Below are 86832 nucleotides of genomic sequence, written 5' to 3'. Positions count from 1 at the left end.
TTGGGGACCTTAGCTGGCGGTCTGGGTTGTTTCCCTTTTGACAACGGACGTTAGCACCCGCTGTCTGTCTCCCGTGCTCGCACTTCCTAGTATTCGGAGTTTGCAATGGGTTGGTAAGCCGGTCAGGGCCCCCTAGCCATAACAGTGCTCTACCCCTAGGAGTGATACACGAGGCGCTACCTAAATAGCTTTCGAGGAGAACCAGCTATCTCCGAGCTTGATTAGCCTTTCACTCCTATCCACAGCTCATCCCCTACCTTTTCAACGGGAGTGGGTTCGGTCCTCCAGTACCTGTTACGGCACCTTCAACCTGGCCATGGATAGATCGCTCGGTTTCGGGTCTACTCCCAGCGACTGAACGCCCTGTTCAGACTCGCTTTCGCTACGCCTCCCCTATCGGTTAAGCTTGCCACTGAAAGTAAGTCGCTGACCCATTATACAAAAGGTACGCAGTCACCCCGGAGGGCTCCCACTGCTTGTACGTACACGGTTTCAGGTTCTATTTCACTCCCTTCACCAGGGTTCTTTTCGCCTTTCCCTCACGGTACTGGTTCACTATCGGTCAGTCAGGAGTATTTAGCCTTGGAGGATGGTCCCCCCATCTTCAGACAGGATTTCACGTGTCCCGCCCTACTTAATATGTCCTCTATAACGTTTCGTGTACGGGGCTATCACCCGGTATCGCTGGCCTTTCCATACCATTCCACTACATTAAAGAGATTCGGCTGTTCCCCGTTCGCTCGCCGCTACTGGGGGAATCTCGGTTGATTTCTTTTCCTACAGGTACTTAGATGTTTCAGTTCCCTGCGTTCGCTTTCCTTTCGGAATACCACAAAAGTGGTGGGTTTCCCCATTCGGAAATCTACGGGTCAATGCCAATTTGCAGGCTAACCGTAGCTTATCGCATGCTATAACGTCCTTCATCGCCTCTGACTGCCAAGGCATCCACCGTGTACGCTTAGTCACTTGATCCTATAACCCGAAACAGTCTACTACCTTTTGTGCGGTAAACTCGGGTTACAGAGTGTCTATAATCTCGTAACGATCAATCTTGAGATATATAATCTTCTCAGTTATACATTTCGCCTTGATATTTTTCCATTTTGTTAAAGAACGACCTATGACTTAGGTTGAACTGACAAAAGCCAGTGCAAAGCAGCCCAAAGGGCTGCTTTGCGGTGACTTCTGAAGTTACCGTGGTGTGTACATTTATTGCAATGCCTTTCGATTCAAGATGAATCAGAAAGTGGTGGAGCCAGACGGGATCGAACCGACGACCTCCTGCGTGCAAGGCAGGCGCTCTCCCAGCTGAGCTATGGCCCCGATAACCTTTGCGATGCAAGAGTGGTGGGTCTAGGTGGACTCGAACCACCGGCCTCACCCTTATCAGGGGTGCGCTCTAACCAACTGAGCTATAGACCCGATTCGGTACTAGAGCACTTGCAATAAATGCGGTCTGCCAGACTACTTGTGTGGGAACTTGTGATCGTGTGAGCGACGTTTCTCGTAAAGGAGGTGATCCAGCCGCAGGTTCCCCTACGGCTACCTTGTTACGACTTCACCCCAGTCATCGGCCACACCGTGGCAAGCGCCCTCCTTGCGGTTAGACTACCTGCTTCTGGTGCAACAAACTCCCATGGTGTGACGGGCGGTGTGTACAAGGCCCGGGAACGTATTCACCGCGACATGCTGATTCGCGATTACTAGCGATTCCGACTTCACGGAGTCGAGTTGCAGACTCCGATCCGGACTACGGATGGCTTTCTGGGATTTGCTCCACCTCGCGGTATCGCTTCCCTCTGTACCACCCATTGTAGCACGTGTGTAGCCCTGGTCATAAGGGCCATGATGACTTGACGTCATCCCCACCTTCCTCCGGTTTGTCACCGGCAGTCTCCTTAGAGTTCCCACCATTACGTGCTGGCAACTAGGGATAGGGGTTGCGCTCGTTGCGGGACTTAACCCAACATCTCACGACACGAGCTGACGACAGCCGTGCAGCACCTGTGTTAGTGTTCCCGAAGGCACCAAAACATTTCTGCTAAGTTCACTACATGTCAAGACCAGGTAAGGTTCTTCGCGTTGCATCGAATTAAACCACATGCTCCACCGCTTGTGCGGGCCCCCGTCAATTCCTTTGAGTTTTACTCTTGCGAGCGTACTCCCCAGGCGGTCAACTTAATACGTTAGCTCCACCACCAAACCCTAAAGCGGGCCTGACGGCTAGTTGACATCGTTTACGGCGTGGACTACCAGGGTATCTAATCCTGTTTGCTACCCACGCTTTCGTGCCTCAGCGTCAGTGTTGGTCCAGAGAGTCGCCTTCGCCACTGATGTTCCTTCCGATCTCTATGCATTTCACCGCTACACCGGAAATTCCACTCTCCTCTCCCACACTCTAGTCTACCAGTATCAGATGCAGTTCCCAGGTTGAGCCCGGGGATTTCACATCTGACTTAATAAACCGCCTACGCACGCTTTACGCCCAGTAATTCCGATTAACGCTTGCACCCTCCGTATTACCGCGGCTGCTGGCACGGAGTTAGCCGGTGCTTCTTCTGTTGGTAACGTCATTATCTTCCCAACTGAAAGTGCTTTACAACCCGCAGGCCTTCTTCACACACGCGGTATTGCTGGATCAGGCTTGCGCCCATTGTCCAATATTCCCGACTGCTGCCTCCCGTAGGAGTCCGGGCCGTGTCTCAGTCCCGATGTGGCTGGCCATCCTCTCAGACCAGCTAAAGATCGTCGCCTTGGTAAGCCTTTACCTTACCAACTAGCTAATCTTACGCGGGCTCATTAAATAGCGGCTTGCGCCTTTCCCCCGTAGGGCGTATGCGGTATTAATCCGGCTTTCGCCGGGCTGTCCCCCACTACTCAGTAGATTCCCACGTGTTACTCACCCGTCCGCCACTGAATCCGAAGATTCCGTTCGACTTGCATGTCTTAAGCATACCGCCAGCGTTCAATCTGAGCCAGGATCAAACTCTTCAGTTCAATCTTTATCGTTTGAAATTGAAGAGCAAATCCATCGAAATTACGTATAAAATATATTAACGTGAACTCAATGGTTGCTTGCTTCTGTGCCTCTCGACACAACCACAAGCCCCCACACAAGTTTTCTGGCTTCTTTTGTTAATCTGCGCACTGCTCTCTAAGCAGCGAGGGGCGAATCTTAAATGAATCAGGACAAGCTGTCAAGACATTTAAGTTTCAGTTTTTATTTGCTCGAAACACTAAGAAAACCTAATGCTGCGAGGAAATAAAAGCCCTGTGATTAGTTAACTAATACAGGGCTTTTCGGAATAGTGCTTGGCGTTGACCTACTCTCACATGGGGAGACCCCACACTACCATCGGCGATGCTGCGTTTCACTTCTGAGTTCGGGATGGGATCAGGTGGTTCCACAGCTCTATGGACACCAAGCAAACTGGCAAGGTTGAGAAGGGAGTGCCTAGGCAGCCTTCTCAACCTAATCTGGAAAAATATCAGGGATACTTAATAACTGAGGTCTGGTAGCGTGTTACCGAGGTAACATCTACACGATTCTATATCTCTAGTAGACCGTTTTGGGTTATAGGATCAAGCCTCACGGGCAATTAGTACTGGTTAGCTACATACATTACTGCACTTCCACACCCAGCCTATCAACGTCGTAGTCTCCAACGGCCCTTTAGGACCCTCAAGGAGTCAGGGAGATCTCATCTTGGGAGGGGCTTCCCGCTTAGATGCTTTCAGCGGTTATCCCGTCCGAACATAGCTACCCTGCAATGCCACTGGCGTGACAACAGGAACACCAGAGGTTCGTCCAACCCGGTCCTCTCGTACTAAGGTCAGCTTCCCTCAAATCTCCAACGCCCACGGCAGATAGGGACCGAACTGTCTCACGACGTTCTGAACCCAGCTCGCGTACCACTTTAAATGGCGAACAGCCATACCCTTGGGACCTGCTTCAGCCCCAGGATGTGATGAGCCGACATCGAGGTGCCAAACTCCCCCGTCGATATGGACTCTTGGGAGGAATCAGCCTGTTATCCCCGGAGTACCTTTTATCCGTTGAGCGATGGCCCTTCCATGCAGAGCCACCGGATCACTAAGACCTACTTTCGTACCTGCTCGACTTGTCTGTCTCGCAGTCAAGCGTGCTTATGCCTTTACACAAACCTCACGATTTCCGACCGTGATTAGCACACCTTCGCGCTCCTCCGTTACTCTTTAGGAGGAGACCGCCCCAGTCAAACTACCCACCATGTATTGTCCCCGGCATTGTGATGCCTGGGTTAGAACTCCGAACATACCAGGGTGGTATTTCAAGGACGACTCCACCAGAACTGGCGTTCCGGTTTCATAGTCTCCCACCTATCCTACACAAGTAGGTTCAAAGTTCAATACAAAGCTATAGTAAAGGTTCACGGGGTCTTTCCGTCTAGCCGCGGGTACACTGCATCTTCACAGCGATTTCAATTTCACTGAGTCTCGGATGGAGACAGTGCCGCCATCGTTACGCCATTCGTGCAGGTCGGAACTTACCCGACAAGGAATTTCGCTACCTTAGGACCGTTATAGTTACGGCCGCCGTTTACCGGGGCTTCGATCAAGAGCTTCGCTTGCGCTAACCCCATCAATTAACCTTCCGGCACCGGGCAGGCGTCACACCCTATACGTCCTCTTTCGAGTTTGCAGAGTGCTGTGTTTTTGATAAACAGTCGCAGCGGCCTGGTCTCTGCGGCCCGCTTGCGCGGGCGTACCTTCTCCCGAAGTTACGGTACCATTTTGCCTAGTTCCTTCATCCGAGTTCTCTCAAGCGCCTTGGAATTCTCATCCAGCCCACCTGTGTCGGTTTGGGGTACGGTCAGCACTAACCTGAAGCTTAGGGACTTTTCTTGGAAGCATGGCATCAAACACTTCAGTACCGTAGTACCTCGTCATCACGCCTCAGTGTTAACAGATTCCCGGATTTGCCTAAGAATCCCACCTAAACGCTTAAACAACCATCCAATAGGTTGCTGTCCTAGCCTTCTCCGTCCTCCCATCGCAGTTAGTGCCGGTACAGGAATATTGACCTGTTTCCCATCGACTACGCATTTCTGCCTCGCCTTAGGGGCCGACTAACCCTGCGCCGATTAACGTTGCGCAGGAAACCTTGGGCTTTCGGCGGACGGGTTTTTCACCCGTCTTGTCGTTACTTATGTCAGCATTCGCACTTCTGATACCTCCAGCAAACTTTCCAGTTCACCTTCACAGGCGTACAGAACGCTCCTCTACCACTTGAATTGCTTCAAGTCCGCAGCTTCGGTGTGTGGCTTAAGCCCCGTTGAATCTTCCGCGCAGGCCGACTCGACCAGTGAGCTATTACGCTTTCTTTAAAGGATGGCTGCTTCTAAGCCAACCTCCTGGCTGTCTGTGCCTTCCCACATCGTTTCCCACTGAGCCACAACTTGGGGACCTTAGCTGGCGGTCTGGGTTGTTTCCCTTTTGACAACGGACGTTAGCACCCGCTGTCTGTCTCCCGTGCTCGCACTTCCTAGTATTCGGAGTTTGCAATGGGTTGGTAAGCCGGTCAGGGCCCCCTAGCCATAACAGTGCTCTACCCCTAGGAGTGATACACGAGGCGCTACCTAAATAGCTTTCGAGGAGAACCAGCTATCTCCGAGCTTGATTAGCCTTTCACTCCTATCCACAGCTCATCCCCTACCTTTTCAACGGGAGTGGGTTCGGTCCTCCAGTACCTGTTACGGCACCTTCAACCTGGCCATGGATAGATCGCTCGGTTTCGGGTCTACTCCCAGCGACTGAACGCCCTGTTCAGACTCGCTTTCGCTACGCCTCCCCTATCGGTTAAGCTTGCCACTGAAAGTAAGTCGCTGACCCATTATACAAAAGGTACGCAGTCACCCCGGAGGGCTCCCACTGCTTGTACGTACACGGTTTCAGGTTCTATTTCACTCCCTTCACCAGGGTTCTTTTCGCCTTTCCCTCACGGTACTGGTTCACTATCGGTCAGTCAGGAGTATTTAGCCTTGGAGGATGGTCCCCCCATCTTCAGACAGGATTTCACGTGTCCCGCCCTACTTAATATGTCCTCTATAACGTTTCGTGTACGGGGCTATCACCCGGTATCGCTGGCCTTTCCATACCATTCCACTACATTAAAGAGATTCGGCTGTTCCCCGTTCGCTCGCCGCTACTGGGGGAATCTCGGTTGATTTCTTTTCCTACAGGTACTTAGATGTTTCAGTTCCCTGCGTTCGCTTTCCTTTCGGAATACCACAAAAGTGGTGGGTTTCCCCATTCGGAAATCTACGGGTCAATGCCAATTTGCAGGCTAACCGTAGCTTATCGCATGCTATAACGTCCTTCATCGCCTCTGACTGCCAAGGCATCCACCGTGTACGCTTAGTCACTTGATCCTATAACCCGAAACAGTCTACTACCTTTTGTGCGGTAAACTCGGGTTACAGAGTGTCTATAATCTCGTAACGATCAATCTTGAGATATATAATCTTCTCAGTTATACATTTCGCCTTGATATTTTTCCATTTTGTTAAAGAACGACCTATGACTTAGGTTGAACTGACAAAAGCCAGTGCAAAGCAGCCCAAAGGGCTGCTTTGCGGTGACTTCTGAAGTTACCGTGGTGTGTACATTTATTGCAATGCCTTTCGATTCAAGATGAATCAGAAAGTGGTGGAGCCAGACGGGATCGAACCGACGACCTCCTGCGTGCAAGGCAGGCGCTCTCCCAGCTGAGCTATGGCCCCGATAACCTTTGCGATGCAAGAGTGGTGGGTCTAGGTGGACTCGAACCACCGGCCTCACCCTTATCAGGGGTGCGCTCTAACCAACTGAGCTATAGACCCGATTCGGTACTAGAGCACTTGCAATAAATGCGGTCTGCCAGACTACTTGTGTGGGAACTTGTGATCGTGTGAGCGACGTTTCTCGTAAAGGAGGTGATCCAGCCGCAGGTTCCCCTACGGCTACCTTGTTACGACTTCACCCCAGTCATCGGCCACACCGTGGCAAGCGCCCTCCTTGCGGTTAGACTACCTGCTTCTGGTGCAACAAACTCCCATGGTGTGACGGGCGGTGTGTACAAGGCCCGGGAACGTATTCACCGCGACATGCTGATTCGCGATTACTAGCGATTCCGACTTCACGGAGTCGAGTTGCAGACTCCGATCCGGACTACGGATGGCTTTCTGGGATTTGCTCCACCTCGCGGTATCGCTTCCCTCTGTACCACCCATTGTAGCACGTGTGTAGCCCTGGTCATAAGGGCCATGATGACTTGACGTCATCCCCACCTTCCTCCGGTTTGTCACCGGCAGTCTCCTTAGAGTTCCCACCATTACGTGCTGGCAACTAGGGATAGGGGTTGCGCTCGTTGCGGGACTTAACCCAACATCTCACGACACGAGCTGACGACAGCCGTGCAGCACCTGTGTTAGTGTTCCCGAAGGCACCAAAACATTTCTGCTAAGTTCACTACATGTCAAGACCAGGTAAGGTTCTTCGCGTTGCATCGAATTAAACCACATGCTCCACCGCTTGTGCGGGCCCCCGTCAATTCCTTTGAGTTTTACTCTTGCGAGCGTACTCCCCAGGCGGTCAACTTAATACGTTAGCTCCACCACCAAACCCTAAAGCGGGCCTGACGGCTAGTTGACATCGTTTACGGCGTGGACTACCAGGGTATCTAATCCTGTTTGCTACCCACGCTTTCGTGCCTCAGCGTCAGTGTTGGTCCAGAGAGTCGCCTTCGCCACTGATGTTCCTTCCGATCTCTATGCATTTCACCGCTACACCGGAAATTCCACTCTCCTCTCCCACACTCTAGTCTACCAGTATCAGATGCAGTTCCCAGGTTGAGCCCGGGGATTTCACATCTGACTTAATAAACCGCCTACGCACGCTTTACGCCCAGTAATTCCGATTAACGCTTGCACCCTCCGTATTACCGCGGCTGCTGGCACGGAGTTAGCCGGTGCTTCTTCTGTTGGTAACGTCATTATCTTCCCAACTGAAAGTGCTTTACAACCCGCAGGCCTTCTTCACACACGCGGTATTGCTGGATCAGGCTTGCGCCCATTGTCCAATATTCCCGACTGCTGCCTCCCGTAGGAGTCCGGGCCGTGTCTCAGTCCCGATGTGGCTGGCCATCCTCTCAGACCAGCTAAAGATCGTCGCCTTGGTAAGCCTTTACCTTACCAACTAGCTAATCTTACGCGGGCTCATTAAATAGCGGCTTGCGCCTTTCCCCCGTAGGGCGTATGCGGTATTAATCCGGCTTTCGCCGGGCTGTCCCCCACTACTCAGTAGATTCCCACGTGTTACTCACCCGTCCGCCACTGAATCCGAAGATTCCGTTCGACTTGCATGTCTTAAGCATACCGCCAGCGTTCAATCTGAGCCAGGATCAAACTCTTCAGTTCAATCTTTATCGTTTGAAATTGAAGAGCAAATCCATCGAAATTACGTATAAATTACATTAACGTGAACTCAATGGTTGCTTGCTTCTTATGCCTCTCGACACAATCACAAGCCCCCACACAAGTTTTCTGGCTTCTTTTGTTAATCTGCGCACTGCTCTCTAAGCAGCGAGGGGCGAATCTTAAAGGCTTTTGAGGTTCGTGTCAAACACTTTTTCAAAATTCTTTCGGACTCTAAAAGCAAAACACACAACCTAAGTCACTGATTCTGCTTTTGTTTCAGAGCGTTTTTGCCCTGAGTGAGCGGCGCATTATACAGGCCAGTCAGAGGCCGTCAACTACTTTTATGAAACTTTTCTGAAAGTTTTTAGCGAATATCCAACCAATCTATCCCATCCGCTTGATTTGCAAGCTGAATCCAGCCTTGCTCACATCCCGCTCCAGCACACAATGCTTGGTAGGCGTAATTCGGCAAATTGTTATTCTCGCTGAGATGCATTCCAACAAGGTGCTGCAACTGACTGAGATCCAATTGCTCCAGCAGATAAGTAGACTGTTTATTATCCAAATGACCGTAACGCCCGGCAACCCGTGCTTTAAGTGATGGTGGGTAAACACCATTCGCCAACATAACGGCGTCGTAATTGCACTCCAGCATAAGTGCATCCAAGCGCTGCAACATTTGTAAAATTAACGGGGTATGGCTACCGACATCGGTCAAAATGCCTAATTTATGATTGCCATTGCTAAACACAAATTGACATGGTTCGCGGGCATCGTGAGGAACGGGGAAAGGCGTGATCTGCAAATCTTGAATTTCCAACGCCTGATGGACATTGATGTAATGCGTTTGAGCAAACTTAACATCACGCATCGCATGATAAGTGCCAACCGTCAACCATACAGGAATGTTGTAGCGGCGCGAGAGCCTTCCCACACCAGCGGCATGGTCGCCGTGTTCGTGAGTAATGAGAATTGCCGTGAGAGATTGAGGCGGGCAACCAAGACGGTGTAAACGCCGCTCGGTTTCACCTAAGGTAAAACCACAGTCCAGCAAAATGCGAGTTTTGCCGGACTCGATGAGTGTACCGTTGCCTTTGCTACCGCTACCGAGGGAAGCAAACCGCAGCATTAGCGCTCAAATTCAGACTTGAGGCGCTCCAGCAGTTCGGTGGCTACTGCTGGTTTCAATGGGCTGCCATCAGCATCGCCAACCGTAATCAAGCTACGATTGCCCGCATCAGAGATTTGTACCTGGTATTTGCCACCAACTTTCAACATGTCTTTATCGGACTTGAGCAAACGGCTAAAGAAACCTTGCTTGTTATCTTTGTTATCACCGTCGTAACTGGCAAGGTAAACACCATTTGCACGCTGCTGCCCTTCGATGCTCATGCCAATCCGCCCCAGCATCACGCCGGTACGAATCCAGACATCATTAGCCGCACCACCCACTACCAAACCGGGTTGCCCGCCTTCCAATTGCGTCATGGCGACTTGCACAGCGGTCAACTTCGATTCTGCTACAGGCTGAGCGTTAGCAGTGGCATCACCACCTTGCAGGAAAACCATCAAGCGGTTCAGCATTTCTGCTTCCAACTCAGGTCTTGCTGGCGCGTATTGCCATTTTACCCCAGTGCCACTGACGGATTCTTCCGCACGTTCATGACTAAGGTAGATATTGGTCGCTTGAGCAGCAGGACGTTCCAACCGAATTTTAAAGCGATCACGACTTCCAGCGTCATACATGCCTTCAAGTGCCTTGCCGATGGTTTTACGGATGAAATCCAATGGAATTTCAGCTTTGTTTTCCGCCCAATCGGTTTCCATGATGCCAACACGCGGCTCATCACGCTTAACAGCCACACCCATTGCCCGCCAAAATTCGTGCAATTTCGGCCAGACCGCTTCAGCGGGAGCATTGACCTGTAGCCAACGCACATTGCCTTCACGCATAAGCTGAATTGCAGCATTGGTCGGCAACACCACCGCATTACCTTGTTGCGCCTCACCGCGAGCCAACGCCGCCGCACTCACCGAACCACCGGGAATGGTGGCATAAGTCGGGTCATAGTCCGGCGCATTCAAATCCGGGGGAACTTCTAGCGAATTAACGCTTTTATTGTTTTTGTAATCCACCCGATCACCGACTGAATCAATGTTCAAGCCGGAGCAAGCAGACAGTATCAGTGCTGAACCGATAACCACCACTGGACGTGACAGAAGAAGCATATTCATGGAACTCATTGTCTATTCCGTTTAGAAAACTAACACTCAATACCGGCTTGACGCATGGCTGCCAGCACTTGGGGCTTAATAGCCTCAGAACAAGGGACAAGCGGTAAACGTATGCCGCGTTCATCCCCAAAACCCATTTTCGCCAATGCCCATTTTACCGGCATTGGGTTGGGTTCAAGGAACAAATCGGTGTGCAATGCTGCTAGTGTAGCATTGATACGGCTTGCTGTTGCCCGATCGCCCGCTAAAGCAGCAGCACACATTTCATGCATTGCCTTGGGGGCAACGTTGGCAGTGACAGAAATATCACCTTTGCCGCCCATCAGAATCAATTCCATGGCCGTCGCGTCATCGCCGCTGTACAAGTCAATGCGGTCGCCACAACGTTGTAAAATATCGGCGGCACGTTCCAGATTACCTGTCGCTTCTTTAATACCGACGATATTGGGGATCGCCGCCAATCGCTCAACCGTCGCTGGCAACATATCGCAAGCGGTTCGTCCCGGTACATTGTAAAGAATTTGGGGAATCGCTACCCGTTCCGCAATCAGCTTATGATGCTGATACAAACCTTCTTGGGTCGGCTTGTTGTAGTAAGGCGTCACCAGCAAGCAAGCATCTGCGCCATCTTGCATGGCGATTTCAGTCATTTCAATCGCTTCGGCGGTGCTATTCGAGCCTGTGCCTGCGATGACCGGAATTTTACCCGCCACCAAATCAATCACACGTTTCATGACATGTCGGTGTTCCTTGTAATTCAAGGTTGCCGACTCGCCGGTTGTACCGACTGCCACAATAGCGTCGGTGCCGTTTTCCAGATGGAAGGCTACCAGAGCTTCCAACGCTGCCTCATCCACGTCGCCATTGGCTTTCATCGGGGTTATGAGTGCCACCATACTGCCGCGAAACATGCAAGTCTCCAAAAAATAATTTGACAGCATACTACTGAGGCAGGTAATGAAACACAAGTGTTACACGAAAGGAGAACTGTATGACTACCCCAAGCCTCGGCACACCCGTACCTGACTTCACCCTCGCCGCTACTTCCGGCCTAACCTTCCGCCTATCCGATTTTCAGGAAAAAGCCAACGTTGTCCTCTATTTTTACCCTAAGGACAGCACGCCCGGTTGTACCACCGAAGGGCAAGATTTCCGCAATGCGTATGCAGAATTCCAAGCCGCCGACACCGTGGTCTTTGGCATTTCGCGGGATAGTGTGAAATCGCATGAGAATTTCAAAGCGAAACAAGCTTTTCCCTTTGAGCTGCTGGCGGATGTGGATGAAATCGCCTGCAAACTGTTCGATGTCATCAAATTGAAAAATATGTATGGCAAACAGGTACTCGGTATTGAACGCAGCACGTTTCTGATAGACAAACAGGGTGTGTTGCGGCACGAATGGCGCAAAGTGTCGGTGAAAACACACGTTGCGGCAGTATTGGCAGCGGTGCAAGCGCTGGTTTAAACACCTAAAATAATGCTTACAATATGACCTTAAGGAGTATCATGAGTCCAGCACACGCCCCCCATACCCACGTAAACCGCTTATTTGTCCTCGATACTAACGTGCTGATGCACGACCCCACCGCCCTTTTCCGCTTCCAAGAACACGATATTTTCCTGCCCATGGTGGTGTTGGAAGAGCTGGATCACAGCAAAAAAGGCGTGTCGGAAGTGGCGCGTAATGTGCGTCAAGTCAGCCGCTTTATGGATGATTTGATTTCCGCCGCCGGTGCCGATGCTATTCACTCCGGTGTACCGCTCTCTAGCAACCCGATGTTTGGTAATGGCAAAGCGCCCAGCGGCAAACTGCTGTTTCAAACCGAGGCGCTGGATTATCCCGCACCGACAGGGTTGCCGGGGGACTCACCCGACAATACCATCCTCACCGTCGCGCTGAGCTTGCGGGATAAATACCCCGAACGTGACGTGATTTTGGTCTCCAAAGACATCAACCTGCGCATTAAAGCCACGATTGTGGGCTTGAAAGCGGAAGATTATTTCAACGACCAAGTGTTGGATGATGCCGACTTGTTGCCCACGGGTTTCCACGAATTGCCCTCTGACTTCTGGGAAGCGCACAACAAGGAAATGGAATCCTGGAAAGAGCACGGGCATACCTTCTACAAACTGTTCGGTCCATTGACGCACGAATGGCTACCGGGGCATTTCCTAGCCTTACCGGGCGATCAACCGTTTCAAGCGATTGTGCGTAAAAAAACGTTCGATCACGTCATTATTGAAACCATCCGCGATTTTACCGAACCACGCCACGCCGTCTGGGGGATTACCGCCCGTAACCGCGAGCAAAATTTCGCCCTAAATTTGCTGATGGATCCTGACATTGATTTCGTCACGATGTTAGGCGCAGCAGGCACAGGCAAAACCTTGCTGACACTCGCCGCCGGTTTGGCACAATTGCTGGATGAGCAACTGTACAAAGAAATCATTATGACCCGTGTCACCGTGCCAGTCGGCGAAGACATCGGCTTTTTACCCGGTACGGAAGAGGAAAAAATGGCACCGTGGATGGGTGCGCTCATGGATAACCTCGAAGTCCTCACCCAGCCCAGTGGCGGCAGCAAATGGGGTCGCAGTGCCACCGATGAATTTCTCATGAGCAAAATCAAGATTAAATCACTGAATTTTATGCGTGGTCGAACCTTCCTGAATCGGTATATCATTATCGACGAAGCGCAAAATCTCACCCCCAAACAGATGAAAACCTTGATTACCCGCGCAGGGCCGGGGACAAAAGTGGTGTGCCTGGGGAATATTGCGCAGATTGATACGCCATATTTAACCGAAACTTCCTCCGGTTTGACTTATGTGGTGGATCGTTTCAAGGGCTGGGAACACGGCGGACACGTCACGCTGCAACGCGGCGAACGTTCACGCTTGGCGGATTACGCTTCTGACCATTTATAACGCAAGGGTTTTACATGTTGCATGAAATTATTGACTGGATCGTCAATGCGGTACACGGCTGGGGCTACACCGGCATTTTTGTAATGATGTTTCTTGAATCCAGTTTCTTTCCCTTTCCTAGTGAAGTGGCAATGATTCCGGCAGGCTATTTAGCACACCAAGGGAAAATGAATATTTGGTTAGCCATTGCTGCGGGGATTGGCGGCAGCCTTACCGGAGCATTATTCAATTATTGGCTGGCAGTTAAATTTGGCAGACCCTTCTTGGTGCGTTACGGCAAATACGTGATGTTTAAGGAGGAAACTCTGCAACGCATGGAAACCTTCTTTGCCAAACACGGGCATATTTCCACGTTTACCGGGCGTTTAATTCCCGCCGTGCGCCAGTACATTTCTCTACCTGCGGGTTTGGCACGGATGAATATCCCCATGTTCGCGTTTTACACCGGTTTAGGTGCAGGCTTGTGGGTCATGATTCTGGCATTCCTTGGTTACTTTATTGGCGACAACCAAGCCTTGCTGAAAGAGAACCTGACGACCATTACCTTAGCAACATTAGCGTTCGTTGCCGTACTGATTATCGCCTATTACTTTTGGCAGAAACGCCGCGTAGCGTAATTCAACTTACCTGCAAAGCATGGATCAAAAACTCCACCAACGCCCGTGTCTTTTCCGGCAGGAATTGGCGCGTGGGATAAACCGCGTAGACCGATACGGTTTGCGCGGAATAGTCTGGTAAAATCCGCACTAACTTGCCTTTTTCCAACGCCGCGATCAATTCAAAATCAGGCAGGAGCACAACGCCCATGCCTGCGATGGCGGCTTGTTTCAGCACTTCACCGTTATTGGCGCATAATTGCCCGCGTATTTGCACATTGCTGGCGTTTCCGGCTTGATCATAAAACGTCCAGCCTTCGCGGTGACTGACGTTGGTGTAATGCAGGCATGGGTGTTGCGCTAACTCGGCAGGCGTTTGCGGTGTGCCGTGGGTTTGCAAATAGGCGGGCGCGGCGACGGGCAGCAAGTAAGCATTTTCCAGCTTACGAGCCACCAGACGCGAATCGTCTAGCACGCCGATACGGATGACCACATCGTAATCACCACTCGCCGCGTCGGTATAAGCATCGTCCAAATGCGCGGTCAGGTGAATATCGGGGTGTTGCTGCAAAAAGCGAATCAGCAATTTCGTGAGGCGTACTTTGCCGTAAGTCATCGGCATATTGATGCGTAACTCGCCACTGAGTTTGCCCTGCATCGCCAGCAAATGTTGATCGACGCGGTTCACTTCTTCCTGAATTTCGCGGCAGTGTTGGTAGTAATAATGCCCTGCTTCGGTCAAAGACAGTTGGCGGGTATTGCGGGTCAGCAGGCGTACTCCCAGCTCAGTTTCCAACATTTTCAAGCGTTTGCTGACGGCAGCCACCGTGAGTTCCAGTTGATCGGCGGCGGCGGTAATGCTTCCCTTATCGACGACAGCAACAAAATTAGCCATGTAATCCAAGCGACTCATTGTTAACCTCCCGTTGAGAGTTAATGTAGTTTTCGTGTCTTTATCAAAAATCCATTAAACCTTATTCTTTTACTCAGGTAAAGACGGTTTCAAGGAGCAGGTTATGGAACTTATTCGTGCAGATTCACGCGGGGCATTCACCAACGACTGGTTGGATAGCCGCCACAGCTTTTCGTTTAGCGATTATTACGATGCCGAACGGATGCATTTTTCATCGCTGCGGGTGATCAATGAGGATTGGGTAGCAGCGAAAGGCGGTTTCCCGATGCACGGGCATCGTGATATGGAAATCGTCACTTACGTGATGGCAGGCGCGTTGTCTCACAAGGATAGCCTCGGCAATGGCAGCACGATTCGCCCCGGCGATGTACAGCGCATGAGTGCGGGGCGTGGGATTTTGCATTCGGAATTCAATCATTCGGAAACCGAAGCGGTACATTTGCTGCAAATCTGGTTGTTACCCAAGTTTACGGGGATTCAACCGGGGTATGCGCAGGAACATTTTCCGCTGGAACAACGGCGCGGCAAGCTGCAATTGCTGGTATCAGCGGATGGGCATGACGGGTCGTTGCAGATGAATACCGATGCGAATTTATACGCCAGCATTTTGGCTGCGGGCGAACAGGTAACGTATCTGCGCCCGGAAAATCGCGCGGTTTATGTGCATGTTGCTCGCGGCAGTTTGCAAGTGAACGGCACAGCGTTGCAGGCAGGCGATGCGCTGCAAATTCGTGAGGAAACGGAATTGCTGTTTGGTATGGCGGATTCAGCGGAATTCTTGGTGTTCGATTTGCCGTAGAAGGTGATTTATGCAGATTGGAAATTCGGAAAAGACTTATGGTGTGGTGTCGATTACGCTGCACTGGGTAATGGCTGTGGCTTTGATCGGGATGTATTTCGTCGGCGATTACATGGTGGAACTGGAGTATTACGACCGTTTTTACCACACGCTACCGGGGTTGCATAAGGAAATCGGCGTGCTATTGGGCGCATTGTTGCTGGTACGTGTGGCTTGGGTGACGGCGCAACCACGCCCGCAGATAGTGGGCAATGCACCCACGTTTACCCACACGCTTGGCAAATTGGGACACCTTGCGTTGTATGGTTTGCTGATCGTGATGCTAATCAGCGGCTATTTGATTTCGACGGCAAAAGGGCATGGCATTAACCTGTTTGATTGGTTTGAAGTGCCAGCCCTGTTGCCGCAAAGCAAGGAACGCGGCGAATTCGCGGGTGAGATTCACGAAATTGCCGGAACCTTGTTTATTTTACTGGTCGGCGTACACGCGCTGGCTGCTTTCATCCACCATTTTTATTGGAAAGACAACACCTTGACCCGTATGTTGGGCAAGGGTTAATGATCCACCAAGGAGATTCACATGAAAAAAGTACTCGCAACTTCACTGTTAGCACTGGGTTTGTTTACAGGCTCGGCAGCACACGCGGATGATTACACCATCGACACCGAAGGGATGCACGCTTTCATCCAGTTTCGTATCCAACACTTAGGCTATAGCTGGCTGTACGGGCGTTTTGACAAATTCAGTGGCAATTTCAGCTACGACGAGAAAACACCCGACGCGGCTAAAGTGGAAGTGACCATAGACACCACCAGTGTCAATAGCAATCACGCGGAACGCGATAAACACTTGAGCGGTGAAGATTTTCTGGACGTTGCCAAATTCCCGGAAGCCAAATTCGTCAGCACTAAGTACAGCGGCGGCAAGCTGGAAGGCAACTTAACCCTGCACGGCGTTACCAAACCGATCACGATCGACGTGAAAGAAATCGGTGCGGGTGCTGACCCTTGGGGCGGTTTCCGCCGTGGGTTTGAGGGCAGCACTAAATTTGCCCTAGCCGATTTCGGCATTGAAAAAGATTTGGGGCCAGCGTCTAAAGAAGTCGAGATGATTTTGTCAATTGAAGGCGTGAAGAAATAACGCCGATTGAAACATGTAGGGGCGACCAGAAACATGAAGAGGGCGACCAGCCGGTCGCCCCTACACAGAGGGTGCATGTAGGGGCGACCGGCTGGTCGCCCTCTTTAACTAACGACGGGTTCTTTAAAAATCCCGCCCAAAATTAAAATACGCTTCCTGATCCAAGCCCTGAGTTTTGCGCACCCCAATAAATGCAGGCCCGACAGGTGTTTCCCCGCCCAAAAAGACCGAACCCGTACCGCGCAAATCGCCCAAGGCCACATCCTCCGCCTCCTGCCAGGCTTGCCGCGCCCCTACTGATGCACCCACGTGCACTTTGGCAATCTGCGGCACTTCCGCCAGCTCGCGCATGTACGTCAAGGAACCATCCAGCGTGTAATTACCAATCAACTGATCATTATCGGTAAACGCCAAGCGCCCGGTCTGCAATGCCTCGCCCGTGCTATACAACAAGCCTTCCTCATTATTGGCATTCGCCTCCAGTCGCCCACTGGCAATCACGCGATGCTTGTCTTTGCTCCACACCTGTTCACGTTCCAACTCAATGCGCGAAACATCCGTGTCACTGCCCAAGGCTTTGATGCCGTGTGTATACGTTGCACTCATGCGCCCGCCTTTGGTCGGAAAATTCACCGAATCCAGCGTATCCGCCCGATATTGCAATTTCAGCCCCGCCTCGGTCAAAGAATCACCCGGCAAAGTTAACGTGCCAGTTTTCACTTCCGGTTCAATACGCTGCAAGAATATTCCGGCACGCGCTTCCGCACTATTGTTCAACGCCCGCCCGACATCCACTTGAACGCCTGCTTCAGCCGCGCGTAATTCCGCCACTTGCTGCGCCCCATCCAAAATACTGGCATCCCGCTCCTGATACCAAGCACGCGGCGCAACAAACGTGGCATTGTGATCTTGCAGCGGATGGTGCAATTCGGCAGAAGCCAGCATCCGTTCACCAATCACGCCTTGCAGCCGCAACTCGGTGCCTTGCGCTGTCAGCCCTTGACGCACGTATTTCACCCCAGCCTGATACCCGGTATCACCGTTGAAATTATCACTCAACGCAAATCCGGTGCTGACCCGTTGCTCACCTTGATCCGCCTTACGCGCCATGACCTTCAGGTCGTAATCACCATCCGGGCGTTGCGTCAGGTGATAATCCACCAAACTGAAATACCCCAAGCCGTATACGCGCTCCAACCCTGCTTGCAAGCGCTGATCATCCAACACCTCACCGGGCTGGATACCGAGTTTTTGCCGCACCAACTTATCACTCAGGGATGACTCATTTTCAAGCTGAACGGCTGCCACCCGAATCGGCGTGTCTTGGTTGTTTTGCTGTGCCACTGCCCGCCGAGGCGTTGCCCCCGTGAGTGCTGCCAATTGATGCAATGCTGGTAATTGCGCTTGCGCCCCCTGCACTCCCAACGGAATGGTTTCTTTCACCCGATCAAAGGCCAGATTGCCAATCTCCCCAACGGGCGGTTCAATTAGAATATCAACACCCTTGCGAATCAGTTTGAGTTGGCTGGCACTGCTTTTGCGCATCAACAAGTCCATCGACTGCAAGCTAATATCCAGCGCAGAATCCAGCTTGCGGTTGGTTTCTGAGGGAATGCTGGACACAATCACAATATCTGCGCCCATTTGCTTGGCAATATCCACGGGCAAATTATTCGACACCAAACCGTCCACCAGCAAACGCTTGTCGATCGTCACCGGCGCAAACAGCCCTGGAATCGACATGCTCGCCCGCACCGCCGTCGCCAGATTACCTTGTTTCAACACCACGGTTTCACCGGTGCGAATATCGGTTGCCACCGCCCGGAACGGAATCGGCAAGCGGTCAAAATCACTCACTCGCTCCACCGGCTTCAGCAAGCGCCGCAATTCAAACATCAGGCGTTGCCCATCAATCAAACCGCTGGGCAATTTCACCCCGTCTTTGGACACGCCCACGCTGAAGGCACTGAAAAAGTCCGCGCTTTGCTGCTTTTGTTGGTAAGACTTGTTTTGGTGGGAAGCATCATCGCGGAACAAGCTAAGCCAATCCAACTCATTCACCACGGTTTCGATTTGGGCGGCACTCATGCCGGAGGCGTACAAACTGCCGACAATCGCGCCCATGCTGTTGCCTGCAATCACGTCGATGGGAATATTGTTGGCTTCGAGCACTTTGAGAACGCCGACGTGGGAAACGCCTGCCGCGCCGCCGCCGCCGAGGACTAGGCCGATTTTGGGGCGCTGCGACGTTTCGGCTGCATTAGCCTGTGTAAGACTCAGCACCAAGAACAGTGCGACAAGGAATTTCATAAGCATAATCCAAACTCAGGGGAGCATGATCGGAGAAGCGTTCGTCCTTGTAAATCGCCGCTGCGCTCACTTTACCCTTCAGTGATGGCGTAAGAATCTGGTAATCAATCCGCCAGCCAACGTTTTTTGCCCACGCCTGCCCACGATTCGACCACCAGGTATACTGTTCGGCTTCCTGATTCACTTCACGGAAACCATCCACAAAACCCAATTCATTGAACAGCTTGTCCAACCAAGCCCGTTCGTCTGGTAAGAAACCGGAATTTTTCAGGTTGCCTTTCCAGTTCTTAATGTCGATGTTCTGATGCGCAATGTTCCAATCACCGCAAATCACCAAGTCGCGCCCGTCAGCCTTCATTTGTACCAGCAACGGCAAAAAATAATCCATGCACCGATACTTCGCCTGCTGACGCTCTTCCCCTGATGAACCTGACGGCAAATACAAGGAAATCACGCTCAGATTGCCGAAACGCGCTTCAATATAACGCCCTTCCGCATCAAATTCAGCACATCCCATTCCGCTAATCACCGCATCCGGCTCAGTACGGGCATAAATTGCCACACCACTATAGCCCTTTTTTTCGGCGTCATGGTAGTAGCAGTGATAGCCTTCAGGAAAAAACAAAGCGCGATCCTCTTCCAACTGGTGAATTTGCGCCTTGGTTTCTTGGATGCACACGACATCCGCCTGCTGCTGCTTCATCCACTCGAAGAAGCCTTTTTTCGCAGCAGAACGGATGCCGTTGGTGTTAGCGGAGATTATGCGCATAAGAACCCCTCACCCCAACCCCTCTCCCTCAAGGGGCGAGGGGCTAAGAAAAGAAACTCTTGCTCCCCCTCGCCCCTTGAGGGAGAGGGGGCTGGGGGGTTGAGGGGTCACTCCGGCATACCGGAAGGGAAGCCGCATACCAATACTTCCAGCAAGGCTTTTTGCGCGTGCAAGCGGTTTTCCGCCTCATCCCAAACCACGCTTTGTGCGCCATCCATGACATCAGCCGCCACTTCCAGTCCACGATACGCAGGCAGGCAGTGCATGAAAATCGCATCCGGTGTTGCTAATTGCATCATCTCGGTAGTGACTTGGTAGCCAGCAAAGGCTTTTTCGCGAATTTTCTTTTCCGCTTCCTGCCCCATGCTGGCCCACGTATCGGTAACAACCACTTCCGCGCCTTTCGCCGCTTCATTGGGTTCACGAAAAAACGTGACCGAACCTGCCGTTGCCGCGATCACATCCCCATCAGGATCATAGCCTTCGGGGCACGCCACGTTCAGGTGGAAACCAAACAGTTTGGCGGCTTCCATCCACGAATGGCACATATTATTGCCATCGCCAATCCACGCCACGGTTTTGCCGTTGGGTAAGCCGCGCTGTTCGATCCACGTCATCATATCCGCCAGCAATTGGCAGGGATGATGCTTATCGGTCAACGCATTGATGACCGGCACGCGGGAATGCGCCGCGAACAGCTCCACTTTTTCCTGCTCAAACGTGCGGATCATCACCACATCCACCATGCGCGAAATGACACGGGCGGAATCTTCAATCGGCTCACCGCGCCCCAATTGGGTGTCGTTCGGCGACAAAAACATGGAATGCCCGCCCAATTGCGTCATGCCCGCTTCAAACGACACGCGGGTACGGGTGGACGATTTCTCAAAAATCATTGCCAGCGTGCGCAAATGCAGCGGCTCATGTGCCTCGCCACGTTTCCACATGGCTTTGAGTTCAATGGCACGCCCAATCAAGCCGATCAGCTCAACCGGTGTAAAATCACTAAGGGTCAGAAAATGTCTGACAGGTTTATGTTTCATGAGGCTCTCTCTCCAGCAGCGGGGTGCAAAAATGCCTGCACCAATTCACTGACCATAGTTATTATTTGATCCGCTTGCGCATCGGTGATGATTAATGGCGGTAACAAGCGGATAACATTGCCAGCGGTAACATTGATCAGCAGACCTCTCTCCAGAGCCTGTTTCACCAATTCACCGCAATCACGCTCCAGTTCCACCCCAATCATCAAGCCTTTGCCGCGAATATCGCGCACCCCTACCACACCCGCTAATTTTTCACGGAATTGTGACAGGAAATATTCACCCAACTCAGCGGCACGCGCCGTCAGGTTATCGTGTTCCATTACTTCAATCACGGCACGTGCCGCACGGCAAGCCAGCGGATTACCGCCAAACGTCGAGCCATGATTGCCGGGACCAAACACATTGACTGCTTTACCGGCAGCTAAACACGCGCCAATCGGCACACCGTTGCCGAGCGCTTTTGCCAGCGTCATGACATCGGGTTGAATGTGACTGTGTTGGAAAGCAAACCACGTGCCAGTACGCGCCATACCTGCTTGGATTTCATCCACCATCAGCAACCAATCGTGCTGATCACAGATAGCGCGTAAGCGTGGCAGGTAATCAGCGGCAGGAATACGAATCCCGCCCTCGCCTTGCACCGGTTCAACCAGCACCGCGACAATATTCGGGTTGCTTGCCATTGCAGCGACTGCATCAGCATCGCCGTATTCGACGCGCACGAAACCTTCCACCAACGGGGCAAAACCCAGTTGCGCTTTGGGGTTGCCGGTCGCAGTAACGGTTGCCATCGTGCGCCCGTGAAATGCATTGCTCATGACAATAATGGTCGGGATTGCTACACCTTTATTGTGACCGTACAAACGCGCGATCTTAATCGCCGCCTCATTCGCTTCCGCACCGGAATTGCTAAAAAATACATTCTCGAAACCGGACAGCGCACACAGCTTTTCCGCCAAGGCTTCTTGGTGTTCAATTTGGTAGAGGTTAGAGGTATGCAGCAATTCATGGGCTTGCGCACAAATGGCATCCGCGACTTCGCGTCGGGCATGACCTACGTTACACACCGCGATACCACTTAAGGCATCCAAGTATTGTTTACCGGTGGTGTCCCACAGAAGCGCACCTTCGCCTTTTGCGAAAGTAACGGGCATACGTGCATACGTCGGCATCACTGCATTGGTCACGGCAAAACCTCCAAAAAATCCGCCACAACAGCCATAAATGCGAAAGGCAGCCCAGACAGGCTGCCTTTGCGAGAAAGCGAAAGACTATAGGGAAAGCGTTTACACTTGTCAATCACTAAATTAGTGCGTTGTCAAGCGCTTTCTTAATGCGCCGGATACAGGCAATGATTCAGCGCCAATACCGCCAGCAGCAGCAGCGCCGCTCCCAAGGTATGCAAGGTCGCCACCACCAACGGCAACGCAAACACCACATTGCTAATTCCCAAGCTCACTTGCACCAGCAACAACACCAGCAAGGCATACGGCACAATCCCACACGCCACCGAACGCCGCCGTATTAACCACCATGCCAAGCCTCCCAGATACAGAAACACCAGCAATGCGCCCAAACGGTGCGTCAAATGGATCGCGGTACGAGCCGGGTTTTTCAGCGTTCCAAACTCATAATTTACGCCCGCCTGCCATTCAAAACTGAATGCCGTGCGGAAATCACTCGCAGGCCACCACTGCCCCTGACACAGCGGGAAATCCACCCCACACGCCACCGCCGCATAATGCGTACTCGTCCAGCCACCTAAGATAATTTGCGCCACCAACAGCAGCAGCGCCACCAACGCCCAACCACGCACCGCACCAATACTGCCATACAGTGTTGAAAAACGCGGCACATGCCGTTGCAGCCACAGCCACCACAACAATGCCAAAGTGGTAAACCCACCCAGCAAATGCGCCATCACCACGGGCGGACTCAGCAAATGTGTCACCGTCCACATTCCCAACGCCGCCTGAAATATAACCGTCGCCAGCAACAACGTCGGAATCCAGATACTCGCCTCAAAATAACGCCGAAACCTTAGCCGCAATACAAACAGCGCCAAAATCAACACGCCCAACATCCCCGCCGCATAGCGATGAATCATCTCTTTCCATGCTTTCGCGTGTTCCAGCGGACGCTCAAACTGATCCGCATCCACCTGCTCCGGCACACCCAAATGCCCGTAACAGCCCGGCCAATCAGGACAACCCAAGCCCGCATCCGACAAGCGCGTATACGCCCCCAGCACAATCACCACCAACGCCAGCCCTAACGTCAACGACAGCAAGATCGAATAGGTTTTTTGCATAAATGACTACCGCTGACTCAATGGGGGGAAAATGTGTTTCTCAAGCATAGTACGCATTTCAGCCAGCGTTAGCTTTCCCTTCGTTTGGTACAAAATATTGCCGTGGGCATCCAACAAATGATGGCTGGGTACGACCAAATCGGGCGCAAATTGCCGCGCCGCTTGCCCATCCAAATCCAAGGCCACCGGCAACGTCAATTGCAGTGTGGTTTGCACATCCAACACGGTATTCGGCGGGTCTGTTGGCAGTGCCACTGCCACCACTTGCACCCGTTCGGCGTATTCACGCTGCAATGCTTCCAACGCAGGCAGCTCTTTCACACAAATAGTGCAACGGGTCGACCACACGTTCACCCAAGTCAACTTACCGTGCAAGTCAGGGATATGGGCTTTTTCCCCACTCAACAGCGGCAATGTTAAGGGCGTAACGGTTGGCTCACTGCAACTTATTAGCAGCGCCCCCCATAAAACCACGGTGTATTTAAGCTTATTACCAATTACTAACATATTGAATGTTTTACAATTTTCAATGATAAATATCAAAAACTAGGATATATTATTTTCATTCTGTGTGAAATCACACATTTCCATTGCTTAGCCAAGACGGGTGGAACGGTTTTGGTAACGACAACCAGCAACCTCAGCACGGAATGCCGCACCTTTGAAGTGCGCCCGAACCGCTCATTGTCCCGCGAGGGCATGATTGTGTTCTTCCTCGCAGTGGCGGCGCTTACCTTACTCGTCACAGTGCGATTCTTATTATTGGGTGCGTGGGTAATCTTGCCATTCGCCCTGCTCGAAATAGCGGTGCTAGGTGTCAGCCTGTATCTGTTTGAACGTGCCTCGCGTTACTCCGAGACCATCCAGATAGCCCCTGACAGCATCTTAATTACGACCCGCAGCGGCGTAGACATATTGCGCGAATACCGCTTGCAGCCGTACTGGGTGAATATTGCACTCCAGCGCGACCCGCATCACTGGTATCCCAGCAAATTGCTGTTACGTTCGCACGGGGAATGCATTGAAATCGGCGCGTGCCTAACCAATGCCGACCGCAAAACGCTCGCAAACACCATAACAAACGCTTTGGAGAGTTGCCGCAAGACAACACACTGACCACCCCGCTTCATGTTAGGAGGAAACATGCTGCACAAAAGAGATAAATGCTTATCCGCCCTGTTCATCACTGGGGTAACTTGCTTATTCAGCAGCATGGCGCACGCCGCCTACGAATACAACCTCACCCCGCCCGCCTCGACACTCACCCAAGAAATCTTCGACTTGCACATGCTCACCACCATTGTTGGCACCATCATTATGGCGCTGGTGACGGGCATGATTATTTACGCACTGATTAACTTTCGCCACGCCAAGGGCGCGGTTCCCGATCAGGAATTCCATAACGGTTGGTTTGGGCGCTGGGCATGGGTACTCGTACCAGTGATTGTATTGAGTATCGACTTGACCATTGCCAGTTCCGCCTCGTCGACCCTCAGTTCGGTTGAATCCCACGATAAAGCCGATGTCACCGTCAAAGTCATTGGCTCGCAGTGGAAGTGGACGTATGAATACATGGACGATGACATTAAAATCGTCAGCAACCTCAAAAAGCTCGAACCCACCGACCCACTCTACCTGCGGGATGTCGATGACCCGCTGGTATTGCCCACCGGCAAACGGGTACGTTTCCTGTTGACCTCCAGCGATGTTTTGCACAACTGGGGTATTGCAGAAATTGTCCCCAAGAAAATCAATATTCCCGGTTACATCAATGAAACTTGGACACATATCACCAAAGAAGGCACGTATCGCGGGCAATGTTACGAAAACTGCGGCACGGGTCACGCCTTCATGCCTGCGGTAGTACGCGCGGTTTCCCCGACTGAATACGAGCAATGGAAAGTCACCCGCAAAGCCCAGCAAGCACAATCCGCAGCGGAAGCTTCTGCTGACAAGGTGTGGGCAAAAGCCGAATTGATGGCAAAAGGTGAAGCGGTGTACACCAAAAACTGCTTAGCCTGCCACCAAGCCAATGGACAAGGTTTACCCGGCGTATTCCCCGCACTAGCAGGCAGCAAAATTGCTAACAACTCTGCCGCTCTCGCTGATCACATTGCGATTGTGGTGAAAGGCAAAGCTGGCACGGCAATGGCGGCGTGGGGGCCACAATTAAACGATCTGGACATTGCCGCTGTGGTGACTTACGAGCGTAATGCTTGGGGCAATACGGCGGGTGAATTGGTACAACCCAAAGATATAAAAGCAGCACGCTAATTGCTGAGGAGGAATTTTCATGAGTGTAGCCACCACACACGACCATCATCATGATCACCACGGCCCGCCGCGCGGCTGGCAACGTTGGGTATACAGCACCAACCACAAAGACATTGGCACGATGTATTTGTTTTTTGCCTTGTTTATGCTGTTTTTTGGCGGCGCAATGGCGATGTACATCCGCGCTGAATTGTTCATGCCGGGGGTGCAGCTTGCCAGCCCTGACTTTTACAACAATATGGTGACAGACCACGCACTGGTGATGGTATTCGGGATGGTCATGCCAGCCGCCGCAGGCATGGCCAACTGGATGATTCCGATGATGATCGGCGCACCGGATATGGCGTTACCGCGCTTGAATAACCTGAGTTTTTGGCTGTTACCGGCGGCGGCTATTTTGCTGATGCTCTCCATCGTCGCCCCTTACATTTTTCCTGACGGCGGCACGCCCGTGAATACCGGCTGGACCTTGCTTCCCCCGCTGTCGGTACAAAACGGGATTGGCATGGATTTCACGATTTTTGCCATCCACACCTTGGGGGTGTCATCCATTCTGGCTTCCATCAATATCGTGACCACCATTTTGAATATGCGAGCACCCGGCATGACCATGATGAAAATGCCGCTGTTTGTGTGGGCATGGTTTTTCACCGCGCTATTGCTGATTGCGGTTATGCCGGTGTTGGCGGGTGCTGTCACCATGTTGCTGTTTGATCGGCACTTTGGCACTTCATTCTTTGATGCGGCGGGCGGTGGCGACCCGATTTTGTTCCAGCATTTGTTCTGGTTCTTTGGGCATCCTGAAGTGTATGTATTGTTGCTGCCGTCTATCGGGGTGTTGGGTTTGGTCATTCCGACTTTTGCTCGTAAACCGTTGTTTGGCTACAAAGCGCTGGTGTATGGCATGGGCGTGTTAGCGGCGCTGGGCATGGTGGTGTGGGCGCATCACCAGTACACCATCGGCATGTCCTTGGTGGCGACGAATTACTTCATGATTGGCACAATCCTGATTTCGATTCCGGTCGGGCTGATGTTGATGAATTTCATCTTCACCATGTGGCGCGGCTCGATGACGTTTGAAACGCCGATGTTGTTTGGCATTGCCATCATCCTCATGTTCTCGTTTGCGGGGGTAACGGGGGTGATGTTGGCGGTCGTGCCTGCCGATATGCAATACCATGACACCATGTTCGTGGTGGCGCATTTCCACTATGCCTTGATTCCGGGCGCGGTGTTTGGCTTGTATGCAGGCGTGTTTTACTGGCTGCCGAAATGGACGGGGAATATGTATAACGAGCGTCTTGGGCAGATTTTCTTTTGGTGGACGACGATTTCGTTCAACCTGACCTTCTTCCCGCAACATTTCTCTGGGTTGGCGGGAATGCCTCGGCGCATTGTGGATTACAGCATCCAATACACCGAATTCAATATGATTTCGAGCATTGGTGGGTTCCTGTTTGGGCTGTCACACCTGCTATTTTTGTTCATCATTATTCAGACGATTCGCGGCGGGGCAAAAGCACCAGCGAAACCGTGGGAAGGTTCACAAATCGGTACACCGGGATTGGAATGGACACTGCCTTCACCGCCACCGTTCCACAGTTTTACCGAAGCGCCGGTGATTAAATAATGAAAGCACCAGACGACGACAAATTGCGTAAAGCGAATCTGCGGGTAGCGATTATTCTCGGCATTATCGCGGGATTAGCACTGCTGTACTCCTTCATCTACCTGCCCAAAGTATTGAGCGGTGGGGTTGTGCCATGAATGACGCACCCCTGAACCGCGCAGAACTGACTGCTGCCAAAAACAAGACGGTGACACGCCGCTTGTTTTTGGTGGTGTTGGGAATGTTCGGGTTCGGGTTTGCGATGGTTCCCCTTTACCGCTTGGCGTGCGAAGTTGGGGGGATCAATGGGGTAGCTGGCACACCCGCAGGGCGCGTGGCTGATACCGCCAACATCCCTAAGCCGGTGGATACCAGCCGCGTGATCACGGTGCAATTGGATGCCACGGTGAACACTGGGTTGCCGTGGGAATTTCGCCCGTTGGTGAAACAAATCCAAGTGCATCCGGGGGAAAAGGTAGCGGTGAGCTATTACGCCAAAAACCTGTCGGATCAGCCGATTACGGGGCAAGCCGTGCCGGGCATTACCCCTTGGCAGGTCACGCAACATTTCAGCAAGATCGAGTGTTTTTGTTTCACCAAACAGGTATTGCAACCCGGTGAGGCCAAGGAAATGCCGGTGTATTTCACCATTGACCCAGCCGTGGATAAGCAATACGCCACCGTCACGTTGTCTTATACCTTTATGAATACTGAGCGTGATTACACCCTAACACCCGCGCAACACGCGGCAATGAATACCAGCCATTGAAGGAGCCAGCATGAGCACACAGGCGGATACCCACACGGATAACGCAGCGTATTACATCCCCGAACCCAGCCGCTGGCCGATTATTGCGGTGTTTGGCATGTTCATGCTGTTTTTGGGGCTGGTGTTAAGCATCAATAAGATGGGCTTGGCCGGAAGCCTGATCATGGTGACGGGCTTTGCGGTGTTGGCGCATTTGATGCACGGCTGGTTTGGCGCGGTGATTGATGAAAACTTGAGTGGCAAATACAACGGGCAGGTTGACCGTTCTTTCCGGCAAGGCATGTTCTGGTTCATTACCTCCGAAGCGGCGTTCTTTGTGACGTTTTTTGGCTGCTTGTTTTACTTGCGCAATATTACCTTGCCTTGGCTGGGCGGTGATGGGCAATTAGCCACCTCCAACATTCTGTGGGAAGGCTTTCAATACAACTGGCCGTTGCTCAACTTGCCGGATGCGGATACCACCAAATACGTACCTGCTAAAGAAGCGATGGGGCCGTGGGGTTTGCCGCTGCTGAATACCATTATTTTGTTGTCCAGCGGTGTCACATTGACCTGGGCGCATTGGGGCTTGAAAAAGAATAACAATCAGCAACTGGTACGCGGTTTAATCATGACCATTACGCTGGGGACGATCTTCTTTTTCGTGCAAGGCTATGAATACTGGCACGCACATCATGCGATGGATTTAACCCTGAATGCGGGGGTGTATGGCTCAACGTTTTACATGCTGACCGGCTTTCACGGCCTGCATGTCACCATCGGGACGATTATGCTGATCGTGATTGCGGTACGCAGCGCCCGCCACCATTTCACCGAACACAACCACTTCGCGTTTGAAGCGGTCGCGTGGTATTGGCACTTCGTCGACGTGGTGTGGATTGCGCTGTTTATTTTCGTGTATTGGTTGTAATAGCGGGGTTCTTCACGGCACGACACCGTGAGGCACGATTTGCCCGGTGAAATAACCGACCATCAACAAACAGATGAGGAATACCGAGAGCGCGACCCGCGTGGTCAAGGAGTTCAGAACCCGATTGGATTTGCCGTTATCTTTCGCCAGAAAGAATACGCCGGACACGAGGCTGATCAGGATCAGAGCCAGATTGATGATAATCAGTACTTTAAACCACATGAGGAACCTCGGATTGTTACAGCAGGGTGAAAATGCCAGTATAACAGCACGTTACCGCTTTCAACCTAGCGTTTTTACCACGCTATTGACGTTGCTATTGGTGGGCATTTTTACAGCTTTATCCGCGTGGCAATACCAACGCGCCGCCTACAAAACCCAAATGGCGCAAGCGGTCATGCAACAAACCACCCAAGCGCCGCTCAATCTGAATGAGACGAGCGTGGACTGGCCTGCACAACGCTTTCGCTCCGCCACTGTCAACGGAACTTGGGAAGCCGCTAATACGGTCTTGCTGGACAATAGCGTGCATCAGGGCAAAGCGGGCTACCATGTGATTACCCCATTGCGCTTGGCGGACGGGCAGCATCTGTTGGTAAATCGGGGCTGGATTGCCGTAGGCGCTGATCGTCAAGTATTGCCCAGCATTCCAACCCCAACAGATGGCGTAACCCTGACGGGGACACTGGAATCACCTCGCTCCAAACCCGTGTTTCTGTTTGGCGAGATGGCAGCCGACACCGAAGGCAATCAACGCTGGTTGTATCTGGATATGGCGCATTTCGCACACAAACTGGGGCATTCGCTTGCACCGTATGTGTTACTGCAAACCTCGGAAACCGCCGATGGTTTGCGCCGGGATTGGCCTGCTTACAGCAATACAGCGGGGATGCACATCGGCTATAGCATTCAGTGGGGCGCATTTGGGCTGATTGTATTGAGTGCTTATGTGTCGCTGAACCTCCGTAAATACCCTAGCGTTACTTCCAAGGAAACCCTATGACGTCAGCCACGGATACCGCCGTCGCATCCCCCAAACGCAGCAATCGTACCCTGTGGATATTGGTGGCGGTGTGTGCATTCCCTTACCTAGGTGGTTGGTTATACTACCAAAACAGGGATATGTTGCCCCTTCCCCCCACCACCAATTACGGCACGTTAGTATCCCCCGTGCGGGCAGTGGGTGAATTACCGCTGGAAAGCTTGAACGGTGCTACGTTCAATACAATGGATTTGCGCGGCAGTTGGGTATTGGTGACAGTGGCAGATTCAGCGTGCAGCGAACATTGCCAGAAAAACCTGTATTTCCTGCGCCAAGTGCGGCAAGCAATGGGTAATGAACGCCGCCGTGTCGAGCGTTTACTGGTATTGACTGAAACCAGCCAGTTAGCCGCCTTGCAACCGCGCTTAGCCGAACACGCGGGAATGCGTATCGCGGTAGGCGCAGCCGATGCCATCCAACACTTGCAGACAGTGTTGCAAAACCCTAATCCAGCGGCGCAAGACGGTCTTTACATTATCGACCCGCTGGGAAATGTGATGATGTCGTATCCACCCGATTTCAACGGCGAGTTGATTATCAAAGATTTACGCCGCCTGCTTAAAGTGTCGCAGGTGGGGTGAGCGAGAGCCACAAGGCTGAATTTTAATAACGTAAAGAGGAGAGGTGTGATGGCCACAATTAGCAGTACCAACCAAGCGATAATGAACGAAACCCCGCGCTTAATGGTGCGGAAAGTCGATTCTGAAGCCTCCATGCGCTGGCTTAACGCCGGTATTAAGGATTTCAAAGCGTCTCCCGCTGCGAGCATTACTTACGGCATGGTTTATGTCGTGTTAGGGCTGATCCTCGCTTGGTTATCATGGGCAAACCCCATTTTCGTTACCTCACTTGCCACCGGTTTTCTGATTTTAGGGCCGATTGTCGCCGTCGGCTTTTATTGCATGAGCCGCACGCTGGAACAAGGTAATAAACCGCATTTCAGCCAAGGTATCGACGGTTTACGCTTTAACGGGGTGAGCTTAGCCAGCTTTGCAATGGTGCTGGGCGTATTAATGGGGATCTGGGCGGTGATTTCATCCGTGACCGTTGCCATGTTCTTTAACAGCGTGACCATTACCGACAACTGGTTGGATACTTTAATTGGACACGAGCAGTTTGTGCCATTCTTATTTGTATGGGCGTTAAGCGGGGCGGCTGTTGCAGCGGTAGCGTTTTCAATCAGCGTAATTTCAGTGCCATTGATTACCGACAAGCGCGTTGATGTGATTACCGCGATGATTATCAGTGTGAAAGCAGTGATGGCAAACCCCGGCGTGATGCTGAGCTGGGCATTCATTTTGGCAACGCTGATGTTCTTGGGCTTTATTTTCTTCTTCGTCGGCTTGGCGATTACGTTGCCGATTGCCGGTCATGCGAGCTGGCATGCTTACCGTGATTTGATTGCTGAAGAATAAGCCTAACCCTACGGAGTATCGCCCATGATCAATGTCGCCGCCCTGGATACCGCAATCAACTGGAGAGCATACCTGTGCTTATGCAAGCTCAAAGTGGTGAGTCTGATTGTGTTCACCGCTTTGGTTGGCATGTTGCTGGCTACCCCTGATGCCGTACCGTTAAGCACGCTATTTTGGGGGTTGCTTGGCATTGGTTTAGGGGCATCCTGCGGGGCAGCGATTAATCATATTGTCGATCAGAAAATTGATGCGGTGATGAAGCGCACCGAACACCGCCCGCTGCCGCAAAATCAACTCAGCACCGCACAAGCCTTGGTGTTTGCGCTGGGATTAGGCGTGCTGTCGATGTTTATCTTAGGCGTGATGGTCAATTGGCTGACTGCCGTGTTGACGCTGGCGTCGATGGTGGGCTATGCAGTGATTTATACCATGTATTTGAAACGCTCTACCCCGCACAATATTGTGCTGGGGGGCGCGGCTGGAGCTGCACCGCCGGTGTTGGGCTGGACTGCCGTGACGGGGGAATTGCATACCGATGCGCTGTTGCTGTTTCTGATTATTTTCATTTGGACGCCACCGCATTTCTGGCCGCTGGCGATTAAGCGTCTGGAGGATTATCGCAAAGCAGGTGTGCCAATGTTACCTGTTACCCACGGGGTTGCCTTCACTAAACTCAATATTGTGCTGTATACGCTGATGTTGATTGCAGTGACGCTGATGCCGTTTCTGACGCACATGAGTGGCGTGATTTACTTGATTGCTGCCAGCGTATTGGGGGCGGGATTTTTGTATCACGCTATTGTGTTGTACCGTAGCGAAGGTGATCAGCACGCGATGAAAACCTTCGGCTATTCGATTTTCTACTTGAGTGCGCTGTTTATTGCGCTGTTGGTGGATCATTATGTGGCGGGTTGGTTGTAAGGCTTAGCAAGCATTGCTCTTAACACCACCACCACAAAAATCCCCCGCCAATAATCGCAATCAAACCACCCAGCCCCATCATCCCCATACCGAGGATTTGGGGCAGGTTTTCCAAACCTTGCGCCGCCCCTGCCGTCTTGCGCTGCACCCCGTAACCGCCTGACCACGCCAAACCAAGGATGTGCATCAACTGCCCACCGCCATAAATGTAAGGTTGCCATACCGCCCATTTCGAGGTAACAGACTGAAACCCCAAACGCGGCAGCAAATAATACGTCAGCCCCATGAACGCCAACGTCACCCCCACAATCGAACCGTGGTAATGCGCCGGAATCACCACATTCACCCCGTGGATCAGAAAACCAATCACCCCTCCCGCCGCAAACAACGCAATCGAGGCATACAACGCATTCCGCAGCGGACGCAATACCGGAATAGCCACGCAACTTCCCCGCGCCACTGCCCACACCACCACCACGCCCAACGGCAACGAAGTCAACCCACCGTACTTCATCAAATCCGTAAACGCCGCCCGATGTTCCGCCGATGCCACCTCATATTGCAGGTAAATAACCGGCACCAACAAGACCGGCAACACCATCAACGCCAATAAACCCTTAGCCAAACGCGGCGCGACCGCAAGCGTCAAGCCCGTCGCTTGCGCCAACCACAACCACGCCACCATCAGCAAAAACGTATGGGTAAATTGCAAGGTATGCCCCGCCCCCCAAAACAGCAGCTCATAAAACGCCTCACCGCTGTACTGATCGGGCAAATTCACCCCCGTCATCAATAACGCCAGCACTGCCACTGCCGCACTCACCACACTGAAATAAATGCCCGCTTGTGGCGGCGTTTCCCACCCTGCCACCATCAACGTGCGGATAATCAACCCAACAAACCCCGCACCAAACAGCCCCAGCCCCCACAAAAACACCGGCTGCTGCAAAATCGGCACGTAATTATTCAACAGCGGATGCCCATCCCCCGTAAACGGCGACACCACCATCAACCCCGCCCCCACTGCCGTCACCGCCAGAATCGTGTTATCCCACCAAGGCGACACAATCGTGCTATTCGCCGTCCACAACACCCCCGCAAATGCCAAAAACCACACCAACACCGACAGCACCACATGCACCACCAGCGCGGTATGGAAAAAATCCAACCATGGAATCACCTCCTGCACCGCCGGAGTCCGTGACATCACCAACAGCAGGGAAAAAATCCCTGCTGCCAGCAACGCAAAAATCCCCAATTTCAGCCAATTAGCCGCCAAATCACGGGCGTGACCCTGCGGGTCAGGTAATATAAACGGCATAACTGTCATGCGATTCCTTTGCTTACGATTATTGACCTACCGTCTCGCGGTAAGCGTGCCAACTGGCGTGACCGATCAACGGCAATGTTACCGCCAAGCCAATGAAAAACGTAGCCATGCCCACCAGAATTACCACCGCAATGGTTGCCGCCCAGCGCATCATCACCACCGGATTTTTGTAAACCGCCCGGATGCTGGTAACAATCGCCGTCATCACTCCCACTTGCTGATGCGCAATCAAGGGCACTGTCACCACACTAATCCCAAACGCCACCACCGCCAACGCTGCGCCACACACCACAAAGGTCGCAATGAATGGCAAGAAATTCGCATCACCCACCAAGGTTTCCCAACCACCGCTCACCAAACCCGAATGATCAAACACCAAGCCAAACAGCATCGCAATCAACCGCGCCCACACCACCAGCACCACCAACAAAATCACCCCAGCCGTCAGCGTATCCGCCACCCGATGGCTTGCCAACGGAATCGACACAATCGCCACCGCCGATGCCAACAACCCCATGATCAAACCGCCCAACATAAAGACCGCAAAAAACGGCAAGGACTCACGCCCATTCAACAACACCGACAAACTCCCCGTCACCAAGGGGCTTTCCCCGAAAAACAGGTTAATAACCCCTATGGTCACTACTAGCCAAGCGAGCATCACCGCCCCCAGAATCAGGCCAAACGCAATCAGCTTGCCGGTACTCACCCGCGCATTCGACAAGGCATGTAACAACGAAGGCGTCTGCCCTTCCTCAATCCGCTGACTCATGTCATACAAACCCACCGCCGCCAGCGGGCCGATCAACATAAAGCTGGAAATCAACAGCAACGCAAATAACGGATTAGCAGGGCCAAACCCGATCATTAAAATCCCTGCGATAACAAACACTAAGCCGTAAGTAATGCTGGCAACGGGTCTAACTTTCAGATCGTCCCAGCCCTTGCTGAGCCAACGCAGCGGCGCACTGCTGTCTAAACGCCGCACGGTCGGAATGGGTTCATCGGTCACTACTTGGTCACTTATTAGGGATGTCATAACACTTCCTCCTCTGGATATGGGTAACACATGCCTCCTTCGCACCTATAGATCAATTTACCCTGAATCACTTAAATACCTGACAAAGCGTAAGTCATTAAAAATACAAGCTTAATCACCCCACACAATGCTATGCTCAAACGAACAAAAGTTCGGAGATAACCGCTTGAAAAAGACATCCCTGCTCGTTGCCGCCCTCGCCTTCGTCATCGGTATTGTTGCTGCGCAATACTTACTGTCCACCAACGCCTCCCCCACCGCAACGTCAAGCGACAGCACCCGTGTTCCGGTAATAGCGGGCAAATTTGGCGGTGATTTCACCCTGACGCAAGCAGGAAAACCCGTACACTTAAGCGATTTTCAAGACAAAGTGGTGGTGATGTATTTCGGTTACAGCTCATGCCCCGACATTTGCCCCACCAGTTTAGCGACCATCAGCGCTGGGCTGAAAACCTTAACGGCAGAAGAATTAGCGCAAGTGCAGCCGATTTTTATTAGTGTTGACCCTGAACGCGATGGGGGCGATACCCTAATGAACTACGCGAAACACTTTCACCCCAACCTCATCGGCATCACTGGCACGGCAGCGGAAGTGCAGCAAGCAGCGCAGCAATACGGCGCATTTTACGCCAAAGTACCCAGCAACTCGGCGATGGGGTATTTGGTGGATCACACCTCGAACACCTATTTGATCAGCAAAGCCGGTAAGTTTGTAACCGTCCTCCCGCATGACATGACCCCCGCGACAGTGGCAGCAGGCATTCGTCAGGAATTGCAATAACGCCCCCAAACGCAAAAAAGCCGCAACAAGTGCGGCTTTTTTACTGGTATTGAGTAGACGAGATTAACGCTTACGCGAAATTCTTCGCCGCAAAATCCCAGTTCGCCAAATTGTTGAGGAAGGTCTCAACGAATTTAGGACGCAGGTTGCGGTAGTCGATGTAGTACGCATGTTCCCACACGTCTACGCACAGCAGGGCGGTGTCGCCAGTAGTCAACGGCGTGCCAGCCGCGCCCATGTTGACGATTTCAACTGAACCGTCAGCTTTTTTGACCAACCAAGTCCACGCAGAACCGAAGTTACCTACAGCAGAAGCGGTGAATGCGGTTTTGAATGCGTCGAAAGAACCCCATTTCGCATCAATGGCAGCAGCCAATGCGCCAGTCGGTGCGCCGCCGCCGTTAGGAGACAGGCAGTTCCAGAAGAAGGTGTGATTCCAGACTTGCGCTGCGTTGTTGTAAACGCCGCCAGCCGGTGCGGATTTCACGATCTCTTCCAAGCTCATGCTTTCAAACTGAGTACCCGGAATCAGGTTGTTCAGGTTGGTCACGTAAGCGTTGTGGTGCTTGTCGTGGTGGAATTCCAGCGTTTCAGCCGACATGTGTGGAACAAGTGCGTCTTTCGCGAAAGGCAGTTCTGGCAGGGTATGAGCCATGTGTCGTTACTCCTCTAATGGTTAGGATTTATGTGCAGGGCGTAAGATAGGGCATTTTGGGCGTGTGGCGCAATAAGCCTGTGTTCACTGAGTGGATTGTCATCGTTGTGTCATTGATACCCCGACATCTCCAAATACCCCCGCCCCAGCACTTCGCCACTCGCCACATCCACCACCCGCACCGCGCCTTCCCAGTACGTAATCCCGGTCTGCATCAACTGATCATCCACCACTGCTTCAATCCGCCAATGCCGCTGCTGCTTGGGCAAACGCATCTCCCACGCCACCGGATAACGCGCTCCACTTTCCGCCTGCCAATAACGCAACGGCTTCAATTCCACATCATCCCGTGCCAAGGTTTGCGCCGTACCCTCCGGCAACACCCACTTCCCCGCGCTATACGCATCCACCTCCCCCGACTTTTTGCGCAAACGGTAAAACATCACCTCATGCCCATCGCGCAATTGCAGCGAAAACCAATCCCACCCCGCCTGATCCGCCCCCAGCGCACTGGTACTCCATTCCCGATCCAACCACGATTCGCCCGTCACGGTAAAACGCTGCCCATCGCGGTAAATTTCCCCCAAAGTCTGCAAGCGCGTCAGCGAGTAATAATACGAGGCATTGCCCAGTTCACTGCTTTTCTGGCTCAACCCCTGATCACCTTGCAACACCGGCGGCTTTTGCGGGCGCAACTGCAAATTCAGCGTGAAATCCTGCGCCTTTACCGCAATCGCCCACGGGAATTCCCCCGCCCCATCGCCCACCATCTGCCAATCTTCCAACCACACCCGAAAGGGCTGTACCGCTTGCCCCGCCAACTCTGCCGCACCCCGCGCCAATCGCTGATCATGTAAATGCTCGCCCGCTTGCACATCGGTCAACGCCACATGCGCCATCCACACCTGATTGCTTGCCCACGGTGAAGCACTCACGGGCTTATCGGGCGTTAACGCAATCCGAAACCACGTCACCTGATAGCCAAACTGCCGCCCGTCATCGGTTTGCACATTGCCTGTCACATACCACCATTCGTTACGAAAATCGGGATGCGCCGCGTGATCTTGCGGAAATTGAAAGGCGCGAGGCGCAAGCGCACGGGTAAATCGCGCATCTGCCACCCCGCCAAGGGCGGCGTTTAAATCGAAGGTGTCAGGTTCGGGAGTTTTGCTACACCCCGCCAACAACAATAAACAGAAGAGAAAGATAAGAGGGCGTATGCAATACGCCCCTACCATCCCCCGTAGGGGCGTATTGCATACGCCCTCTTCCTCTTCACAACATTTCCATTTACCGCGCATCTAACCCCTCCCGCACCGAGGCTCGCCCCATGCGCCGCACCGGATAAATACTTGCCAGCAACGCCGCGACCAACGCCAGTGCAACCGCCTGCAAGGGCACAAACGCGAACACATGCGTTTGCATCGTCCACCCAAACGAACGCTGGTTAATGATCTCGATCAACACCACAGACAGCAACCACCCCAACGGCAACGATAACAGCCCCGCCAGCAACCCAATCAACGCCGCCTGCCCTAACACCAAGCGCTGTAATTGCTGCGGCGTAAATCCGGTTGCCCGCAAAATCGCAAACTCACGCCCCTTTTCCAAAAACAACGCCATCAACGCACTGAACACGCCCACGAACGCCACAATAATCACCAGCAGCCGCAACACATTGGTAATCGCAAACGTCCGATCAAACACCTGCAAGGAAAATTCCCGAATATCCTGATTAGAACGCACCACCAACGGCTGCCCCGCCTGCTGCAATTCGCCCGCCCAGGTTTGTAACTGCCGCTTCAGCCCCGCCAAATCCGCCCCCGCTGCCGCTTGTATCCCAATCGACGAAATCCCCCGATCCGCCCAATAACGCTCGTACAACCCACGCGGCAACACCACCATGCCCTGCGTTGCACTGTAATCGCGAAACACCCCCAACACCGGCAAAGTCACCTTGCCCGCCAATTCCGTCGTCACCTGCACCGTATCGCCGCGCCGCTTGCCCCGGTGATACGCAAACGGCTCAGACACCAGCAGACCTTCGCCCGCCAGAAACCGCTGCCAAATCGCCGCCGCATCACCCTCCAAAAACGCAAACCCGCGCCCACTATGACTACTCGGCTGCAACACCAACGCAGGCAGTGGAAAATCCTCTACCGTCAACCGTGCCGTGCGTCCCGTACTCACCGCCGCCACACCCTCCAATCCCTGCACCCGCCGCAACCAATCAGGATGCAATGAACCATTCACCCGCGACGCTTCCTGCGAAGTCGCCGACACATACAAATCACTGGCAAGCGTCATTTCCAGCCATTCCGCCACACTCGCCCGAAACGAACCAATCATAATGCTCACGCCCACCGTTGCCGACACTGCCACGGTCAGCGCAATAATCGCCAAGCTGGTACGGCTCAAACTCGCCTGCACCCCGCGTATCGCCATACGCGGCAACAAACTCAACCGCAACTGTTGCAAACCGTGCAACGCCACGCGCAATACCAGCGGCACGCACAAGCTATACCCCACAATCAGCAAAAACAGCCCGAAAAACCCCGTCACCAACTGCTTACCGGAATAGCCAATCAACCCAGCACTCGCCAACATCAACACCACACCAGCCACCGCCAAGCCCGCACCCCTGCGCTGATTGCCCTGTTCCAACGTCGATTGCCGTTGCACTTGCACCGGCGACACCTGCGCCGCTTCCCACGCAGGCGCTAACGTCGCCACCAACACCGCCAGCAAGGTAATGCCCACGCCTTTCAGCAATACCGCCGGAGTCAGCAGCACATCCGTCGCCCGCACACTCACGTACAAATCGCTGATGGTTTGCGTCACCAACACCAGCAAACCCTGCCCCAACAACACACCCAGCAACACCCCTAGAACACTACCGATCACCCCCAACACCAAGGCTTCCAACAACAAATGGCGGAACAACTGCCCACCCGTTACCCCTACCATGCGCCCAATCGCAAACGCCTGCCGCCGCTGCAACACCGAAAACGTCATGGTGTTGTAAACCAAAAACGCCCCTACCAACATTGCCAGCAAACTCATTGCCAGCAAGTTGGTGCTAAACGCTTGCGTCATTTGGGTAAACACCTGTTGGCGGGAATCAAAGGATTCGAGTTTGAGGGTCGGCGGCAGGCGGGCTTGAAGTTCAGCGGCTTGCGCTTCCGTTAACTTGAGTTGGATGCGCGTTAAACCGGGTGAATCACCTTGCACCGTGGCAATATCCGCCACCCATAACTCATCACTGATTTTCACCTGCGCCCTTGGCTCAGTCAGCAAGCGATTGACCTCAGCAGCGGCAATGTTCACTCCTGCGGCTTGCTGCAACGGCGCGGCAAACGGATCAATCCCCAGCAACGTATATTGCACCCCGTCGCGCACCAACGTCTTTTCCACCACCGGCGCGGATTCCCGATAACCCCATTCCACCCGCAACTGCCGGTAAAAGTCGTCGGGAACAGTGCCACGCACGGCGGTGATTTCATGCGTCATCGTGCCGGAGAGCACATTCACCGAGGCACGAAACGATTGCCCTGCGCTTTGATTCGCCAAATCCACCGCAATAATCACCGCCGTCCCCAGCGCAATGCTCAACAGCGTCAGCCACAACTGCCAAGGATGTCGCGTGAAAAAGCGCCAACTGGCACGAACCAGCAAAGTATTGCTCACCTTACAACCCGCATACACCGCCCTCGTACACATCCATCACCGCCTTCAATTCGCGGTAAAGGTAATCGCGCTCATCAGCACTGAAGGCCGCAACCCGCTCCGGCACATCCCCTTTTTCTAAGGCATACAACAACTTATTTACCTGAATACAGCCCATGCTTGCCAGCGCATCCACCGCCGCATCCAGCCGTGGCTTATCCAAGGTTGCGACCGCGCACGCCACTTCAGAGGCAATGCTGCTGTCATCACCAAACCAAAAATCCAAGCCTTTGGAGAGGAATTCGTCGTAACTCAGGTAATGCGACCCATCACACGAGAAATTCAGCCCCACCGTGCCATTCACAATATTCAGCGACGCCGAACGCAAATAAATGGTTTCATCCGCAAAGCGCAACGCCTTCAATTGCGCCAACACTTTGCCCACCATTTCCGGCGGCACAATTGCCCGCTCGAAATACGGTCGACGCGGGTACGCCAAGCAAATATTCGGGTCAATCAGCTCTTCATTGGTGAGAATGCGGTACACATACGGGTCATCCCGATGCCAAATCGTGGTACGGCTGCTGGAAAAATGAATCTGAAAATGGTGTACTCCCTGATCCAGAATCAGTGCCTCATGCACCGACAGCACCACATCAATGTGCCGATCCATCACGCTTTCCGCCCGCTGTTGCGCAAACAAACCGCTACGAATCGCCGGGTCGCCCTTGATTTGCCGCCACTGGCTCGGCTCTTCGTAAATCACATCCGAATGCGGCAATTCGCGCAAATCGTAATCAACGCCCAAAAACCCGACCGGCTGCCCGTTGGCATCCCGAATGGTTTGAATCGCCGTAATCGACGGGCGCTTTTTATTGCGGCTGATGTAAGCTTCCGACAGGTTAAAGTCGATGCTGGCATCGTGCATGTGCTTCATGTACGGGCGCTCGGAACGGTCACGCCCGCGTGCTTCCGGGTCAGCGCCGTAACGGTTCACCGTGGAACTGATTTGCACCCCGTTAGCATCCAGCACGTACACGTATTTGCAGTAGTCGAGTGCGCTGAATACCCGTCGCATACATTCATCCAGCCGCTCAACCTCATCCATTTGCGGCAAAATTCTGCCTGCGTATTCATTGAGCGCATTGCCTAACAAATCCGTGAGCAAGGCACGGTGTGAATTAATCGAATGTTGTAGTGATTTCGCCATAAATACCCTCGTTAATGCCACCATCCACCATCACCAAAATACGCCCCGCCCGTTCTGCCACCGTGCGGCTGTGTGTCACCACCAACAACGTTTGTTGCGCCGCACCCGCCAATGAAAACAGCAAATCCAACACCAAGCCGCCGGTTTTCGCATCCAGATTGCCGGTGGGTTCATCCGCCAACACCAACGCCGGTTGATGAATCAAGGCACGCGCAATCGCCACGCGCTGCTGTTCCCCGCCGGACAATTGATCAGGAAACGCCGTGCCGCGTGTCGGCAATTGCACCGCTTCTAACCAATGTTGCAAACGGCGCTGCTGTTCTGCCGCTTCAACTCCCAGTAACATCAGCGGCAACAGAATATTTTCCGCCACCGTCAACGTCGGAATCAGGTTAAATTGCTGGTAAATAAACCCGATGTGCTGACGGCGAAACAACGTCAATTCCGGCTCACGTAAGCGTGACAAGACTTTGCCCGCCAGTTGAATTTCCCCGCTGGCAGGCGTATCAATTCCCCCCAACAGGTTCAACAGCGTAGACTTGCCCGAACCGCTGCTACCCACCAGCGCGACGTGTTCGCCCGCTTGCAAGCTCAGGCTGACATCCCGCAATACGGTGTGTTCGCGACCGGCTTCGGGGTAAGCATAATGCAGATGGCTGGCTTGTAACAAAATAACAATCCGTCGGTCAAAAAGCAGGTGTAACACGGAAACCCAGCGGCGGTAAAATACCTTTCGCCCGATCAATGGAATGGGCAAGCAGAAACTTTCTGCTATTCTTCCCACATTATATGACTAACGAGAATTCGACATGAGCGGAATCGCAAAATGGATCATCGGCGCAGTGCTGGTCATCTTCGCCCTGATTGGCATCAAGAGCCTGTTTGCCCCCAATCCGGCAGAAGCCCCACCCAGCGCTTCCGGCTGGGAACAGCCGCTAGTCATGCCCAATGCCAACCTACCCTCACCCGACGCCATCGGTGACAGTGCCATTTTCACCCGCCCATTGAACGACAAACCTGCCCCGGCGGAAGAAGAAGACAATACCGTGGAATTGGTTGGCGAACCGGAGGATACCGACACGGTTGAAGCCCCCAAGCCGCCACCAACACGCACCCCACCCAAACCCGCCGAACCGCTGGCGGATGAACCAGACACCGATACAGCCCCGGTAATCGCTGAACCGACAGAAACACCAAAGCCTGCAACCCCACCGCCCGCTCCCGTTGTCGGCAAAACCGGCACGCTGGAAATTGTGGCGCAAACCGAAACCGGCAAACCCATCAAAGCCAATGTTTACGTGCAACAAGCCAACGGCGTAAATCTGGATAACGCCACTTACACCAACAAAGCCGCGTTCACGCTCAAACCCGGCAAATACAAAATCACGGTACGTGCCGAAGGTTACGCCAGCCTGTCACGCACGATCAGCGTCCCGGATGGCGCGGTGGTGAATGAAATCTTCCCACTGCCTGCGCTAGTCGCTGCCGCACCCGCCCCGGTTGCTGCCCCACCCCGTCAACCTGAACCCGTCAGACCAGCACCAGCGCCTGCACCCTCTGCCGCGCAAGGCAGACTCCGCGTCGTTGCGTTATCCGCTGATGACGGCACGCCGATACCCGTCAATTTCACCATCGCGCGTTTGGATGGCTCCGTGGTCGAACGGGTTAATAATGTGTCACTCACCGAACTCAGCCTGCCCGCACAAGAATTCGTGGTCAGCTTTGATTACCAAGGGTTTCATGGCTACAAATCCCTGACCGTACCGCCGGGGCAAGTGTTTACCCACACCTTCAATATTCGTGGCGTTAGCGGGCAAGCGCAAGTGCCGCAAGAATTGCCCCCGCAGCAACCCATGCAACAGCCGCCACCACAGACCGTGGAGGAAATGCTGATGCAGCGCTTGCAGGATGAATTACAAAAACGCTTAACCAATTGAACTAGGGAATACCACTATGTGCGGCATTTGCGGTGAACTACGCCTCGACGGGCAACTCCCCGAACTGAAATACCTCAACAGTATGATGGCGAAGCTGGAAAAGCGCGGCCCCGACCACGCGGGCAGCTTTTCCGACGGCGGATTGATGTTTGGGCATCGCCGCCTTGCCATCATTGACCTGTCGTACAAATCCAGCCAGCCGATGGTCGACATCGAATCGGGCTTGGCACTGGTGTTCAACGGCACGATCTACAATCACCCCGAATTGCGGGCGGAATTGAAGGCTCGTGGGCATCATTTCTTCTCCGAAGGCGATACCGAAGTCATCCTCAAAGCCTACGCGGAATGGGGTGAAGACGCGCCCAAGCATTTGCTCGGCATGTTTGCGTTTGCGATCTGGGACATGCGCAGGAAAGTGCTGTTCGTGGCGCGTGACCGCATGGGCATCAAGCCGTTGTACTACGCCGCTGACGGTAAAAGTTTTCGCTTTGCCTCCAACACGCAAGCCTTGCTGACCACACCGGGGATTGATACCAGCCTCGACCCGCTGGCAATCCACAACTTGTTTTCGCTGCACGCCGTTGTACCCGCACCGCGCACCGTACTCAACGGCATCCGCAAGCTGCAACCCGCGCACAGCCTCACCATCCACGCTGACGGGCGGCAAGAGCTGAAACGCTACTGGAATCTGGTGGCACGTCGCCCCGCCGAGCCGCGCACCGAACAAGAGTGGATCGACGCCGTACACGAATCGTTGAAAACCGCCGTGCGTCGCCGTAACAATATCGCCGACGTACCCGTGGGCGTGCTGCTTTCCGGCGGCTTGGATTCGAGCCTACTAGTCGGTTTGCTATCTGAAATCGGCATCAAGGACATCCGCACCTTCACCATCGGTTTCGACGACCAACCGGAGGAAAAAGGCAGCGAATACGAATACTCCGACGCGGTGGTGGAACGCTTCCAGCCCAAACACCACAAATTCCACATCCCCAACGAACAAACGCTGTCACGCCTGCCGGAAGCGGTGGCAAACATGGCAGAACCGATGTTCGGGCAGGATGCGATTGGCTTTTACCTGCTATCGGAACAGGTTTCCCAACACGTCAAAGTGGTGCAATCAGGGCAAGGCGCGGATGAAGTGTTCGGCGGCTATTTCTGGTATCCGCAAGCGCACGCCGACAAAAACCCCGACATGCTGCAACGCCTCGCGCCGTATTATTTCGACCGCGACCACAACGAGATGGCGGAGATGCTGCAAACCCCGTTCCAAACTCGCGATTACACCGGCGAATTGGTGCGCGAATTGTTGGAATCGGCGGATGCGGAGGAAACGCTGGATGCGGTATTGCGTGCCGACGTGACCACTTTCATCGTCGATGATCCGGTCAAGCGCGTGGACAACATGACGATGGCGTGGGGGTTGGAAGCGCGTGTGCCGTTCCTCGATCACGAGTTGGTGGAACTGGCAGCACAAATGCCGACCGAGTTGAAATTGCGTGATGGCGGCAAGTATGTGTTGAAACAGATTGCGCGGGGGCTAGTGCCAGATAGCGTGATTGATCGCCCCAAGGGGTATTTCCCTGTGCCTGCGCTTAAATTTGTGCGCGGCGAGTTTCTGGAAATGATGCGGGATTTGCTGGATTCGCAAGCGTGTCGGGAACGCGGTTTGTATCAGCGTAGCTATATTGACAAGGTGATTGCTCAACCTGAAGCGCATTTGACGCGGATTCAGGGGAGTAAGCTGTGGCACATGGCGGCGTTGGAGATGTGGTTGCAACTACAAACACTTTAAATTTTAATAAACCAAAGTACATAATCGAGTTCCGGTAGATCATATATGGAAACTTATATATGATCTTTTATAGAATTTCTAAACAAGCTATCTATTGCCAACCCATGTCTAGAACAAATATCCTCACCACGAATAAAATACAAATTAAATATATTTAATAGACCATCATGCACTCTATGATTGGCATTATCATTAATGAATAAACAATACTGAAACGGGTCAAGTGCTCGATATGGCGTTAGTTCATCAAAAAACAATACTGCACTTACATTGCTATAAGTTTTATTATTGCCATCGATATTCCATAAATTCTTGGGAGGCTCGAACTGCTTCTTTACAGGATTAAATATTCTCCCGCCCCCATATAAGCATTGAACAAGGATATTCTGCATTAACTGAAGTCCTGCTGAGAAAGATGAAGGTCTAAATGTTGTGGCGATAATATAAGGTTTATCAAGACTGCCATATCTACGTGCTTTCTTTTTTAGGCTATCTAGCAACTTAGTGTGAAAATGAACATTGACTATCCTTGCGGATATTGAGAAATCAGCTTTTGGCACTATCTCAAGAAAAACCCGAAATGTCTTGCTGCCATCATTCCATTCAACTTCTGACTTAGATATATTTTTATTTTTATGCCACCACGCTTTTACAAAACCTCGCAACTCAATAAAGTCATGGTGATTTAAGTCTCTTCCTTTGATTTCTTTAATATTTATACGATTTTCATCATGATCAAAAGAATCAACAAAACGTTCAAATTCTTCTACGCTCCAATCATCATATTCTCCAAATAAAAATACTCTCCATCACTCAACGTCACCAAGAAATCGGGTCTCTTATTAGTATCACTTATATTGGGATGTTCTTCAAGTTGACATCCTAATCTTCTAAATATATGAGCTACTAATAGCTCAAAACAGGTCGAATAAAATTTCTCCTCACTCTTATTTTTGATAATACGTGAGCGAATATCGTTCTGAGACTTTTCATCAAACTCATTAAAGCACATATTCAATAAACTTCTAATTTTACAATATTCAGGTAGTGCAGAATTGTTTATGAATTCAAAATGAGATTTTTTGCCTCTATCTTTATCTGTACAAACCCGATCAAATTTAATATCAAACAGCATATTTACAACCTTGTTTATTAATATCTAACAACACGAACTGTTGGAATACTTCTGTCTTTTTCTCATCGGTGTAGGGATCGTAGTTTATCACCAATGCCTCAACCATCGGATTGCGGTTATCCTCACTCGCGCCGACATGGTAGAAATGCTCCCGTGTCAGCACGTTAAACTTGCCCCACAATGACTTGATGTAGGTGTTCTCCCGAAAATCATTGTGATGCCAAGTGGAAAGAATGAATTTGCCCTCCAGCTTTTCCAGCGCAGCATGAAGGCGATGCTCCTGAAGCTCATCCCAACCGTTGTAATAATCCACATGGCGGTCAATATACGGCGGGTCACAATACACGATGTCATCCGCCGAAACCTCTTGGAGTGTTTTGGTGAAATCCTGACATTTAAACTCAAACTGTTTGGTATGCAAGATTTTAGCAACGGCATCGACTTGATTCACGATTTTGGTCACATAAGCCTGAGCAAATCGTTGCGGTTTACGACAAAATGGGATATTAAACCCACCCTTTCGATTGAAACGAATCATGCCGTTAAATCCGGCTCGGTTCAGAAACAAAAAATCCAAGGGTGCATGATATTTGTTAAACCGCTCACGAATTTCATAGTAATGCACTTCGCCTTTTTCCAGCAGCAAAACCCCTTCCCTATTCAAATAAGCGCGGACACTTTCAGGCGTAATCACACCTTTAGCAAGGCAGGAATAAAAGTGAACTAAATGCGGATTAGTATCACACAGCAAAGCCTGATGTGGGGCAAGGTTAAAAGCCACAACGCCAGTCCCCATGAATGGCTCAACCCATCTCCCATCAAAATCAGCGGGAATAATGTTTTTGATCCACGGCACAAGTTTAGTTTTGATGCCTTGGGATTTGATCGGGGGAACGCTGACTTTCATTAGTATCATTCCCCACTATTCTGTTTGTCGACTACCAGCGAAACATCACCACCGCGATAGGCAACAAAGGCTTTCAGCGTCGAAATTTTGTTGGTAATACCTTGTTCGTTTTGCACAATGATTTTGCAATAGTTCATCCAATAATCGTCGAACCAACTTTCTCCCAAACGGGAAAACATGCCGCGCCCGTTGATAATATCGTCGATATTATTGATGCTGCCGATATTGGCGGTATTGCCGCTGCCGCCTTTGTCACTGGCGATTTGCCATTTTTCCACCACGAAAAACTGGAAATTTTTGACCACCGAAGCAATGGACTGTAATTCATCCAGCCGATGGGAACGGGTTTCGTCTATCGTTGCCCCTTCTGCCCGGTCATAAATGATGCCAAGGCAAAAATGCCCCGTATATGAGCCATAGGGAAACTGGATATTTTTGGTACTTTGGCGGTTCTCGAAATATGTACCGTGCGAACCCAAAGTGAAACCGTTGCACAGGTGCGGCTTTTTGGGATTTCGATAGGTTGTCTTGAAATCAACGGCAAATTTGACGCTTTCATCATCCACTTTGACGAAAGAAATATCCGGGTAGTAATTCTGATGGTCAGCCAACACCACGCGATAGCCGTTGTCTTGCGCAAACTGGAGAATTTTCGGGAACAGGTGAATTTCCAATATCTTGGAAACAATCTTGGTGTCGGATGAAATTGTGTAAACGTTCTGAAATACGTCGATAAATCCCTTGATCGTCCACTGCCCATCTTCCGTACTGACGTATTGTTGGATACTGCCAACAAACGTGGCTAATTTTGTGTGGAACTCTTGCTTGTGATCCATGTAGTACTGCTTTGGGTTAGATTCTTTCGTTCAGCTTAACAACACGAGCGCGTAAACCCAAGATATCTATATCACGGCTATCGGCGCAGTAAACTGTGTATCACACCCCACCAAAAAACACCTCCACACTGTTCTTCCACACCTGCGGTAACAACGTTTCCAACGGCACACCCTTCACCGCCGCCACATGTTCCGCAATAAACGGCAAATACTTCGGCTCATTCTTATGCCCACGGTAAGGAATCGGCGTTAAATACGGCGCATCGGTTTCAAACAAAATCTGTTCGACAGGCGTAATGCTGATAATCTCACGCACATTCTCCGCCGCCTTAAACGTGCTAATCCCGTTAAAGCCCAGACAGAAACCTTCGCCAAGGCAATATTCTGCCAGCGCCTGCCCCGACGTAAAGCTGTGAATCACCCCGCGCTTCGGCATTTGCCCAACAAAGTTGCGCAAAATTGCTTCCATATCCGCATCCGCCTCGCGGGTATGCACCACAATCGGCAAACTCAGATCAATCGCCATCTGCAATTGCCGCTCAAACGCCTCACGCTGTTTAGCACGATCCGAATAATCGTAATGGTAATCCAGCCCAATTTCGCCAATCGCCAGTATTTTCGCGTGCAAGGCATTAGCGCGAATCTGCGCATCCACTGCATCGCTGTAATCGTTGGCATCGTGCGGGTGAATGCCCTGCGTCCCCCACACTTGCGGGTAGCGCTGCGCCAGTGCCATCACCTTTTCCAGATTATCGGGGGAAACCGCAATGGTGATAATTCGTTCAACATTCACCTCACGAGCAGCTTGCAAGGCAGCATCCAGCGCATAGCCTTCCAGATAATCCAGATGGCAATGGGTTTCGATGATGGGGTGCTCGAAGACAGGAATAGCGCGTTTTTTAGACATAAATTTTCCGTATTTTGATAAGGGTTTGTTGTCGTTGAGAATTTTTCACACTACATTAACAATAATCCCTAGTAAAACGTTAGGGTATTAACAACGACAGTGTTCTTATAAGGAGGTTTACCATGGCACAGATTGCAAGTAAATCGGCTGGGGTTTCCAGTGCTCCTCACGCCGAACAATTATTCAAAAGTTACCCCGTCCAACACGTTGAACCCGCCGCGATTATGCGTTGGCTGCGGCAAGGCTGGGCGGATATGAAAGCCAACCCCTCAGCCAGCTTAGCTTACGGGATTGTGTTCGCCTTGGTCGGTATTCTTATGAGCATCGTCTCAGCCACTAACCCGGCGTTTTTTGTGGCAGCCAGCACCGGCTTTTTACTGGTCGGCCCTTTCCTCGCATTAGGCTTGTATGGATTGAGCCATCAAATTGAACAAGGGCAAGCCCCGCGTTTCTGGTCATCTCTCCGTGGTATTCGGGAAAATGCTATTAGCCTTGGGCTGTATGCGGTAGTGTTGGGCATGATGATGGTATTTTGGGTACGCTTATCAGCCGTCATCACCGGGATTTTCTTTAATCAAATGTCGGTCGATATGGAAGGTTACGCCGGTTTGTGGAACGCTTTATTCACCATGGAACAGGGTTGGATGTTTATTCTGGCCTTCTTCGGCATGGGGCTATTGTTTGCATTATTGGCCTTCATGACAGGTGTGGTAACAGCCCCGATGTTGCTGGAACGTAAGGTGGATATTGTAACGGCGGCGACCACCAGTATGCGTGCCGTTTTCAAAAGCCCGTTAACCATGCTGCTTTGGGCACTGACCATCACCGTCGTGATTGGCCTAGGGATTGCGACTTTTGATCTTGGTTTGATCATTGCAATGCCCTTGATTGCTCATGCGAGTTGGCACGCTTACCGCGACACGGTGCAGGAAAAATAACATGCTAAACGTCTTGGATAGCCAGATTTTGGGCATTTTCCACGGTTTGCGCACCCCGTATCTGGATCATTTTTTTGCATCTGTTACTTGGTTAGGGTCGCTGTGGTTGTTAGTACCCCTGAGTGCGTTGGGCATCTTGGTGGTATGGCGCTTGGGATATGCCCCCATGCTATCATTACACAGCACGTATTTGCCTGCGGCGTTGCTGCTGGCAAGTGCGGCGGCTTTTACGCTCAAGGCGTGGTTTGAACGTCCACGCCCGGCGTTGTTTGAGACCTTGACCGCGATGCCGGTAGATTCGGCATTCCCCAGTGCGCATTCGGCACAAGCCGCTGCGTTTTTTGTGGCGCTGTGGTTTTTGTTACCACCTGCGCTGCGGGTCGGCGGGGGCATTGTCCTCGCGGGTGTGGTGATCGCGGTGATGATGTCTAGGCTATATTTGCAAGTGCATTGGCCGAGTGATGTGCTGGTCGGCGCACTGCTAGGGGGTGCCTGTGCCGTGTTATTACGTGTGGTGTTTTTGCCAAAGGTTTACGCATGAAAAATAAATTTCTCGGCACCGGGGATGCGGGTTATCACCCCTTGCGGAAATTCCGCACCGTGTTATCCGGGCTGAGTTACGCGGTTAAATACGATTTTAGTGTCACTTACAAACTCGTGCTATCAGTGATCGTATTGATCGTGGCCTTCGCTTTCCGAGGCTGGGTGGATTTTCTGATGGTATTGGTGGCAACCACCTTGGTACTCATGGCGGAACTGTTCAACAGTGCGATTGAAGCACTCTGTGACTTTGTGGAAGAGCGTCACAACGAAAAAATCAAAGTGATTAAAGACATCGCCGCCGCTGCGGTCGGCGTGTCCATTCTGTTGTGGGTCATCGTGATCGGGATGGAACTCTGGAGCATGTTGACATCCTCCCCTCCCTGAAGGAAGGGGATTCCTACTGCATTCAGCTAGATAGCTGACTTACTTCGGTGAGTTCCTGCTTCATCGAGCGACTTAATGCCGCATCTCCACAGGCTAACAAGCGGTGTCCCCGCTCTTCAACATTGATCGCGCCGACATGATCGGCATGATTTTCATAGTGACATTTCACGCACACAAACTTCGCTTGTGTTTGGCGGTTATCCGCTGATACGTGATGACATTCGGGGCATTCTTGACTGGTGTAATGCGCAGGCACGGCGAACAACATGCCGCCATTCCATGCCATTTTATAGTCGAGTTGCCGCCGGAACTCACCCCAGCCTTGGTCGAGGATGGCTTTGTTTAAGCCAGACTTTGCCGCCACGTTCTTGCCGGGATTTTCTGCTGTGCCTGCCGCTGATAGGCTCATATTGCTTACCTGCAAATCTTCGACGAACACCACCGCGTGGTTTTGGCTGATGGTTGTCGTCGCTTTGTGCAGGAAATCGCGGCGGGTATTGGCGATTTGTGTGTGGAGTTTTTGAACTTTGGCTTTCGCCTTTTTCCAGTTGTTACTGAATTTCTGCTTATGCGCCATGCGCCGTTGGTATTTGGCGAGCTTGGCTTGTTGGATTTTAAAGCTGTTGAGCGGGGCGATGTAGCTGCCATCCGAGAACGTGGCAAAACGCGCTATGCCTAAGTCGATACCGATACTCGTGGTGGTGGCAGATATGGGTTGCTCCACTTCCCGCTGGGTTTGGATACTGATGTACCACTTGCCGTTTTTGCCGGACACCGTAACATTGCGCAATTCCCCCAACACATCGCGGCTGTTGCGGTAACGTATCCAACCCAATTTTGGCAGGAAAACGCGGTTGTTGCGCTGATCGAGCTTAATTTGTTTGGAGTCGGGATAGCGGAAACTGTCGCAGCCGCCTTTGCGTTTGAAGCGGGGGAAACCTGCCCTGAGCGTAGCCGAAGGGTCGGCACGCTTAGCAAAGAAGTTTTGGTAGGCTTTTTCCAAGTCCTTTAGCGCGTGCTGCAAGGGATGGACAGGGGCATCTTTCAGCCACGGCGTTTCTTCTCCATTGCGCCATGCCGTTAGGTGTTTTGCCATTGCCACATAACCGATGAACTTTTCACCCGCTTCATGATTGGCTTGCTGCAACGCTAATGCTTTGTTGTAGACGAAGCGGCACGAACCCGCGTAACGGCACAGATTGCGCTGTTGTCCACCGTCTGACTTTAGTTCGTATTTGAAGGCTTGTAGTCGTTGCATTGTGCTAAGGGTAGACTAAAATCCCTACTTCGTGTGCCTGAATCTACCGTAAACGCGGGTTTCAGCCGACAAACGGAATGGGAGGGGCGGTACAGTTCAGTCATTCGCCAGTACATCGAGCAGCAGCAAATACCACATTAATTACTCCGAATCCTCCCCGCCCTGAAGGACGAGGCTTGCCGCGCGACCTGATCAAATAACGCCTTGCGCCAACATCGCATCGGCTACTTTCACAAAACCCGCAATATTTGCCCCTGCCACGTAATTTCCCGCCTGCCCGTAAGCGGCGGCGGTATCCACGCATTGCTGGTGGATATTCACCATAATCGAATGCAATTTGGCATCCACTTCACCGCGTGTCCAACTCATGCGCAGCGCATTTTGGCTCATCTCCAAGCCCGATGTTGCTACCCCGCCCGCATTCGCCGCCTTACTCGGTGCAAACAAAATCTGCGCCGCTTGGAAGCGCGCTATCGCCCCCAAGGTACTCGGCATATTCGCGCCTTCGCACACCAGCGTACAGCCATTTGCCAGCAAGGTATCCGCATCGTCAGCGGTCATTTCATTCTGGGTCGCGCACGGAAATGCGCAATCACACGGCAATCCCCACGGGCGCTTACCGGGCAAATACTCAGCGGAAAACTGCTCAGCGTATTCGCTAATACGCCCGCGCCGTACATTCTTGAGTTCCATTATCCACGCCAGTTTTTCCACATCAATGCCCGCCGGGTCGTAAATCGTGCCATCCGAATCCGACAAGCTGATCACTTTCGCGCCTTGTTCATGCAACTTTGCCACCGCGTGTTGCGCCACATTGCCAGAACCGGAAACGGTACACACCTTGCCTTCCAACGCCTCATGGCGGGTATGCAACATGGATTCGGCAAAATACACCACCCCGTAACCCGTGGCTTCCGGGCGAATCAGCGAGCCACCCCAGTTCACCCCTTTTCCCGTCAACACCCCGGTAAATTCATTGCGAATCCGGCGGTATTGCCCAAACATAAAACCGATTTCACGCGCCCCCACGCCAATATCACCGGCTGGCACATCGGTTTCCGCGCCAATGTGCCGCTGCAATTCGGTCATGAACGACTGGCAAAAACGCATCACTTCAGCATCCGACTTGCCTTTCGGGTCAAAATCCGCACCGCCTTTGCCCCCGCCCATTGGCAAAGTGGTCAACGCATTTTTAAACACTTGCTCAAAGCCCAAAAACTTGAGGATGCTGGCATTCACGCTAGGGTGAAAGCGCAAGCCGCCTTTGTACGGGCCAATCGCGCTATTGAATTGAATACGAAACCCACGGTTCACCTGCACCTGCCCCGCATCATCAACCCAAGGCACACGGAACAGAATTTGGCGTTCCGGCTCGACCATGCGCTGCAAAATGCCCGCATCGCGCAAATCCGGGCGCTTATCCAGCACTGGCGCTAACGATGCCAGCACTTCATGCACCGCTTGGTGAAATTCCGGCTCGTGGGGGTTACGGCGTTTTACGGTGTCGATCACCTCGTCAATCACTGTCATTGGCTACATCCCTTCAGTTAATCATTTTGCGCATCATCCGCACTGCAAAATCCACCGTCAAATCCAATGACGCCAAGTGGTGGCAATCGGCTTGTTTTTCGGCACTCGCTGACCAGTAATACGGGGTTAATGCCGACTATTGACTGTTCCGCCAGCGCATCCGCCAGATGCAACTGGGTGGTTTGCGTGGAACAAGTCACTCCTGTAACCGGAAAAACTGTTCTAACTGTTCCAGCGTAAATTTATTGCGTAATTTAGTAACGGTGTTTTGATTGGCATACATACCCTTTACCCACACCGCTTGTTCTTTGGGAACGGTTTTTTGCCATTCTACCCGCACGAAGCAGGCTCGCTGATCAAGGTTATCCGCCTGATCACGCATGTAATAACCTTTTAGCTTCAGTTCCAAAAAAGGCTTGGGATTGCCATCCACCTCAAGACAAAATTCGTTGATCGGTTGTACACTCGCCATTACCGTACCTACGCCGACATAACCGCACTTAGGAATACACGCGAAGACCCGCGCTCCCGGCTTGAGTTGTTCCAGTGTACGAGTGTACCAACGCCCGCCATCTGCCACCACAAACCCATATTGCCGTGCATCATCCCAAACCAGATTACCGTCGCCATCATCACCGAAAGCCACGTAATAATCCTCGCCGTTCCAGACTTTTCCTCCCAGTTTCGGCGGTAACTTCACCGTTTGTGCTTCTGCCGCTTGCGGGTCAATCAGCCAAGTGCGTGTCAGGTATTCATTGTCGCCATCTTGGAAGTAGCGAAAAAATAGCGCGTTAATCGGCACACCGAAATTATCGGACAAATAGTTAATAATCCGTTCACTGGCATTATCCAATTCTGCCGCAACCAGCACGAGCTGATGTTGCTCATTGACCTTTTCTGGCGGACTGGGGCTATTGAAAAACTCCACGAAACCTTGTTCAAACGGCTTGTTGGGGTGATTGTCGGCGTAAATGTCAGCAATATCAGCGTAAGCCAGCCCTTGCACCCACGAAGCATAATCCAACAATTGTGCCACGGCCTCACGCGGTGTCTTGTGGCGTTTCAACTCAATGACGCACAGATTGCCATCCCCATCCATCGCCAATATGTCGATATATTTACCGTGTGCGGTCAGCACCTGCTGCCCCAAATACATCCAATCGGGTGACAAAATTGCAAGGTCACTTTTTAGCACTTCCTCCAGCTTGGCTTCTGATGCCAATGCCGAAAAGCTTAGTTTTTGCGGCTGTGCTTGAATTTTCCAGATACCGACTTCAATGGGCATAATGTCATTCCTGTTTAAAAGATTACCGCCTGTTCCGCCAGCGCATCCGCCAGATGCAACTGGGTGGTTTGCGCGGTACGGATGCGGGCTTTGATTTGGTAGTAATCCGAGCGTAAAACCACGAATCAAAGATAAATTCAGATTTCCAACAGATACGCTTTTTACCGATGTATTTGCTGATAATGTCGGCTTCAGAGAGTTATTGCTTGCCCACCGTATGCCCCCTGAGTGTGGGTAGTTAATCGCCTTTGCGCATCACTGTAACACAAAAATCCACCGTCAAATCCAGCGACTGCAAGCGCTGGCAATGCGCCTGTTTTTCGGCACTTGCTGACCAGTAATACGGAGTCATGTGCAGCAATGCCGCAATGCTTGCCTGATCCGGCAACGTGACAGGGTAATTCACCGACAACGACGGACATTCCTGCATATTGTCCAGCGGCGGCAACTCTTCCACCGTATGCGGTTGCGGCGCGTCGTAAATCAACTGGCGCAACTCGAACAAATGCTGGGCGGCAGGGTATGCCCACAAATACAACCCGCCCGGTTTCAACACGCGCACAATCTCGGCTTCAGAGGCGGGCGCAAACACGCGCACCAACACATCCACCGACGCATCCGCCAACGGTAATTCAAAGCTGGAAGCCACCGCAAACGCCAACGCAGGGTATTGCTTCGCCGCCAGCCGCATCGCCGCCCGCGAAATATCCGTGCCATAACCTTGCACATTAGCACCGAGCATTTGCACCAGTTGGTTGAGGTAATAGCCTTCGCCACAACCGGCATCCAACACTGTCAGCGCTTGCTCCGTGTCAGGGAAATGCTCACGAATCGCCGCCACCAATGCCATTGCCAACGGCGCGTAAAATCCCTGTTGCAAGAAATAGCGACGGCTACCCAACATCGCTTTATTGTCACCGGGGTCAGCCGAATGCTTGCGGTTAACCAACAGCAGGTTCACGTAACCTTCTTTCGCACGGTCGAAACTGTGGCGGTTAGCACACACCCAAGTACGCTCGACCAAAGTCAGCGATTCATTACATAACGGACAACGCCAAAACACGAGATTCATGCGGTATATCACCTTCACAATGGAACTGTTGGACTAGAATATGATCATAAGCGAGATAAAATGCAAACAAGGGAGTCGCTATGAAAACGTCAACATTCGCCCGCTTTTTACCCGTACTGTGTGTACCGTGGTTGGTTTCCTGCGCCTCGTTAGACGCGCCGGTCGATAACGAAACCGGCGGATTGAAAAAAACCAGCGCGGCGGAATTACGCGATTACCTGCTGAAATCGTATCAACAACCGCAATATTCCCCAGCAATGGGCGCACCAGTTGCGATGGCAGCGCCTGCACCGGCTGCCGCATCCGGTGCTGCCAGAGCGCCTGCTTTTTCCACCACCAATCTGCAAGAGCGCGGGGTCGATGAAGCTGACCTCATTAAAACCGACGGTCGCCATGTCTACGCCATCGGCGCACCCAATAACCAGCATTACCAAGACAACACCCTGCGGATTATGCAGATCAACAACGGCGGCAAAAACTTACAAGAAGTCAAACGCCTCACCCTGCCCGAAGGCAGCAGCCTGCAAAATCTTTACCTCGCCGGTAAACAACGCCGTCTGGTGACACTAGGCAGTGCGTATCAAGCCATGCCCGTTCCCATACCAATGCCCGCCGGAACAGCGCGTATGATGCCACCACCTTACATGATGCCGCGCCCGCAACAAACCGAATTGAACTACATCGACGTGCGCCAGCCTGAAAAAGCCGCGTCCACCCTAAAAGTGCAATTGGATGGCAATCTCAACGCCAGTCGCCGCGTCGATGATACGCTGTATTTGGTGCTGCAAAGCTACCCGCAAATCAACTCGACCAGCGGGCTGGATAAGCTGACCGCGCAAGATTTTCTGCCCACTTATCGCACGGCGGATGGCAAAACCGCGCCACTGGTCACAGCAGATGATTGCTACGTCAACCGCCCACCCAAGACGGCTGATGCGGATTCCAGCTATTACAGCAACAATATTATCAGCGTGGTCGCAATCGACTTGAACGCCGCAGACTTCCGCTTCAAAAGCCGTTGCTACGTGGGCAATACCGAAACCTTGTACGCCTCACCGCAAGCGCTCTACCTTGCCACCACCGACTACCAATACAACCAAGCGCAAGGCGCTCGCAGCAATACCGGCATTCATAAGTTTGCGTTCACCGGCACTGACATTGCTTACCGTGGCAGCGGCTCCGTACCGGGGCATTTGAGCGGGCAGGAATCCTCATTCCGTTTCAGCGAACAGGATGGCTATTTGCGCGTCATTACCCAAAATGACCAATTCAGCGACCCATCAATGGCAATTACTGCCCCTTACGGCAAATCCCCCGGTATCCTCAGCATCCTCAAAGAAGGCGGCAAAGAGGGTTTGCAACTGGTGTCACAATTGCCTAACCGCAAGCGCCCGCAACATATCGGCAAACCCGAAGAACAGCTTTACGCTTCGCGCTTTGTCGGTGATCAGGCATATTTAATCACCTTCCGCAGCACTGACCCGCTGTATGTGCTGGATTTAACCAACCCACAAGATCCGTACATCGCGGGCGAGTTGGAAATTCCCGGCTTCTCTGACTACTTGCACCCCGTCGGCAAACACTTACTGCTGGGCATTGGCAAAGATGCCATTGCTGACACGAACGGCGATTTCCGGGGCGCTTGGTATCAGGGTATGAAACTCTCCCTGTTCGACACCAGCAAACCCGGTGAGATGAAGGAAGTGGATAAACTGATTCTCGGCAAACGCGGTACCGATTCCGCCGCACTGCACGATCACCATGCCGTTAGCGTATTGCCCGTGGGTACGGATTTGCGGGTGGCGTTGCCGATCAGTCTGCACGATACCTCGCAAGCAGGAATGCAGGGACAACCGTCCGATTATTACGACCACACTCAGACTGGGCTGTATCGGTTTGAGGTGGATAAGGCGACCAAGAAAATCCGCCAGTTACCCCCGCTGATTACTGAACGCGGGCGCGAGGAATATTGGATGTACCCGCAGAACGACCGCAGCGTGATGATTGGCGATTACGTGCATTATTTCCACAATGGGAATTTCTGGTCGCAACGCTGGTAAGCTTGCACGCTGAAGTAAAGGGGCTGATTCCGTTCAGCCCCTTTGTCTTTTTACAGCACGATGTCAGTAAGCTCAGCCACGCGCCGCCGTGGGAATGCACCCGCCCGTTCCAAGCCCGTGCCAGTATTCAAATCCACCTGAAAGCTGCTGAGGTAGGAAAAATCTAGCGCTGTGCGTTGGCTAATTTCTTCTACCGTGACTTGAAACACCCGCGCATTGAAACGCGCCAACGCTTGCAAATCACCGAGAACGCTTTGCTGCTCCAGCAAATACGCGGATACCGCAAGACTCCCATCCGCCTTGACGTGTACCGCGATTTTCCAGAAACGCAACGGCAAACGCACCCCACGGTACAACGGGTCTTCCTCATCAAACACCGGGCCGGTAAACACACTCAAGCGCTTGCGCTCGCTGACAGCGGTATTCAATAAGTAATCTTCGATGCCCAACCAAGTTTCGCTGTTTTGATTAAAGCGTTCATGTTGCGGCGAACAATTGGTGAAATGAAAGGTGTCTGCATTGGCATTACGCGCCTCGCTCTCTGCGCCCCACACCGGGTCACGCCGCCGCACCAAATGCCCGCGATCCAAGGCGTTACGCGCATACAAATCTTCGCCAATTTGCTCAGATTCGGCAATGCGTGGGTCATACGCCCATTTGTCACGCGAACGCGGCACGTTACGGATGCGTTCACCATCAATATTCACCACGGTGTAGTAAGCCAGTTGGCGACTACGGTTCATAACGATGGAAAAATGGTGATACGGCAACACCGTATCGTCGGCTTGCGGCGCAGTCTGATTGTTTTTAGCCGCATTGCTGCGTTGCGCATCGGTCAGAATCGGCAATGGCACAGGGACGTTTGCCTCCAAAAAATCGGGGGAATATCCCGTGCGATTGCGGTAATCACGGGCGGTGATGCGCTCCATTTCCACATCCGCTGCGGTCTCCAACGGAGCTGACGATGGCTGCAACGGCGGCTGCAATACCGTCACTTCAGCGGAGGCAGCGGGTGTGGTTGGCGTACCGAGAGAAACGGTGATGCGTAGTGGAATGTCGATGGTCATTGTGTTCATGAAACTCACTCCTATGCGTGGAATAATCGGGCTGACTGCTATCCATTAGCATAGACAAGAAATGTTTCATGAACATGATGAGTCTGTTGTCAGTCGTGCATAACCACGCATGATTTGACTCTGCCTAAATAATCCCGTAGTTTGCCTCTCCTGTTCAGGTGCGCTTCATCGTTTTCGGGAAGCGTTAAACGGGAAGTGGGTGCAAGCCCCACACTGCCCTCGCAACGGTAAGCAGGTTCACTCAACCTGATAAGTCCGATACCGGCCTGACAAGGCGCGACTCTAGCGAGTCGTCTTCACACACGTGCGCGATGGGCGCATCGTTACGGAAATCCATACCCCATGAAATTATCTCCCCTTGCCGCGCAGTTCGGCACTGTTACCCTTTGCCTGTTGGCATCCCCACTGGTATTGGCAAAAGATGCCACCACCCTCGATGACATCGTCGTAACGGCTGACCGCAAAGCCCGCAGCGTCGATGCTACCCTTGCCCCCGTCAGCATTATTACCCGCCAAGATATTGAGCAATATCAGGCAACCAGTGTGCCGGAAGTGTTGCGGCATTTGCCCGGTATTACCCTGAGTAACAGCGGCGGCGTGGGCAAAGCCACCTCTGTCTTCATCCGTGGCACGAATTCCAGCCACGTCTTGGTGCTGATTGATGGCATTAAAATGGGTTCTGCGACTACGGGCAGCGTCGCGTTTGAAGATTTGCCGCTGGATCAGGTGGAACGCATTGAAGTCGTGCGTGGCCCGCGTTCCAGCTTGTACGGTTCGGAAGCGATTGGCGGCGTGATTCAGATTTTCACCCGCAAAGGCGGCAAGGGTTTCCAGCCTGAAGTTAGCGTGAGTGCGGGTAGCCATAATACCCAGAAAGCCAATGTGAATCTGGCGGGCGGCGATACGACCACTTGGTACAACGTGAATGCTGGCACGGAAAAAACCGACGGTTTCAACGCCACCGCCAATAACCAAGAGCCGGATGCCGATGGTTACGCCCGCGACAGCGTTGCCCTGCGTGCCGGACATCGCTTTGCCAATGGCACGGATGTAGACGTTTCCTTGTTGCAAGCGCAAGGCAACAATGATTACGACGGCTCTTTCGGCAACCAAGGCGAGTTTGTGCAGCAAGCAGTCAGCGGCAAGTTGCGCCACAGCGTCGGCGATAAAGCCGTGCTGACCGCGCAGCTTGGGCAAGCCAAGGATGAGAGCGATAATTTCAAGGATGGCGCATTCAAAAGCCGCTTTAACACCACCCGCGACACCGTATCTTTGCAAGCTGATGTGGCGGTGCGTGCCAACGACTCGCTGACCGTAGGCATTGAGCAGCAACAGGATAAGGTCAATAGCAACACAACTTACACCGTCGCCAGCCGTGCTAATACTGGGCTATTTGGCAATTACCAAACCACGCTCGGCGCGACACAACTCGATATATCGGCGCGTCAGGACGATAACGAACAGTTCGGCAACCACACCACAGGCGGCGTGGCGGTCGGGCGTGATTTGCCCAACGGAATGCGCGTGACGGCGGCGTATGGCACAGCGTTTAAAGCCCCCACCTTCAATAATTTGTATTTCCCCAACAGTGGCGATGCCAGCTTGCAACCGGAAGAGTCGCAAAACACTGAACTCGGCGTTTCCGGCAAAGCTGCCCGTGACAAGGTGCGTTGGTCTGCTAATGCCTTCAGCAATAACATCGACAACTTGATCAGCTACCCGCCGCCAACTTACAAGGTCAGCCAAATCGACAAGGCACGGATTCAAGGCGTGGAACTGAGTGCGAGGACGCAATTGGCAGGCTGGGAGGTGAATACCAATCTTACCCTCCAGAAACCCGAAAACCGCAGTGGTGCAGATGCCGGTAAAAACCTGATACTCCGCCCCGAACGGCTTGCCAGCGTCGATATTGACCGTGATCTTGGCAAATTCCGTGTGGGTGCAACGTTGCGTGGCGAAAGCCAGCGTTACACCGATACCGCTAACACCGAGGGCAAAAAGCTTTCGGGTTATGGCACGCTCGACTTACGCGCCGATTACCAACTGGCGAAGAGCTGGACAGTCGGGGCAAAACTCAGCAACGTATTGGACAAAGATTACCAAACCAACAACGGCTATAATCAAGACGGTGTTAATGGTCTGGTGACGGTTAAATACGCACCGAAATAATGTTAAGGAGATAGAACGATGTTTACACTTTCAACTAAAAACCAATGGCTGGTCGGTGGCGTATTGCTGCTGGCAATGCTTGTTACCCGCGCTCATGTCTCGGATCACTTGCTGGATGCGTCGAAAGCAGTATTTTTCCTTGCGGGATTTTACTTGCGGAATCTGATGGCGTTCGGGGTATTCATGGCAGTGGCGGTGGTGATTGATTACGTTGCCATCACCCAGTTTGGTGTCAGCGATTTCTGTGTGTCGCAAGCGTATGTGGCACTTGTTCCCGCCTATGGTGCGCTGTTTGTGGCAGGGCGTTGGTTGGCATCTGCTTGGCAAGGCGAAACGCTGGCAACGTTGGGTAAACTGGTGTTGGCGGTTGTGGTCGGCTTTGCGGTGTCGGAAGTCATTTCCAGTGGTAGCTTCTATGCCTTCTCTGGCAAATTTGCGGAATTCAGTGTGGTGGAATTGGGTGGACGTTTAGTGAAATACGCGCCGCACGGTTTGTATGTTACCAGCTTGTATGTAGCGGTTGGCATGGCGTTACATCTCGCGGTTTCCCATTTTCACGCACTCACGGGTAAAACCACTTTATGATGCCAACTTCACGTACTTGTCCGGCGTTATTTGTGTCTGCCCCTGCCTCTGGGCAGGGTAAGACGACGGTGACGGCGGCGTTAGCGCGGTATTACCAACGGCAAGGGTTGCGGGTGCGGGTCTTCAAAACCGGCCCGGATTTCCTTGACCCGATGCTGTTGGAACGTGCCTCCGGCGCACCCGTGTACCAGCTTGATTTGTTCATGGGCGGGGAGGCACATTGCCGAGAATTGCTTTATGCTGCTGCCGCTGAAGCCGACCTGATCCTGATTGAAGGCGTGATGGGTTTGTTTGACGGTGAACCCTCCAGTGCGGATTTGGCAACCTGTTTCGGCATTCCGGTTATGGCGGTGATCGAAGGGGCGGCAATGGCGCAAACCTTCGGGGCGATTGCTTATGGCTTGGCGCATTACCGCGCGGGTTTGCCGTTAGCGGGGGTCTTTGCCAACCGTGTGGCGGGTGAACGCCATTGTGAAATGTTGGCGGAAAGCCTGCCAGCGGGTTTACCGCTGTTGGGCTGGTTGGCGCGGGATGCCGCGATTGCCTTGCCGGAACGCCATTTGGGGTTAGTGCAAGCCGCTGAAATTGTTGATGTGGAAGCACGCATTGAGCGGGCAGCCAATGCCCTGCAAGGTGTCGCGCCGACCTTGCTAGCACCCGTCACTTTTACCCCTACACCGCAAGTAAGCGTTGCCCCTGCACGGATGTTGAGCAATGTCCGTATTGCGGTGGCGCGGGATGCGGCATTTGCGTTTCTCTACCGTGCCAATCTTGATGTGTTGCGGGCAATGGGCGCGGAGCTGCACTTCTTTTCACCGCTGACCGATACCGACTTGCCGGAAGCGGATGCGTTGTATTTGCCGGGTGGCTACCCCGAATTGCACTTGGCAACACTGGCGGCGAATACCGCTATGCAAGCGGCGATTCGCACGCACCATGCCGCGAATAAGCCCATTGTTGCCGAATGTGGCGGGCTGTTATATTTGCTCGAATCGCTGACCGATACGCAAGGGCAAACTGCCCCGATGGTCGGCTTGCTGCAAGGTAACGCGACGATGCAAACCACACTGGCGAACCTTGGCTTGCACAGTGTCAGCTTGCCGCAAGGGGAGATGCGCGGGCATACCTTCCACTATTCGCGGCTGGAAACGGCACTACCGATTATCGCCACCAGCGTTAGCAAACGGGCGGGTGGGCGCGGTGAGGTGGTGTACCAGACAGGGCGATTACACGCCAGCTACTTGCACCTGTATTTTCCTTCAAACCCCGCAGCGGTAGCGGGCTTGTTTGGTAATGTCTGAACAGCACCAGCCGTTCTTTTCATCGGAAGAGCGTGAGAGCCTTTACCGTATTATCGCCGCGCGGCGTGATATGCGGCATTTCACCCCCAACACACGCATTGATGACGCGACCATCGAGCGGTTACTGCAAGCCGCCTATCAAGCCCCGTCGGTGGGGCTGATGCAGCCGTGGCGTTTCCAACGTATCCGCACTATCCAGCAACGTGAGGGTATTGCGGCGTTGGTGATGGCAGAACGGGCGGAGACGGCGAATGCGTTAGGAGAACGGGGTGAAGAATTCCTACGCCTCAAAGTGGAAGGTATCCGCGATTGTGCTGAACTGTGGGTGGTAAGCGTTGCGCCAGACGACGGTACGTTGTTTGGGCGGCGCACAATGCCGCAAGCAATGGCGTTATGTTCAGTCGCATGTGCCATTCAAAATTTGTGGTTAGCGACTCGTGCTGAAAATTTAGGAATGGGCTGGGTGTCGATGTTTGATCCGCTGGCATTGGCTGAATGGTTGAGCTTACCCGCCGGCAGTCAGCCGATTGCCATTTTGTGTATTGGGCAGGTGGAAGCGTTTTATTCTGCCCCTATGCTGGAATTGGAAGGCTGGCGGCAGGGGCGGACGTTGGATGATGGATTTTTTACATGATTTCAGCCCTAACCCTTGTCCCCGCCCTGCTGTTGGATCGGCTGTTAGGCGAACCCCCGCGTTTTCACCCGCTGGTCGGCTTCGGCAAGCTGGCGGATTGGCTGGAATCTCACCTTAATAACCGCACCGTTCACTACGGCATACTGGCGTGGTGTTTGGCAGTGTTGCCTTTAAGCATTGCCGTTTGGTGGCTGGATACGCTCATCGGTGGTATTTGGCTCAGTGTGCTGTGCGGTTGGTTGGCGATTGGCTGGCAAAGCCTGCGCCAACACGCCCAGTGGGTACAACAAGCACTGCTGGCGGATGATTTACCGCAAGCACGGCAAAAAGTCGGTTGGCTGGTTAGCCGCGACACCTCCCACCTCGATAGCCCCCAGATCAGCCGTGCCTGCATCGAATCGGTGCTGGAAAATGGCAGCGATGCTGTGTTTGCCCCCTTATTCTGGCTGATGATCGGCGGTGCGCCAGCAGTCGTGCTGTACCGCCTGAGTAATACGCTGGATGCGATGTGGGGTTATCGCAGTGAACGCTTTGAGCGCTTCGGCAAGTGGGCAGCGCGGGTGGATGATGTGTTGAACTGGATTCCGGCACGATTGACGGCGTTAACGTATGCGCTGTGTGGGAATTTTGTTGCTGCGATGCTGGCGTGGCGTACCCAAGGCAGTCGTTGGTATAGCCCCAATGCCGGAGTGGTGATGGCGGCGGGCGCGGGTGCGTTGCAAGTGCAACTCGGCGGCGATGCGGTATATGCGGGGCAAACCAAAGCCCGCCCGTCACTCGGTGCGGGGTCAATACCGGACGCAACCGCGATTACCAGTGCTATCCGCTTGCTGGATCGGGGTGTGTATCTGTGGGCGGGTATCACCTTGATCATTGGGGGCGTTAGTGTTTTCTTCGCATAATCACGGTGGGCAATTAAGGCGTTTCAGCCAAACATTCGGTATTCCTTTGGCGGATTGGCTGGATGTGTCCACTGGCATTAGCCCGTGGGCTTATCCTTTGCCGCCTGTTCCGACTGCGTGCTGGCAACGCTTGCCGGAAAGCGATGATGGGTTGGCAAGCGTTGCCGCTGAGTATTACGGTAGCCCTTATCTGTTACCCGTCAACGGTTCTCAAGAGGCGATCAAACTATTACCGCAATGCTTTCCCTCCAACCGCCGCGTCGGGATTATCAGCCCTGCCTACCACAGCCATCAACACGCATGGGCGGCACAAGGTCACACCGTGCAGGCGTTAAACCCAGCGCAAGTGGAACGGGCATTGCCCGCGCTGGATGTGCTGGTGGTGGTCAACCCGACCAATCCGACCGCGCAGCATTATTCATCGGAAACCTTACGCCACTGGCAGCAAACCTTGGCGCAACACGGCGGCTGTCTGGTGGTGGATGAGGCGTTTATGGATGTTACCCCCACGCAAAGCCTGATTATCCCTGAGCCGCAATCAGGGTTGGTGGTGTTGCGTTCGGTGGGTAAATTTTTCGGCTTGGCAGGCGTGCGTTTAGGTTTTGTCTGGGCAGAAATCCCGCTGTTGCAAGCCATCGCTGCTTTGCAGGGCGATTGGTCGGTGAGCCATCCGGCACGCTGGGCAGGGCAACAAGCATTGGCGGATCGGGCTTGGCAGCAGCAACAACGTTGCCGTTTGGTGCTGGCGGGCGAGCGTTTGCACACCTCATTGCAACGCTATTACGGTGACGCGGTGCAAAGCACGCCGTTGTTTGGCTATCTGCCTTCGCCCCACGCCGCAGAAATCCATCAAGCCTTGGCAGCGCAAGGAATTCTCACCCGTTTATTCACCGAGCCTGCGGCGTTACGCTTCGGCTTGCCTGCTACGGAACAAGACTGGTTACGTCTGGAACAAGGAATTCAATCATGCCAACCTTGATGGTGCAGGGATGCACCTCGGATGCGGGCAAAAGCACGCTGGTAGCGGGGCTGTGCCGCGTCTTCAAACGGCGCGGCTTATCCGTCGTGCCGTTCAAACCGCAGAACATGGCATTAAACAGCGCAGTCACCCCCGATGGCGGCGAAATCGGGCGGGCGCAAGCCTTGCAAGCGCAGGCGGCGGGCGTTGTTCCTAGCGTTCACATGAATCCCGTGCTGCTCAAGCCGAATACTGACACGGGGGCGCAAGTGATTTTGCAAGGGCATTCCATCGGCAATCTCGAAGCCCTCGATTACCACAGCTACAAACCCAAGGCAGCGGCGGCGGTATTCGATTCCTATGCGCGGCTGTGTGCGGAATACACCTACGTCATGGTGGAAGGTGCGGGTAGTCCGGCGGAAATCAATTTGCGTGAGGGCGATATTGCCAATATGGGGTTTGCGGAACGCGCGGATTGCCCGGTGATTTTGATTGCGGACATCGACAAAGGTGGCGTATTTGCGCATTTGGTGGGGACGTTGGCGTTGCTGTCTGAAAGCGAACAGGCGCGAGTCAAAGGCTTTGTGATCAATCGGTTTCGTGGCGATATTGCGCTGTTGCAGGGCGGGTTGGATTGGTTGGAGGCGTATACCGGCAAGCCAGTGTTGGGGGTGTTGCCGTATTTGCATGGGCTGCATTTGGATGCGGAGGATGCTGTGCCGGAGAATGCGGCGTTCCCTGAGCGGAGTCGAAGGGAACAATTCCGCGTCGTTGTACCGCGCCTTCCGCATATCAGTAACCATACGGATTTTGAGCCGTTGCGGCTGCATCCGCAGGTGGATTTTCAGTATGTGGGACATTTGGAAAGCATTCCGGCGGCGGATTTGCTGATTTTGCCCGGTAGCAAAAATGTTGGGTTTGATTTGGCGTGGTTGCGCTCGCAAGGCTGGGAGGCGGCGATCCAGCGGCATTTGCGTTACGGCGGGAAGGTGATCGGGATTTGTGGCGGTTTGCAGATGTTGGGGGCGGCGATTCACGATCCGCATGGGATGGAGGGGGAACCGCGTAGTTATGCGGGGCTGGGTTTACTTGAGTTGGAAACGACCCTGAACCCCGAAAAACAACTCAATAACCGCAGAGGCACGCTTGCCCCTCCTTTGCAAAAGGGCGCAAGCGCCGCGAGTAGCGGCTGGGCGAGGTTGGGGGAGGATTTTCTTCACGGCTATGAAATCCACTGCGGCATTAGCACAGGTAAAGCGTTGGAAGCGCCAGCGGTATATTGGGATGGACAACCGGATGGCGCAATTTCTGCCGATGGGCTGATATTAGCGACGTATTTGCACGGGCTATTTGACGCGCCGGAAGCATTGCAAGCATTGTTGGAATGGTCAGGTTTACGCGAGGCAGACACATTCGACATCAATGCGGTGCGCGAACAACAACTCGAACGGCTGGCGGATACACTGGAAACACACTTGAATATGCCGGTTGTGATGGCGCTGCTCCAAGCGCCATAGCCACCTTACGCTGGCAAGCCCAATGCCACCCCCAGCAGCCACAACATTTCACCACTTTCCAGTGTTGCACCGGCGGTATCACCGGTACAACCTCGCAAGCGCTGTACCATCATGCGACGCAACAACCAAAATCCCAGCAGTACTGCCCCCAAACCGTGCAAGGAAACCAGTGCCACCAGCAGCAACGTTGCCAGTGTGAGCCACCATGCTACGGTACGCGGCAAATGCGCGGTGACTGCACTGGCTAAGCCGCCCGCCCGCACGTAAGGTGTCGTCAGAAACAGTAACAATACCAGCGCCCGCCCCAATACCGGAGCCAGCAAGACCACCCACCACACACCGTTTTCAAGGATCACCACCAGCGCGGCGAATTTCAGCAATAACAATCCGACCAGCGCGATTGCACCCGCCGCACCGATCAACGGGTCTTTGAGAATGCGGTGCGTCTTTTCCACATCGCCGAAACCGCCAAGCCACGCATCGGCACTGTCTGCCAGCCCATCCAGATGCAGCCCACCAGTAATAGCCGCCCATAACACGGTCACTATTGCTGCCAGCAATACCGCCGGTGCGTGTGGAAACAATACCAGCGGGAGGCACAACAAAGCACCAATCAGCAAGCCCACCAATGGATAAAACAAAGCTGCCCGCCCAAAATCCACTGCTTCCAGCTTCCCCAAATCCGGCACTGGAATACGGGTCAGAAATGACAGCGCAAGGAAAAAATAGCGGGGTATATTATGCATCACAATCGCGCTGCCGCTTCACCCGCCACCGCTGCTTCAGCAAACGTTGCCATGCGGTTATGTAAAGCGCACGCCATGCGCAACAACGGCACAGCCAGCGCCGCGCCACTGCCCTCTCCCAACCGCATTTGCAAATCCAACAACGGCTGCAAACCTAGAAAATCGGTTGCCAACACATGCCCCGGTTCGGCAGACGCATGACTGAGCAATAACCATTGCCGCACATTCGGCTGCTGTTGCACTGCCACCAATGCGGCGGCGGTGCTGATAAAACCATCCACCACAATGGGAATGCCCCGTTGAGCCGCCCGCCAATACGCCCCGACCAATGCGGCAATTTCAAACCCACCGACGCAACGCAATGCCTCCAACGGCGCATTCAGGTGATGGCGATGCACATCAAGAATGCGTTGAATAACATTCACTTTATGCGCAATACCGGCAGCATCAAGCCCTGTGCCTGCGCCGGTGGCAACGCTTGGTGCAACATCCAGCAAGGCACAATACAACGCGGTCGCGGCGGTGGTATTGCCGATGCCCATTTCACCACCAATAAACAGGTGTGCTTTATTCGCATAGGCGCGTTCGGCAGCGGCGTAACCTGCTTGCAGTGCAAGATTGAGCTGGCTGTGGGTCATCGCGGGGGCTTGCGCACTGTTTGCCGTACCAGCACCGGCACGTTGACTGATCAGCCCTGCATGGTTTAGCGGGTCTTTGACACCGACGTCGATGATTTCCAGCGTTGCACCCAGCTCTCGTGCCAGTACGCTGATGGCGGCACCACCGTTGAGAAAATTGTGCACCATTTGCCCAGTCACCGCTTGCGGGAAGGCGGAGACACCCTCTTCCGCCACACCGTGGTCGGCGGCAAAAATACTGATGTGAACCCTATCGGCACGGGGGTCTTCACGGCCTTGCAGCGCTGCCAATGTCACTGCCAACGTTTCCAACCTGCCTAACGCGCCGCTAGGCTTGGTGAGTTGTTGCTGACGTTGTAAAGCAAATTCTCGGTAATGTTCTGTCGCACTCGCGCAGGGTTCATTCAGCCAATCCATTGAAATGTCCTTTTAATACCTGTGGCAAACCTGCCACCATGAACACCACCGTTTCCAGTTGTGCGGCTAATTGCTGATGCAAGCGCCCTGCGCTGTCAACGTAACGGCGCGTCAATTCGCCCAATGGCACGACGCCCAACCCCACCTCGTTACTGACCAACAGGGTATGCCCTGGCAAACGCGGAAGTGTCTGTAACAATGCGGTGGTTTCTGTTTGCAAACGTTGCTCGTCTTCCAAACACAGCAAATTGGTCAACCACAGTGTTAGGCAATCCACCAGCAACAGGCGGTGTGAAGCAGCATGATGTTGCAGGGTGGCGGCAAGTGTTAGTGGCTCTTCTACTGTCAGCCAATGTGCAGGGCGAGTAGCACGGTGATGGGTAATGCGTTCTTGCATTTCAGCGTCATGCGCTTGCGCAGTCGCGATATAAATAACCTCGTGACCGGACTGTTGCGCTAACGTTTCGGCATAATGGCTTTTACCGGAACGTGCACCGCCGAGAATCAAAGCTTGCATACTGTTTTCACTCCGAAGCAGCCGTTCTTAGCGCTAACTTTGCATAGTAATTGGCTGAATAGCTGAAATACGCCCGCTCTTTTTCGGTCAGCGCCCGCGACTGTTTGACCGGATTGCCGACGTACAAATAGCCGCTTTCCAAACGCTTGCCCGGCGGAACCAGACTGCCTGCGCCGATCATTACCTCGTCTTCGACCACTGCGCCATCCAGCACGATAGCGCTCATCCCCACCAAACAGCGGTTGCCGATGGTGCAGGCGTGTAACACGGCTTTGTGACCGATTGTGACTTCATCGCCAATCAGCAGCGGGCGACCGTCGGGCGAGGAATACGGGCCGCCATGCGTGACATGCAGCACCGCGCCGTCTTGCACATTGGTCAAGTTGCCAATGCGAATGTGGTTGATGTCGCCGCGCACTACCGCCATCGGCCACACCGACGAACCTTCGCCTAGGGTGGTTTGCCCGCTGACATACGCCATCGGGTCGACGTAGGCGGTCGGGTGCAGCGTTGGGGTGTGGTTTTCAAAGGCTTTGACGGTCATGAATGGCATCCTAGGGGTGGTTTTTCCAATACGAGCGATTGTACCAGCCACGCCTGCACCTGCGTATACGGCAATACCGTAAACGCACTGCGCCGTTGCGCTTCCGCCCCGCCGTACACCAATGTCATACCTGCAATTCGTTCACCCAAGGCAGTTTTTACCCGTGTCGCGGCTTGCATGGCGTCACTGGCAACCGTTTGCGCGGACTTGATTTCGAGCAGTTGCAATTTATCGCCGGTTTCCAGCAGCAAATCGGCTTCGTTGTGGTTGGCATCGCGGTAGAAAGACAGGTTGGGTTTTGCACCTGCGTTATGCAACGTTTTTAGCACTTCCAGCACCACGAGGTTTTCAAACAAGTTGCCCCGCAGCGGGTGTGTCGGCAAATACGCTGGCTGGGTAATCCCGATTAGCCAGGCGGCAAGCCCCACATCGTAAAAATAGAGCTTGGGCGATTTGATCAGGCGTTTGCTGCCATTGCTAAACCACGGCGGCAGGCGAAACACGATGTAGGAAGCTTCCAATAAGGTGAGCCATTCTTGCACGGTGTTACCTGATACGCCGACATCCGCTGCGAGGCTTTGCATATTCACCAATTGCCCGACGCGCCCCGCGACTAGGCGCACAAATTTTTCAAACAGATGGAGGTTGCGTAACTGCACCAATTCACGCAAATCGCGCTGCACATAGGTTTCAAAGTAATCACCCAACGCCACAGCAGGGTCTAGTTGTTGGGCATGAATGCGCGGATAACCGCCTTGGTACAAAAAACTATCCAGTGTTGGTTTTTCCACAATTGGTAACAATTCGGCAATCGACAGCGGCAACAATTTCAGCAAGGCAGTACGCCCCGCTAATGACTGCGAGATGTGGCGGCTGAGTTCAAACTGGTGGCTGCCTGTGAGGATGAATTGCCCTGCTGTATTCTTTTCATCCACCAATACTTGAATCCATGACAGCAAGTCGGGGACGCGCTGAATTTCATCAATCACCGCCCCATCGGGGAATTGGCTCAGGAAACCGCGTGGATCAGTGCGGGCAAAATCGCGGGTATCGGGGCGTTCCAGATTGGTGTAAGGCTTGTTGGGAAAGGCTTCCCGACACAACGTGGTTTTGCCGGATTGCCGTGGCCCCGTGACCGTCACGACGGGCCATTGGGCAGCACGCGCCAATAAAATGGGAAGTATGTGGCGTTGAATCATGACGCACCCTGCAAATCTGAAGTAGTACTTCATTTTTGCATAGAATCAATCGCGCCAACAAGCGCATTAACGGGGTGGTTTTTCCAATGCGAGCCATTGCAGGGCAATAATGGCTAGAGATGCTTGGATTTTACCGGCTTTGAGCCATGCCAGCGCGGTGTGGCGCGGGATGACCGATACGCGAATGTCTTCGTGTTCGTGTGGCAAGCCGTGGATGCCGATGGGTACGGCGGATAAATCGACGGGGGCGTAATACAGGCTGACGATTTCGGTGGAGCCGCCTGCGCTGGGGTAAAAGTCGATGATGTGTTCCAGCGTGTCGATGGTGCAACCGGCTTCTTCTTGGGCTTCGCGGCGTGCCACGTCTGCATTGCTTTCACCGTCTTCGACGATGCCTGCGACGATTTCGACCATCCACGCGCCTTGCGCATCCCGCAAGGCAGCACCGGGGCGGAATTGCTCGATCACCAATAGCGTATCAGCGACGGGATCGTGCAACAGCACGGCAACGGCATTGCGGCGCTCGAAAATTTCCCGCCTGACTGTCCCCGACCAACCGCCTGCAAACAGCTCGTGGCGGAATTCGTAGGCATCCACGCGGAAAAAGCCTTGGTACAGATTTTGTTGGGAGAGGATGTCGAATTTCATGGGGTCTTGATGGTGGTTTGTGGAATGGGCAGTGTGGAACAGGGGCGCTGGAATTGCAATTTGCAGCGGATTAGGGGGACGGCATAATGAAATTTTTGATTGATGATCATTTTGAGGATTTTCAGGAGTTAAAAGCGTTCCTTGTGATAGTGATCACTTTTTGGCTACACGAGATTTGTTAAGATGGGATTCATTGGGGGACATTCTTTAAGGAGTGAAGGCTATGACAATTTCAGGCTGTACGAGAGACTTGGCGAACCAAATGGGCGAAGGGTGTTCACCGATTGAACGTAGGCTGTCCATGCTGATATTTCTGAACGCCGCCTAAAGAAACCGTTAGCGCAATATGACACTTATCACTGAGATAAAAATCTACTAAAGATAAGTTGGCTATATCTTCCAAAGATAAATTCAGATTTAAGGAGAAATTGAAATGGGCTTTTTTGATGATTTATTTGACAACAAAAAAAAGAAAAAAGACGGCAGTTACGATAAACGCAGTAACAAAGGGAGTACTAGAACATCCACACAAAAAGCTGGGGATAAAAAGAGAAAAAAGAAAAATGAGTCATTTTGGTTTTTCTCATAAAGTACTTGTTAACCTCAACTAAAAAATTTGTAAAAAATCATGAGCAGAAAAGGCAAAACTCAAAAACCATCCTATACAATAGGTTCAAGGATTGCGTTAGGACTTTTAGGAAGTCTAGTTGGAGAGCCTCCCAAAAGAACCAAAAAATCTTCAGATGACACGCAGTCATTGATTGTTGTTGGCGTCGTTCTTGGTGTTATATTTCTTATTATTCAAACAATAAATTTCCTAGAGGAGACATATAACAAGAACCCTGTGGTCATTATTATAGCGTGTGGTTTTATTGGTATCTTATTGACATGGTGGTTAAACCAAAGAAACAAACAAAAAGAATTAGATAAAATTAATCACGAGAATTATCTTAAAAAGCTTAACCAAGTTGCTATTAGTGATGAAAGAGCCGATTACATAATTAAGAAAGAAGATTATAAGCGTGGAAACAAAATAGAAAACGAATATCGCAAAAAGTATTCATTGCAATTGCTAAATTTATTTAATAATAAATGCGCCAAGTGTGGAAGTATAGATAATGGATTTGATTTAGATCACTTTATCTTAAGTAAGAATGAAGGCGGTAATTTTATATTGATTAACAAGGATGGCTATCGGGTAAATAATGCAATTCCACTTTGCCAGACTTGTAATAGGTCTAAAGGCGATAGATCATACAAAGATTTTTTTAGTGAAGAAGAGATTCTTTCGATATTTGAAAAAAACAAAGAAATGACTCTTGTTCTAAATGATCAACAAAATTTAATAAATAGCTAATGAGAATATCGACGACGGACGCGGTGACAGCCCGCGATTTTACCCAATCTACTCCCCGCCCACCCCCATTATATTGACATTAATGCTATAGAAAGACCGCCAAACCACTTTTTCGATTTTTAGAAATTGAACGAAAAACAAACATGCAATTTCTATGTAAATCTTTGAGGTTTTTTTAGTGAAAAATGTTCAAAGATTTACGTACATCATGCCACTTTTGAGATTTTTCGAGAGAGACTTAGGTTTTTCTACACCCTCATTAAATTTTGTACTCAAATGGATTCAATAACGGCACATAAAAAGATTCAAAATCAGTGACATTCCTAGTAACCAGCACCAGCTTATTGACTTTGGCAATAGCTGCAATCATTGCATCCTCATACAAGGTGTCAGATTTTTTATGCATCAGCTTTGCCCAAGTACGAAAAGCCGCTCCATCCAACGTTAAGATATTATAGGTGGTCGCGACGGCATCCAGCCATTCTTCCAATTCAATAGCACGTTGGGCATTCTGATCCCGTGTGATTTCTATACCCGCTTGAATTTCGGCTAATGTCACCGACGAGAGGTATAAATCTTTATCATCGACCGACTGAAGCCATGCAACAACTGCCCCATGCGGTTTCTGCCGCCGTAATTCAGAGACAACATTGGTATCCAATAAATACATGATTTACAGAACCTCTTGCACACGTCTTCTCCGCGCCTGCCCCCGTTCCGGCAACACCAGATCACCCCGCCCCTGATCAGACAACAATAAATCTTTCAATGATGGTTTTGCCGCCGCTTGGAGTCTGCGCCACACATCAACTGGGACAAGCACCGCAGCTTCAGCACCACGCCGTGTAACGACTTGCGGCCCTTGTGCGAGACACGCATCCAAAAACTCACTAAACCGAGCCTTAGCATCTTGAACAGCCCACGTTTGCATAACAACACCTCTAAATGACCAGTTACATGACTAGTCTATGTTGCCTGCTTGCAAAGAACAAGAACATTAACGTAACCGCATCGCTTTACGCTCCGGCTGATCAATGAATGTCCGCAAATACCCAATATCTTTACCCGACACCCCAAGACTCGCGAAAACCTGATCCCATTCCGCAACCACATCCGCCACCTTGAACCACTCTTCAATCGCCTGCTCACGGCTCAACCCAAACAAGCTGCATTCCGACAGCGCATTGCCCAATGTTCCCAGCGCCCCCTGCTGACCAACCCCCATCTGCTGATAACCCGCGTTTGACGTATTCGGCAATACATCGAAGGCAGGCGCAAGCGACCAAAATCCCGCATCAAACAGAAACGCATGATTCTTTTCGTGATCGTCAGAATTCTCAATCAGGATATTGAACGCCATCCGCCGAAACAACTCTGCCCGTTGCTGTGCTTGCACATCCGCCGCCCCCGCTTGCAACACAAACGATGCCATTGCCCCATAGCTCAATTCATCCAACGGCGCACCAAACCCCACCCCCGCCAACAACACCGTTTTGGCAGAAAGGGTACGCAAACGCTGGTTTGCTCGTCGGTCAAAGCGTTCAACCGCCACCACATGCCCAAAAAGTCCGGGCAATGCCACCGAATGCGCCACAGTAATACCCGCTTGCGCCGCCAATCTCAACGACGCATGTTCAATCAACCCAAGGTCAATATTAGCCCCACGCGGGAATTTGGCAATCCAATCCTTGCCCGCCATCGTCACCAAGGCTTTGGGGTGCGCCCCGCCCATCGTTTTGGTCGTTCCCGCAATCAGCTTTTCCTGCTCGGTCAGTGGTTCATTCGCATCAATCCGCTCAATCAATGCCTGCAAAGCGTGAATCGAATCAGCACTCGGCAATGGCTCGCCCCGATGAGGCAAATAGCGGGATTGCTCAACAGAAAACCCCAATGCCCCGAAACGGTGATCACCCGCGTAATACAAGAAGTCCAAAGCCGTTGCTCGTGGCGGATTATCAATGAAACGGATTGCCCGCTCGCCCCAACGGTCAGGCATCGCATCATCCAACGCGCCAAACAGCCGATCACGTACCGTGGGTGTCAGTACAGCGCGTTGCAACGGCATATCGCCCGACAACGGGTAGCCATTTGCCAACCAACTACGCTCGTAGACAAACGCCACGCCTCGCCCGCCCAATGCCAGCGATGCCGTACCCACCCGCACGGGAGTCTGCGGGTCAGTCAAACTCCAAACCGCTAATTCATTACCCGGTAGCATTTTCTGCGTACTCATGAACGTCCCTTCGGCAGTTTCGCCAACTCGATAGCCAGCGCCTGCTCATCGCTTGCCGGGTCTGCCAGATTTGCAACATGCTGAATCTTCCCGACCAACCAAAGCGCCATCACATACACCGACACCCCAACCGACGGATCACCCGCCTCCATACGCTGCAACGTAGGCACAGAAACACCCACCCGTACCGCCCACGAACGCAACGACTCGCCCCGCCGCAAACGTGCAATACGTAAATCTGCCCCCAACGTCTCAAGGGCAAGGTGAACTTGTTTAGGGCTGGCTGATGCGGTGTTAGCTGCTTTACTCATAAACATAAGTATAGACAAAAATTGGTATTTGTATCTTTTTATTTAGAAAAATAGGCGCATCATTTTCTACAGTGGCTCTGATAATCGCCTCTTGTTTGCGAACCGGCATTTGTGGATAACTTTAAGCAAACACAAAAATGAATACTGTGCACATGACAAACACAAGAATAAATTACCTATATTTCTTAGAACGTGAAATCACCTCATTTTAGTAATCACAACCATCTGACAAACGGTGATGGATTAGCGACAAAAGACAGGGTAAATTTGATTACCCTCTAAAGAGAACTTTAGAGATCAGACTACCGTTCTGTCAGGTGATTATTCTAACAACAACGAATCCATACGGAATCAAAGGTACGCCTCCATGTTCATGCAAAAAAATACGCCTAATCAATTAGTTACTAACTCAAGCATCGGTGACTTAAAACGAGCACAAGATTTAGCCGAAAAAATGCACCATTTATGGAGTGAAATTTCCCAACAAATGGTTACGCTGAATTCATATAATCAGGATGAATTCAGCATGGATAGCACCCGTTTCATTGCAGCATTAAGCACATTACAAGATAAACTACGGAATCCCACACTGACATTGGCTACCGCAGGAACAACTAGCAGCGGTAAAAGTACCTTAGTGAATTTATTATGTGGTGCAGAACTCATACCAAGTGATGCTCAAGAGTTAAGCGCTGGTATCGTTACGATAAAACACTCTCCTACTGGAAAACGGTGCTTAATAGTCAAAGAAACATCTGCTGCCCAATGGGAATGTGGGACATGGGATAATCCAAGTAACAAAGAAATTCATGATAGAATTAATAAAATCATGAAAAAATTCAATAAGGCTAAATTATCGCCACTAAATCCGCCCAGCAGCCCACAAATTGAAATTTCCTATCCAATTGCTTGCTTTTTACCTGATAACAAGCTGCTGAGTACTCAGCACTTACCAAGCGAGACAGCATTTCAAATAATTGATTTACCTGGAAAACGTAACCTAACTGACAATCTCAATAGTGATGTCATTAAAGAAAATTGTCGAGATGCATTATCCTTAGTCACTTACAATATGGAAGAAACCGATGAGAGTTTATGCCAAGAGTTAGTGGAAGATGTATTACAGCAAGTAAAGCTTATGGGTGGTTCACCAAGCAGGATGTTATTTGTACTCAATCGCATTGATATTTATTTAAAGCAACGAGATGGTATAAAACGTCAAAATGAAGTAGTGGAAGAAACCATTAATGAAATTAACACACTCATTACAAAAGAGCTTCCCGAATACAACAAAGCAATTCAGAATCTAGTTTATAGCAAATTATCTAGTTTACCAGCGCTATTAGCATGGCAACTTAAAAATCAAGAAGAAAGCATTAAAGCAGGCATAGCCGAGCAAGTATATCTTGATTTTAATCGTTTAATTCCAAAAGCCATTTCACACGAACTAACAAGTAATACTAACGATTGGAATGAATGGGACTATCAACAAGTACAAGAAGCTGTATGGAAAAATAGTTATGCAGGAGAGTTCTTTGTTCAATTAGACAACCACATAAAATGTAACTTTTCCAACATTATAATACCACCTATTTTTATAGCTTTTGAAGATATAGCATCCGATATAACTAACAAATACCTTAATGAATGTAAAGCGGTAAAAAATCGCCTGACTGTTGAATACGAAGAAGCAGAAAAATCAATCGATACTGATTATAAATATATCGAGGAGTTTATTCGTTACGCTAGTGATGAAGCCAATCAACTTTGCCATCATTTACTAAACAGCTCTAATATTAATTCAGCAACAGTAAACCAGAAAATCGAAGAACTAGCTACACAAAGCGAGTTCTTTAAAAAACTCAAGGAAACCTCAATATTAGCGCCACTTTATACAACACCAGAAGAAGTTAGTAAGTGGTTATCAGGAACATTAGATGGTGTTATCCAATCTTTGCGTAGCGGGCGGGTTAATTTCTTTGGTACAAAAGCCGAATATCTCTCACTAAAACATCAAAATCAACTAGCCGTTATTTGTAACAATTTAATAGGAAATGGTTATACCACAATATATGCTGAAGCTGGAATTAATGAAAAAGCGACAACAGATAGTGAGAAAACCACATTTGAATCATTAAAACAATCGCTTGCCGATTTTTCAAACGATTTATCTAACATATTATCAGCAATATGGCTTGAGCGCATTGAGCGTGAGAATCATCGTCTACGTGAATCACTAGAAAAAGCTATGGAAGAATTTATTTATCACATAAATAATGAACTGCGTCAAAAGAAACCAGATTTTGGATTAAACATTCCAGAGTCAATACTAACAACAAAAAATATTAAGAACAGTCTGGATCTTATTTTTGCAATAAATATAAATCTTAGAAAAGAAATCGAGCTTGATCCGTGGAGATTATTTCTATCAACACGTGATGTAACACATATTGAAATACCATCAATCTATGAAATATACAATGATTGGCAATCTGAAATAAAAAAAGCAGAAAGTGAAACACTTCGTTTTACCATTAGAATGGCAAAAGAATATTTTTCAGAAATTGAAAGAAAGATTCAAGATCGTCTTCGTGGGTTACTTAGTGACTTTCACAGTAAGGTTAATAGCAAATATCAAGAGCATGATAGTATTTACCGAAAAGACAGTGATACTTGGGAATCCATTAGTGATATGGTTATAGAAATGAGCAAATCACTACAACAATTACAAGAACTAAAGAGAAAATAAACTCATGGAATCTAAATTGCTTATCGTTGCCGCTGGGTTTATTACTATACCTTTATGGGTTTGCATAATGAATGCAAAAAATAGAAAAAAAACTGGTACATCCATATTGCTAATTATTACTGCACGAAACTTTGCTCCATTTCAAGATCACGTATCTTCTAATAAACTTCATGTGAAATTAATAAAACAGCTTATCGATGAAAGTCGTTTTTTCCTCACAACTAACAAAAAAGAAACATTAAGAGAGCTTACTGAAAGTAGCTCAGATGAAGTCAATTACAACTCTGAAGATAACTTATTAATACATATTTTCACTCCAAAAAACAATAGCATTCATCAAAAAAATAAAATTCAGTTGAAAGAAAGCATTATTTCTGATTTTAACAGCATTATTTGTGCTAAAAAACTAACATCCATCAGTGTAGTCGAAAAATACAATTTTATCAGAACGTTATAATAAGGAAAAATGATGAAAAATTTAGATTGGAAAACAACATCGCAACTTTATGCTGCCAAATTAAGTTCTGCTATTGATCTGCAACGCCATGCTTTGCATTTATCAAATTTACCACAAGCACAACAAGCAGGGGTCAAACAAGAACAAATTGATAATTTAAAAAAAGCAGGTAAAATTGCCGAAAAGCAAAAAATACGTTTAGAAAAAAATGAATTTCGTATTGCTGTTGTCGGACTAGAAAAAGCTGGGAAAAGTACTTTTATTAATGCATGGCTAGAATACGATTTACTACCTGCTAACACAGAACGTTGTACATTCACAACCACACAAATATATTCAGTGAAAGATGACTCAGAACAGCGCTTTGAAACTGAACCAAAAATCATAAGTGATTTTAATCATTACAAAGACGAGCTGATCGAACAAGCAGAGAGTCTTGACAAAAGTGCAGCTCAAAAAGCTAAAAATGATCTAGATGTTATTGAAACTCATCAAAAAACACTACAAGAAGTTCTTGAGGAGGGAAAACAATCTTTTCGTTTTACTGATTTCACAGAATTAAAACCAACGCTGAAAAAATATGTAGCCGATGAACGCTATGCTCATGCGATGCGTGAAGCACGTTTATATACCAGCAAACTAGCGGCAATAGATGGCGTTGTCTTTTATGATGTTCCAGGATTAGACTCTGGCTTATCCAAACATATTGAAGAATCTAAGGAAATGCTGTCCGATTGTGATGCTATTATTTTAGTACAAAGACGCGACATCAGCCTTAAAGCTTATGAGCAAGATTTAATTCGCTTTGGAGAAAGTGGAGATCCCTATTTAAAACTAGCTGATAAATTATTTGTTTTCTGGGGACAAATTGATCTACAACCCTCACTCAAAGTACTTAACGAAGATTGGCAGAAACTTTTAAAAATATGGGAGGCAGAAGGCATTCCAGCCAAACGGATTATTCGTGGTTCTGCTGGCGCTCATTTAGTTCTGAATGATTTTGATATTCCTAAGATTGGAACATCTGAACAAGTACGTGAGAAGATGGCGCAGCTAACCAATATTAACGCAAATGACATTGAAAAGCTAAAACAAGCCACAGGGATTACTGAGTTAAAAAACAACATAAAGAACTATTTAGACTCAGAACGAACAATCTTATTAGAAAAACGTTGCAATAGCATCATTACTGATATTGTTAATACTTCTCAAGATATATACAAAGCCGTAGGTCAACATTATCCTGAAGATCCTGAGCAGGCTAAACGTCGACAAGAACAAGATAATACCGTTGATTTTCAAGATTGGTGGAAAGCTCGTTGGAAAAAAACGCAGGGCGATGTCAATAAGATCACAAAGGCTTATATTGACGATAAAAGTAACGATATTTTCGAAAAATTCTTGGGTACTTATAAGCAAAGTATACAACAACGAATGGAGACGATACCATCACGACAACCTGATGAACGTCAAATTATCTTTAATAAAAATAGCATACCTGTTTTTGATGCAACACAAAGCAATTTTGCATGGCGTGAGGCGCTTTACCAAGAAACTCGCAAAATTTTAGAAATAATCTCTGATAATATGGCCACAGGCTTAGTAGAAGAAGCGCATTCATTAATGGATGATATAAAAAAAGAATTATGGAATACCACTGAAGTAGAACGCCGATTAATTAATAATAAACGAGACTATAAAGACAAACTCGAACGTTCATTTAATACACTATTTATGCGCTTCGCTAGACCTATTGTGGAAATACTCATTCGAAAACCCGTTGGTAGTGAAGCACGCAATGCAATTTTTGACAGCTTAGATGCTGACAGTCGGATTATTGATAATTACATTAAGACAGATGAACCTGCACTTAAAAGGGTTGGGCGTTATGCCACTCATGGCTTTAAATTATTTACAAATCCTAATTTACGTACAGAAATATTAGGTGCGTCCGTTACAGCTACAAGATTTGTACTCCGCCGTAATTTTCTCGCCAATATTGCCCTCGATATTTTTGATGAAAATTTTGAGGGCGATGATGCAGCAACATTATCAACATATGATCAATTAATTCTCGAAGTTGAATCAGATTTACAAGCATTAGAACATTTTTTGTTACAAGGTGTCTTTGATGCCGCTGGCTTTAAAGTATTCCGAGAACAAGAGTTAGCAAAATTGCGTGATGACTTTCTTGAAAAAGACAGCACGTGGAGTGGTGTAGCCATCAATGAATGGAAAGACAGCAACCCATTGCTGCTGCAAGAGCTTCCCATTCACTTACGTACACAAACTTTTGATACTGAGGTGAGTAATAGACTACATCAGTTAGGCATTGCTTTAAGAAATTCATTAGCTAAATAAAATGGTGTGATATGACAACGATAGAAATCAGCCCACAACCAAGCGATCATTTAATTTCTCCACGCATTGGCTATTTTCATCATGGAATTTATATCGGTGATGGAAAGGTCATTCATTATTCGGGGCTTGCCGAAGATTTCAAAGCTGGCCCCGTAGAAGAAACCAGTTTAGAGGCATTTGCGGGTGGACATGGATTCACCATAAGAAATTACACAACTCAACGGTTTAGAGGACAAGCAGTCATTGAACGCGCCCGCTCTCGGTTAGGGGAAAAACTGTATTGCGTATACTCCAACAATTGCGAACATTTCTGTCAATGGTGTATCAATGATTCTCATGAAAGCAACCAAGTACATCACGGAACATTAGCAGCAACTGGTACAGTAGCTGGCATAACAGGCGTAGCCGCCCGTGGTGTCGCCCTTGCCACTACAGCAGGAACAATTGGAGTAGCTAGTACGGCTGGCTTGGGTTTATTAAGCAGCTTACCCGCACTCGGCGTAGCTTACGGTTTTAATAGCACCGTATTAAAAGACAGCCCTGTATTTGATGATACTGAACGGGAAGCACGCAATGTAGGCAGAACAGCAACGTATGTTGGTGCAACTGTTGGTACTACCGGTTGCATTGCAGCAGTCAGTGCTAGTGGTACAGTAGTCGGATTAAGTGGTTCAGGCATTGCTGCGGGTCTAAGCGCCATAGGCGGTGGCAGCCTTGCAGGTGGTGCGGCACTCACTGTAGCAGCCCCTATCGTTACGGCGGCGGCACTAGGGTATGGTACTTATAAACTTATAAAATATTTCAAAACCAAGTACTAATAAAGCAGCTTATAAACAATGCTACCCCGTTAATTTTTATGGGGTAGCGCCATCACCGAAAATCAATCATCGACTTTCATTCAAGAGATTAGTTAATCGGCAAAAAGTATCCGATATGAGTGGCAGGTTTACCTTTGCCATGGTTCACGAATTGAGCCATCTTGTCTCTTCATTCGGCGGCAATTGTAAGAAAAACCCATTCTCCTGCATCACGCGCCGCACTTCGCTGACAGCAATGTTAAATTGCAACTGGCGTTCATCATCCAGAAAAAACTCGAACGAAAATTCAGGCACGCCAAAAATCTTCAATAAAACCTCAGGAACTCGCTCAAAATTATCCCTTTCCGGCAGGAACAGAAAAGATCCCTGTTTGCGCCGACTGCGGTAAACGTAGCATTGCATGGCGTTACTCCTTGCCTTGTTCGTGTGTCATAACAGCCACCTCGCGGATGTCAGCAGTTTTCAAAGTGCGCGTCACCGTGCCACCCTCCAAGCGCTCCTCCAAACCCATCTCACTTGCAGAAGTCGTAATAAGCTTGCCTTCACGCTTGCGCCCGTCTTTTTGCGTAATGCGCACGTATTGCCCGATATTGTCCGACAATTTACCCAGCTCAATCGGCTTGAACACCACGTGGTATAAAGCGTTAGCCGGTAAACTTTTCGCCCCTGCCAACACATCCGCCGGTTTGGGCGCGGGAGCGGGCGCAGCAACAGGCGCGGCGGCAGCAACCGCTGGCTGCTCAGTACGCACACTGGGTGGAATGTCGATGGTATGCGTGACCGGCGCGGCGGCGGGTATTTCCACCGCTGGCGATTCGGCACTCACCGGCGCAGACACATTCATCCCCAGCGCATGTGCATGGCGATAAACGTGCTGATTCGCCCCCGCAAACCAGGCTACCGCTGCCAATAACACGCCGATAAAGCTGGTAATGACCCAACCGCCGACCCGATGCCACATCGCAGGCAAGGCCAACAAATTCACCACCGGAATCAACGCCAGCAATCCCGTGACCGGATGCCGCTGGAAACACAGCACCGCCATGACCAACCAACCCAACAAAAACAACACCGCGCCTAACAACAGTACGCCTAATAATACGTATTCCATGATTTTCCTATTTGCCCCGAATTAATCTTCGAGGTAAGTATAACCGATTAAACCTGCTTCTATTTCACGCAATAGCATTTTTTGGCGCTCAGAATCGTCAACGGCGGCGGCGAGTTTGCGGCGGCATTGCGCCAGCAAATCTTTCGGCTCGAAATGCACGTAGCGCAACAACTCATCAATCGTGTCACCACGCTCCGGTTCAGATAGCTTGTAACTGCCATCCGGCAACAATTCCACGTTGATGGAATCGGTGTCACCAAACAGATTATGCAAATCGCCGAGGATTTCCTGATACGCGCCCACCATGAAAATGCCCAGCAAATACGGCTGATCTTTTTGCAACGAATGCAGCGCCAACGTGCTTGCCAAGCGCCCACTTTCCACATAAGTCGACACCGTGCCGTCGGAATCGCAAGTTAAATCTTGCATGGTGACGCGCCGATCCGGGTTTTCCTGCAAGCGGTGCAGCGGCATAATCGGGAAAATCTGCTCAATCGCCCAGGCATCCGGCATGGACTGGAACAGCGAGAAATTGCAGAAATACTTATCTGCCAACTTTTCCTGCAAGCTGGTTTGAATTTCTGGCTCTAAGGCTTCAAATAATTCCGGCTGGCTGAGCAATTTGCGGCAAATTGCACGATGGAATTCTTCCGCCCTAGCCCGCTGGTTGAGGTCGATCGAACCGTGCGCGTACATGCCGTGGGCATCATCCAGCCAATACGCCGCGTCGTGGTAGATTTCCGAGGGCGGCAAGCGCTTACGGTTGTGATACAAGCGGAACAGATTGTGCAAAATCATCGGGTCATCATCATCCGGCTCACTCAGCGTCGGCTGCGCTTCCGGCTGTTCGGGGTCAGTGTCGATGACGTTGGTGATTAATACCGCGTGATGGGCGCTTAAACCTCGCCCGGATTCGGAGATGAAATCGGGAAACGGCAGTTCGTATTCTTCGCACACGTCCTGCACGCTGCGCACGATGGTATTAGCGTATTCCTGCAAGCTGTAGTTGATCGAGCATTCGTTGCGCGAACGGGAGCCGTCGTAATCCACGCCCAACCCGCCGCCGACATCGACCACGCGAATATTGGCCCCCAAGCGATGCAATTCCGCAAAATAACGGCTGGCTTCGCGCATTCCGCGTTGAATGTCCTGAATATTGGCAATCTGCGACCCCATGTGAAAGTGCAGCAATTGCAGGCAATCGAGTTTCCCGGCGGCTTGCAATTGCTCAATCATGTGCAAGGCTTGTGCGGCGGAAAGCCCGAATTTGGATTTCTCGCCGCCGGTGTTTTGCCATTTGCCTTTGCCGAGGGTATACAGGCGGGTGCGGATGCCGAGTAATGGCTCAATGCCAAGTTTAGTGGCTTCTTCGAGTGTTTCGGCGAGTTCCGAGGGTTTTTCCACCACGATGAAAATGCGGTGTCCCATTTGCCGCCCGATCAAGGCGAGGCGCAGGTATTCGCGGTCTTTGTAGCCGTTGCAGATAATGGTGCTGCCCGTCGGCGCTGAACCGAGCACTGCCATGAGTTCGGGTTTGCTGCCTGCTTCCAAGCCGACTTGTGTGCCGCCGCCTTTGAGGATTTCCTGCACCACGCTGCGTTGCTGGTTGACTTTGATGGGGTAAATCGCGGTGTACTGGCTACTTTGCCCGCAATCGGCAATCGCTTGGTTGAATGCCCCCTGCAAGCGTTGCACCCGATCGTGCAAGACATTGACGAAACGTACCAATAGCGGGAAACGCATTCCGTCTTCGTTATGGACGCGCATCGCGAGGGCGTGCAAATCGACTTGCTGCGCTGGGTTGCCGGGGACGCACATGGCGACATTGCCAGCGGCATTTATGTCGAAATAGCCATCCCCCCAATGCTGGATGCTGTATAGGCGACGGGCGGCTTCAATGTTCCAAGTGTTGTGGGTATACATGGTATTCCTGCTGGCGTGGATGGCACGGTTTTAAGGTGTGCAGGATACTAGAAAAGTTGCCCAAATAAATACCCCCGCTATTGAGCCGGGGGTTAGAGGAGTCGAAGCATGGTCAGGCAAGTTATTGTTATTAATGTTTAAGCCTGCTCTCTGCCTCTTGGGGCTTGCTGATAAATACTTGTTGTTGTTTCGCTGTTCTGACTGAAAGGACTATTGCAACCCTTGTGCCAACGCCCACTAAAAATATAAACCATTGATAATTATAAATTTGCTGATTTTCGCTAAACACCTGCCCACTCACTACCTTGGCAATGCTGTCAGAAAACGACAGGTATCCTGTCAGTGGCTGACAAATCTGCCAGTGTGACAGGCTTTCGGTATATGATTGGCAGATGACTTTTGTGATTTTGACAAGGAGCAAGCCATGATCCGCTTCACCAGCCCCGCCGCCGCCAGTGTTTCCATGTTTGAAAAGGATGCGAAAGCCCTGATTCGTCTAATGGGGCATAGTGGCACGATTCCCAGCGCCATCCGTGCCGAAGACGTAGAAACAGCGCTGCAACACCTCGAAGCTGCCTTAAAAGCACAAGCAGCACAAACGGAATCTCCCGCCAAACAACCAACAGAGGAAGCCGAAGCGCCAGTGATCAGCCTCAATGTCCGCGCTTACCCCTTGTTAGAATTGCTGAAAGCTGCCATCGCTAAGCAGAAAAATGTGATGTGGGAACAAGATAAAGCCTTTTTCTAAGCAGCGTGATCAACCGCAAAACCCGCTATAATGCCCCTATCACCCACGGCAGGCGCTGCACATGAAAAAATTACCTATCGGCATCAGCACTCTAGCAAAAATCATGGCGGATGATTGCGTGTATGTGGATAAAACCGCTCACATTCAAACATTGCTTAATAAGGGTTCGTATTACTTTCTCTCACGCCCGCGCCGTTTCGGGAAATCCTTGTTGGTAGACACTTTGCATCAGTTATTTGCGGGTAATGAGGCATTATTTCGGGGGTTACATATTCACCCGCATTGGGATTGGGCGGTACAGTACCCTGTCATTTCCATCAGCTTTGGTTCGGGGCAATTAACCAATCGAGCGGAACTGGACGAAAAAATCGGGGAATTGTTACGCATTAATCAGCAACGCCTCGGCATTACCTGTGAAGAAAAAAGCCTGTCCGGTTGTTTCACTGAACTTATCCGCAATGCTAAGGATAAATATGGAAGCAATGTCGTTATTTTAGTGGATGAATACGACAAACCGCTTCTCGACAATATCACCGACAGCAGCGTGGCGGCGGAAATGCGCAATGGTTTACGCAATTTGTATTCGGTAATCAAAGACAACGATGCCCATATCCGCTTTGCTTTCCTCACGGGGGTGAGCAAATTTTCCAAAGTATCATTGTTCAGTGGCTTGAATAACTTGGAAGATATTACCCTCGACCCGCGTTACAGCGCGTTGTGCGGTTATACCCAAACCGAGTTGGAGCGACATTTCGGCGAACATTTGCAAGGCGCGGATATGTCGCTGGTACGTTCGTGGTACAACGGCTATAACTGGCTGGGGGAGAGTGTTTATAACCCGTTTGATGTGCTGCTGTTTATTTCCAAAGGCAAGGAATTCCTGCCTTATTGGTTTGAAACCGCCACGCCGTCATTCTTGGTGGATATTTTGTTTTTTGCGGACTCGTCGAAACTCAGTGACCGCTTAGCATCCAAGCCTTCATCATCAGACCAGTCAACGCGACGCGCAGACGGTTGCCGGGTGGTTCATTCATCTGACCGTAAACCAGTGCCGCCTTGTCGATGTTCATCGTATCATTCATACCTTTGATAGCTACGCACGTTAAAACCGCTGGAACCGACACACCGAAAATGCTACCATAAGCCACCTTAGTTAGACGTAAACCAAGGAAAAGTCACTATGAACATCGTGAAGAAACTTCGTTTTATTGACCTATTTGCTGGT

Annotated in this window: 81 protein-coding genes, 4 tRNA genes, 5 rRNA genes, 1 pseudogene and 1 riboswitch (2 of these 92 cut by a window edge); of the genes and pseudogenes, 39 read left to right on the top strand and 52 right to left on the bottom strand. The window is 51.3% G+C overall.

Annotated elements, in window-relative coordinates:
- The 12 genes from HMY34_RS14145 to dapA all read right to left on the bottom strand — a co-directional run.
- Positions 1-972, bottom strand: a 23S ribosomal RNA gene (locus HMY34_RS14145); it reaches 1860 nt to the left of the window's first position.
- Between the two features lie 275 nt (positions 973-1247).
- Positions 1248-1323 (bottom strand) — tRNA-Ala (locus HMY34_RS14140).
- 22 nt (positions 1324-1345) lie between these two features.
- Positions 1346-1422, bottom strand: a tRNA-Ile gene (locus tag HMY34_RS14135).
- A gap of 86 nt (positions 1423-1508) precedes the next feature.
- A 16S ribosomal RNA gene (locus tag HMY34_RS14130) occupies positions 1509-2997 on the bottom strand.
- A gap of 313 nt (positions 2998-3310) precedes the next feature.
- Positions 3311-3426 (bottom strand): 5S ribosomal RNA (gene rrf, locus HMY34_RS14125).
- Positions 3427-3578: 152 nt separating this feature from the next.
- A 23S ribosomal RNA gene (locus tag HMY34_RS14120) occupies positions 3579-6410 on the bottom strand.
- A 275-nt stretch (positions 6411-6685) separates the two neighbouring features.
- Positions 6686-6761 (bottom strand) — tRNA-Ala (locus HMY34_RS14115).
- Between the two features lie 22 nt (positions 6762-6783).
- Positions 6784-6860, bottom strand: a tRNA-Ile gene (locus HMY34_RS14110).
- A gap of 86 nt (positions 6861-6946) precedes the next feature.
- Positions 6947-8435, bottom strand: a 16S ribosomal RNA gene (locus tag HMY34_RS14105).
- The 16S, 23S and 5S rRNA genes sit together here with 4 tRNA genes alongside, the layout of an rRNA operon.
- Positions 8436-8799: 364 nt before the next feature.
- Positions 8800-9564, bottom strand: coding sequence for an MBL fold metallo-hydrolase (locus HMY34_RS14100; RefSeq protein ID WP_202716103.1), 765 nt, complete (start codon positions 9562-9564; stop codon positions 8800-8802).
- Complete coding sequence (gene bamC, locus HMY34_RS14095) at positions 9564-10670, bottom strand: NlpB/DapX family lipoprotein (protein WP_202716102.1); 1107 nt, start codon at positions 10668-10670, stop codon at positions 9564-9566. Before bamC ends, HMY34_RS14100 begins: the two co-directional genes overlap by 1 nt.
- A 29-nt stretch (positions 10671-10699) precedes the next feature.
- Positions 10700-11581 (bottom strand): 4-hydroxy-tetrahydrodipicolinate synthase, encoded by an 882-nt coding sequence (gene dapA, locus HMY34_RS14090; RefSeq protein WP_202716101.1) that lies wholly within the window; start codon positions 11579-11581, stop codon positions 10700-10702.
- Positions 11582-11661: 80 nt separating this feature from the next.
- On the opposite strand from dapA, the gene HMY34_RS14085 reads away from it, so the two are divergent.
- From HMY34_RS14085 to HMY34_RS14075, 3 genes are read left to right on the top strand one after another with little or no spacing between them, the layout of a single operon-like run.
- The gene (locus HMY34_RS14085; RefSeq protein WP_202716100.1) at positions 11662-12135 is read left to right on the top strand and encodes a peroxiredoxin; all 474 of its coding nucleotides are present in this window, start codon (positions 11662-11664) and stop codon (positions 12133-12135) included.
- A gap of 41 nt (positions 12136-12176) precedes the next feature.
- Positions 12177-13598 carry a PhoH family protein gene (locus HMY34_RS14080; protein WP_202716099.1) on the top strand — a complete coding sequence of 474 codons (1422 nt, stop codon included), beginning with the start codon at positions 12177-12179 and terminating at the stop codon, positions 13596-13598.
- 14 nt (positions 13599-13612) lie between these two features.
- Entirely contained in the window at positions 13613-14215 is a 603-nt protein-coding gene (locus tag HMY34_RS14075; RefSeq protein ID WP_202716098.1) for a DedA family protein, read from the top strand.
- A 1-nt stretch (position 14216) separates the two neighbouring features.
- Here HMY34_RS14075 and HMY34_RS14070 read toward each other — a convergent pair whose 3' ends face one another.
- Entirely contained in the window at positions 14217-15107 is an 891-nt protein-coding gene (locus HMY34_RS14070) for a LysR family transcriptional regulator (RefSeq protein WP_202716097.1), read from the bottom strand.
- A 103-nt stretch (positions 15108-15210) separates the two neighbouring features.
- Between HMY34_RS14070 and HMY34_RS14065 the strand changes: the two genes are divergently transcribed.
- Genes HMY34_RS14065 through HMY34_RS14055 form a run of 3 tightly spaced genes read left to right on the top strand, consistent with a single transcriptional unit; the run spans position 15211 to position 17047 of the window.
- Complete coding sequence (locus tag HMY34_RS14065) at positions 15211-15906, top strand: pirin family protein (protein WP_202716096.1); 696 nt, start codon at positions 15211-15213, stop codon at positions 15904-15906.
- 10 nt (positions 15907-15916) lie between these two features.
- A complete protein-coding gene (locus HMY34_RS14060) occupies positions 15917-16465 on the top strand; it encodes a cytochrome b (RefSeq protein ID WP_202716095.1) in 549 nt (182 codons plus the stop codon).
- A gap of 21 nt (positions 16466-16486) precedes the next feature.
- Positions 16487-17047: a YceI family protein gene (locus HMY34_RS14055; RefSeq protein WP_202716094.1), complete on the top strand. Its 561-nt coding sequence runs from the start codon at positions 16487-16489 to the stop codon at positions 17045-17047.
- A gap of 123 nt (positions 17048-17170) precedes the next feature.
- Here HMY34_RS14055 and HMY34_RS14050 read toward each other — a convergent pair whose 3' ends face one another.
- From HMY34_RS14050 to HMY34_RS14025, 6 genes are all read right to left on the bottom strand, one after another.
- Positions 17171-19357, bottom strand: a complete 2187-nt coding sequence (locus tag HMY34_RS14050; protein WP_202716093.1) for a patatin-like phospholipase family protein — start codon at positions 19355-19357, stop codon at positions 17171-17173.
- Complete coding sequence (locus HMY34_RS14045; protein WP_202716092.1) at positions 19308-20126, bottom strand: exodeoxyribonuclease III; 819 nt, start codon at positions 20124-20126, stop codon at positions 19308-19310. The genes HMY34_RS14050 and HMY34_RS14045 overlap by 50 nt, the downstream gene beginning before the upstream one ends.
- A gap of 107 nt (positions 20127-20233) precedes the next feature.
- On the bottom strand, positions 20234-21169 hold the full coding sequence (argF, locus tag HMY34_RS14040) for an ornithine carbamoyltransferase (protein ID WP_202716091.1): 936 nt from the start codon (positions 21167-21169) through the stop codon (positions 20234-20236).
- Positions 21166-22359: an aspartate aminotransferase family protein gene (locus tag HMY34_RS14035; RefSeq protein WP_228287866.1), complete on the bottom strand. Its 1194-nt coding sequence runs from the start codon at positions 22357-22359 to the stop codon at positions 21166-21168. Before HMY34_RS14035 ends, argF begins: the two co-directional genes overlap by 4 nt.
- A 143-nt stretch (positions 22360-22502) precedes the next feature.
- Positions 22503-23483: a COX15/CtaA family protein gene (locus HMY34_RS14030; protein WP_202716090.1), complete on the bottom strand. Its 981-nt coding sequence runs from the start codon at positions 23481-23483 to the stop codon at positions 22503-22505.
- A gap of 6 nt (positions 23484-23489) precedes the next feature.
- On the bottom strand, positions 23490-23990 hold the full coding sequence (locus HMY34_RS14025; RefSeq protein ID WP_202716089.1) for a TlpA family protein disulfide reductase: 501 nt from the start codon (positions 23988-23990) through the stop codon (positions 23490-23492).
- Between the two features lie 111 nt (positions 23991-24101).
- Here HMY34_RS14025 and HMY34_RS14020 point away from each other — a divergent pair, with 111 nt between their 5' ends.
- The 6 genes from HMY34_RS14020 to HMY34_RS13995 are packed head-to-tail and all read left to right on the top strand — an operon-like array spanning position 24102 to position 29045.
- Complete coding sequence (locus HMY34_RS14020) at positions 24102-24599, top strand: DUF2244 domain-containing protein (RefSeq protein WP_202716088.1); 498 nt, start codon at positions 24102-24104, stop codon at positions 24597-24599.
- A 27-nt stretch (positions 24600-24626) separates the two neighbouring features.
- Positions 24627-25757: a cytochrome c oxidase subunit II gene (gene coxB, locus HMY34_RS14015; RefSeq protein ID WP_202716087.1), complete on the top strand. Its 1131-nt coding sequence runs from the start codon at positions 24627-24629 to the stop codon at positions 25755-25757.
- Between the two features lie 19 nt (positions 25758-25776).
- Positions 25777-27387, top strand: a complete 1611-nt coding sequence (locus tag HMY34_RS14010; protein ID WP_202716086.1) for a cytochrome c oxidase subunit I — start codon at positions 25777-25779, stop codon at positions 27385-27387.
- Positions 27387-27524 (top strand): hypothetical protein, encoded by a 138-nt coding sequence (locus HMY34_RS14005; protein WP_175518028.1) that lies wholly within the window; start codon positions 27387-27389, stop codon positions 27522-27524. Before HMY34_RS14010 ends, HMY34_RS14005 begins: the two co-directional genes overlap by 1 nt.
- Positions 27521-28135, top strand: a complete 615-nt coding sequence (locus HMY34_RS14000; protein ID WP_202716085.1) for a cytochrome c oxidase assembly protein — start codon at positions 27521-27523, stop codon at positions 28133-28135. Before HMY34_RS14005 ends, HMY34_RS14000 begins: the two co-directional genes overlap by 4 nt.
- Before the next feature lie 10 nt (positions 28136-28145).
- Positions 28146-29045, top strand: a complete 900-nt coding sequence (locus HMY34_RS13995; protein WP_202716084.1) for a cytochrome c oxidase subunit 3 — start codon at positions 28146-28148, stop codon at positions 29043-29045.
- Between the two features lie 12 nt (positions 29046-29057).
- Here the strand turns inward: HMY34_RS13995 and HMY34_RS13990 are convergent, their stop codons facing one another.
- Complete coding sequence (locus HMY34_RS13990; RefSeq protein WP_093070626.1) at positions 29058-29267, bottom strand: twin transmembrane helix small protein; 210 nt, start codon at positions 29265-29267, stop codon at positions 29058-29060.
- On the opposite strand from HMY34_RS13990, the gene HMY34_RS13985 reads away from it, so the two are divergent.
- The 4 genes from HMY34_RS13985 to cyoE are packed head-to-tail and all read left to right on the top strand — an operon-like array spanning position 29266 to position 32423.
- Positions 29266-30048, top strand: a complete 783-nt coding sequence (locus HMY34_RS13985; RefSeq protein WP_202716083.1) for an SURF1 family protein — start codon at positions 29266-29268, stop codon at positions 30046-30048. The two genes, HMY34_RS13990 and HMY34_RS13985, sit on opposite strands and share 2 nt — an antisense overlap.
- Positions 30045-30668 carry an SCO family protein gene (locus HMY34_RS13980; protein ID WP_202716082.1) on the top strand — a complete coding sequence of 208 codons (624 nt, stop codon included), beginning with the start codon at positions 30045-30047 and terminating at the stop codon, positions 30666-30668. The genes HMY34_RS13985 and HMY34_RS13980 overlap by 4 nt, the downstream gene beginning before the upstream one ends.
- Positions 30669-30716: 48 nt before the next feature.
- Entirely contained in the window at positions 30717-31502 is a 786-nt protein-coding gene (locus HMY34_RS13975) for a DUF2189 domain-containing protein (RefSeq protein WP_202716081.1), read from the top strand.
- A gap of 24 nt (positions 31503-31526) precedes the next feature.
- Positions 31527-32423, top strand: a complete 897-nt coding sequence (gene cyoE / locus HMY34_RS13970; protein ID WP_202716080.1) for a heme o synthase — start codon at positions 31527-31529, stop codon at positions 32421-32423.
- Between the two features lie 19 nt (positions 32424-32442).
- Here cyoE and HMY34_RS13965 read toward each other — a convergent pair whose 3' ends face one another.
- Together HMY34_RS13965 and HMY34_RS13960 are read right to left on the bottom strand one after the other, a co-directional pair.
- Complete coding sequence (locus HMY34_RS13965; protein WP_202716079.1) at positions 32443-33744, bottom strand: heme-copper oxidase family protein; 1302 nt, start codon at positions 33742-33744, stop codon at positions 32443-32445.
- Between the two features lie 28 nt (positions 33745-33772).
- Entirely contained in the window at positions 33773-34792 is a 1020-nt protein-coding gene (locus HMY34_RS13960; protein ID WP_202716078.1) for a DUF2189 domain-containing protein, read from the bottom strand.
- 166 nt (positions 34793-34958) lie between these two features.
- Between HMY34_RS13960 and HMY34_RS13955 the strand changes: the two genes are divergently transcribed.
- The gene (locus tag HMY34_RS13955; protein WP_228287865.1) at positions 34959-35573 is read left to right on the top strand and encodes an SCO family protein; all 615 of its coding nucleotides are present in this window, start codon (positions 34959-34961) and stop codon (positions 35571-35573) included.
- Between the two features lie 70 nt (positions 35574-35643).
- On the opposite strand, the gene HMY34_RS13950 is transcribed toward HMY34_RS13955, so the two are convergent.
- From HMY34_RS13950 to HMY34_RS13930, 5 genes are all read right to left on the bottom strand, one after another.
- A complete protein-coding gene (locus HMY34_RS13950) occupies positions 35644-36228 on the bottom strand; it encodes a superoxide dismutase (RefSeq protein ID WP_202716076.1) in 585 nt (194 codons plus the stop codon).
- A gap of 110 nt (positions 36229-36338) precedes the next feature.
- Entirely contained in the window at positions 36339-37529 is a 1191-nt protein-coding gene (locus tag HMY34_RS13945) for a lipocalin-like domain-containing protein (protein ID WP_228287864.1), read from the bottom strand.
- Positions 37519-39948, bottom strand: a complete 2430-nt coding sequence (locus HMY34_RS13940) for an FtsX-like permease family protein (protein ID WP_202716075.1) — start codon at positions 39946-39948, stop codon at positions 37519-37521. The genes HMY34_RS13945 and HMY34_RS13940 overlap by 11 nt, the downstream gene beginning before the upstream one ends.
- Entirely contained in the window at positions 39917-41104 is a 1188-nt protein-coding gene (locus HMY34_RS13935; protein WP_202716074.1) for a PDC sensor domain-containing protein, read from the bottom strand. Before HMY34_RS13935 ends, HMY34_RS13940 begins: the two co-directional genes overlap by 32 nt.
- A complete protein-coding gene (locus tag HMY34_RS13930; RefSeq protein ID WP_228287863.1) occupies positions 41076-41861 on the bottom strand; it encodes an ABC transporter ATP-binding protein in 786 nt (261 codons plus the stop codon). The genes HMY34_RS13935 and HMY34_RS13930 overlap by 29 nt, the downstream gene beginning before the upstream one ends.
- Positions 41862-41913: 52 nt before the next feature.
- On the opposite strand from HMY34_RS13930, the gene HMY34_RS13925 reads away from it, so the two are divergent.
- Positions 41914-43041, top strand: a complete 1128-nt coding sequence (locus HMY34_RS13925) for a PEGA domain-containing protein (protein ID WP_202716073.1) — start codon at positions 41914-41916, stop codon at positions 43039-43041.
- Between the two features lie 16 nt (positions 43042-43057).
- On the top strand, positions 43058-44833 hold the full coding sequence (locus HMY34_RS13920; protein WP_202716072.1) for an N-acetylglutaminylglutamine amidotransferase: 1776 nt from the start codon (positions 43058-43060) through the stop codon (positions 44831-44833).
- Between the two features lie 53 nt (positions 44834-44886).
- Here HMY34_RS13920 and HMY34_RS13915 read toward each other — a convergent pair whose 3' ends face one another.
- The 5 genes from HMY34_RS13915 to HMY34_RS13895 all read right to left on the bottom strand — a co-directional run bounded on the left by HMY34_RS13915 (position 44887) and on the right by HMY34_RS13895 (position 48618).
- A complete protein-coding gene (locus tag HMY34_RS13915) occupies positions 44887-45498 on the bottom strand; it encodes a hypothetical protein (protein ID WP_202716071.1) in 612 nt (203 codons plus the stop codon).
- 101 nt (positions 45499-45599) lie between these two features.
- Positions 45600-45968 carry a hypothetical protein gene (locus tag HMY34_RS13910; protein WP_202716070.1) on the bottom strand — a complete coding sequence of 123 codons (369 nt, stop codon included), beginning with the start codon at positions 45966-45968 and terminating at the stop codon, positions 45600-45602.
- Positions 45958-46875, bottom strand: coding sequence for a Dam family site-specific DNA-(adenine-N6)-methyltransferase (locus HMY34_RS13905; protein WP_202716069.1), 918 nt, complete (start codon positions 46873-46875; stop codon positions 45958-45960). The genes HMY34_RS13910 and HMY34_RS13905 overlap by 11 nt, the downstream gene beginning before the upstream one ends.
- Before the next feature lie 5 nt (positions 46876-46880).
- Positions 46881-47711, bottom strand: coding sequence for an EcoRV family type II restriction endonuclease (locus HMY34_RS13900; RefSeq protein ID WP_202716068.1), 831 nt, complete (start codon positions 47709-47711; stop codon positions 46881-46883).
- Positions 47712-47811: 100 nt separating this feature from the next.
- Positions 47812-48618 carry a TatD family hydrolase gene (locus HMY34_RS13895; RefSeq protein WP_202716067.1) on the bottom strand — a complete coding sequence of 269 codons (807 nt, stop codon included), beginning with the start codon at positions 48616-48618 and terminating at the stop codon, positions 47812-47814.
- Positions 48619-48740: 122 nt separating this feature from the next.
- Between HMY34_RS13895 and HMY34_RS13890 the strand changes: the two genes are divergently transcribed.
- Genes HMY34_RS13890 through HMY34_RS13880 form a run of 3 tightly spaced genes read left to right on the top strand, consistent with a single transcriptional unit; the run spans position 48741 to position 50483 of the window.
- Positions 48741-49556: a DUF2189 domain-containing protein gene (locus HMY34_RS13890; RefSeq protein WP_202716066.1), complete on the top strand. Its 816-nt coding sequence runs from the start codon at positions 48741-48743 to the stop codon at positions 49554-49556.
- Between the two features lies 1 nt (position 49557).
- On the top strand, positions 49558-50097 hold the full coding sequence (locus HMY34_RS13885) for a phosphatase PAP2 family protein (RefSeq protein ID WP_202716065.1): 540 nt from the start codon (positions 49558-49560) through the stop codon (positions 50095-50097).
- Positions 50094-50483, top strand: coding sequence for a diacylglycerol kinase (locus HMY34_RS13880; protein WP_202716064.1), 390 nt, complete (start codon positions 50094-50096; stop codon positions 50481-50483). The genes HMY34_RS13885 and HMY34_RS13880 overlap by 4 nt, the downstream gene beginning before the upstream one ends.
- Positions 50484-50505: 22 nt before the next feature.
- On the opposite strand, the gene HMY34_RS13875 is transcribed toward HMY34_RS13880, so the two are convergent.
- The 5 genes from HMY34_RS13875 to HMY34_RS13855 all read right to left on the bottom strand — a co-directional run bounded on the left by HMY34_RS13875 (position 50506) and on the right by HMY34_RS13855 (position 55628).
- A complete protein-coding gene (locus HMY34_RS13875; RefSeq protein ID WP_202716063.1) occupies positions 50506-51741 on the bottom strand; it encodes an RNA-guided endonuclease InsQ/TnpB family protein in 1236 nt (411 codons plus the stop codon).
- Positions 51742-51933: 192 nt separating this feature from the next.
- Entirely contained in the window at positions 51934-53271 is a 1338-nt protein-coding gene (gene gdhA / locus HMY34_RS13870) for an NADP-specific glutamate dehydrogenase (RefSeq protein ID WP_202716062.1), read from the bottom strand.
- Positions 53272-53288: 17 nt separating this feature from the next.
- Positions 53289-53471 carry a hypothetical protein gene (locus HMY34_RS13865; RefSeq protein WP_202716061.1) on the bottom strand — a complete coding sequence of 61 codons (183 nt, stop codon included), beginning with the start codon at positions 53469-53471 and terminating at the stop codon, positions 53289-53291.
- Positions 53468-54556 (bottom strand): DUF8606 domain-containing protein, encoded by a 1089-nt coding sequence (locus tag HMY34_RS13860; protein WP_202716060.1) that lies wholly within the window; start codon positions 54554-54556, stop codon positions 53468-53470. The genes HMY34_RS13865 and HMY34_RS13860 overlap by 4 nt, the downstream gene beginning before the upstream one ends.
- 238 nt (positions 54557-54794) lie before the next feature.
- Entirely contained in the window at positions 54795-55628 is an 834-nt protein-coding gene (locus HMY34_RS13855; protein WP_202716059.1) for a putative RNA methyltransferase, read from the bottom strand.
- Between the two features lie 80 nt (positions 55629-55708).
- On the opposite strand from HMY34_RS13855, the gene HMY34_RS13850 reads away from it, so the two are divergent.
- A complete protein-coding gene (locus HMY34_RS13850) occupies positions 55709-57688 on the top strand; it encodes a beta-propeller domain-containing protein (RefSeq protein ID WP_202716058.1) in 1980 nt (659 codons plus the stop codon).
- A 50-nt stretch (positions 57689-57738) separates the two neighbouring features.
- Here the strand turns inward: HMY34_RS13850 and HMY34_RS13845 are convergent, their stop codons facing one another.
- The gene (locus HMY34_RS13845) at positions 57739-58764 is read right to left on the bottom strand and encodes a DNA/RNA non-specific endonuclease (protein WP_202716057.1); all 1026 of its coding nucleotides are present in this window, start codon (positions 58762-58764) and stop codon (positions 57739-57741) included.
- A 139-nt stretch (positions 58765-58903) separates the two neighbouring features.
- Positions 58904-59048, top strand: a riboswitch (cobalamin riboswitch).
- A gap of 58 nt (positions 59049-59106) precedes the next feature.
- Here HMY34_RS13845 and btuB point away from each other — a divergent pair.
- From btuB to HMY34_RS13810, 7 genes are read left to right on the top strand one after another with little or no spacing between them, the layout of a single operon-like run.
- A complete protein-coding gene (gene btuB / locus HMY34_RS13840; protein WP_202716056.1) occupies positions 59107-60933 on the top strand; it encodes a TonB-dependent vitamin B12 receptor in 1827 nt (608 codons plus the stop codon).
- Between the two features lie 18 nt (positions 60934-60951).
- The gene (locus HMY34_RS13835; protein ID WP_202716055.1) at positions 60952-61518 is read left to right on the top strand and encodes a hypothetical protein; all 567 of its coding nucleotides are present in this window, start codon (positions 60952-60954) and stop codon (positions 61516-61518) included.
- Entirely contained in the window at positions 61515-62819 is a 1305-nt protein-coding gene (locus HMY34_RS13830; protein WP_202716054.1) for a cobyrinic acid a,c-diamide synthase CobB, read from the top strand. Before HMY34_RS13835 ends, HMY34_RS13830 begins: the two co-directional genes overlap by 4 nt.
- Positions 62812-63453 carry a 5,6-dimethylbenzimidazole synthase gene (gene bluB / locus HMY34_RS13825; protein ID WP_202716053.1) on the top strand — a complete coding sequence of 214 codons (642 nt, stop codon included), beginning with the start codon at positions 62812-62814 and terminating at the stop codon, positions 63451-63453. Before HMY34_RS13830 ends, bluB begins: the two co-directional genes overlap by 8 nt.
- On the top strand, positions 63450-64355 hold the full coding sequence (gene cbiB / locus HMY34_RS13820) for an adenosylcobinamide-phosphate synthase CbiB (RefSeq protein ID WP_202716052.1): 906 nt from the start codon (positions 63450-63452) through the stop codon (positions 64353-64355). Before bluB ends, cbiB begins: the two co-directional genes overlap by 4 nt.
- Complete coding sequence (gene cobD / locus HMY34_RS13815) at positions 64339-65334, top strand: threonine-phosphate decarboxylase CobD (RefSeq protein WP_202716051.1); 996 nt, start codon at positions 64339-64341, stop codon at positions 65332-65334. Before cbiB ends, cobD begins: the two co-directional genes overlap by 17 nt.
- Positions 65322-66830, top strand: coding sequence for a cobyric acid synthase (locus HMY34_RS13810; protein ID WP_202716050.1), 1509 nt, complete (start codon positions 65322-65324; stop codon positions 66828-66830). The genes cobD and HMY34_RS13810 overlap by 13 nt, the downstream gene beginning before the upstream one ends.
- A gap of 5 nt (positions 66831-66835) precedes the next feature.
- Here the strand turns inward: HMY34_RS13810 and cobS are convergent, their stop codons facing one another.
- The 6 genes from cobS to HMY34_RS13780 form a co-directional block, all read right to left on the bottom strand.
- Complete coding sequence (cobS, locus tag HMY34_RS13805; protein ID WP_202716049.1) at positions 66836-67576, bottom strand: adenosylcobinamide-GDP ribazoletransferase; 741 nt, start codon at positions 67574-67576, stop codon at positions 66836-66838.
- Complete coding sequence (gene cobT, locus HMY34_RS13800; protein ID WP_202716048.1) at positions 67576-68631, bottom strand: nicotinate-nucleotide--dimethylbenzimidazole phosphoribosyltransferase; 1056 nt, start codon at positions 68629-68631, stop codon at positions 67576-67578. The genes cobS and cobT overlap by 1 nt, the downstream gene beginning before the upstream one ends.
- Positions 68615-69148, bottom strand: coding sequence for a bifunctional adenosylcobinamide kinase/adenosylcobinamide-phosphate guanylyltransferase (cobU, locus tag HMY34_RS13795; RefSeq protein ID WP_202716047.1), 534 nt, complete (start codon positions 69146-69148; stop codon positions 68615-68617). Before cobU ends, cobT begins: the two co-directional genes overlap by 17 nt.
- A 7-nt stretch (positions 69149-69155) precedes the next feature.
- Entirely contained in the window at positions 69156-69692 is a 537-nt protein-coding gene (locus tag HMY34_RS13790; RefSeq protein WP_202716046.1) for a gamma carbonic anhydrase family protein, read from the bottom strand.
- Positions 69689-70891, bottom strand: coding sequence for an ATP-binding protein (locus tag HMY34_RS13785; protein WP_228287862.1), 1203 nt, complete (start codon positions 70889-70891; stop codon positions 69689-69691). Before HMY34_RS13785 ends, HMY34_RS13790 begins: the two co-directional genes overlap by 4 nt.
- A gap of 66 nt (positions 70892-70957) precedes the next feature.
- Complete coding sequence (locus HMY34_RS13780; protein WP_202716044.1) at positions 70958-71539, bottom strand: NUDIX domain-containing protein; 582 nt, start codon at positions 71537-71539, stop codon at positions 70958-70960.
- Positions 71540-71972: 433 nt separating this feature from the next.
- Here HMY34_RS13780 and HMY34_RS13775 point away from each other — a divergent pair, with 433 nt between their 5' ends.
- Positions 71973-72128, top strand: coding sequence for a hypothetical protein (locus HMY34_RS13775; RefSeq protein ID WP_202716043.1), 156 nt, complete (start codon positions 71973-71975; stop codon positions 72126-72128).
- 39 nt (positions 72129-72167) lie between these two features.
- Entirely contained in the window at positions 72168-72896 is a 729-nt protein-coding gene (locus HMY34_RS13770; RefSeq protein ID WP_202716042.1) for an HNH endonuclease, read from the top strand.
- Between the two features lie 259 nt (positions 72897-73155).
- Here HMY34_RS13770 and HMY34_RS13765 read toward each other — a convergent pair whose 3' ends face one another.
- The 4 genes from HMY34_RS13765 to HMY34_RS13750 all read right to left on the bottom strand — a co-directional run bounded on the left by HMY34_RS13765 (position 73156) and on the right by HMY34_RS13750 (position 75440).
- A complete protein-coding gene (locus HMY34_RS13765; protein ID WP_202716041.1) occupies positions 73156-73566 on the bottom strand; it encodes a type II toxin-antitoxin system VapC family toxin in 411 nt (136 codons plus the stop codon).
- A gap of 3 nt (positions 73567-73569) precedes the next feature.
- Positions 73570-73827, bottom strand: a complete 258-nt coding sequence (locus tag HMY34_RS13760) for a type II toxin-antitoxin system Phd/YefM family antitoxin (protein ID WP_202716040.1) — start codon at positions 73825-73827, stop codon at positions 73570-73572.
- Between the two features lie 66 nt (positions 73828-73893).
- Positions 73894-75129, bottom strand: a complete 1236-nt coding sequence (locus HMY34_RS13755; RefSeq protein ID WP_202716039.1) for a type II toxin-antitoxin system HipA family toxin — start codon at positions 75127-75129, stop codon at positions 73894-73896.
- Entirely contained in the window at positions 75126-75440 is a 315-nt protein-coding gene (locus HMY34_RS13750; protein WP_202716038.1) for a helix-turn-helix domain-containing protein, read from the bottom strand. Before HMY34_RS13750 ends, HMY34_RS13755 begins: the two co-directional genes overlap by 4 nt.
- 367 nt (positions 75441-75807) lie before the next feature.
- On the opposite strand from HMY34_RS13750, the gene HMY34_RS13745 reads away from it, so the two are divergent.
- The 4 genes from HMY34_RS13745 to HMY34_RS13730 are packed head-to-tail and all read left to right on the top strand — an operon-like array spanning position 75808 to position 81825.
- Entirely contained in the window at positions 75808-78189 is a 2382-nt protein-coding gene (locus tag HMY34_RS13745) for a dynamin family protein (RefSeq protein WP_202716037.1), read from the top strand.
- A gap of 4 nt (positions 78190-78193) precedes the next feature.
- A complete protein-coding gene (locus tag HMY34_RS13740) occupies positions 78194-78646 on the top strand; it encodes a hypothetical protein (protein WP_202716036.1) in 453 nt (150 codons plus the stop codon).
- A gap of 12 nt (positions 78647-78658) precedes the next feature.
- Positions 78659-81007, top strand: a complete 2349-nt coding sequence (locus HMY34_RS13735) for a dynamin family protein (RefSeq protein WP_202716035.1) — start codon at positions 78659-78661, stop codon at positions 81005-81007.
- Positions 81008-81018: 11 nt separating this feature from the next.
- Positions 81019-81825, top strand: a complete 807-nt coding sequence (locus HMY34_RS13730; RefSeq protein WP_202716034.1) for a lecithin retinol acyltransferase family protein — start codon at positions 81019-81021, stop codon at positions 81823-81825.
- 144 nt (positions 81826-81969) lie between these two features.
- On the opposite strand, the gene HMY34_RS13725 is transcribed toward HMY34_RS13730, so the two are convergent.
- The 4 genes from HMY34_RS13725 to HMY34_RS13710 form a co-directional block, all read right to left on the bottom strand.
- A complete protein-coding gene (locus HMY34_RS13725; protein ID WP_202716033.1) occupies positions 81970-82227 on the bottom strand; it encodes a YcgL domain-containing protein in 258 nt (85 codons plus the stop codon).
- Between the two features lie 4 nt (positions 82228-82231).
- On the bottom strand, positions 82232-82936 hold the full coding sequence (locus HMY34_RS13720; protein ID WP_202716032.1) for an LSm family protein: 705 nt from the start codon (positions 82934-82936) through the stop codon (positions 82232-82234).
- Between the two features lie 21 nt (positions 82937-82957).
- Positions 82958-84859 (bottom strand): biosynthetic arginine decarboxylase, encoded by a 1902-nt coding sequence (speA, locus tag HMY34_RS13715; protein ID WP_202716031.1) that lies wholly within the window; start codon positions 84857-84859, stop codon positions 82958-82960.
- 130 nt (positions 84860-84989) lie between these two features.
- Complete coding sequence (locus tag HMY34_RS13710; RefSeq protein WP_202716030.1) at positions 84990-85280, bottom strand: hypothetical protein; 291 nt, start codon at positions 85278-85280, stop codon at positions 84990-84992.
- Positions 85281-85283: 3 nt separating this feature from the next.
- On the opposite strand from HMY34_RS13710, the gene HMY34_RS13705 reads away from it, so the two are divergent.
- From HMY34_RS13705 to dcm, 3 genes and pseudogenes are all read left to right on the top strand, one after another.
- The gene (locus HMY34_RS13705; RefSeq protein ID WP_202716029.1) at positions 85284-85607 is read left to right on the top strand and encodes a DUF1840 domain-containing protein; all 324 of its coding nucleotides are present in this window, start codon (positions 85284-85286) and stop codon (positions 85605-85607) included.
- Between the two features lie 61 nt (positions 85608-85668).
- Positions 85669-86259 (top strand): annotated as a pseudogene (locus tag HMY34_RS13700) (AAA family ATPase); the annotation flags it as partial.
- Positions 86260-86787: 528 nt separating this feature from the next.
- Positions 86788-86832: the start of a DNA (cytosine-5-)-methyltransferase gene (gene dcm / locus HMY34_RS13695; RefSeq protein ID WP_202716028.1), read on the top strand. Its footprint extends 1341 nt past the window's final position; only the first 45 of its 1386 coding nucleotides appear in the window; it begins with the start codon at positions 86788-86790; its stop codon lies beyond the right edge, outside the window.

It is taken from the genome of Thiothrix subterranea, from assembly GCF_016772315.1.
GTDB classification, from domain to species: Bacteria; Pseudomonadota; Gammaproteobacteria; order Thiotrichales; family Thiotrichaceae; genus Thiothrix; species Thiothrix subterranea.
This window is presented reverse-complemented; position numbering and strand designations above follow the sequence as displayed.

Bases quoted from the DNA above. Each gene is read 5' to 3' on its own strand.
- HMY34_RS14100 (WP_202716103.1), bottom strand. From the start codon at position 9,564: ATGCTGCGGTTTGCTTCCCTCGGTAGCGGTAGCAAAGGCAACGGTACA.
- bamC (WP_202716102.1), bottom strand. From the start codon at position 10,670: ATGAATATGCTTCTTCTGTCACGTCCAGTGGTGGTTATCGGTTCAGCA.
- dapA (WP_202716101.1), bottom strand. From the start codon at position 11,581: ATGTTTCGCGGCAGTATGGTGGCACTCATAACCCCGATGAAAGCCAAT.
- HMY34_RS14085 (WP_202716100.1), top strand. From the start codon at position 11,662: ATGACTACCCCAAGCCTCGGCACACCCGTACCTGACTTCACCCTCGCC.
- HMY34_RS14080 (WP_202716099.1), top strand. From the start codon at position 12,177: ATGAGTCCAGCACACGCCCCCCATACCCACGTAAACCGCTTATTTGTC.
- HMY34_RS14075 (WP_202716098.1), top strand. From the start codon at position 13,613: ATGTTGCATGAAATTATTGACTGGATCGTCAATGCGGTACACGGCTGG.
- HMY34_RS14070 (WP_202716097.1), bottom strand. From the start codon at position 15,107: ATGAGTCGCTTGGATTACATGGCTAATTTTGTTGCTGTCGTCGATAAG.
- HMY34_RS14065 (WP_202716096.1), top strand. From the start codon at position 15,211: ATGGAACTTATTCGTGCAGATTCACGCGGGGCATTCACCAACGACTGG.
- HMY34_RS14060 (WP_202716095.1), top strand. From the start codon at position 15,917: ATGCAGATTGGAAATTCGGAAAAGACTTATGGTGTGGTGTCGATTACG.
- HMY34_RS14055 (WP_202716094.1), top strand. From the start codon at position 16,487: ATGAAAAAAGTACTCGCAACTTCACTGTTAGCACTGGGTTTGTTTACA.
- HMY34_RS14050 (WP_202716093.1), bottom strand. From the start codon at position 19,357: ATGAAATTCCTTGTCGCACTGTTCTTGGTGCTGAGTCTTACACAGGCT.
- HMY34_RS14045 (WP_202716092.1), bottom strand. From the start codon at position 20,126: ATGCGCATAATCTCCGCTAACACCAACGGCATCCGTTCTGCTGCGAAA.
- argF (WP_202716091.1), bottom strand. From the start codon at position 21,169: ATGAAACATAAACCTGTCAGACATTTTCTGACCCTTAGTGATTTTACA.
- HMY34_RS14030 (WP_202716090.1), bottom strand. From the start codon at position 23,483: ATGCAAAAAACCTATTCGATCTTGCTGTCGTTGACGTTAGGGCTGGCG.
- HMY34_RS14025 (WP_202716089.1), bottom strand. From the start codon at position 23,990: ATGTTAGTAATTGGTAATAAGCTTAAATACACCGTGGTTTTATGGGGG.
- coxB (WP_202716087.1), top strand. From the start codon at position 24,627: ATGCTGCACAAAAGAGATAAATGCTTATCCGCCCTGTTCATCACTGGG.
- HMY34_RS14010 (WP_202716086.1), top strand. From the start codon at position 25,777: ATGAGTGTAGCCACCACACACGACCATCATCATGATCACCACGGCCCG.
- HMY34_RS14005 (WP_175518028.1), top strand. From the start codon at position 27,387: ATGAAAGCACCAGACGACGACAAATTGCGTAAAGCGAATCTGCGGGTA.
- HMY34_RS14000 (WP_202716085.1), top strand. From the start codon at position 27,521: ATGAATGACGCACCCCTGAACCGCGCAGAACTGACTGCTGCCAAAAAC.
- HMY34_RS13995 (WP_202716084.1), top strand. From the start codon at position 28,146: ATGAGCACACAGGCGGATACCCACACGGATAACGCAGCGTATTACATC.
- HMY34_RS13985 (WP_202716083.1), top strand. From the start codon at position 29,266: ATGAGGAACCTCGGATTGTTACAGCAGGGTGAAAATGCCAGTATAACA.
- HMY34_RS13990 (WP_093070626.1), bottom strand. From the start codon at position 29,267: ATGTGGTTTAAAGTACTGATTATCATCAATCTGGCTCTGATCCTGATC.
- HMY34_RS13980 (WP_202716082.1), top strand. From the start codon at position 30,045: ATGACGTCAGCCACGGATACCGCCGTCGCATCCCCCAAACGCAGCAAT.
- HMY34_RS13975 (WP_202716081.1), top strand. From the start codon at position 30,717: ATGGCCACAATTAGCAGTACCAACCAAGCGATAATGAACGAAACCCCG.
- cyoE (WP_202716080.1), top strand. From the start codon at position 31,527: ATGATCAATGTCGCCGCCCTGGATACCGCAATCAACTGGAGAGCATAC.
- HMY34_RS13965 (WP_202716079.1), bottom strand. From the start codon at position 33,744: ATGCCGTTTATATTACCTGACCCGCAGGGTCACGCCCGTGATTTGGCG.
- HMY34_RS13960 (WP_202716078.1), bottom strand. From the start codon at position 34,792: ATGACATCCCTAATAAGTGACCAAGTAGTGACCGATGAACCCATTCCG.
- HMY34_RS13950 (WP_202716076.1), bottom strand. From the start codon at position 36,228: ATGGCTCATACCCTGCCAGAACTGCCTTTCGCGAAAGACGCACTTGTT.
- HMY34_RS13945 (WP_228287864.1), bottom strand. From the start codon at position 37,529: ATGCGCGGTAAATGGAAATGTTGTGAAGAGGAAGAGGGCGTATGCAAT.
- HMY34_RS13940 (WP_202716075.1), bottom strand. From the start codon at position 39,948: ATGTGTACGAGGGCGGTGTATGCGGGTTGTAAGGTGAGCAATACTTTG.
- HMY34_RS13935 (WP_202716074.1), bottom strand. From the start codon at position 41,104: ATGGCGAAATCACTACAACATTCGATTAATTCACACCGTGCCTTGCTC.
- HMY34_RS13925 (WP_202716073.1), top strand. From the start codon at position 41,914: ATGAGCGGAATCGCAAAATGGATCATCGGCGCAGTGCTGGTCATCTTC.
- HMY34_RS13920 (WP_202716072.1), top strand. From the start codon at position 43,058: ATGTGCGGCATTTGCGGTGAACTACGCCTCGACGGGCAACTCCCCGAA.
- HMY34_RS13910 (WP_202716070.1), bottom strand. From the start codon at position 45,968: ATGCTGTTTGATATTAAATTTGATCGGGTTTGTACAGATAAAGATAGA.
- HMY34_RS13905 (WP_202716069.1), bottom strand. From the start codon at position 46,875: ATGAAAGTCAGCGTTCCCCCGATCAAATCCCAAGGCATCAAAACTAAA.
- HMY34_RS13900 (WP_202716068.1), bottom strand. From the start codon at position 47,711: ATGGATCACAAGCAAGAGTTCCACACAAAATTAGCCACGTTTGTTGGC.
- HMY34_RS13895 (WP_202716067.1), bottom strand. From the start codon at position 48,618: ATGTCTAAAAAACGCGCTATTCCTGTCTTCGAGCACCCCATCATCGAA.
- HMY34_RS13890 (WP_202716066.1), top strand. From the start codon at position 48,741: ATGGCACAGATTGCAAGTAAATCGGCTGGGGTTTCCAGTGCTCCTCAC.
- HMY34_RS13885 (WP_202716065.1), top strand. From the start codon at position 49,558: ATGCTAAACGTCTTGGATAGCCAGATTTTGGGCATTTTCCACGGTTTG.
- HMY34_RS13880 (WP_202716064.1), top strand. From the start codon at position 50,094: ATGAAAAATAAATTTCTCGGCACCGGGGATGCGGGTTATCACCCCTTG.
- HMY34_RS13875 (WP_202716063.1), bottom strand. From the start codon at position 51,741: ATGCAACGACTACAAGCCTTCAAATACGAACTAAAGTCAGACGGTGGA.
- gdhA (WP_202716062.1), bottom strand. From the start codon at position 53,271: ATGACAGTGATTGACGAGGTGATCGACACCGTAAAACGCCGTAACCCC.
- HMY34_RS13860 (WP_202716060.1), bottom strand. From the start codon at position 54,556: ATGCCCATTGAAGTCGGTATCTGGAAAATTCAAGCACAGCCGCAAAAA.
- HMY34_RS13855 (WP_202716059.1), bottom strand. From the start codon at position 55,628: ATGAATCTCGTGTTTTGGCGTTGTCCGTTATGTAATGAATCGCTGACT.
- HMY34_RS13850 (WP_202716058.1), top strand. From the start codon at position 55,709: ATGAAAACGTCAACATTCGCCCGCTTTTTACCCGTACTGTGTGTACCG.
- HMY34_RS13845 (WP_202716057.1), bottom strand. From the start codon at position 58,764: ATGAACACAATGACCATCGACATTCCACTACGCATCACCGTTTCTCTC.
- btuB (WP_202716056.1), top strand. From the start codon at position 59,107: ATGAAATTATCTCCCCTTGCCGCGCAGTTCGGCACTGTTACCCTTTGC.
- HMY34_RS13835 (WP_202716055.1), top strand. From the start codon at position 60,952: ATGTTTACACTTTCAACTAAAAACCAATGGCTGGTCGGTGGCGTATTG.
- HMY34_RS13830 (WP_202716054.1), top strand. From the start codon at position 61,515: ATGATGCCAACTTCACGTACTTGTCCGGCGTTATTTGTGTCTGCCCCT.
- bluB (WP_202716053.1), top strand. From the start codon at position 62,812: ATGTCTGAACAGCACCAGCCGTTCTTTTCATCGGAAGAGCGTGAGAGC.
- cbiB (WP_202716052.1), top strand. From the start codon at position 63,450: ATGATTTCAGCCCTAACCCTTGTCCCCGCCCTGCTGTTGGATCGGCTG.
- HMY34_RS13810 (WP_202716050.1), top strand. From the start codon at position 65,322: ATGCCAACCTTGATGGTGCAGGGATGCACCTCGGATGCGGGCAAAAGC.
- cobS (WP_202716049.1), bottom strand. From the start codon at position 67,576: ATGCATAATATACCCCGCTATTTTTTCCTTGCGCTGTCATTTCTGACC.
- cobT (WP_202716048.1), bottom strand. From the start codon at position 68,631: ATGGATTGGCTGAATGAACCCTGCGCGAGTGCGACAGAACATTACCGA.
- cobU (WP_202716047.1), bottom strand. From the start codon at position 69,148: ATGCAAGCTTTGATTCTCGGCGGTGCACGTTCCGGTAAAAGCCATTAT.
- HMY34_RS13790 (WP_202716046.1), bottom strand. From the start codon at position 69,692: ATGACCGTCAAAGCCTTTGAAAACCACACCCCAACGCTGCACCCGACC.
- HMY34_RS13785 (WP_228287862.1), bottom strand. From the start codon at position 70,891: ATGATTCAACGCCACATACTTCCCATTTTATTGGCGCGTGCTGCCCAA.
- HMY34_RS13780 (WP_202716044.1), bottom strand. From the start codon at position 71,539: ATGAAATTCGACATCCTCTCCCAACAAAATCTGTACCAAGGCTTTTTC.
- HMY34_RS13775 (WP_202716043.1), top strand. From the start codon at position 71,973: ATGGGCTTTTTTGATGATTTATTTGACAACAAAAAAAAGAAAAAAGAC.
- HMY34_RS13770 (WP_202716042.1), top strand. From the start codon at position 72,168: ATGAGCAGAAAAGGCAAAACTCAAAAACCATCCTATACAATAGGTTCA.
- HMY34_RS13765 (WP_202716041.1), bottom strand. From the start codon at position 73,566: ATGTATTTATTGGATACCAATGTTGTCTCTGAATTACGGCGGCAGAAA.
- HMY34_RS13760 (WP_202716040.1), bottom strand. From the start codon at position 73,827: ATGCAAACGTGGGCTGTTCAAGATGCTAAGGCTCGGTTTAGTGAGTTT.
- HMY34_RS13755 (WP_202716039.1), bottom strand. From the start codon at position 75,129: ATGAGTACGCAGAAAATGCTACCGGGTAATGAATTAGCGGTTTGGAGT.
- HMY34_RS13750 (WP_202716038.1), bottom strand. From the start codon at position 75,440: ATGAGTAAAGCAGCTAACACCGCATCAGCCAGCCCTAAACAAGTTCAC.
- HMY34_RS13745 (WP_202716037.1), top strand. From the start codon at position 75,808: ATGTTCATGCAAAAAAATACGCCTAATCAATTAGTTACTAACTCAAGC.
- HMY34_RS13740 (WP_202716036.1), top strand. From the start codon at position 78,194: ATGGAATCTAAATTGCTTATCGTTGCCGCTGGGTTTATTACTATACCT.
- HMY34_RS13735 (WP_202716035.1), top strand. From the start codon at position 78,659: ATGAAAAATTTAGATTGGAAAACAACATCGCAACTTTATGCTGCCAAA.
- HMY34_RS13730 (WP_202716034.1), top strand. From the start codon at position 81,019: ATGACAACGATAGAAATCAGCCCACAACCAAGCGATCATTTAATTTCT.
- HMY34_RS13725 (WP_202716033.1), bottom strand. From the start codon at position 82,227: ATGCAATGCTACGTTTACCGCAGTCGGCGCAAACAGGGATCTTTTCTG.
- HMY34_RS13720 (WP_202716032.1), bottom strand. From the start codon at position 82,936: ATGGAATACGTATTATTAGGCGTACTGTTGTTAGGCGCGGTGTTGTTT.
- speA (WP_202716031.1), bottom strand. From the start codon at position 84,859: ATGTATACCCACAACACTTGGAACATTGAAGCCGCCCGTCGCCTATAC.
- HMY34_RS13705 (WP_202716029.1), top strand. From the start codon at position 85,284: ATGATCCGCTTCACCAGCCCCGCCGCCGCCAGTGTTTCCATGTTTGAA.